This window comes from Thalassospira sp. SN3W, from assembly GCF_038070535.1.
GTDB classification, from domain to species: domain Bacteria; phylum Pseudomonadota; class Alphaproteobacteria; order Rhodospirillales; family Thalassospiraceae; genus Thalassospira; species Thalassospira xiamenensis.
Window position 1 is genome coordinate 1,720,885 of the sequence record NZ_CP121124.1, and the last position, 115,343, is coordinate 1,836,227.

Annotated in this window: 96 protein-coding genes and 2 tRNA genes; 42 read left to right on the forward strand and 56 right to left on the reverse strand. The window is 55.0% G+C overall.

The window, feature by feature from the left end; all coding sequences use genetic code 11:
- Window positions 1-252 precede the first annotated feature (252 nt).
- The 6 genes from thpR to P8T57_RS07650 form a co-directional block, all read right to left on the reverse strand.
- On the reverse strand, window positions 253-798 hold the full coding sequence (gene thpR / locus P8T57_RS07625) for an RNA 2',3'-cyclic phosphodiesterase (protein ID WP_341365063.1): 546 nt from the start codon (window positions 796-798) through the stop codon (window positions 253-255).
- Window positions 799-865: 67 nt separating this feature from the next.
- Window positions 866-1,732 carry a pirin family protein gene (locus P8T57_RS07630; RefSeq protein WP_341365064.1) on the reverse strand — a complete coding sequence of 289 codons (867 nt, stop codon included), beginning with the start codon at window positions 1,730-1,732 and terminating at the stop codon, window positions 866-868.
- Between the two features lie 51 nt (window positions 1,733-1,783).
- Complete coding sequence (locus P8T57_RS07635) at window positions 1,784-2,824, reverse strand: NADP(H)-dependent aldo-keto reductase (RefSeq protein WP_341365065.1); 1,041 nt, start codon at window positions 2,822-2,824, stop codon at window positions 1,784-1,786.
- A 144-nt stretch (window positions 2,825-2,968) separates the two neighbouring features.
- Complete coding sequence (locus P8T57_RS07640) at window positions 2,969-4,087, reverse strand: FIST C-terminal domain-containing protein (protein ID WP_037990765.1); 1,119 nt, start codon at window positions 4,085-4,087, stop codon at window positions 2,969-2,971.
- A gap of 135 nt (window positions 4,088-4,222) precedes the next feature.
- Window positions 4,223-4,924 (reverse strand): J domain-containing protein, encoded by a 702-nt coding sequence (locus P8T57_RS07645; protein ID WP_007088749.1) that lies wholly within the window; start codon window positions 4,922-4,924, stop codon window positions 4,223-4,225.
- A 912-nt stretch (window positions 4,925-5,836) separates the two neighbouring features.
- Window positions 5,837-6,607 (reverse strand): arylesterase, encoded by a 771-nt coding sequence (locus P8T57_RS07650; protein ID WP_341365066.1) that lies wholly within the window; start codon window positions 6,605-6,607, stop codon window positions 5,837-5,839.
- A gap of 184 nt (window positions 6,608-6,791) precedes the next feature.
- On the opposite strand from P8T57_RS07650, the gene P8T57_RS07655 reads away from it, so the two are divergent.
- Window positions 6,792-7,538 carry an ABC transporter ATP-binding protein gene (locus P8T57_RS07655; RefSeq protein WP_110252387.1) on the forward strand — a complete coding sequence of 249 codons (747 nt, stop codon included), beginning with the start codon at window positions 6,792-6,794 and terminating at the stop codon, window positions 7,536-7,538.
- On the forward strand, window positions 7,535-10,093 hold the full coding sequence (locus P8T57_RS07660; protein ID WP_341365067.1) for an FtsX-like permease family protein: 2,559 nt from the start codon (window positions 7,535-7,537) through the stop codon (window positions 10,091-10,093). The genes P8T57_RS07655 and P8T57_RS07660 overlap by 4 nt, the downstream gene beginning before the upstream one ends.
- 77 nt (window positions 10,094-10,170) lie before the next feature.
- Here the strand turns inward: P8T57_RS07660 and P8T57_RS07665 are convergent, their stop codons facing one another.
- Together P8T57_RS07665 and P8T57_RS07670 are read right to left on the reverse strand one after the other, a co-directional pair.
- A complete protein-coding gene (locus tag P8T57_RS07665; protein WP_341365068.1) occupies window positions 10,171-11,787 on the reverse strand; it encodes an acyl-CoA synthetase in 1,617 nt (538 codons plus the stop codon).
- 136 nt (window positions 11,788-11,923) lie between these two features.
- Window positions 11,924-13,453 (reverse strand): hypothetical protein, encoded by a 1,530-nt coding sequence (locus tag P8T57_RS07670; RefSeq protein ID WP_341365069.1) that lies wholly within the window; start codon window positions 13,451-13,453, stop codon window positions 11,924-11,926.
- Between the two features lie 255 nt (window positions 13,454-13,708).
- Here P8T57_RS07670 and P8T57_RS07675 point away from each other — a divergent pair, with 255 nt between their 5' ends.
- Window positions 13,709-14,428 (forward strand): Bax inhibitor-1/YccA family protein, encoded by a 720-nt coding sequence (locus tag P8T57_RS07675; protein WP_007088742.1) that lies wholly within the window; start codon window positions 13,709-13,711, stop codon window positions 14,426-14,428.
- Window positions 14,429-14,543: 115 nt separating this feature from the next.
- On the opposite strand, the gene P8T57_RS07680 is transcribed toward P8T57_RS07675, so the two are convergent.
- The 6 genes from P8T57_RS07680 to P8T57_RS07705 all read right to left on the reverse strand — a co-directional run bounded on the left by P8T57_RS07680 (window position 14,544) and on the right by P8T57_RS07705 (window position 27,706).
- The gene (locus P8T57_RS07680; protein WP_341365070.1) at window positions 14,544-16,121 is read right to left on the reverse strand and encodes a hypothetical protein; all 1,578 of its coding nucleotides are present in this window, start codon (window positions 16,119-16,121) and stop codon (window positions 14,544-14,546) included.
- Between the two features lie 193 nt (window positions 16,122-16,314).
- Entirely contained in the window at window positions 16,315-17,256 is a 942-nt protein-coding gene (gene htpX / locus P8T57_RS07685) for a zinc metalloprotease HtpX (RefSeq protein ID WP_341365071.1), read from the reverse strand.
- 164 nt (window positions 17,257-17,420) lie between these two features.
- Window positions 17,421-20,600, reverse strand: a complete 3,180-nt coding sequence (locus tag P8T57_RS07690) for a multidrug efflux RND transporter permease subunit (protein ID WP_341365072.1) — start codon at window positions 20,598-20,600, stop codon at window positions 17,421-17,423.
- 38 nt (window positions 20,601-20,638) lie between these two features.
- Entirely contained in the window at window positions 20,639-21,805 is a 1,167-nt protein-coding gene (locus P8T57_RS07695) for an efflux RND transporter periplasmic adaptor subunit (protein WP_114094743.1), read from the reverse strand.
- A 123-nt stretch (window positions 21,806-21,928) separates the two neighbouring features.
- Window positions 21,929-22,582 carry a TetR/AcrR family transcriptional regulator gene (locus P8T57_RS07700; RefSeq protein WP_037990756.1) on the reverse strand — a complete coding sequence of 218 codons (654 nt, stop codon included), beginning with the start codon at window positions 22,580-22,582 and terminating at the stop codon, window positions 21,929-21,931.
- A gap of 288 nt (window positions 22,583-22,870) precedes the next feature.
- Window positions 22,871-27,706 carry an NAD-glutamate dehydrogenase gene (locus tag P8T57_RS07705; protein WP_341365073.1) on the reverse strand — a complete coding sequence of 1,612 codons (4,836 nt, stop codon included), beginning with the start codon at window positions 27,704-27,706 and terminating at the stop codon, window positions 22,871-22,873.
- Window positions 27,707-28,077: 371 nt separating this feature from the next.
- On the opposite strand from P8T57_RS07705, the gene fabI reads away from it, so the two are divergent.
- On the forward strand, window positions 28,078-28,836 hold the full coding sequence (gene fabI, locus P8T57_RS07710) for an enoyl-ACP reductase FabI (RefSeq protein WP_007088735.1): 759 nt from the start codon (window positions 28,078-28,080) through the stop codon (window positions 28,834-28,836).
- A gap of 12 nt (window positions 28,837-28,848) precedes the next feature.
- Here fabI and P8T57_RS07715 read toward each other — a convergent pair whose 3' ends face one another.
- The 4 genes from P8T57_RS07715 to P8T57_RS07730 all read right to left on the reverse strand — a co-directional run bounded on the left by P8T57_RS07715 (window position 28,849) and on the right by P8T57_RS07730 (window position 31,092).
- Window positions 28,849-30,006: a calcium-binding protein gene (locus P8T57_RS07715; RefSeq protein WP_341365074.1), complete on the reverse strand. Its 1,158-nt coding sequence runs from the start codon at window positions 30,004-30,006 to the stop codon at window positions 28,849-28,851.
- 156 nt (window positions 30,007-30,162) lie between these two features.
- On the reverse strand, window positions 30,163-30,837 hold the full coding sequence (locus P8T57_RS07720; protein WP_341365075.1) for a DUF488 domain-containing protein: 675 nt from the start codon (window positions 30,835-30,837) through the stop codon (window positions 30,163-30,165).
- Window positions 30,838-30,907: 70 nt separating this feature from the next.
- Window positions 30,908-30,982, reverse strand: a tRNA-Gly gene (locus tag P8T57_RS07725).
- 35 nt (window positions 30,983-31,017) lie between these two features.
- Window positions 31,018-31,092, reverse strand: a tRNA-Gly gene (locus tag P8T57_RS07730).
- 217 nt (window positions 31,093-31,309) lie between these two features.
- Here P8T57_RS07730 and P8T57_RS07735 point away from each other — a divergent pair.
- From P8T57_RS07735 to P8T57_RS07755, 5 genes are all read left to right on the forward strand, one after another.
- Window positions 31,310-31,819, forward strand: coding sequence for a prolyl-tRNA synthetase associated domain-containing protein (locus tag P8T57_RS07735; protein ID WP_007088732.1), 510 nt, complete (start codon window positions 31,310-31,312; stop codon window positions 31,817-31,819).
- A gap of 135 nt (window positions 31,820-31,954) precedes the next feature.
- Complete coding sequence (gene trxA, locus P8T57_RS07740) at window positions 31,955-32,881, forward strand: thioredoxin (RefSeq protein ID WP_341365076.1); 927 nt, start codon at window positions 31,955-31,957, stop codon at window positions 32,879-32,881.
- Complete coding sequence (locus P8T57_RS07745; RefSeq protein WP_341365077.1) at window positions 32,878-33,564, forward strand: LON peptidase substrate-binding domain-containing protein; 687 nt, start codon at window positions 32,878-32,880, stop codon at window positions 33,562-33,564. Before trxA (P8T57_RS07740) ends, P8T57_RS07745 begins: the two co-directional genes overlap by 4 nt.
- Window positions 33,565-33,584: 20 nt before the next feature.
- Window positions 33,585-33,773: a Trm112 family protein gene (locus tag P8T57_RS07750; RefSeq protein ID WP_341365078.1), complete on the forward strand. Its 189-nt coding sequence runs from the start codon at window positions 33,585-33,587 to the stop codon at window positions 33,771-33,773.
- A 14-nt stretch (window positions 33,774-33,787) separates the two neighbouring features.
- Complete coding sequence (locus tag P8T57_RS07755) at window positions 33,788-34,174, forward strand: DUF971 domain-containing protein (protein WP_341365079.1); 387 nt, start codon at window positions 33,788-33,790, stop codon at window positions 34,172-34,174.
- 132 nt (window positions 34,175-34,306) lie between these two features.
- Here P8T57_RS07755 and P8T57_RS07760 read toward each other — a convergent pair whose 3' ends face one another.
- Together P8T57_RS07760 and P8T57_RS07765 are read right to left on the reverse strand one after the other, a co-directional pair.
- Window positions 34,307-34,966, reverse strand: coding sequence for an OmpW family outer membrane protein (locus tag P8T57_RS07760; RefSeq protein ID WP_341365080.1), 660 nt, complete (start codon window positions 34,964-34,966; stop codon window positions 34,307-34,309).
- A gap of 204 nt (window positions 34,967-35,170) precedes the next feature.
- A complete protein-coding gene (locus P8T57_RS07765; RefSeq protein ID WP_341365081.1) occupies window positions 35,171-36,397 on the reverse strand; it encodes a UbiH/UbiF/VisC/COQ6 family ubiquinone biosynthesis hydroxylase in 1,227 nt (408 codons plus the stop codon).
- A 487-nt stretch (window positions 36,398-36,884) separates the two neighbouring features.
- On the opposite strand from P8T57_RS07765, the gene P8T57_RS07770 reads away from it, so the two are divergent.
- The 6 genes from P8T57_RS07770 (at window position 36,885) to P8T57_RS07795 (ending at window position 46,573) form a co-directional block, all read left to right on the forward strand.
- On the forward strand, window positions 36,885-37,223 hold the full coding sequence (locus P8T57_RS07770) for a P-II family nitrogen regulator (RefSeq protein ID WP_007088725.1): 339 nt from the start codon (window positions 36,885-36,887) through the stop codon (window positions 37,221-37,223).
- Window positions 37,224-37,246: 23 nt separating this feature from the next.
- Window positions 37,247-38,575 (forward strand): ammonium transporter, encoded by a 1,329-nt coding sequence (locus tag P8T57_RS07775; RefSeq protein ID WP_007088724.1) that lies wholly within the window; start codon window positions 37,247-37,249, stop codon window positions 38,573-38,575.
- A gap of 384 nt (window positions 38,576-38,959) precedes the next feature.
- Window positions 38,960-40,168, forward strand: a complete 1,209-nt coding sequence (locus P8T57_RS07780; RefSeq protein ID WP_341365082.1) for an aminotransferase class I/II-fold pyridoxal phosphate-dependent enzyme — start codon at window positions 38,960-38,962, stop codon at window positions 40,166-40,168.
- Window positions 40,169-40,215: 47 nt separating this feature from the next.
- Window positions 40,216-42,693 (forward strand): DNA translocase FtsK, encoded by a 2,478-nt coding sequence (locus P8T57_RS07785; RefSeq protein ID WP_007088721.1) that lies wholly within the window; start codon window positions 40,216-40,218, stop codon window positions 42,691-42,693.
- Between the two features lie 276 nt (window positions 42,694-42,969).
- Window positions 42,970-44,655 (forward strand): cache domain-containing protein, encoded by a 1,686-nt coding sequence (locus P8T57_RS07790; protein WP_341365083.1) that lies wholly within the window; start codon window positions 42,970-42,972, stop codon window positions 44,653-44,655.
- 235 nt (window positions 44,656-44,890) lie between these two features.
- Window positions 44,891-46,573 (forward strand): cache domain-containing protein, encoded by a 1,683-nt coding sequence (locus P8T57_RS07795; protein ID WP_341365084.1) that lies wholly within the window; start codon window positions 44,891-44,893, stop codon window positions 46,571-46,573.
- A 100-nt stretch (window positions 46,574-46,673) separates the two neighbouring features.
- On the opposite strand, the gene trxA (P8T57_RS07800) is transcribed toward P8T57_RS07795, so the two are convergent.
- From trxA (P8T57_RS07800) to tsaE, 6 genes are all read right to left on the reverse strand, one after another.
- Complete coding sequence (gene trxA / locus P8T57_RS07800) at window positions 46,674-46,994, reverse strand: thioredoxin TrxA (protein WP_007088718.1); 321 nt, start codon at window positions 46,992-46,994, stop codon at window positions 46,674-46,676.
- A 106-nt stretch (window positions 46,995-47,100) separates the two neighbouring features.
- The gene (gene addA / locus P8T57_RS07805) at window positions 47,101-50,562 is read right to left on the reverse strand and encodes a double-strand break repair helicase AddA (RefSeq protein WP_341365085.1); all 3,462 of its coding nucleotides are present in this window, start codon (window positions 50,560-50,562) and stop codon (window positions 47,101-47,103) included.
- Window positions 50,559-53,693, reverse strand: coding sequence for a double-strand break repair protein AddB (gene addB, locus P8T57_RS07810; RefSeq protein ID WP_341365086.1), 3,135 nt, complete (start codon window positions 53,691-53,693; stop codon window positions 50,559-50,561). Before addB ends, addA begins: the two co-directional genes overlap by 4 nt.
- Window positions 53,693-54,466, reverse strand: coding sequence for a nucleotidyltransferase family protein (locus tag P8T57_RS07815; protein ID WP_341365087.1), 774 nt, complete (start codon window positions 54,464-54,466; stop codon window positions 53,693-53,695). The genes addB and P8T57_RS07815 overlap by 1 nt, the downstream gene beginning before the upstream one ends.
- On the reverse strand, window positions 54,466-55,575 hold the full coding sequence (locus tag P8T57_RS07820) for a phosphotransferase (protein WP_341365088.1): 1,110 nt from the start codon (window positions 55,573-55,575) through the stop codon (window positions 54,466-54,468). Before P8T57_RS07820 ends, P8T57_RS07815 begins: the two co-directional genes overlap by 1 nt.
- Window positions 55,572-56,048, reverse strand: a complete 477-nt coding sequence (gene tsaE, locus P8T57_RS07825) for a tRNA (adenosine(37)-N6)-threonylcarbamoyltransferase complex ATPase subunit type 1 TsaE (protein WP_007088713.1) — start codon at window positions 56,046-56,048, stop codon at window positions 55,572-55,574. Before tsaE ends, P8T57_RS07820 begins: the two co-directional genes overlap by 4 nt.
- A gap of 230 nt (window positions 56,049-56,278) precedes the next feature.
- On the opposite strand from tsaE, the gene P8T57_RS07830 reads away from it, so the two are divergent.
- Together P8T57_RS07830 and P8T57_RS07835 are read left to right on the forward strand one after the other, a co-directional pair.
- Window positions 56,279-57,301 carry an NAD(P)/FAD-dependent oxidoreductase gene (locus tag P8T57_RS07830; RefSeq protein WP_341365089.1) on the forward strand — a complete coding sequence of 341 codons (1,023 nt, stop codon included), beginning with the start codon at window positions 56,279-56,281 and terminating at the stop codon, window positions 57,299-57,301.
- Between the two features lie 29 nt (window positions 57,302-57,330).
- Window positions 57,331-57,744, forward strand: coding sequence for a GFA family protein (locus P8T57_RS07835; protein ID WP_341365090.1), 414 nt, complete (start codon window positions 57,331-57,333; stop codon window positions 57,742-57,744).
- A 21-nt stretch (window positions 57,745-57,765) separates the two neighbouring features.
- On the opposite strand, the gene P8T57_RS07840 is transcribed toward P8T57_RS07835, so the two are convergent.
- Window positions 57,766-58,560, reverse strand: coding sequence for an SDR family oxidoreductase (locus P8T57_RS07840; protein WP_341365091.1), 795 nt, complete (start codon window positions 58,558-58,560; stop codon window positions 57,766-57,768).
- Between the two features lie 50 nt (window positions 58,561-58,610).
- On the reverse strand, window positions 58,611-58,928 hold the full coding sequence (locus tag P8T57_RS07845; protein ID WP_341365092.1) for a nuclear transport factor 2 family protein: 318 nt from the start codon (window positions 58,926-58,928) through the stop codon (window positions 58,611-58,613).
- A 103-nt stretch (window positions 58,929-59,031) separates the two neighbouring features.
- Here P8T57_RS07845 and P8T57_RS07850 point away from each other — a divergent pair, with 103 nt between their 5' ends.
- The gene (locus tag P8T57_RS07850) at window positions 59,032-59,373 is read left to right on the forward strand and encodes a winged helix-turn-helix transcriptional regulator (protein ID WP_007088708.1); all 342 of its coding nucleotides are present in this window, start codon (window positions 59,032-59,034) and stop codon (window positions 59,371-59,373) included.
- Window positions 59,374-59,414: 41 nt separating this feature from the next.
- On the opposite strand, the gene P8T57_RS07855 is transcribed toward P8T57_RS07850, so the two are convergent.
- Window positions 59,415-59,873: a heme-degrading domain-containing protein gene (locus tag P8T57_RS07855; protein ID WP_037988388.1), complete on the reverse strand. Its 459-nt coding sequence runs from the start codon at window positions 59,871-59,873 to the stop codon at window positions 59,415-59,417.
- Window positions 59,874-60,003: 130 nt separating this feature from the next.
- Complete coding sequence (lepA, locus tag P8T57_RS07860; RefSeq protein ID WP_007088706.1) at window positions 60,004-61,809, reverse strand: translation elongation factor 4; 1,806 nt, start codon at window positions 61,807-61,809, stop codon at window positions 60,004-60,006.
- A 533-nt stretch (window positions 61,810-62,342) separates the two neighbouring features.
- Between lepA and P8T57_RS07865 the strand changes: the two genes are divergently transcribed.
- Window positions 62,343-64,385 (forward strand): ATP-binding protein, encoded by a 2,043-nt coding sequence (locus tag P8T57_RS07865; RefSeq protein ID WP_341365093.1) that lies wholly within the window; start codon window positions 62,343-62,345, stop codon window positions 64,383-64,385.
- A 108-nt stretch (window positions 64,386-64,493) separates the two neighbouring features.
- Window positions 64,494-64,949 (forward strand): hypothetical protein, encoded by a 456-nt coding sequence (locus P8T57_RS07870; RefSeq protein ID WP_037988385.1) that lies wholly within the window; start codon window positions 64,494-64,496, stop codon window positions 64,947-64,949.
- 96 nt (window positions 64,950-65,045) lie between these two features.
- Here the strand turns inward: P8T57_RS07870 and pheT are convergent, their stop codons facing one another.
- The 8 genes from pheT to P8T57_RS07910 form a co-directional block, all read right to left on the reverse strand.
- Window positions 65,046-67,454, reverse strand: a complete 2,409-nt coding sequence (gene pheT / locus P8T57_RS07875; RefSeq protein ID WP_341365094.1) for a phenylalanine--tRNA ligase subunit beta — start codon at window positions 67,452-67,454, stop codon at window positions 65,046-65,048.
- Window positions 67,455-67,458: 4 nt separating this feature from the next.
- Complete coding sequence (gene pheS / locus P8T57_RS07880; RefSeq protein ID WP_063092449.1) at window positions 67,459-68,529, reverse strand: phenylalanine--tRNA ligase subunit alpha; 1,071 nt, start codon at window positions 68,527-68,529, stop codon at window positions 67,459-67,461.
- Window positions 68,530-68,646: 117 nt separating this feature from the next.
- Entirely contained in the window at window positions 68,647-69,003 is a 357-nt protein-coding gene (gene rplT / locus P8T57_RS07885) for a 50S ribosomal protein L20 (RefSeq protein ID WP_007088700.1), read from the reverse strand.
- Between the two features lie 16 nt (window positions 69,004-69,019).
- Window positions 69,020-69,217, reverse strand: coding sequence for a 50S ribosomal protein L35 (gene rpmI, locus P8T57_RS07890; RefSeq protein WP_007088699.1), 198 nt, complete (start codon window positions 69,215-69,217; stop codon window positions 69,020-69,022).
- Between the two features lie 349 nt (window positions 69,218-69,566).
- Window positions 69,567-69,971: a response regulator gene (locus P8T57_RS07895; RefSeq protein ID WP_341365095.1), complete on the reverse strand. Its 405-nt coding sequence runs from the start codon at window positions 69,969-69,971 to the stop codon at window positions 69,567-69,569.
- Between the two features lie 38 nt (window positions 69,972-70,009).
- Window positions 70,010-70,525 (reverse strand): translation initiation factor IF-3, encoded by a 516-nt coding sequence (infC, locus tag P8T57_RS07900; protein WP_007088697.1) that lies wholly within the window; start codon window positions 70,523-70,525, stop codon window positions 70,010-70,012.
- 248 nt (window positions 70,526-70,773) lie between these two features.
- Complete coding sequence (locus P8T57_RS07905; RefSeq protein WP_341365096.1) at window positions 70,774-71,790, reverse strand: glycosyltransferase family 9 protein; 1,017 nt, start codon at window positions 71,788-71,790, stop codon at window positions 70,774-70,776.
- Complete coding sequence (locus P8T57_RS07910) at window positions 71,787-73,019, reverse strand: glycosyltransferase family 4 protein (protein WP_341365097.1); 1,233 nt, start codon at window positions 73,017-73,019, stop codon at window positions 71,787-71,789. The genes P8T57_RS07905 and P8T57_RS07910 overlap by 4 nt, the downstream gene beginning before the upstream one ends.
- A 174-nt stretch (window positions 73,020-73,193) precedes the next feature.
- Between P8T57_RS07910 and P8T57_RS07915 the strand changes: the two genes are divergently transcribed.
- The gene (locus P8T57_RS07915; RefSeq protein ID WP_341365098.1) at window positions 73,194-73,856 is read left to right on the forward strand and encodes an alpha/beta hydrolase; all 663 of its coding nucleotides are present in this window, start codon (window positions 73,194-73,196) and stop codon (window positions 73,854-73,856) included.
- Between the two features lie 23 nt (window positions 73,857-73,879).
- Here the strand turns inward: P8T57_RS07915 and P8T57_RS07920 are convergent, their stop codons facing one another.
- The 5 genes from P8T57_RS07920 to tsaD form a co-directional block, all read right to left on the reverse strand.
- On the reverse strand, window positions 73,880-74,230 hold the full coding sequence (locus P8T57_RS07920) for a Rieske (2Fe-2S) protein (RefSeq protein WP_341365099.1): 351 nt from the start codon (window positions 74,228-74,230) through the stop codon (window positions 73,880-73,882).
- Window positions 74,227-74,640: an EVE domain-containing protein gene (locus tag P8T57_RS07925; RefSeq protein ID WP_114094717.1), complete on the reverse strand. Its 414-nt coding sequence runs from the start codon at window positions 74,638-74,640 to the stop codon at window positions 74,227-74,229. The genes P8T57_RS07920 and P8T57_RS07925 overlap by 4 nt, the downstream gene beginning before the upstream one ends.
- 3 nt (window positions 74,641-74,643) lie before the next feature.
- Window positions 74,644-74,922 carry a YciI family protein gene (locus tag P8T57_RS07930; RefSeq protein WP_037988376.1) on the reverse strand — a complete coding sequence of 93 codons (279 nt, stop codon included), beginning with the start codon at window positions 74,920-74,922 and terminating at the stop codon, window positions 74,644-74,646.
- A 101-nt stretch (window positions 74,923-75,023) separates the two neighbouring features.
- On the reverse strand, window positions 75,024-76,031 hold the full coding sequence (locus P8T57_RS07935; protein ID WP_341365100.1) for an NAD(P)H-dependent glycerol-3-phosphate dehydrogenase: 1,008 nt from the start codon (window positions 76,029-76,031) through the stop codon (window positions 75,024-75,026).
- A 54-nt stretch (window positions 76,032-76,085) separates the two neighbouring features.
- Window positions 76,086-77,144, reverse strand: coding sequence for a tRNA (adenosine(37)-N6)-threonylcarbamoyltransferase complex transferase subunit TsaD (gene tsaD / locus P8T57_RS07940; RefSeq protein ID WP_007088689.1), 1,059 nt, complete (start codon window positions 77,142-77,144; stop codon window positions 76,086-76,088).
- A 263-nt stretch (window positions 77,145-77,407) separates the two neighbouring features.
- Here tsaD and hemC point away from each other — a divergent pair, with 263 nt between their 5' ends.
- The 4 genes from hemC to P8T57_RS07960 all read left to right on the forward strand — a co-directional run bounded on the left by hemC (window position 77,408) and on the right by P8T57_RS07960 (window position 82,132).
- Window positions 77,408-78,361 (forward strand): hydroxymethylbilane synthase, encoded by a 954-nt coding sequence (gene hemC / locus P8T57_RS07945; protein ID WP_341365101.1) that lies wholly within the window; start codon window positions 77,408-77,410, stop codon window positions 78,359-78,361.
- The gene (locus tag P8T57_RS07950; RefSeq protein WP_341365102.1) at window positions 78,333-79,124 is read left to right on the forward strand and encodes a uroporphyrinogen-III synthase; all 792 of its coding nucleotides are present in this window, start codon (window positions 78,333-78,335) and stop codon (window positions 79,122-79,124) included. The genes hemC and P8T57_RS07950 overlap by 29 nt, the downstream gene beginning before the upstream one ends.
- A gap of 366 nt (window positions 79,125-79,490) precedes the next feature.
- The gene (locus tag P8T57_RS07955) at window positions 79,491-80,702 is read left to right on the forward strand and encodes a mitofilin family membrane protein (RefSeq protein WP_341365103.1); all 1,212 of its coding nucleotides are present in this window, start codon (window positions 79,491-79,493) and stop codon (window positions 80,700-80,702) included.
- Entirely contained in the window at window positions 80,699-82,132 is a 1,434-nt protein-coding gene (locus P8T57_RS07960) for a heme biosynthesis HemY N-terminal domain-containing protein (RefSeq protein ID WP_341365104.1), read from the forward strand. Before P8T57_RS07955 ends, P8T57_RS07960 begins: the two co-directional genes overlap by 4 nt.
- A 73-nt stretch (window positions 82,133-82,205) precedes the next feature.
- On the opposite strand, the gene purH is transcribed toward P8T57_RS07960, so the two are convergent.
- Window positions 82,206-83,783 (reverse strand): bifunctional phosphoribosylaminoimidazolecarboxamide formyltransferase/IMP cyclohydrolase, encoded by a 1,578-nt coding sequence (gene purH, locus P8T57_RS07965; RefSeq protein WP_341365105.1) that lies wholly within the window; start codon window positions 83,781-83,783, stop codon window positions 82,206-82,208.
- 279 nt (window positions 83,784-84,062) lie between these two features.
- Window positions 84,063-86,021, reverse strand: coding sequence for a nucleoside-diphosphate sugar epimerase/dehydratase (locus tag P8T57_RS07970; RefSeq protein ID WP_341365106.1), 1,959 nt, complete (start codon window positions 86,019-86,021; stop codon window positions 84,063-84,065).
- A gap of 361 nt (window positions 86,022-86,382) precedes the next feature.
- On the opposite strand from P8T57_RS07970, the gene P8T57_RS07975 reads away from it, so the two are divergent.
- Window positions 86,383-87,732: an RsmB/NOP family class I SAM-dependent RNA methyltransferase gene (locus P8T57_RS07975; protein ID WP_341365107.1), complete on the forward strand. Its 1,350-nt coding sequence runs from the start codon at window positions 86,383-86,385 to the stop codon at window positions 87,730-87,732.
- 126 nt (window positions 87,733-87,858) lie between these two features.
- A complete protein-coding gene (gene rpe / locus P8T57_RS07980; protein ID WP_037988427.1) occupies window positions 87,859-88,527 on the forward strand; it encodes a ribulose-phosphate 3-epimerase in 669 nt (222 codons plus the stop codon).
- Between the two features lie 113 nt (window positions 88,528-88,640).
- Here the strand turns inward: rpe and P8T57_RS07985 are convergent, their stop codons facing one another.
- On the reverse strand, window positions 88,641-88,901 hold the full coding sequence (locus P8T57_RS07985) for a succinate dehydrogenase assembly factor 4 (protein WP_007088679.1): 261 nt from the start codon (window positions 88,899-88,901) through the stop codon (window positions 88,641-88,643).
- Window positions 88,902-88,977: 76 nt separating this feature from the next.
- Entirely contained in the window at window positions 88,978-89,151 is a 174-nt protein-coding gene (locus P8T57_RS07990; protein WP_341365108.1) for a hypothetical protein, read from the reverse strand.
- Here P8T57_RS07990 and P8T57_RS07995 point away from each other — a divergent pair.
- Both P8T57_RS07995 and P8T57_RS08000 read left to right on the forward strand, forming a co-directional pair.
- Complete coding sequence (locus P8T57_RS07995) at window positions 89,150-91,528, forward strand: Tex family protein (protein WP_341365109.1); 2,379 nt, start codon at window positions 89,150-89,152, stop codon at window positions 91,526-91,528. The genes P8T57_RS07990 and P8T57_RS07995 overlap by 2 nt on opposite strands.
- 187 nt (window positions 91,529-91,715) lie before the next feature.
- Complete coding sequence (locus P8T57_RS08000; protein ID WP_051682147.1) at window positions 91,716-92,021, forward strand: hypothetical protein; 306 nt, start codon at window positions 91,716-91,718, stop codon at window positions 92,019-92,021.
- On the opposite strand, the gene P8T57_RS08005 is transcribed toward P8T57_RS08000, so the two are convergent.
- Window positions 92,009-92,308, reverse strand: coding sequence for a hypothetical protein (locus tag P8T57_RS08005; RefSeq protein ID WP_341365110.1), 300 nt, complete (start codon window positions 92,306-92,308; stop codon window positions 92,009-92,011). The genes P8T57_RS08000 and P8T57_RS08005 overlap by 13 nt on opposite strands.
- 93 nt (window positions 92,309-92,401) lie before the next feature.
- Here P8T57_RS08005 and P8T57_RS08010 point away from each other — a divergent pair, with 93 nt between their 5' ends.
- The gene (locus P8T57_RS08010) at window positions 92,402-93,010 is read left to right on the forward strand and encodes a superoxide dismutase (RefSeq protein ID WP_331710470.1); all 609 of its coding nucleotides are present in this window, start codon (window positions 92,402-92,404) and stop codon (window positions 93,008-93,010) included.
- Between the two features lie 59 nt (window positions 93,011-93,069).
- On the opposite strand, the gene P8T57_RS08015 is transcribed toward P8T57_RS08010, so the two are convergent.
- From P8T57_RS08015 to P8T57_RS08040, 6 genes are all read right to left on the reverse strand, one after another.
- Window positions 93,070-93,354 (reverse strand): type II toxin-antitoxin system RelE/ParE family toxin, encoded by a 285-nt coding sequence (locus P8T57_RS08015; RefSeq protein WP_007088673.1) that lies wholly within the window; start codon window positions 93,352-93,354, stop codon window positions 93,070-93,072.
- A complete protein-coding gene (locus P8T57_RS08020) occupies window positions 93,351-93,608 on the reverse strand; it encodes a ribbon-helix-helix protein, CopG family (RefSeq protein ID WP_156962644.1) in 258 nt (85 codons plus the stop codon). Before P8T57_RS08020 ends, P8T57_RS08015 begins: the two co-directional genes overlap by 4 nt.
- A gap of 114 nt (window positions 93,609-93,722) precedes the next feature.
- Window positions 93,723-95,222 carry an aldehyde dehydrogenase family protein gene (locus P8T57_RS08025; RefSeq protein WP_341365111.1) on the reverse strand — a complete coding sequence of 500 codons (1,500 nt, stop codon included), beginning with the start codon at window positions 95,220-95,222 and terminating at the stop codon, window positions 93,723-93,725.
- 34 nt (window positions 95,223-95,256) lie between these two features.
- Window positions 95,257-96,600 (reverse strand): aspartate aminotransferase family protein, encoded by a 1,344-nt coding sequence (locus tag P8T57_RS08030; RefSeq protein ID WP_341365112.1) that lies wholly within the window; start codon window positions 96,598-96,600, stop codon window positions 95,257-95,259.
- Between the two features lie 62 nt (window positions 96,601-96,662).
- Window positions 96,663-97,850, reverse strand: a complete 1,188-nt coding sequence (locus P8T57_RS08035) for an FAD-binding oxidoreductase (RefSeq protein ID WP_341365113.1) — start codon at window positions 97,848-97,850, stop codon at window positions 96,663-96,665.
- A gap of 77 nt (window positions 97,851-97,927) precedes the next feature.
- On the reverse strand, window positions 97,928-98,989 hold the full coding sequence (locus P8T57_RS08040) for a DUF1338 domain-containing protein (protein ID WP_341365114.1): 1,062 nt from the start codon (window positions 98,987-98,989) through the stop codon (window positions 97,928-97,930).
- Window positions 98,990-99,168: 179 nt separating this feature from the next.
- Between P8T57_RS08040 and gcvA the strand changes: the two genes are divergently transcribed.
- Both gcvA and P8T57_RS08050 read left to right on the forward strand, forming a co-directional pair.
- Entirely contained in the window at window positions 99,169-100,086 is a 918-nt protein-coding gene (gcvA, locus tag P8T57_RS08045) for a transcriptional regulator GcvA (RefSeq protein WP_114094701.1), read from the forward strand.
- Window positions 100,087-100,259: 173 nt separating this feature from the next.
- The gene (locus P8T57_RS08050) at window positions 100,260-101,981 is read left to right on the forward strand and encodes a methyl-accepting chemotaxis protein (protein WP_341365115.1); all 1,722 of its coding nucleotides are present in this window, start codon (window positions 100,260-100,262) and stop codon (window positions 101,979-101,981) included.
- A 35-nt stretch (window positions 101,982-102,016) separates the two neighbouring features.
- Here the strand turns inward: P8T57_RS08050 and P8T57_RS08055 are convergent, their stop codons facing one another.
- Entirely contained in the window at window positions 102,017-103,291 is a 1,275-nt protein-coding gene (locus tag P8T57_RS08055) for an MFS transporter (RefSeq protein WP_341365116.1), read from the reverse strand.
- Between the two features lie 72 nt (window positions 103,292-103,363).
- The gene (locus P8T57_RS08060) at window positions 103,364-103,996 is read right to left on the reverse strand and encodes a LysE family translocator (RefSeq protein ID WP_007088664.1); all 633 of its coding nucleotides are present in this window, start codon (window positions 103,994-103,996) and stop codon (window positions 103,364-103,366) included.
- Between the two features lie 295 nt (window positions 103,997-104,291).
- On the opposite strand from P8T57_RS08060, the gene P8T57_RS08065 reads away from it, so the two are divergent.
- The 10 genes from P8T57_RS08065 to P8T57_RS08110 all read left to right on the forward strand — a co-directional run bounded on the left by P8T57_RS08065 (window position 104,292) and on the right by P8T57_RS08110 (window position 115,331).
- Window positions 104,292-104,525: a glycine zipper domain-containing protein gene (locus P8T57_RS08065; RefSeq protein WP_037988326.1), complete on the forward strand. Its 234-nt coding sequence runs from the start codon at window positions 104,292-104,294 to the stop codon at window positions 104,523-104,525.
- The gene (locus P8T57_RS08070; RefSeq protein WP_341365117.1) at window positions 104,522-105,133 is read left to right on the forward strand and encodes an RT0821/Lpp0805 family surface protein; all 612 of its coding nucleotides are present in this window, start codon (window positions 104,522-104,524) and stop codon (window positions 105,131-105,133) included. Before P8T57_RS08065 ends, P8T57_RS08070 begins: the two co-directional genes overlap by 4 nt.
- A gap of 232 nt (window positions 105,134-105,365) precedes the next feature.
- On the forward strand, window positions 105,366-105,662 hold the full coding sequence (locus P8T57_RS08075; RefSeq protein ID WP_037988323.1) for an SCP2 sterol-binding domain-containing protein: 297 nt from the start codon (window positions 105,366-105,368) through the stop codon (window positions 105,660-105,662).
- A gap of 23 nt (window positions 105,663-105,685) precedes the next feature.
- On the forward strand, window positions 105,686-106,357 hold the full coding sequence (locus P8T57_RS08080) for a DUF6134 family protein (RefSeq protein ID WP_341365118.1): 672 nt from the start codon (window positions 105,686-105,688) through the stop codon (window positions 106,355-106,357).
- Between the two features lie 54 nt (window positions 106,358-106,411).
- Window positions 106,412-107,719, forward strand: coding sequence for an OmpP1/FadL family transporter (locus P8T57_RS08085; protein WP_037988320.1), 1,308 nt, complete (start codon window positions 106,412-106,414; stop codon window positions 107,717-107,719).
- Between the two features lie 97 nt (window positions 107,720-107,816).
- Window positions 107,817-109,508, forward strand: a complete 1,692-nt coding sequence (locus tag P8T57_RS08090; RefSeq protein ID WP_341365119.1) for a long-chain fatty acid--CoA ligase — start codon at window positions 107,817-107,819, stop codon at window positions 109,506-109,508.
- 104 nt (window positions 109,509-109,612) lie between these two features.
- On the forward strand, window positions 109,613-110,017 hold the full coding sequence (locus P8T57_RS08095) for a MerR family DNA-binding transcriptional regulator (protein ID WP_341365120.1): 405 nt from the start codon (window positions 109,613-109,615) through the stop codon (window positions 110,015-110,017).
- A gap of 47 nt (window positions 110,018-110,064) precedes the next feature.
- Window positions 110,065-111,201, forward strand: a complete 1,137-nt coding sequence (locus P8T57_RS08100) for a thiolase family protein (RefSeq protein WP_341365121.1) — start codon at window positions 110,065-110,067, stop codon at window positions 111,199-111,201.
- Window positions 111,201-113,528 carry a 3-hydroxyacyl-CoA dehydrogenase NAD-binding domain-containing protein gene (locus tag P8T57_RS08105; protein WP_341365122.1) on the forward strand — a complete coding sequence of 776 codons (2,328 nt, stop codon included), beginning with the start codon at window positions 111,201-111,203 and terminating at the stop codon, window positions 113,526-113,528. The genes P8T57_RS08100 and P8T57_RS08105 overlap by 1 nt, the downstream gene beginning before the upstream one ends.
- Window positions 113,529-113,546: 18 nt before the next feature.
- Window positions 113,547-115,331 carry an acyl-CoA dehydrogenase C-terminal domain-containing protein gene (locus P8T57_RS08110; RefSeq protein WP_062950359.1) on the forward strand — a complete coding sequence of 595 codons (1,785 nt, stop codon included), beginning with the start codon at window positions 113,547-113,549 and terminating at the stop codon, window positions 115,329-115,331.
- The last annotated feature ends 12 nt before the right edge of the window (window positions 115,332-115,343 follow it).

Below are 115,343 nucleotides of genomic sequence, written 5' to 3' on the forward strand. Positions count from 1 at the left end.
GCCGGAGCAGGCGCGAGGCTGTGGGCGTCTGGTGGTGAGGCTGGCGAAAGGTCGGGATTTGTCCGGCGTTGCCCGAAGTCCTGCATCGCTGGAAGTCGCTGTGGTGCAGGCCGTGAGCATGATGGTCGTCTGTGGGACCCCAGGTTTGTTCGGGCTTCGTCAGTTGCGGGGTGCCCGGTTTGGGGTTGGGTGTCCTGCTGTTGTCGCTGTCATGTTGACGTGGTCATGGGGGAAAACAGGGCAATGGAAGCATTACCCGTTTGATCCGTCATAGGCCGCGACCACCCGGAATTCCGGGCCATCGGCGGTGGAGTGGCTTTCATACAGGCAGAAGCGATCAACGGTGAAGCTGCGCGAGGTCAGGTCGATATTGTCAGCCACCGCCTGTTCGACGGTCGCACGGGCGGCGTCGCGGTTGCGGCTAAGGGTGATGTGCGGGTTGAATTTGCGCATATCCATGTCCGGGCATTCTTCAAGCCGCAGCAATGCCTTTTCCACGCGGTTTGCAAGACTGTGCAAGGCGGGTTGATCAGTGACACCGGCCCAGAAAATGCGCAGTTTGCGGGCAGACGCAAAGATGCCAAGGCCCTGCACGCGAAGGTCGAACGGTTCGAACGGGAGTTCGGAGAGGGCCGCATCGATTTCACGGGCCAGACCGGGATCGACATTGCCGATGAATTTCAGCGTGATGTGCATGTTTTCCGGGGTCTGGGCATCAAGCCCCCTGATCCCGCGCGCCAACGGGTAAAGGTCGTCGGCAATATCAGCCGGAATTTCAACGCCAACAAACAAACGCATATTCGGAACTCACGCACGGAAATCTGGCGGGTGGGATTTGATCGTTAAGTGGACGACCGCCCGGTATTTATCCGGTCGAACGGCCCGGCAGCGGGATGATGTCGTCCTCGCCCGGGATTTGCGGGAAGCGGCCCGAAGCCCAGTCGGCCTTGGCCTTATCGATCCGTTCCTTGGAACTGGAAACGAAGTTCCACCAGATATGGCGATAACCGACCGGCAACCCGCCGAGCAGCATCACGCGGCAATCGGATTGGGCGACGATATCGGGAATTTCTTCGGGCGCGATATAGATGAAGTTTTCCGGCTCATACAGATCGCCGTCAATGCGCAGGCTGCCGGAAACGACATAAAGGGCGGCTTCCTGATTTTCGCCGGGCAGCAGAAGCTGCGCGCCGGCATCCATGCGGACATCAAGATAAAACAGCTTGGACTTGACCGGAACCGGGGCGGTTTTGCCGAAGGCCTCGCCCGCGATCAGGCGCATATGCAAACCGGCATCTTCGATAATCGGCAGGTCATCCTTGGCGATATGGAAAAATTCCGGGTCGGATTCTTCTTCGTCTTCGGGCAGTGCCGCCCATAATTGCAGGCCATCGAGTTTATGATGGCTGTTGCGCACGGCATCGGTTTCGCGTTCGGAATGGGTGATGCCGCGCCCGGCACTCATCCAGTTGAGATCGCCCGGCTGGATTTCCAGAAGACTGCCAAGGCTGTCATGATGGCGGATCGCACCTTCGAAAAGGTAGGTGACGGTGGCAAGGCCGATATGGGGATGCGGGGCAACGTCAACCCCCTGCCCCGGCTCGAACGATGCCGGTCCCATGCGATCAAAAAACACAAACGGACCGACAGACCGGACTTCGCGATGTGGCAGGACGCGGCGCACGGACAGGGGACCAAGATTGGCTTCCTTGCCGGAAATCAGTATAGACATGCGCCGCCTCCTTTTTAAGTCTGCTTCAGACCTATCTGGTTCGTACCTGCCTTACGGGCAAGGGTTCGGCCAGGTGGTGTGGATTTTCTCGATCTCGGCCAGAACGTCGTCGGACAGTTCAACATAGGCAGAGCCGATATTTGATTTGAGCTGTTCCATGCTGGTCGCACCAATGATGTTGGCGGTCAGGAACGGGCGGGTATTGACGTAAGCCAGCGCCATCTGTGCGGGATCAAGGCCGTTATCCTTGGCGAGTTTGACATAGGCCTCGGTCGCCTTGATGCCATTTTCCGTCAGGTAGCGGCCGAAATATTGCGGCCAGATGGATGAACGCGCGCCTTCCGGGCGGGCACCGCCGAGATATTTGCCCGACAATGCGCCACCGCCCAATGGCGAATACGCCAGAAGACCGGCATCTTCGCGGATCGAGCATTCGGCCAGACCGACTTCATAGGTCCGGTTCAAAAGCCCATAGGGGTTCTGCACCGAAACCACGCGCGGCCAGCCTTTTTTCTCGGCCAGTTCAAGGAACTTCATCAAACCCCACGGGGTTTCGTTCGACAGGCCGATATGACGGATTTTGCCCGCCTGCACCAGATCATGCAGGGCTTCGAGGGTTTCCTCGATCGGGGTGAATTCCTCGTTCGCGTCATGAACGTAACCGAGTTTGCCAAAGAAGTTGGAATTCCGGTCCGGCCAATGGAGCTGATAAATGTCGAGATAGTCGGTTTTGAGGCGTGTGAGCGAACCGTCAATCGCCTCGTTGATCTGTGCGCGGGTCAGGCGCGGGCCACCCCGGACATAGGGAAAACGTTCTGCCGGGCCGACAATTTTGGACGCGATGACCAGATCATCGCGACGGCCGCGTTTTTCCAGCCAGTTGCCGATGATGGTTTCGGTTCTGGTGAAGGTTTCTTCCATCGCCGGGACCGGATACATTTCGGCAGTATCGATGAAATTGATTTCATTGGCGGTGGCGTAATCGAGCTGTTCGAACGCTTCGTCCTGCGTATTCTGCTGGCCCCAGGTCATGGTACCCAGGCAAATCACACTGACATTGATGTCAGTCCGACCCAATCGACGATATTCCATAGATCAATCCCCTTTTGCGCCCTGATTGGGCGCATTTTATTTTCAATGGTATGAATATATCCCGGTCGCGGAGTGATGAAAGCTTTTAGCGCAAATTTTCTTGCAACATCATGGAATTGCAATGAATTTTCGACGCATTTGATCCTAGATGAACAGGGTCAGAACCCCGGTATAGCTGTAAAAGCGATCATTGCAGACCTCGCCACTGCCGTAAAATCCGGTGAGCGGCAGATCCCCGATTTCATCGCGGATGATCATCATTTCACGGCTTTCGGTGCCAAACAGATGCGGTCCGCGGGCGACACAACTGCAATAAAGCGCGCCGCGCGGTTTGCCCGGCAGGCGTTTTTGCAAATCAGCCAGCATGCGGCGCAAATCCTGTTCAGCGGCAACGCCGTCACGCCGCACGAAACGGATGGTATCGCCGACCTGCACATCGCCGCTGATGGCCATCAGATTGTTGTGCGGATCAACCCCCATCAGGTTGCGGACGACAAAATCGCCGGTATCCGAGCCCGGCACCATCAGGGCAACGTGATAGCGGCCCGAGGCGATGGAATTTTCGTTGCCGTCGGCTTCCATTTCCGATTTGAAGACTTCGAGTGCCGGACGGTCATCAAGGGTTGCGATGATGCCATCGCGTCCCTCTGTCACGCGATGCACCGGTCCGACCGGGGTGCAGGCCTGACTGATCCCGACCTGCACAATCGTTTTGTCGGCAAACAAAACCCCCGAAAGGCCGCCTTCGACGACCTTGTCAGCGATTTGCGGCGCACCGCGTTCGCCCGATGCAATGCCGCCAACCAGATAGGTTGACCCCAGACGCGCCAGTTCGGAAAGAGTGGCCAGGCTGTCAGGTGCGCCCGGATCGCCGTGAACCAGACCGAATATCGGTTGCAGGCGATCAATCGCCCGCTGCAATTCCGGTGCATCGAGATCGTTATCGGTTTTAAGCGGTTCGAAAATATGAAAATCATTCGGATCAATCGGGGCGACCATCACGGAGGCGGCCGGAACCCCGAAATAGGCCCGGCCAGACCCGCACACACCAATCCCGACAGTGCCGACCCAGTGTTCAAGCGACAGGCGGGAACGCAGGAAGGTCAGGATGCTGCCAAGGTCGGCGGCCAGTGCCTCGGAGACATATAAAAAAGCCAGTGCCTGTTGCGGCAATGGCTGTGTTTGCAATTGATCGGCCAGTTCGGTGGCGACTGCTGCCCAATTTTCCCCGCTGGCATGTGCCGCATGAAATTCAGCCGTCATGCATTCTCCCGCTTTTTGAAAACCTGCCTGATGATGTGGCGGTCCGTTTTCTTGGTCTTGTGGTTATCCAAGCTCTATCTAAGCATTCGGGGGGGCCATTCACAATGGGCGAACAAAGATTTCAGCCCTGCCCCGTCAGGCAATATGTCGGCGCAGCAAATCCATCGCGGCATTAAGCTGCGTCATGCGCTGGTGCGATCCATAATTGCTATCGGGGTGGTGAATGGCGGCCAGAATGCGATATTTGGTGCGGATGGACTTCATGTCGGGACGGGCATTGGGCGCAAAGCCCATGACATGCAGGGCTTCGTTAAAGGTGGTGACGCCGCGATCAAGCGGTTCGAACGCCAGATTATCGACGATGGCGCGCAGACGTTCAAGTTCCTCGCGCGATTGCAGAAGTTCGACGGGCGGTTCGGCCTGACGTTTTCGGATGGCGTGGGCTTCTTCCAGTGCCTTGCGTTCGGCCGCAAGGATATCGGCCTTTTCAACGCGCATCTTGACTTCGCCCTTGTCGAAATGCAGCGCCATATTGAGCGCCTTGCGCACCGCGATGATTGAATGCCCCGGTGGCAAACGCAATTGCAATCTTGGTTTGCGCCGCCAGGGACGGCCTTCGGCGGGGCCTGATTTCAGGACGATGGTTTCACGATCACCCGGCGGCGGATCGCCGGGGTCCTCGTAATCTTCAATCGCGCCTTCGGGCACAATCAGCATGACGGAGCGCGCCAGATCGGCCGCATTGACCCCGCGTTTGGCGGCCAGTGCGAGAACAGCATCACGGAACATCGAAGAACACGGAATGGTGTAGGATTGTTTGACTGATTGTGCCGCCATCACCCTTGCCCGATATATATCAATTTAAATCAATACCTTACGGCGGAAAAACCACCGCAATCCCGACTGAGAAGATCAATTTGGCTAAAGTGTAGCGGCGGGAGAACCCACCTGCAACTGCGTTTGTAGGCAAAATTGAATCGCTTCCGATTCATCCACAGGCAAAACAGGCGATTTCGCAGGGGTTCCCGATACCGTAGAGACAAGATAAGTAATTGTTATTAAAATATCTTTTCCCGCATTATCGATTCTTCGCCTGAGTTTCGGCCCCTTAGCCCGCCCGCAAGAATGGATCACCCATGTTTGCGGCCCCATAAACGAGGGAAAATCCATAAGATATTGTCATTATTGAATTATTTTCAGTTTTTATGCTTTGGTTCGCCCCGGCGGCAACGGCGTCAATTTGGTTGAATTAACGTCTTGTTTGCATTTGTTCTGTCAGATCAAACCAGAGATGACTACAAATGTAGTTGCGGATCGGGATATTCGAAACATAACCGAAAGTAAATGATGTGTTAATTTCACACTCAATCAGGTGTTCTGAGGGCTTTTGGGCCATTTTCGGGCCGGTTTTTACCATTTCCCAGCCGACCCTGAAACCATACAACTCATTGATAATAAACACATAATTTCGCGAACGCGGACAGATCGACTTTGTCCTGCCCTGACCCACCAAAATCGTTTCGGTTTGCTTTCTAATTCTATCTACGTATGTAGTTTTTCGGGGCGGTTTCTGTCGAAACTGATCCTGGAGGACGATGGAAATCCTGTATTTTCATGCCAATGCCGCCCAGCAATTATTTGTTATAAAAGGAATTATCGAATTCCACCGCAAGAAGAAAAGGCTGCACCAACGGGTACAGCCTTTGAGAAATCCGGTCACCTGAATGCGGTTGGTGCGGAGGCGGAAAATCAGGAATCTGCTTCGAGAACGTCAATCACCTTCGGCAAAATGCGTTCCACGATAATCTTCACCCCGTCGGCATTGGGATGGATGCCGTCATCCTGATTAAGGCTGGAATCGGCGGCGACCCCATCAAGGAAGAAGGGATAGAAGGCGAGCTGATATTCTGCTGCCAGTTCGGGGTAGATTTCATTGAATTCAGCCCCGTATTCCTTGCCCATATTGGGTGGTGCCATCATCCCGGCCAACAGGACCGCAACATCGCGGTCGCGCAGCTTTCCAATGATTTCATCAAGATTTTCGCGGGTCTGGGATGGTTCCACCCCGCGAAGCGCGTCATTGGCACCCAGTTCCAGCAACACGATATCGGGATCATCGACCAGCGCCCATTCAAGGCGCGAAAGGCCCGCCGCCGTCGTATCGCCGGAAACCGAACTGTTGATGACCTTGACGTTATGCCCGGCATCGCGAAGGGCGGCTTCAAGCCTGGGGGCAAAGCCATCCTCGTGCGAGAGGCCATAACCCGCCATCAGGCTGTCGCCATAAAGCATCAGGGTTTGCGGGGCATTGCCCGAAGCAGTGTTTGCGGCATTGTCGGCAGCCTTGTCAGCAGCTTGCGCATCATGAATGCCAAACAGGCTCATGGCGCCAATCAGAATACCAAAACCCATCCCGGCACATCGAAACAGGCGGCGGGAAAGCCCTTCGAACAATCCGGGCTTTTGCTTGAAAGTGAACTGGTTAACAGCCGGGTCTTGCCCGAACAGCGTGTATGCCACAAATCTCACCTTATGTTTTGTCATCTTGCACAGACGGTTAGCCTCTGGTTACCTGCTGGTCACCCATCGGTTACCCTGAGATGGTCAAATCTGAAGTCAAATTTGAACTGGTGACACCAAATTCCGTACAGTTATTTAACCCGTTTATTCGCCCCTGCAATGCCTTAGCCCGATTGGACCCGTAATGAGTGTTACCGAAACTGCCTCTATGCCGGAAAAAACAGCAAATACGACAGAGGCAGCGCGCCAGCGCACCGTCGATGTTTCCGGTCTTAAGCTGAGCCTGAAGGGACCGGCGGGGATTGTTGATATCCTCAAAGGGGTCGATATCCAGATTGATGCCGGCGAACGTGTCAGCCTTGTCGGGCCGTCGGGATCGGGCAAAACGTCGCTTTTGATGGTGATTGCCGGGCTGGAACAGGCACAGGCGGGCACGATCAATATCTGTGGCGAGGATTTGCGCAAGCTTGATGAAGATGGTCTGGCCCTTTATCGCCGCCATCATGTCGGCATCGTGTTTCAGGACTTCCACCTTGTGCCGACCATGACAGCCCTTGAAAACGTCGCCCTTCCGATGGAGTTTGCCGGACGCAAGGATGCGTTTGAGCGGGCCGAGGCGGAGCTTAAGGCCGTCGGACTTGGTCATCGGATCGGGCATTATCCGGGCCAGTTGAGCGGCGGGGAACAGCAGCGCGTGGCACTCGCACGTGCGCTTGCGACCGATCCGGAACTGCTTCTGGCGGATGAGCCGACCGGCAATCTTGACGGGGCCACGGGCGAAACGATTATCGAATTGCTGTTTGATCTGGCGAAGCGCAAGGGATCGACTTTGCTTCTGATTACGCATGATCCGGGGCTGGCATCGCGGTGCGACCGGTCGATCATGCTGCGCGACGGGGAAATCGTTACGCAACAGGATGCCGACATATGAGCCGTATTTCCCAATCCACCAACGGGGCGGAAAAGCTGTGGTCGATTGCCTGGCGGGTCTGCCGACGGGAACTGCGCGGCGGGTTTTCCGGCTTTCGCATTTTTCTGGCGTGCCTTGCGCTTGGCGTTGGTTCAATCGCCGCGGTCGGAAACGTTTCGGAATCCGTTTTAAATGCGCTGGAGCGCGATGGCCGGGCCCTTCTGGGCGGCGATGTCGAGCTTCGGCTTGTCCATATGCCCGCAAGCGAGGAACAGCAAAGCTGGCTTTCGGAAAACACCGAACGCATGGGCAGGCTTGCGACCATGCGCGCCACCGCCTATGGGCCGGAGCAGCGCAGACTGGTCGAGCTTAAGGCGGTTGATGATGTCTATCCGCTGTTTGGCGAGATGGAACTTGCCGACGGTATTGCGTTTGACGGTGCCCTTTCTAAAAAGGACGGTGTCTGGGGCGGTGTGGCCGAGGCCGGGCTTCTGGAACGGCTGAAGATTACTGTCGGTGATACGGTTCGCCTTGGCGATATCAATATTCAGGTGCGCGGCGTGATCGCGACCGAGCCCGACAAGGCGGTTGGCTTTTTCAATTTCGGCCCGCGTTTAATGGTGTCGATGGATGCCCTTTCTGATACCGGGCTGGTGCAGCCCGGCAGCCTGATCAATTATTATTACGCTTTGGATTTGAATGATGCGGAAACGCCAAAGGTGTTTCGCGACCGGCTTGACGCGCAGTTCGAGGATGCCGGATGGCGCGTGCGTGACGTATCGGATGCCAATCCGGGCCTGCGGCGGTTTATCGAACGGCTGACGCTGTTTCTGACACTGGTGGGGCTTTCGGCATTGCTGGTTGGCGGGATTGGCGTTGCCAATGCGGTGCGCAGCCATATCGAAAGCAAAACATCCGTTATCGCGACGCTTAAATCCATCGGGGCATCGCATGGGCTGGTGTTGCGGATTTACTTCCTGCAAATCCTGATGCTGTCGCTTGTCGGGATCGGTATCGGGCTTCTGATCGGGGCGGTGACACCGGCGATTATTGCGCCGCTTCTGGCCGGGCGTTTGCCGATTGACGTGACATTGGGCCCGGCATTGCCGTCGCTTCTGATTGCAACCGCATTTGGTGTTCTGACCACACTGGTCTTTGCCATGCCGTCACTTTTACGTGCACGTGAAATTCCCGCTGCGCGATTGTTCCGCGCCAGTGCGGGATTGATGAATGGCAGCGCGTTAAGTAAGCGTGACCTGCCTTATGTTGGTGTGCCGCTTATCCTGTTGCTGTTGTTGACCGTGTTTACCGCGACGGACCAGAAGATTGCGATTGGCTTTATCGCCGGGTCGCTTCTGGCGATTGCGGTTTTTGCCGCAGCGGGCAAGGCAATTGTATCGCTTTCAAAACGGATGACGGGCGGGCGCAATGCCTTTAGCCGACTGGCGCTGGCAAACCTGCATCGGCCGGGTGCCAGCACGGTGCCGATTGCGCTGTCGCTTGGGCTTGGTCTGACGCTGCTGGTGACGATTTCGGGGATCGAGGGAAATCTGGATCACGAGATATCGGAAAATCTGCCGGACTCGGCCCCGGCCTTCTTCTTCCTTGATATTCGGCCTGATCAGATGGATCAGTTCAAAACGCAACTTCTTGAAAAAGATAACGTTTCGGATATCGAACAAACACCGATGCTGCGTGGCCGGGTGGTTGCGATTGACGGGGTTGATGCCAATGATGTTGGTCCGGGAGATGATCGCTGGTTCCTGCGTGGTGACCGTGGCCTGACCTTTGCCGCAAGTCAGCCGCCCGAAACCCAGATCGTGCGCGGGGAATGGTGGCCGGCTGATTATGACGACGGGGCCAAGCCGCTTGTTTCCATCTCGCGCGATATTGGCGAGGCATTCGCATTGGAGCCGGGCGATACATTGACCGTCAATGTGCTGGGCCGGGATATCACCGCCGAGATTGCCAATTGGCGCGAAATCGAATGGCAGAGCCTTCGGATGAATTTCGCCATGGTGTTTTCGCCGGGCCTGATCGACAAGGCACCCTATAGCCTGATTGCGACCGCCCATATGCCGCGCGACATGGAAGAACCGGTTGATCGCATGATCGGCATGGATTTCCCCAATGTGTCGGCGATCCGGGTGCGCGAGGCGCTTGAGGCCGCCAATGCCATTCTGGCCGGGATCGGCACCGCGCTTAACGCAACCAGTTCGATTGCGATTGTCGCCGGGGTTCTGGTCCTTGCAGGCGCAGTTGCCGCCGGGCGGCGCAAACGGATTTATGATGCGGTTGTCCTTAAAACCCTTGGGGCGACGCGCGGCAATATCCTTTATGCCTATGCGCTGGAATACGGGATTTTGGGCCTTGCCACCGGGGTGATTGCCGCCCTGTTTGGCAGTCTTGCGGCCTGGTCGGTTCTGGTGCTGATCATGGAAGCGAGCTGGACCTTCCTGCCGATGACGATCTTTGGCCCGATTGCGATTGGTCTGGCGGCGACCCTGTCGGCGGGCTTCATCGGGACATGGCAGGCATTGCGCAGCCCGGCGGCACCGCTTTTGCGTAACGAATAGCACGCAGTGCAGAACACCCAAAAGGGCCGGTCCATCACAGACCGGCCCTTTTCATTTCGATTGGGTATCGTCGGAAATCATGCCAGATCACGAAGCGCACGACGGACGACCTTGCCGGTTGTGGTCATTGGCAGTTGTTCCATGAAGGCAATTTCACGCGGATATTCGTGGGCGGCCAGCCGGGTTTTGACGAAATCACGGATATCGGCTTCAAGTTCCGGACTTTGCGCAATCCCGTCGGCCAGCACGACGAAGGCCTTGACGATCTGACCACGTTGGTCGTCGGGTTTGCCGATCACCCCGGCCATGCGCACGGCGGGATGGCCGATCAGGCAATCCTCGATCTCGCCCGGGCCGATACGGTAGCCTGCCGAACTGATCAGATCATCATCGCGGCCGACAAAACGGATATAGCCATCTTCGTCAAGCTGCCCCATATCGCCGGTCAGAAGCCATTCGCCGATGAATTTCTCGCGCGTGGCTTCGGGGTTGCGCCAATATTCCAGAAACATCACCGGATCAGGCGACCGAACCGCAATCCGGCCCATTTCACCGGCGGGCAGGACATTCCCGGCCATATCGATCACCGCGACCTCGTGCCCCGGCACCGCACGGCCCATCACGCCGGGTTTGGGGGTCATGATCGACTGACAGGAACTGACCACCATGTTGCATTCGGTCTGACCATAAAACTCGTTGATGGTGACGCCAAACACGCGACGCCCCCAATCAAGAAGTTCCGCACCCAATGTTTCACCGCCGCTTGCGATTGAGCGAATATTGCATTTGAACTTTGCCGCCACGTCATCACCGGCGGCGCGCATCATCTTGAGCGCGGTTGGCGGCAGGAAGGTATTGCGCACGCCATATTCGGCAATCAGGCCAAAGGCGGCCTCGGCACTGAATTTTTCAAAGCGGTGGGCCACGACCGGCTTGCCGTGATGCCAGGCCGGCAGCAGGACGTCAAGCAACCCACCAATCCATGCCCAGTCCGCCGGGGTCCACATGACATCGCCGTCCTGCGGGAAGAAGTCATGCGACATTTCCACACCGGGCAGATGACCCAAAAGCACGCGATGGGCATGCAATGCGCCCTTTGGCTGGCCGGTGGTGCCCGATGTGTAAATGATCAGGGCCGGTTCATCGGCGCGCGTCTTGACCGGTTCGAATTCATCGCTGGCCTCGGCCGAGAGTGCCTTGAAATCAAAACAGCCATCGGGCGCACCATCAATCACATAGACATATTCAAGCGCCGGAAGAAGATCGCGGATTTCAGCAATTTTGCGTGCCCCTTCCTGATCGGTCACCAGTGCCTTTGCGGCACAGTTGCCAAGCCGGTATTCAAGGGCCTCGACCCCGAACAGGTTGAAAAGCGGCACGGCAATGCCACCCATTTTATAGGTGGCGATATGGGCCACGGCGGTTTCGGGGCTTTGCGGCAACAGAATACCAACCCGATCCCCGCGACGAATGCCATGACGGCGCATGACATTGGCAAAACGGTTCGACAGGCGCTTGAGCTGCGCAAAGCTGTAATCGCGGCGCGATCCATCGCGCCTGCGATACATCAGGGCAAGACGATCAGGGTCGTCTGCCCATTTGTCGCAAACATCGACACCAATATTGAAATGAGTAGGCACGTTCCAGACAAAATCAGAACGCACCGACGCGTAATCCGCACGAACCGGTAGCATGTTTCCTCCCTGTATCCGCCACGTCTTTTTGATTTTTTGATTTCACGACGTTTTGGTCGGCACATGCTAGTCGATGCATCGGCAAATATGAACCATTTTGTCGTGATCAGACCGGCACCACATGACGCAGTACCCGCTAGCGGCCCGGATCGAGCAGGAAGGTAAAATTGGACGGTTGCCCGGCATCGGTAAACGCGGTGGAATGACAGCCAAGGCAGGTGCCATCCATTTGATGCTGGATAAAGCTTTCAAGGGCGACGTTACTTAAGAATCGGGGAACTTCGCCCACCCCGAACGGGGCCCCGCCGCCATTTCCGATCCATTGGGTGCCGACCAGAAAATAGTTTTTCCAGACACTGTCACCCAGTTTCCGCTGCCAGACGAAATTCGCCTCTGCCGTTCCGGAAAAAAGCCGCCAGCAACGGACGATATCGGGCGCAGTGACGCGATTGCCATCCGGATCACGGGCATAGGGTGGCTCGTCCGCCCAGCGTAAATCGGATTGTACGATCTGATTGGCAAGATGGTCGGCACGGTCGACACCATCATAAAAAACGTAATCACGATCGGTTTTATCCGGGCCCAGACAACCGTCGGGGAACAGGTCATTGGCGATGATGCTGTTGGGGCGGCGTGCATTTGATGCCAGTGGTGCGTTATCGACATGTTCGAATGTCGACCATATCCAACGATCCCCATTGCCGCTTTTGACACGCTGAACGATGTGCAAACCGACCATCCCGACCGTCACATCCAGACATTTGGCCCTGCCATCAACGGCATCCTTTGGCGCAACAGCAATCCGGGCCGGTTTTGTATAATAGCGTTCCTGATCGGTGGGATCGGTCATGATGCGCCAGGCAAACTTGATCATTTGCGCGCCGGGCTTGAAAGACGTCTTGTCGCTGGCCAGCAGATTTGCATTTTCGAGTGGCGAGGTTCCCGCCCCCGCAGACAGCTTTAGAATCGGGAAGCCGACAGACTGGCCACTTTGGGCAAAGGCCATGCGACCGGCGGCACTATCAAGGCCATTCCAACGGATATAATCAGCGGCAATATCATTCACGCGTGTTTCGTACAGAACGAAGTTTCCCGCCTGATCAATCAGCACGTCACCAGACGCCTGCACGAAGGCCGATAGCAACAAAGCCCCGTCGGGCAGATCGTTGCGACATTGATCATCGGGTGCCGACCCCCCGGCAAACAATGAATATTTGTCACGATAGGTTTCCCACCATGCGTACCCGGCATCGGGGTGCCGGTACCCGGCATCAATCGGATTCCCGTCACCATCGTAAGGCCAGACCAGCGAAACCATTGCCTGCCATGAGAAACGGTCAAACGGCCGCTGTGCTTCGTAGGCCACGAAGCGATAAATGAAATTGGCGTCAAATTCGGGCACATCAACCGGTTCGGCAGCACAGAGGCCACCGACACCCGCCGTCGCACAAAATTCATCTTCGGGATAAACCGCATCAAATACCGGCACCTCGTTTGCGTTTTTTGAGGCAACGAAATTCGGATTCTGTGCCGATGCGACAGAAACGGCGAAAAGCGACAGGACAAAACCGAGCAACGACGCACGCCCCACCCGCGAGATGAACAAGAAGATGTTCGATCCACAGGTTTCCAATATGCCGTTGTTATCGAAAACTTTTTTTCCCATCGACGCCCCAAACCGCCACCTGAACCGGGGCGAAACCGCGCGTAACAGTACCGATCCTTTGAAAGGATACGAAATTATAGGCCGAAATGGTCAGAAAATCGCGTTTCGAGACGAAGTGAACAAGATCACAATATTGTCAGTTCCGGGGACACCACAATTAGCCAAACCGTTGCTTTTCACGGAAATGCTGCCATATTTTCAGCATTGCAGAGTTCTATGAACATTCTGCCCGTTATGGATCAAAGAGGGATTTCAATGGCTTTTGAAACGCGTCAACGCGGCTATGACGTCTCGGTTGGCCGGTCGGCGGCCGAGATTGATGAAGGTCTCCGCGCCTATATGCTGCGTGTCTACAACTATATGGCATCTGCACTTGCCCTGACCGGTATCGTCGCGATGGCTGTGTCGACCAGCCCTACCCTGATGCAGGCGATTTTCGGAACCGGTTTGCACTGGATCGTGATGCTGGCTCCGATCGGGCTTGTCCTGTTCCTGAGCTTCCGCATCCATAAAATGAGCTTTGGTGCGGCACAGGCAACCTTCTGGGTTTATGCAGCACTGATGGGTCTGTCGCTGTCGTCGATCTTCCTCGTTTACACGGGTGAAAGCATCGCACGGACCTTCTTCATCACCGCAGGCACCTTCGCCGCGATGAGCCTTTACGGCTATACGACGAAGAAAGACCTTTCGGGTTGGGGAAGCTTCCTGTTCATGGGTCTGATCGGGATCATCCTGGCCAGTGTCGTGAATATCTTCCTGGGCAGCTCGATGCTTCAGTTCGTGATCTCGGGTGCGGGCGTTCTGATCTTTACCGGTCTGACCGCCTATGACACCCAGCGGATCAAGGAAAGCTACCATGAGCACGATGATCAGGCGACCGCAGGCAAGAAAGCCATCTTTGGCGCCCTGCAGCTGTATCTGGACTTCGTGAACCTGTTCGTAATGCTGCTTCAGTTCTTCGGTAATCGCGAATAGAACTGATCCCCGGCATTCGCAGTCGGAAAACCCCGCATCCGAAAGGCTGCGGGGTTTTCTTTTGTCTGATTTAAAGCGTTTTGTGTTTAATCTGCACCATTTTGCCGGAAATCCCTTACGAAGCCTTGGCTTCTCCTGCGCCGCCGGTCGCATCGATTACTGCCTGGCGTTGCGAAAGCTGATGCATCATGTTTTCGGCGCGGGTGAAACTGCCCGAGGCAGCGCGCGCTGCCCCGCGTGCGGCAGCCTCGTCGAAGGCGTCGTAAGCCTGAGAGAAATTCATCCGTGCATGCGAAATTGTCTTAAGGTCTTTTTCGGCGGCACCAAGGGAAAATTGCACACTGCCAAGCGCGAACATCGCCCGCCCCCAAAGATAGGGATGATCGCGTCTTGAACAGACTTTAAGAGCCGCCTGAAAGACCGGAATAACCTGTTCGGCAACGACACCGACGCTGCCAATCGTGGACTGGGCGACAACAGACTCCGCCAGACCATAGGCAATCTGGGCATATAAAACGGTGTGGGCCTTGGCATTCACAAGTCCCAGCGCCCGACGATAATGGCCACTGGCCGTTTCGGCCATTTCGATATCGTCAATTTCCTTGGCATGGATCATCGTGGCTTCGCCAAGTTTGCCAATGGCAATCGCGCGCGAAACCGGCGTGCCCGCCATCAATTCAAAACGGCGTTCCAGAAGCTTCCAGACGCCGATGGCTGTTGCGCCTGAACGCGCGTTCATATTGCTTACCATCGACCAGTTCAAAAGCGTGCCATACAACGCCATGATCGCCGACCGTTCCGGATCAATCAGTGACAGATCCGCAACCCCGCGCAACATGTCTTCGGTTTTGCTGATGGTTTCAACGGTTTCCTGCTGAACGACCCGTTCATTCAGAAGACCGGTCGGCTTTTTGATCGTTTTGCTGTCTTTTGGCGTTTCCGTAGCCAGGGTCAGGAATTGACGGACAATCGGTTCAATTGCCCGGATCGCGCTGAGGCAATAGCTGCGTTCACCCGTTTCAGCCAGCATAACCGCACCAAAAGCATAGGCGGTTGTCACGCCCTGCCCGACATCGGCAAAGTTTTCGCCGTTATTGATCCGTTCCTGAAGGTCATCAAGGTGAGACGCAAGGCGTGCCACCTGCAACGCGCGCAGATCACGGCCACGTGCACGCGCCAGCAATTCACATGTCAGAAGGATATGAAGGGCCGCTGCGGTATCTTTATGCTGTGGCTGACGAAAGGTGTGAACCAATGGCAGCAGCAATTCATAAAGCGGTGAAACCAGCATGTCGTTGCTGAAATGAACTTCCAGCAATCCGTTCACCGGATTGGTCTGCCCCCAGAATACCGCCGTAGCATCCTGACGCCGGGCAAGGTTCAATACACCAGCATGGGCTTCGCGCACCGCCTGAAAGGCATCGGCAATATCGGTACTGATTGTGAAATGCCGTCCCAACGACAGTGGCGCAGTATCGGGGATATCCGATAGGGTGCGTTTCACCCAGTCACCAACCTGATCGGGCAATGGCGTTCCGGATGAATCTTCGGGGACAAAGTGGGCAACGGCATACAGGCATGGCTCAACACGTTCGTCCGGTCCATCGACCGACGCAGAACCGTTTTCAACCGTTTCCCCGGCTGTAAAGATGGACTTGAAAACAAGCCCCACCATCGACCAGAAGCCCGCCATTTATCCCCTTCTCAAACATCCGTCGCCATCCGTCCGTGGCCGGAGGTTGACTTAGACGATTATGATATAATCTCGTGCAGCGGCGGCGGCGTCAATCATACGCCATCGCATTTCGCACCATACCGAAGGATAAAACCGGCAAGGTTTGTATAGGTCGGGGTCAGGAAATCCCCCAAAATTCTAGTAACTTAGATTAATTCCAGGGACGACGACGCACCCGGCGATCCTTTGCCGCCCCGGACCACGGACCGGATTTGGCCGGTGCGGCAGCTCCCGATTGTGGCGCGCCCGCCATTTCACGCAATTTGGCAATCCGGTTTGACATGCTCGGATGGGTTGAGAACAGATTGTCCACACCTTTGCCCGAAAGCGGGTTGGCAATATACATATGCGCCGTCGCCGGGTTGCGTTCGGCATCCATGTTCGGAATGGCATGAACGCCTTTGTCCAGTTTGTTAAGGGCGGATGCCAGCCACATCGGATGGCGGCAGATTTCAGCCCCGATCTTGTCGGCTTCGTATTCGCGGGTACGCGAGATTGCCATTTGCACCAGCATCGCGCCAAGCGGTGCCAGAATGGCAACAAGGATCATCCCCACCCCGCCGAGCGGATTATTGTTTTCATTGCGCCCCCCGCCAAACATGCCGGCAAACATGGCAAAGTTGGCCAAGGCGGAAATCGCCCCGGCGATGGTGGCGGTGATCGTCATGGTCAGGGTATCGCGGTTTTTGATATGGGCCAGTTCATGAGCCATCACACCGGCAATTTCATTGCGATCAAGCAACTTCATCAGGCCGCTGGTTGCGGCGACGGCTGCGTTTTCGGGATTACGTCCGGTGGCAAAGGCATTGGGCTGGGGATTATCGATCACATAGACCTTGGGCATCGGCAGCCCGGCATTGTGGGCCAGTTCGCGCACCATCGATACCAGTTCGGGTGCGGTGCGGTCATCCACCTGTTTTGCGCCACGCATGCGCAAAAGCATGGAATCCGCATTCCAATAGGCAAACACATTCATCGCCGCAGCAAACAGCAATGCGATGATCATGCCCTGTTGCCCGCCAATCATCATGCCGACTGCGCCAAACAGCGCGGTCAAGCCAGCCAGCAACAAACCTGTACGCACATAATTCATGGTCGACACTTCCTTTGACGAATACTCCGCGCAGAAGATAGGGAGAAGTTGCGCCAAGGCAAGCGTGACCGAAACCAGATGAGATCAATTTCACAGAAGAAAGAAACAGCCGGACCACGGGGTCGGGGGAACTTTATGGTCCGGCTGTTATGCAACGGTTTTCGTTACTCCGCGGGCTGCTGCGCGTCAGCCCCATCAAGTGAACGAACCTCGTTGCCACGGCCGATCTTGCGCACCAGCACGTAGAACACCGGTGTCAGGATCAGACCGAAGATGGTCACGCCCAGCATGCCCGAGAAGACGGCGATGCCGATGGCATGGCGCATTTCCGAACCCGCACCGCTTGAAATCACCAGCGGCACAACGCCCATGATGAAGGCAAGCGACGTCATCAGGATCGGGCGCAGGCGCAGGCGGCTGGCTTCGATGGCTGCCTGAACGGTTGTCCGGCCCTGATGTTCAAGTTCACGGGCGAATTCGACAATCAGGATGGCGTTCTTTGATGCCAGTCCGGCCAGAACGAACAGACTGATCTGGGTGAAGATGTTGTTATCCCCACCGAACAGATAGACACCAAAGGCCGCCGAAAGCGTACTCATCGGGACGATCAGGATGACCGCCAGCGGCAAGGTCAGGCTTTCGTACTGGGCGGCCAGAACAAGGAAGACCAGCAGAATACAGATCGGGAAGATGAAGATTGCCGTGTTACCCGCGAGGATCTGCTGATAGGTCAAATCCGTCCATTCATAGGACATGCCCGGCGGTAGGGTTTCATCAAGGATCTTGATAATCGCGGCCTCGGCCTCGCCACTGGAGTAACCCGGTGCGGCGTTGCCATTCAGATCAGCCGAACGGAAGGCGTTGTAACGCATGGCAGTATCCGGGCCGAATGTTTCGGAGACGGAAAGAACACTGCCAAGCGGCACCATATCGCCATCCGCGTTGCGCGTTTGCAGACGCAGGATGTCTTCGGGGCTTGAGCGATAGGGTTTGTCGGCCTGTGCGATCACCTGATAGGTGCGACCGAACTGGTTGAAGTCGTTGACATACATCGAGCCCAGATAAATCTGCATGGTCCGGAAGATTTCATCGACCGGAATGCCGAGCTGCTGGACCTTTGTGCGGTCCAGATTGGCCTGCAATTGCGGGACATTGATATTGTAGCTTGAAAACACACCGGTCAGTTCGGGTGCGGCCCATGCCTTGGCCAATACCTGTTTCATGGCATCGTCAAGGGCACGATAACCCTGATCGGTGCGGTCCTGTACCTGCAATTTGAAACCACCGACCGTGCCAAGACCCTGAACCGGGGGCGGCGGGAAGATGGCAACGAAGGCCTCGTCAAGGGCGGCATATTTCTGTTGCAGTTTACCGGCAATTGCCAGCCCAGACAGGTCATCGGATTTGCGTTTGTCAAAGTCGGTCAAGGCGACGAAGACGATGCCGGCACTTGAACTGTTCACAAAGCCATTGATCGACAGGCCCGGGAAGGCCACGGCACTTTCGACACCGGGTTCGGCCAATGCGATGTCAGACATTTCGCGAATGACTTCTTCGGTACGGTCCAGTGTCGCGCCCTGCGGCAATTGTGCGAAACTGACCAGATATTGTTTGTCCTGCAACGGAATGAAGCCGGACGGCAAAATCTGGAAACCCTGCCAGGTCAGAACCAGCAATCCGGCATAAACCGCCATCATGATGGTTTTCATCCCCAGCAGCCGTTTGACACCCCCGCCATACAGTTCCGTACTGCGGTTGAAGAACCGGTTGAACCAGCGGAAGAACCAGCCAAAGATAAAGTCCATGGCACGGGTCAGCCAGTCCTTTGGCGCATCATGCGGTTTTAGCAGAAGTGCCGACAATGCGGGGCTGAGCGTCAGGGAGTTGATGGTTGAAATGATCGTTGCGATGGCGATTGTCAGGGCGAACTGTTGATAGAACTGCCCGGTCAGGCCACTGATGAAGGCAATCGGCACGAACACGCCGGTGATGACCAGCGAGGTTGCGATGATTGGCCCGGTGACTTCGCGCATCGCAGCCACGGTTGCATCGCGCGGTGACAAACCACGTTCGATGTTACGTTCGACGTTTTCGACCACCACGATGGCATCATCGACCACGATCCCGATGGCGAGGATCAGACCGAACAACGACAGCACGTTGATCGAGAATCCCAGCAACAGCATCAGGGCAAAGGTCCCGACAATCGACACCGGCACGGCCAGCAGCGGAATGATCGAGGCACGCCATGTTTGCAGGAAGATCGTCACCACCACAACAACGAGGGCGACGGCTTCGAGCAGGGTTTTGATCACCGATTTGATCGAGCTTCGAACAAAGACGGTCGGATCGTAAACGATGCTGTATTCAAGACCTTCGGGGAAGTTCTGCTTAAGCTCTGCCATGGTTGCGCGAACGTTGCTTGAAATTTCAAGCGCGTTGGAACCAGGCGAGGCAAAGATCGGAAGGGCAACGGCGGATTTGTTATCAAGCAGGGACCGCAGGGCATATTGCTGTGCCTCCAGCTCGACCCGGGCGACATCGCCAAGACGGGTTACGGTGCCGTCTTCGTCGCGATTGACGATGATTTCGGCAAATTCATCGGGTGTTTCGAGGCGCCCGTGGACATTGATCGGCAACTGGAACTGCACACCGGTATCATAGGGCGCGCCGCCAATCGTACCCGCCGCGACCTGCACGTTCTGGCTTTGAATGGCCGATACGACATCACCCGCCGTCAGGCCGCGTTCGGCGACCTTGTCCGGGTTAAGCCAGATGCGCATGGCGTAATCACCCGATCCGAACAGTCCGACCTGCCCGACGCCCTTGATGCGGGCCAGCTGATCCTTGACATTCAGGGTCGCGTAGTTGCGCAGATACAGCATGTCATAGCGGTCATTTGGCGAGAGCAGATGCACCACCATCGTCAGATCCGGGGACTGCTTTGACACCGTCACGCCAAGCTGACGGACGATATCGGGCAGGCGCGGTTCGGCCTGCGAGACCCGGTTCTGGACCTTTTGCTGTGCCAGATCGGGGTCGGTCCCGATTTCAAAGGTCACGGTCAGGCTGAGACGACCATCAGTCGTCGCCAGCGAATTGATATAAAGCATCCCTTCGACCCCGTTGATCTGTTCTTCAAGCGGGGAGGCGACGGTTTGGGCAATTTCGGCCGGGTTTGCACCGGGGAATTGCGCTTCGACCACAACGGTCGGTGGCACGACTTCCGGATATTCGGAAATCGGCAAATTCAGCATGGCAATCAAACCTGATAACAATATCAGGACGGATAGAACGCCAGCGAAAATCGGGCGATCCACAAAGAATCTGGATATATTCTGCATAACAGTCAGCCTAGCTTTTGCGCGCAGTCAAGCATCCGTCAGGATGCCGAGGCCTGCAGAATTTCAGGAGCAACAGGCATACCGGGCCGGACTTTCATGATCCCGTTCACAATCACCATGTCACCGGGTTCAAGCCCGGAGGTCACGATGCGACGCCCGTCAACTTCGGCCCCCAGCGTTACCTGACGATAGGCAACCGTATTGTCCGACTGGACCACGTAAACGAATTTGCGGTCCTGATCGGTACTGATGGCGTCAGGTGCAATCAGGATGACATCCTGTTCGGCCGAGGTGCCGAGTTGCAGGCTGGCGAAACTGCCGGGCAGAAGTGCGCCGTCGCTGTTGTCAAACAGGGCGCGGGTCCGGATGGTGCCCGTACGGGTATCGATGCGGTTATCGAAACTGTGGATAAATCCGTCAATTGTCTTGCCACCGGCGATGGTCATGCGGACCGGGATTTTCTGATCCGCGCCGCTGACTTTATTGGCGTCATAGATGCTGGCGAAATAGGTTTGTTCATCCAGATCGAAATCGGCATAGATTTTACCGGTCGAGACTATGGTGGTCAGAACCGGGGCATTCGGCCCGGCATTGACCTGATTGCCGACGGTCAGTTCGACCCGGCTGACACGGCCATCAATCGGTGCCTTGACAAAAGCATGATCAAATTCGATTTCGGCAAGTTCGAGCTGGGCAAGCGCACGGTTAACCTGACTTTGCGCAACCTGTTCGGCACTGACGCGTTCATCAAAGACACGTTTGGAAACGGTGCCATTGGCCACCAGTTTTTCCGCGCGTGCCTTTTCCTTGGCGGCAAGCGACAGGGTTTGGCGGGCAGCCGCCAGTTCCGCCTTGGCTTCGTCAACGGCGGCCTTGTATGTGCGGGGATCGATCACGGCGAGAATATCGCCCTGCTTGACGATCTGACCATCTTCGAAGCGGATATCGACAATGGCACCACTGACCTGCGGGCGAAGCTGGACTTCCTCGACCGCACTCAGCCGGCCGGAGAAATTATTCCAAAGCCTGACGGACTGGCTGTGCACGTCCTGGACAGTGACGGGGGTGATTTGCGGTGCAGCCTGTGCAACGGCTTCGTCGGCACCCGCAGAACCTATGGTGCTAAGCCCGTAACCACCGGCAGCAATCGCAGCGATTGCAGCTGTGGCGGACAGCAGCATTCTCAGTTTGGATCGTGATTGCATCTTTCCATTTCCCAATAGCGTGACCCGCGCATTCGCGGACAGAATAACGGGAAGATGCGTACCGATCGGTTTGTTAGCAAGGGGAAAATGAAAAAAATTTACATGCGTTCTAAATTTTATGAATTATCCGGCGACTGACAACGAGGCTTCCTCGGCCTTAACATCCCTGAATTCACAGCGTAAATCCAGCATCCGGCAGATGCCGACACGCAAATCAGACCGAACAGTATCCAAACTGTTAAAAACTTTGCCGTAGGTCAGCAAGCCATGCACAAACTGGAAAACAAGACGCGCCAGCAGCGTCACATCGGCATCCCCGGAAAGCATGCCTTCGCCCTTAAGGCCGCGAATCATGGAGGCAAGATACTTGATCTGCTCCTCGGCAAGTTCGCGTGAACAGTCCTGAATTTCGATATCCTCGGGACCAACCTGGCCACCGGCAGTAAAAATCGGGCAGACACAAACCTCGGCATCCCCCGGAATAGCCTGCTTTTTCTGTTTGTTCATGATCAGATCGATATAGCTGTTCAACTGATCAAGTGGCGCAATTTCCGGGGAAAAGATCGCTCTGAGTTCGTCCTTTCCCTTATCCCAGTGATGGCGCGCCGAAGCTGCAAACAGGGCGGCCTTGCTGTCAAAGTGATGATAAAACGCCCCCTTGGTAACCCCTGCATGCTTGCAGACATCACTGACACCAATATCGTGATAGCTGCTGGTCCATAGCAATTGTATGGCGGTCTCCAGCAATTTTGTCCGGGTCTCGGCAGCGTTCCTCATTTTCACACCATTTTTCTCTTTTTCTGTATTCAATATACGTACCGGTTGGTATTTTTCAAGGCATCCCCTGACTTCATTTGGTTTTCATCATATAAAAACGGCAGGAGAATGGCAGTAAATTAAATCGATTCAATTACTTCGCATTCGTTATCCGGTTCAAAAAATTTACCAACCCGACGGCATCCGGTTGCTCCTGACATTCCGGGGGATATTTCAGCCCCCTGGGCGAAGGCAAAAAAAGAGGGCACCGAAGTACCCTCTTTTGCGAAAATGCCTTGCCTGTGCGGATCAGCCGCCGACCATGGCCCTGATCTGGCGGTTGGCAACCGTGATCATCGACAGGTCGATCTGTCCTGCGGCACGCAATTCATCGATCAGCTGATCACACCGTGCACAACCGCGCTGATGATCATCGACCCATTTCCTGACCAGATCACCACCAACCGTGCCGTTCGTGCCAGAAGAAAGCACCACACGCGTCAGTTCGCGCTGATGACCGAACAGATCATCAATCGCGGCGGCACGCGCCAGTTTCTGCCAATGGGTTTCGGCTTCGATGGACTCGGCTGCTGCACGCAGCAGGCCAAGCTGGAAGCGTGCCCCGATGGCAAAATAGGTTGCCCCGACATCGATGACGTCACGCCCGGTTGCCTCGGCAATGCGGACGATATCGCAAACCGCGACCATCTGCTGCATTGCCGCCACACGGCGCGCCAGATCTTCGGGCACGCCCTGATCGATCAGGGATTGCGATTTCTGATCCAGGGTCGTGCGGAAAGCCGCATCGGCCGGGACGATATCGTCAAAGGCCTCGATCACCTTGGCGACTGCCGGACGGAACAGCTCGATCTTCGCCCCGACATTCAATTCCTCGCAATTGCGCAGGAACCACAGGGTCACATCTTCGACCATGCGGTTGATGTGGGAGAACATCGCGATCTGGACCTTGGCATCAACCTTGTTATCAAGGGCTTCGATACCCGCCCACAGTTTGCGCAGGCCAAACACCGCACGGGTAATCAGATAACCGCGCGAAACATCCACCGCCGAAAGCCCGGTGGCTTCCATCATGTCATGGACAAAGGTCCCGCCAACGCGGTTGACCAGACTGTTGGTGCCGACGGTCGCGATGATTTCACGTTTCAGACGATGGCTGGAAATCGCCGCGCTGTATTTTTTACGGACAGCTGTCGGGAAATACCGCACCAGTTCTTCGACGAGGATCGGGTCATCGGGCAGATCGGATTTAAGCACCTCGTCATACAGCCACAGCTTGGCATAAGGCATCAGAACCGAGATTTCCGGACGGGTAAGGCCCTGATGGGCGGCCGTGCGACGTGCCAGTTCCTCGTCATCGGGAAGATATTCGATTTCCCGGTTCAGACGACCTTCGCGTTCCAGCATCCGGATCAGGCGAACCTGCGCATCAAGCGCATCCCCGCCCCCGGCAAAGGCATTCGAGATCGCCTGGCTTTGCAGATAGTTGTCACGCAGCACCAGATCACCGACCTCGTCGGTCATTTCGACCAGCAGTTTGTTACGCTGCTTTTCGGTCATGTCACCGGCGGCAACCACCTCGCCCACCAGGATCTTGATATTGACCTCGTGATCGGAGCAGTTGACACCCGCCGCATTGTCGATGGCGTCCGTATTCAAACGCCCACCAGCGTGGGCATACTCGATACGGCCACGCTGTGTGCAGCCAAGGTTGGCGCCCTCGCCGATGACCTTTGCCCGGATATCCTTGCCATTGATGCGGATGGCATCGTTGGCGCGGTCCCCGGCATCGGCATTCGATTCCGCCGACGATTTGATATAGGTCCCGATCCCGCCGAACCACAGAAGTTCGACATCGGCTTTCAGGATGGCCTTCATCATGTCGGCCGGCGTTACCTTGCCGGTGCCAAGATCAAGCAGCTTGCGAACCTCGGCGGAGGGATCAAGCGTCTTGGCCTTGCGGTCAAAGATTGCACCGCCCTTCGAGAGGACCTTGGTATCGTAATCGGCCCAGCTTGAGCGCGGCATGTCAAACAGGCGCTTGCGTTCGGCAAAGCTTTTCGCCAGATCCGGGTCGGGATCGACAAAAATATGCATGTGGTTGAAGGCCGCAACCAGCTTGATCTGTTCGGACAACAGCATGCCATTGCCAAACACGTCACCCGACATATCGCCAACACCGGCAACGGTGAAGGGTTCTTTCTGGATGTCTTTGCCAATTTCGCGGAAATGACGTTTGACCGATTCCCACGCACCGCGTGCGGTGATGCCCATTTTCTTGTGATCATAGCCCTGCGAGCCGCCCGATGCGAAGGCATCGTCAAGCCAGAAGCCATAATCACGGGCAACGCCATTGGCGATATCGGAGAAGGTCGCAGTCCCCTTGTCGGCCGCAACAACCAGATAAGGATCGTCATCATCAAGACGGCGTACACGTTCCGGCGGGATGATGTCGCCACCGACAATATTGTCGGTGATATCAAGCATGCCTGACATCAGCGTTTTATAACAGGCAATGCCTTCTTCAAGGAATGCTTCGCGCCCGCCATCGACCGGGGGCCGTTTGACGACAAAGCCGCCCTTGGAGCCAACCGGCACGATCACCGCGTTCTTGACCATCTGGGCCTTGACCAGACCGAGAATTTCGGTGCGGAAATCTTCCTGACGGTCCGACCAGCGGATACCACCACGCGCGACAGGACCACCGCGCAGATGGACGGCTTCGACACGCGGCGAATAGACGAATATTTCGCGCCAAGGACGCGGAAGCGGCAGATCTTCGACCATGCCGGAATTGAATTTTACCGACAGATAGGGTTTCGGATTGCCGTCCTTGCCATACTGGAAATAGTTGGTGCGAAGCGTTGATTGAACAAGGTTGAGGAAGGCGCGCAGAATGCGGTCTTCGTCCGGGTTCATCACATCTTCAAGGCGGGTGATAATGTCGCCTTCGATGGCCTCGGCTTCGGCGGCCAGCCCCGGATCACGATCCGGGTCAAAACGTGCGACAAACAGATCGACGATTGCAGCGGCGAGACTGGCGTTATTGGCCAGTGTTTTGGCCATGTAATCCTGCGAGAAGGCCGATCCCATCTGACGCATATAACGGGCATAGGTCCGCAGGATGACGACTTCGCGCCAATGCAACCCGCCCAGCAGAACAAGACGGTTAAAGGCGTCGTTTTCGACTTCGCCATGCCACATGCGAATGAAAAGTTCCTGGAACTTGTCACGCACATCATGCAGGTGGAATTCGCCGTCAACCAGTACCCCGAAATCGTGAATGCGGACATTCACATCGGTATCGCGTGGTTCGACCTTGAACGGGTTTTCGGTAATGACCTTAAGACCCATATTTTCAAGCATCGGCAAGACGTCGGAAAGCGGAACCGGTGCACCGGGGTTATAAATCTTGAAGCGCAGCTCGTTCTCGGCGGCCTCGATCGGGCGATACAGATTGACCCGCAAGTCCGATGATTTGATCACGTCCTCGATACGGTCGATATCAAGAGCCGCGGTATCGACACCGAACCGATCACGATAATCGCCGGTGAAGCTTTCGCCGTAACGACGATAAAGGGTCAAGCCGCGCTCTTCGCCCATTTCACGGACCAACACCTGACGGAGCGTATCAGCCCAGTCGCGTGCGGTTTCAACAAGCTGGCGTTCGATATCGGTAACATTGTATTCCGGCAACTCACCCGGCGTGGTTTTGACCAGAAGGTGCAACCGCGCAAGGGGGCTATCGCCGATCAATGTGTAATGTGCCGTCACCTTGCCATCAAAGGCGGCTTCGATCACCGACTGGAACTTCATGCGAAGCTTGGTCGAGAACCGGTCCCGCGGGCAGAAGACCTGACAGGAAACAAAGCGTTCAAAGGCATCACGGCGCACGAACAGGGCAATCCGCTGACGTTCCTGCAAATGCAGGATGCCCATGCAGATATGATACAGATCATCAAGTTCGATCTGGAAAAGCTCGTCGCGCGGGAAGGTTTCAAGGATATTGACCAATGCCTTGGCATCGTGGCTGGCAGGCGGGAAGCCGGCACGCTTGATGGTTTCGGCAAGCTTCATGCGCAGAAGCGGAATGAGGCGCGGGCTGAGGTTGTAGGCAACCGAGGTGAACAGACCGACAAACAGATGCTGACCGACAACCTTGCCTTCATCATCGAACTGCTTGACGACAATCGTGTCGAGATGCACCGAACGATGCACGGTTGACTGCTTGTTGGCCTTGGTCACCATCAGAAGACTTGGCTGGGCGACAAATGCCTGCACCTCGGTCGACAGATTGCCGATCTGGCGCAGCTCATCAAAGATATGCGTCCCTTCACGGCGCAGAATCCCAAGCTGGCTTTGCGGATTAACGTCCACTTTGGCCTTCTTGCCCGTACCGCTGAATTTATATTCACGATAGCCAAGGAAGGTGAAGTGATCGTTATGGACCCAGCCGAGGAAATCCTGGGCTTCCTTCTGGTCTTCTGCGGAAATACCGGTTGGCGCGGTTCTGATGCCATCAAGAACTTCAGCGACTTTTGACAGCATCGCCTGCCAATCCTCGACCGAAAGACTGACATCGGTAAGAACGTCTTCCAGACGATCACGGATTTTTCGCAGAACGGCTTCGTCGGTCTGCTCGTCAATTTCAAGATGCATCACGGATTCACGCGACGCATCCGAATTCTCGACCGCTTCGACCGACTGCAATTCACCACGATCATCACGCGCGATACGCATGATCGGATGGATGACCAGATGGACGGTCAGATCGAATTCGTTAAGCGCAGACGTTACGGAATCCACCAGGAACGGCATATCCGTATTGATCATCTCGATCACGGTGTGATCGGATTTCCAGCCGTGCTCTTCAAGATCGGGGTTATAGACCCGGATCTTGGCGGCATTGGCCGATGGGCGCTTTTGCGCGAATTTATATAATGTCAGTGCCGCGCCATAAAGCGAGTCGACGGATCGACCTGCCATGTCGTCGGGCGGTACATCCTTGTAAAAAAGGCGAACGAATGCTTCTGCATCCTTCGCCATCTTACCGGTCAAGCGTTGCTGGATCTGTTCGACAACCTTGTCGATGACTTCCCGTTTCGGGTCGTCGCTTCGGGCTTTCATGTCCAATTTCCCTTTTTATCGGCTCTGTTTGCCAGAACCGAAGTGCCGACCTTTGCGGGCGACACTACACACCTCGGATGTCACATGTATTTGGGAAGACAACCTGAAGTTCCCCACACCCGGAAATGACGGAAAACTGCAGCTTCCTTCCATGGCTACACATAGCGGATCATCTGCCTAAAAACTATGCTTCTGCACAAAAAAAAATCGTTCACTCAATAGGTTCCGATCAACGGAGCCCTGTATTCCAATTGGGGATTGTCACAGAATTTTACACTTTGCTGCATCGCAAAATCATTTAAGCTTTGTATCGCTTGCGAATCAGGAGTCCGCTTCGCATCCGCAAAACAACTCAAAGCAGGAGATGCCAAGTGCTGGCAGGAAAGAAGGGCCTTATCGTCGGAATTGCCAACGACAAATCGATTGCCTATGGCTGTGCCCGAATTTTCAACCGGGAGGGTGCAGAGCTTGCGATCACCTATCTGAACGACAAGGCCGAAAAGCATGTCCGCCCCTTGGCAGAGGGACTAAACGCCGCGATCATCACCCCGCTTGATGTTCAGAACGAAGACCAGATGGATCGATTGTTCGCGGCAATTTCCGATCAATGGGGAAAACTGGATTTTGTCCTGCATTCCATCGCATTTGCGCCTGGCGATGACCTGCATGGACGCGTGATCGACTGTTCACGCGACGGGTTTCTGACCGCGATGGATATTTCGTGCCATTCATTCCAGCGACTGGCAAAGCGTGCAGAGCCGTTGATGATCGACGGTGGCGCACTTTTGACCGTCACCTATATGGGGTCGGAGCGGGTTATTGATCATTATGGCGTGATGGGCCCGGTCAAGGCCGCGCTTGAAAGTGCCACCCGATACATGGCGGCCGAACTTGGCCCGAAAAACATTCAGGTCCATGCGATTTCACCCGGCCCCCTTCTGACACGGGCGGCATCGGGCATTGCCGAGTTTGATCACCTTATGACCACCGCCCAAAGCCGGGCACCGGGACGCAGGCTGGTTACCATCGACGAGATCGGGGAACTGGCCGCTTTCCTTGCCAGCGACCGGTCACGCGGGATCACGGGCGACGTCATCCATATCGATGGTGGTTATAACATCATGGGCTAAAGCAATTTGCCTTTAACCGATCATGCTGTCCTCGAACACAATATTGTCCTCGGTGAAATCGGCAAGATCGGTATTTTCAATCAGGACACCATAATCGTAATGCCGACCATCACTAAAATCGACATACAACCCGGCGTCCGTTTCCTCTGCATGCTCTAGAAAATCAGCGAAGTCATGGATGCCGCTTTTTTCCTGAAACTCGATTCCGAACTGAAGCCTGTCACCGTTGGAACCGGTTTCAAAATCGGCAATACGGTCGCGTTCGGCACCGCCTTCAAACACCCGCCACAAAAACGTGTCCGGGCCATCATCCTCTGGATATCTGTCGCTATTGCCGCGCAGGAAATCGTTGCCGTCGCCACCCTCGATGATGTCATGCCCATTGCCACCATGCAGCACATCATGCCCGTCCCCACCACGCAGAACATCATCGCCAAAATGTCCCTGCAGAACATTTCGACCAGCGTCGCCGATTAACAGGTCATCATGGATTGTGCCGTATAGATTTTCGATATCATGGACAACGTCGCCTTCGGCTTCGCCGCCCTGAAAAACACCGGTTTCAAGGTTGATCGAAACACCGGCATCACCATTGTAGCGCAATGTGTCGCTTCCAGCACCGCCATCGACATAGTCCGCATCGGCACCGGGGCTTAACATATCATCCCCGTCACCACCCAGAAGGGTATCCTCGCCGTCGCGCCCTGTGAGGGTATCGTTCCCGCTTCCGCCCAGCAGGGTGTCGTTGCCCGGATCATTGCCAAGATAATCGCCGTACAGAAAATCGTCGCCGTCACCGCCCAGCAGCAAATCGCTGCCACCGCGCCCCCAAAGCACATTGCTTGCGTCATCGCCGATTACGGTATCGTCAAACGGACTTCCTTCGACCACTTCGATGCCAACAAGCCGGTCGCCTTGTGCCTCGCCCCCGTGACCGGTTCCGGCTTGCAGATCAACAATCACGCCTTGTGTTGCGGTATCGGTATCGTAGTTGGCGCTATCACGTCCTCCGGGGCCACCGTCAAGCAAATCGGCCCCCGGTCCGCCCGTTAGCTCGTCATCCCTGCCAGCGCCATAAAGCTGATCATCTCCGGCCAAGCCATAAATCGTGTCATTATCACTTGATCCGACAAGGCTATCATTGCCTTCCGTTCCGGTAACGAGTGCCACAACGCCCTCCTGCAACTGACAACAACATCAACTGCAGATTTAAATATATATTCCCGCGTACAGCAACATTCGTAAAATAGAATGAAATATAAACTTGAATTATACAAAATGACCATTTTCAAAAAATGGCGATAACGCGTTTTAAGACATGAAATATTAGAAATTATTTTGCCGTTTTCTGGATTTTATTGCGTCATCTGCAAGCGGAGCCGCTTTGACAATTTGCTTCTTAAGGGCCAGAACCAGATCGGCATCGGGATCCGGTGCGCTGGCAGCGAACAAATCGGCTGTATCGCCGCCATTGATCGCAATCATGCGCTTTTCCGTCTCGGCCTGGGTTTCCACACGCCCGTCGGAAACCAGGTGCCGCAAATCAAACCCAGCGGCCTTGAGTACCGGCGCGATCAGCAATGTGCGGTGGCAATCCAGCGGATCCTTTTCCGCGCACATCAGGCAGATTCGGTATTTGCCTGCGCCCGAGATCAGACGATCAATCCCGGCTTTGAATTCCGGGCGTGCTGCCATCAGGTCATAGTCCAGTCGACCGTTCGGATAAAGTGTCGGGTCTTGTGGCTTTCCACCCAGCAGATCGCCCATGAAAACGTAAGCAATGCCGTTCTCGCGCAGGAACGGGCCAAAGGTATCGGCGTCAAACGCCTTCCAGTAATTCGATCCGCGAAAAGTCCGGATGTCGGCCACCGCCGTAATATCCTGCCCCTTCAGAAGGGCAAGCAAACTGTCGCGGTCATGACCCGCATAACCGACGGTCCAGATAATGTTTTGGGGGTAATCGTTGTCCTGATTGTCGTGCATTTTTCCAAAAAACGACATCTTATTGGGAACCGCAAGACCAAAACAAAAAAGGCCGCCCCGAAGGACAGCCGTTTTTAAACTTTCATCATGGAGCGGGCGAAGAGATTCGAACTCTCGACCCTAACCTTGGCAAGGTTATGCTCTACCCCTGAGCTACGCCCGCATCATCATGAAAGCATGATCAAGGAAACCACCTGATGGAGCGGGCGAAGAGATTCGAACTCTCGACCCTAACCTTGGCAAGGTTATGCTCTACCCCTGAGCTACGCCCGCATTCATCAGTATTTCCTGCCCCTGTGGAGCGGCGCGGATAATAGCCCAACAAAACGCGATTGCAACCCTTTTTTCCATCAAATCGCCGCCACATCCAGAATGGCGGTTTTCCTTGACTTTTTACCCTTAAAACAGGGAAATCACGCCAACATGCTGCAATTTGCGTCCTAATTGCAATCTGACGATCTTCGCGCGACCCAGCCAGAAGGAAAACAGGATGAGTGATCCATCAACCGCACTTTTCGATTATCTCGAAAATCTTGGGATCAAAACCAGCACTCACGCGCATGTGCCGTTATTCACGGTCGAGGATTCGCAAAAGCTGCGCGGGGATTTGCCAGGCCTTCATTCCAAGAACCTTTTTGTCAAAGACAAGAAAGATGCCCTGTGGCTTGTCGTGGCCGAGGAAAATACCGAAATCCGCATGAACCATCTGCACAAGACACTGGGCTGCGCGCGCCTTTCTTTTGGCAAACCGGAGCTGCTGCTTGAGACGCTGGGCGTCATTCCCGGATCCGTCACACCGTTTGCCCTGATCAACGATCATGCGCGCAAGGTCAACTTTGCCCTCGATTCAAAGCTGGCCAAAGGCGACATTCTTAACTTCCACCCCTTGCGGAATGATAGAACCACGACAATTCAATCGGATGATCTGCTTCGATTTATCACCAGTCTTGGCTACGAAATCAGAATTGTCGATTTTGACGAGGAAATTGGTTCGTTCTGATTCCGAACAAATGCTCACAAAGCCTTTTACCGCGAAACATTAAGCTATAAGACTTACCTAATGTTATGGTTGGACCCCTTGTCGAACAGCGGTTGCGGCATCATCTAGAATCCAGAATTAGAGAGTAAAGCAATAATGTCCATCATTCTTGACGCCACCGCTGCGAACACCACCCCGACCGCCGGACAGGACAAAGACCTGATCAAGGACAGCAGCGTAGAAACATTTGTCCAGGACGTCATCGAACCCTCGATGGAAGTACCTGTTGTCGTCGATTTCTGGGCCCCTTGGTGCGGTCCGTGCAAAAGCCTGACCCCGACCATCGAAAAGGTCACACGCGAAGCTGGTGGGCGCGTAAAGCTGGTCAAGGTCAATATCGACGAGAATCAGGAACTGGCGATGCAATTGCGCATTCAGTCCGTTCCAACGGTCTATGCCTTTAAGGGTGGCCGACCGGTAGATGGTTTTCAGGGCGCACAGCCCGAAAGCGAAGTCCGCGCCTTCTACGAGCGCCTTGCAGGCGGCCCGATTGAAAGCCCGATTGCCGCAATTCTGGATCAGGCGGCAGGCGCACTGGCGGATGACGACCATGAAACAGCCCACGGCCTTTATGTTGGCGTCCTTGAACGTGAACCGCAAAACGAAACAGCAATCGGCGGCATGATCCGCTGCATGGTCGCCATGGGTGAAATTGAAGAAACCCGCCATTTTGTAGATAACATGGCCGAAGCAGACCGCCTGAAAGCGCCGATTGCATCCGCGATCAGTGCGCTTGAACTGGCGGAAACGGGCTACAGCAAGGAAGACCTTGATGTTGCGCGTGCCAAAGTGGCCGCCAATCCGGAAGACCTGCAGGCACAGTTTGATTTGGGCATGGCCTGCTTTGCCACCAACAAGCGTGAAGAAGCTGTCAACGCCATGATTGCGATCATTCGCAAGGATCGCAGCTGGAACGACGATGCCGGTCGCACCCAACTGATTAAATTTTTCGAGGCCTGGGGCCCAATGGACCCGGCTAGCGTTGCGGGGCGCCGCGCACTTTCGACGGTTTTGTTTTCATGAGCATATGCGGTCCTTTTGATCCCAGTTTTTCGGATCTTCCAGATACAATGCCGGTTTTTCCGCTAAGTGGTGCGCTTTTGCTGCCGCGTGGCCATCTGCCGCTCAATATCTTCGAGCCCCGCTATCTGAACATGATCACGGATGCCCTGGGACAGGACCGCATGATCGGCATGGTTCAGCCACGCCCGGACGGGCGAAACACCTATCACATGGACCCCGACAATCCGCCGGTGTTCCAGACCGGCTGTGCGGGTCGCATCACGGCGTTCAGTGAAACGGATGATGGCCGTTTCCTGATCACGCTAACGGGTGTCTGCCGATTCAACATCATCGAAGAACTGCCGATGCAAAGTGGCGGATATCGTGCAGTGCTTGGTGATTTCGCCCCATGGAAGGATGACCTGCTGTTGCCATCCCCGGATTTGCAGCCCATCAATCGCGACCGGCTCCGTCAAGCATTGGAAGGCTATTTTGCCCAGCATTCATTGCGATCCTGCTGGGATACGCTGAGCGATACGGATGATGAAATGCTGGTGACGGCCATTGCAATGGGCTGCCGCCTCAGCCCGCTTGAAAAACAGGCTTTGCTCGAATGCGCAAGCCTGTATGATCGCGGTGACATGCTGACAACCTTGCTGGAAATGGCGGCCCATCCACGGGCCCCGCAAACAGCCACCAATTAAAGTGATATGAAGGCCAGACAATGACCGCGACACATAGCCCGGTAGACCCGAAATTGCTTGAAATCCTCGTTTGCCCGGTCACGAAGGAAACGCTGGAATATAATCGCGAACGGAATGAGCTGATCAGCGTCAAGGCGGGCCTTGCCTATCCGATCCGCGATGGCATTCCGATCATGCTGCCTGACGAAGCCCGTGTCATCGCAGACTGATTGTGACGGCTTTCATGTCGGAAGACAGCTTTACCCCGCGTTTCAGTCCGGTTGAGATCAACTATCTGCGTGATGAGCACATTCTGGAAATCATCTGGGATGATGGGCTGACGTCAAAATTCAGTGCCGAACTTCTGCGGGTCGAAAGCCCGTCTGCCGAGGTTCAGGGACACCATCCGTCCGAGAAAAAAATCATCCCCGGCCGCCGTCATGTCGGCATTATCGACATCGTCCCGGTCGGGAACTATGCAGTGCGCCTTTCATTTGATGATCTGCATGATAGCGGATTGTACAGCTGGCAGTATCTGCGTGACCTGCATGCCAATCAAGATCAGCTCTGGGCTGATTACCTTCGTGCACTTGAGATACGTGGCCTGTCACGCGATCCTGTGCGCCGTTAAGGCAACAGACATCCCTGTTTTCGATGAGCCGCCCATTCCATCCGGCCCCATAATCAAAAACGGCCCTGACAACAAAGTCAGGACCGTTCCTGGGATCAGACAACAAACCGGAAAGTTTGCCGTCGGCAGTGATCAGAAGCGGTAACCGACACCGATACCGAACAGCCACGGATCGAGGTCTGCATCGGCTTTCACCGCGCCACCGTTCACAGAGACGTCGGTATTCAGGTAAATCTTTTTAACGTCCACGTTCAGCGACCACGGCCCGGAAATGGCATAGTCAAAGCCAGCCTGGAAGGCATAGCCAAAGCCATCGTCATATTTGACGGAATTGAACTGACCCGGTTTGCTGTCATAGAAGAACGTGTAATTGATGCCGGCACCAATATACGGGCTGAAACGCTGATCGGCCATGAAGTGATATTGTGCGGTCAAAGTCGGTGGCAGCAGACGCACACTGCCAAGGTCCAGATTGCTGGAGCCGGTATTCCAAGTCACATCATGCTTGGAGGTACCAGCGATCAATTCCAGCGCAATGTTATCGGTAATGAAGTAGGAAAAATCCACTTCAGGAATAACATCGTCATCAACCTTGCCTTCACCCGCAAGCGTGCCGCTGGTGATGTCTTCGTCCGGGACCACGCCGACGATACGGCCGCGAATAAGGATATCGCCTGCCTGTTTGGTTTTAAATGCCGCTTCCTGCGCCTGTGCGCCAGTTGCCGCAATCATCATCGTGCCAACAACAGCGCAGCTGGCCACTGTGGTCATCAATTTCCGGGTAAGTGTCATGTTTATCCCCTGCATTCAAAAATACGTCATGGGGACACTGCATCTTCGCAAATGCGAAATGCTTGACTCAAATCAACACGGCACGACAAAAAGCGACACAATTTTGAATTGTTTTTAACTGTGCGCAGATAGCCAAACCAAAAGGCGATCTTTAGAAATCAAAGATCGCCTTTTGGCATCAATCACCATCTGGATGGGGGAAGATTAAAGCGGTTTACCCTGCATCAGGCGCGGCAGAGTCCCCGCATACCCCATGGCATGGGACATGAAAGTCTTTTTGAGCGGCGGGATTTTCTGAACCACAGCAAGCCCGATATCACGCGCCCAACGCACCGGCGCAACATCATTGGAAAACAGCCGATTGGTCACATCGGTAACCGCCAGCATCACGGTATTATCAAAGCGGCGCCATTGCTCGTATTCAGCCAAAACATCAGAACCACCGATATCGCGACCAAGGCGGCGGGCTTCGACAAGAATCTCGGCAAGGGCCGCGACATCGCGTATCCCCATATTAAGCCCCTGCCCGGCAATCGGGTGCATGCCATGGGCCGCATCCCCGATCAGGGCGATGCGCGGATCGGTGTAGCGATAGGCATGCTGCAAACCGAGCGGATAACAAAAACGCGGACCGATGACTTCAAGATCACCAAGGTAGCCGTCAAACCGCCGATGCAATTCGTCGACAAACGTCTCCTCGTCCAGATTGACAAGATAATTGGCGAGATCGGTTGTTTCCGTCCAGACGATCGAACAACGATCATCGGTCATCGGCAAAATGGCAAATGGTCCGGCGGGCAGGAAATGCTCCACGGCAAGACCGTTATGGGGCACCTTGTGCTTGACCGTACAGACCACCGCACTTTGCCTGTAGCTCCATTGGTAGGTCTTGATGCCCGCCCAATTCCGCAGCATCGAATTGCGCCCTTCGGCGCCAATGGCCAACGCGCCGCGGACAGACCGGCCATCTGCCAATGTAACCGTCATGCCGCCCTGATCACGTGCAATGGTTTCAACACGTGCCGGTGCGATCATTTCGACCAGATCGGTTTCGGCAATAGCCCGATAAAGCGCGCCACGTGTGATCAGATTCTCGACGATGTAGCCCAAAGGCTGGTTTCCGACATCTTTATGATCATAATGAAGGAACAGCGGACTTACGCCGTCTGCAATCCTGATATCAAGGATCGGTTCGGCTTCGTCCGCCATATATTTCCATACACCAATCACATCAAGCACGGACCGGGAAGCCGCAGCTATGGCGCAAGTACGTCCATCATAATTGGCAGTGAGGATGGCTTTGGGGTCAGCGTAATCAATCACAACGGAACGCAGGCCACCATGCGCAAGCGCAAGCCCCATCGCCGCACCATTCAGCCCCCCGCCAAGAATGATGACATCGGCCTTAATCGTTTCCTGCTGAGCAACCATCGTGCACACCTTTGCTTTCTGCGCCAGCCGGGCAAAGTCGCATGACACCTGACTGGAAAATCCATGCTTCGACAGTTTTTACGTAAAACAGCCGTCGAAAGATGCATCTGATTTAACGCGTCACGACCACGGCCACAAGCCGGACCAGGAAAATACCGCACATTGCGTCAATCCGGACATTCTCGATCCTGATGACAGCAATGCCGCCACGACATCGCCTTGACGGAAAACAGATTTTTAGATCGCTATAGTTGATTAAAATTTGTGCATAAATTTTAATCAACGCCAAAATCTATGCACAATTAGTATCCTGCCCGCGTTTTGCATCACCCGATCAGATGACCTGTTTGTTGAGGAATATATATAAGATTCAACGTATTAGAAGATTGATTTCGAATCTGGCACGATTCTTGGTTTGTAGGTTGCGACTGCGAAATCGTGATTACCACGTCGGTACTCAACGGATATGCCGGGAGGTCGCAATATTATGAAACTCGTTACTGCTGTCATTAAGCCTTTCAAGCTCGATGAAGTCCGTGAAGCGCTTAGTGCGCTGGGCGTTCAGGGCCTGACGGTGACTGAAGTCAAAGGTTTTGGCCGCCAGAAAGGCCAGACCGAAATTTATCGTGGCGCTGAATACATGGTCAGCTTCCTGCCCAAAGTGAAGCTGGAAGTCGCGATCACGGATAATCTGGTTGATCAGGTTGTCGAAGCCATCACCAAAACTGCTCAGACCGGGAAAATCGGGGACGGAAAGATTTTCGTTCTTGATGTGAGCCAGGCGGTACGTATCCGCACGGGCGAAACCGGCGACGACGCCCTGTAAGTCCAGAGACAAGGGGAGACATTATGAACATTCCGATGAAGAAAACCGGCTTTGCCGCTCTTGCCGGGGCCGCTGCGCTGGCAATCACGTCACCGGCCTTTGCTCAGGACGCGGGCGTTCCGGCCGAGACCCAATACATCCTCAACACCTTCAGCTTCCTGTTTAGCGGTGCGCTGGTGATGTGGATGGCCGCCGGCTTTGCCATGCTGGAATCCGGCCTGGTGCGGACCAAAAACGTATCGACCATTCTTTTCAAAAACATCGCCCTCTTCGCCGTTGCAGGTATCATGTATTACCTGATCGGTTATAACCTTATGTATATGGACGTTTCCGGCTGGATCGGTTCGCTCAGCCTCTGGAGCGCTGATGACGCTGCTGCACTTGGTGGCGATTTCTCTGGCGGGTATTCGGCGACCTCCGACTGGTTCTTCCAGATGGTGTTCGTTGCAACCGCAGCTTCGATCGTTTCCGGTACCGTTGCCGAACGTATCAAACTGTGGCCGTTCATGATTTTCGTCGTCGTCCTGACCGGTATCATGTATCCGATTACCGGTGCATGGACCTGGGGCGGTGGCTGGCTGTCAGAAATGGGCTTTGCCGATTTCGCAGGCTCGACCATTGTTCACTCGGTTGGTGGCTGGGCGGCTTTGACCGGCGCAATCATCCTTGGTGCACGTAAAGGCAAATATGGTGCGGACGGTTCGGTTCATCCGATGCCCGGCTCGAACCTGCCGCTGGCAACGCTTGGTACCTTCGTTCTGTGGCTCGGCTGGTTCGGCTTCAACGGTGGTTCGCAACTTGCAATGGGTTCGGCCGCTGACGTTATCGCGATTGCCAACATTTACGGCAACACCTCGATGGCTGCTGCCGGTGGCGTTGTTGCCGCAGCAATCCTGACCCAGATCCTCTACAAAAAGGTCGACCTTACCATGGCACTTAACGGTGCACTGGCTGGTCTGGTCTCGATTACTGCTGGCCCGGACACCCCGACCATCGGTTCTGCCATCATCATCGGCGCCATCGGCGGTATTCTGGTTGTTGTTGCGGTTCCGCTGCTCGACAAACTGAAAATCGATGACGTTGTCGGTGCGGTTTCGGTTCACCTTGTCTGCGGTATCTGGGGCACCATGGCTGTTCCGTTCACCAATGACGGTGCATCGTTTGGTGTTCAGCTGACCGGTGTTGTTGCGATGGGTGCCTTCACCATTGTTGCATCGGCAATCGTGTGGCTGATCCTGAAATTCACGGTTGGCATTCGCCTTAGCGAAGAAGAAGAAGCACTGGGCAGCGATGCTGTCGAGCTTGGCCTCGAAGCTTATCCGGAATTCGGTAAAGGTTCGCAGCGCTTCTAAGCGATCAGATTTCCTGACGGGTGCCATGTTCGCATGGCACCCAGCCTGTCAGACCGATTGACCCGCCTTGGGATTTCCCAGTGGCGGGTCTTTTGTATTTTGCCCATGCCACCTTTTTAAGCACAGTGATAAGCACAAAACATGCAAACGGTTCCATCCGGCCCGTATCCTGAGGATGATCCGCGTGCCAGCTGATCTGCCAATTCTTTGCCCGAATTTTCTGCCAAAAGCCCGGAGAGCGCAACTTTCCGGGCTTTTTCGCAACGGATACCATCGCCCTTAAATCTTTCTTTGTATTTTTGGCATAGGGGTAAAGTCAGGGGAGATTGCCCACATTTTGCGGATACCTGCATTTTGACGCCTGTCGATCTGCGAGATCCATTCATGACCGGAATGCCGAACGCGATGTTTAACCAGCGCCTTGATCAATTGCCCGCCTATCCGTTTCCACGGCTTGCTGCCCTGTTAGAAGGGCTTGAACCCGGCAAGACGCCATTGGTGATGTCGATTGGCGAGCCGCAGCACGAGCCCCCCGCGATGATCACCGAGGCCATGGTGAAATACGCCAGCCTCTGGCATAAATACCCGCCCGGAAACGGCACGCCGGAACTGCGCAGTGCGATCAAGGGATGGCTTGACCGCCGTTACAATCTGCCAGATGGCATGATTGATCGGGATGCTCATATTCTGCCGGTCGCCGGAACACGCGAGGCGCTTTATCTGATTGCGACCTGCGTTATCCCGCAGGATCAACCCGGCCCGAAACCCAAGGTTCTTTTGCCCAATCCGTTCTATCAGGTCTATTGCGGTGCGGCAGTCCTTAATGATGCGGAAATGGTGCCGCTGGCGGCGGGACCGGAAACCGGTTTCATGCCGGATCTTGATCAGATCGATATCGAAACACTTAAGGCGTGCCGCCTGTTTTTCCTGTGTTCCCCAGCCAATCCGCAAGGGGCCGTTGCATCGCGCGACTATCTTGAACGCATTATTGCGATGGCACAGGAACATGATTTCGTTCTGGCGATGGATGAATGCTACGCCGATATCTATGATCGCGAGGCCCCGGTTGGTGCGCTTGAAATCTGTGCAGCACAGGACGGCCGGATGGATAATGTGGTTGTTTTCCATAGCCTGTCGAAACGATCCAGCGCGCCGGGATTGCGTTCAGGGTTCGTTGCCGGTGATCCCGTGATTATCAAACGCTTCAACGCCTTGCGCAGCTATTGCTCGGCGACGATTCCGATGCCGATCATGGCCGCATCCGCCGAACTGTGGGCCGATGATGCCCACGCATCGGAAAACCGTGATCTTTATCGCGCCAAGATTGATGTCGCGCAGGAAATTTTTGGCAACCGGTTTGGTTTTTATCGTCCGCCGGGGGGCTTTTTCCTGTGGCTTGATGTCGGTGATGATGAAGCCGCAACCAAAAAAATATGGGTGGAAGCCGGGGTAAAAGTCATTCCGGGCAGTTATCTGTCGATCACGGATGCAGATGGCAACAATCCCGGAAAACGCTTTATCCGCATTGCCCTTGTTCATGACCTTGAAACCACCCGCGAAGGGCTTCGACGTATCGCCGATGCCCTGAGCTGAACCAAGTCTGCCCGATCAACAGCGACGAAACGACAACGGATACCCCGATGAGCAGTCAGTCCAACCTTCTCGCACGCAGCACCGCCTTTATGCCGGGCAGTCTTGTCAATCTGCTGAAACGAAGCGGATTGCAGCTTTGCGGGCTTGCGCTGGTTGGCGCAGCAATCGCCCTTTTCATGATGCTGATCGGTTTTCATCCCGGTGATCCGTCTTTCAACCATGCGGCTGATCGCGATGTGATCTTCAACCCGCTTGGAACATTCGGGGCTTATACCGCCGATCTGTTGTTGCGCACGCTTGGTCTGGCATCGGCGCTGCTTACTGTCTTGATCCTCGGCTGGGGTCTGCGGCTGATTGCGGTTCGGCCGTTCAACTGGATGTGGGCACGTTTTCTGGTTTTGCCGCTTGCCCTGCTGATGGTCGCCACCGCGGCGGCAGCGGTCCGACCGGGTATGCACTGGCCGCTCACGGTCGGGTTTGGTGGTTTTGCCGGTGATCTGCTGCTTTCCAAGCTTCAATACGGGTTCGAAATGATTGGCGTGCCAGGTGCACGTCCGCTGATTGCGCTGATTGCAATGATACTTGGTCTTTTCCTGACCATGTTCTGCATGGCCTATCACATGTCTGAATGGCAGAAAGTCGGCTCGATCCTGTCGCGTATCGCAGGCGGTATCATTTCCGCAATCGGCCGCGCCATTCCTGGCAATTCAACAGATGACCGCCCGGGCGAACGGACAGCAGCCCGCAATCCCCGCATGCGTCAGGAACCGTCGCTGGAAAAAGGCAAAACCGGCCTTGGTGCTGCGATCAGTACCCGTCTGCAAGCGGCAACATCGTCGCATAACAAGGACGATGATATCGAGGAAGACGATTACAACGACGCCGATCATGCGCCACCGGTTCATATTGTCGCAGCCCCGGCGGCAAAATTGCAGCCCGGCGAAAAAGCATCGGCCCAGCGTCAGGCGTCGTTTGATCTTGGATCAGACGATTACCGATTCCCGCCGCTTAGCCTTTTGCATGAACCCGACCCGGCAGACGCAACCCAGATTGATCAGGAAGCATTGGCGCAAAATGCCCGCCTTCTGGAAACCGTTCTTCAGGACTTCGGCGTCAAGGGCGAGATCGTTCAGGTTCGCCCCGGGCCGGTTGTTACCCTTTATGAACTTGAACCAGCAGCAGGCGTCAAGTCATCACGCGTGATCGGTCTGGCCGATGATATCGCGCGTTCCATGAGCGCGATTGCCGCCCGTGTTGCGGTGGTACCGGGGCGCAATGTCATCGGGATCGAATTGCCAAACGCACGCCGCGAAACCGTACATCTGCACGAAATTCTGGCATCGAGCGATTTCGAAAAGAATACCGGCAAACTGAATATGAGCCTTGGTAAGGATATCGGCGGCACACCGGTAATTGCCGACCTGTCGAAGATGCCGCACCTGCTGATTGCCGGTACCACCGGTTCGGGTAAATCGGTCGGGGTCAACGCGATGATCCTGTCGCTGCTTTATCGCCTGAAGCCCGAAGAATGCCGTTTCATCATGATCGACCCGAAGATGCTGGAACTGTCGATTTATGACGGTATCCCGCATCTTCTGACACCGGTTGTGACCGACCCGCACAAGGCGGTTGTTGCCCTTAAATGGGCAGTGCGCGAAATGGAAGATCGGTATCGCGCCATGAGCCAGGTGGGTGTAAGAAACATCGCGGGCTACAACAAACGCATCAAGGAAGCGGCGGCCAAGGGCGAACAGCTGACGCGGCGCGTTCAGACCGGCTTTGATCCGGAAACCGGCAAACCGATCTTTGAAGATCAGGAACTGCCGATGGAGCCACTGCCGTTTATCGTGGTCATCGTCGACGAAATGGCCGATCTGATGCTGGTGGCGGGCAAGGATGTTGAAGCATCGATCCAGCGACTGGCGCAGATGGCCCGTGCCGCTGGCCTGCATCTGATCATGGCAACCCAGCGCCCGTCGGTCGACGTGATTACCGGTACGATCAAGGCAAACTTCCCGACGCGAATTTCCTATTCCGTGACATCGAAAATCGATTCCCGGACCATCCTTGGCGAAATGGGTGCCGAACAGCTTCTGGGTCAGGGGGATATGCTCTATATGGGGCAAGGTGGCCGATTGCAGCGTGTCCACGGCCCGTTCGTATCGGACGAGGAAGTCGAAAGCATCGTCGCCCATCTGCGCGATCAGGGCGACCCGGCCTATCTCGAAACCGTTACCGAAGAACCCGAAGAAGATCCGGTCGCGGCTTATATGGCCGGTGGCGGCGGTTCAGACGGCGGTGGGAATGGATCGGATGATGATCTGTATAATCAGGCTGTCGGCATTGTCCTGCGCGAGAAAAAGGCATCCACCAGCTTCATTCAGCGCAAATTGTCTATCGGCTATAACCGCGCAGCCCGCATCATCGAACAGATGGAAGAAAACGGCATTGTTTCGTCGGCCAACCATGTCGGCAAGCGTGAAGTCCTGATGGAAAACATGGACGGATCGCCTTACGAATACTGATCGTCGTGCAACCAAAAATATCAACAACAAACGAAAGAGGGATGCCATGTGCATCCCTCTTTCGTTTACGGATCTCGCCGCGATACTGATTTCACTCACTGATTTCACTGAGGATTCTTCATTTTATCACGGGTTTTCTGATTTCGATCAGGAACAATTGGCAAAGCTCTTTTTATAAAACCGCATATCTGCACAACCTTATGTTGCAGGTATGCTGGCCTGACAGCTTTTGCTGCATGCAGTTTCCGCCGTTTACACCCAAACACGGAGAACCCGATGAAACTCTCCAATTTCTCGCTTTCCGCCAAATTGCGGATGGTACTGGTAATGACGGCTTTTGCGCTGGGCGGTCTGGCGGTCTTTGATCTTGTGACCCTGCGATCTGCACTGGTCGAAGAAAAGAAAGCCAATGTCCGGCAAGTCGTCGATATGACCCGTTCGATCTTTAGCCATTATGATCAGCTCGCCAAATCCGGTGAGATCACCCTCGACGAAGCGCAGAACCGTGCAACAGAGTTTATTCAGAATGCGCGTTACGCTGACAATAATTATGTGTTTGTACTGGGTCTTGATACCAAGGTCATACTGCACCCCATCCAGCCAAAACTGAACGGCCAGAACGGTAAACAGGTGATTGATGTCAACGGTGTCCCGATCCTTGATGAAATGGTCAAGGCAGCACGTCATCCCGAAGGCGGTTTCCTGACCTATGAGTGGAACAAACCGGGGCATGACGGGGTATTTCCCAAACTGGCCTATGCCGAAACATTCAAGCCGTGGGGCTGGGTGATAACAACCGGCGTTTATATCGATGATGTTGATGACATTTTCTGGCAAACCGCCATCAATGACATCGCTGTTGCGATTGCCATGCTGATCGTTATCGGAATGGCCGGACTTGCGATTGACAGATCAACAACCCGACCCTTGCGAATGATCACCGAGGCGCTTAACAGACTGGCCCAAGGCGATACCAGCGTCACCACAAACGAAACAGATCGGCGTGATGAAATCGGTGCCTTGGCCCGGTCACTTGATGTTTTCAGGTCAAACCGCGAACAGGCCGAAAAGCTTGAACGGGAACAGAAAGATACGCACAGAACCCAGATTGCCCGCGCGGAAAAGGTCGAAAAGCTGATTAAAAGTTTCGAGATCGAAGTCGAAGGCAATCTGTCGACGGTTCACAGCGCGTTGGAGCAATTACGCACCACGGCAACAGGCATGGCCAGCCAGTCTGACGAAACCACGAGCCGTGCGGCCAACGTTGCCGTGGCAACCGAACAGGCAGCAGCCAATGTCGATACCGTTGCAGCCGCGGCAGAACAGCTTGCTGCATCCATCGATGAAATCACGTCGCAGGTTTCGCGAAGCTCTGATATCGCACAGGCGGGTGCAAACGAAGCCGATGACGCAAGTACGATTTTTGCGGAACTTGGAACGGCTTCCGACAAAATCGGGCAAGTGGTTGAACTGATCCAGTCGATTGCCGAGCAAACCAATCTTCTGGCACTCAACGCCACAATCGAGGCCGCCCGTGCCGGTGATGCCGGAAAAGGCTTTGCCGTGGTTGCGGCCGAGGTCAAAAACCTTGCCAACCAGACCACGCGCGCGACCGAAGACATTGCCGGTCAAATCGGCGGCATTCAGGAATCGACCCAGAATGCACTGGGCGCGATCCAGCACCTTTCGGGTCGGATGAAGGAACTGAACGAAGTTTCGGCAAGCATTGCCGCCGCCGTACGTGAACAGGATGCAGCAACCGGCGAAATTGCCCGCAACGTTGCCGAAGCCGCAACCGGCACCAAGGATGTCGCGCAAAACGTCGTCGGCTTGCGCAAGGCCGCCGAAGAAGAACGTGAAGCATCCGGTCAGGTTCTGGCGGCATCCGGCAGCCTGAACAGCAAATCGCAAAACCTGATGGAGCAAATCAAACAGTTCCTGAACGATATCAGGGCGGCATAAGCCAATCTGATACTGAACTTTCAGCTGTGCCGTCCTGAAAACCGTCAACGTATTTTGGGACGGCACATTCGGAAAAGACAAAAAGCAACTTTCAGTTGATTTTGATCTATCGCAAGATTTCCAGTCTAGAAAAAGCCTAAAACCGGAAAAGAATAACAAAACCGGCAGAAACACCGTCCCCACACGTTTTGGAGATGAGGCGTGAATGCCACCAACGGCTTATCTGGAAACGCTCATGACCCTATCCAATCTTTCCATATCGACAAAACTACGACTGGTTCTGGTGCTCGTTGCGCTTGCGTTGACCACTCTTTCAGCAATTGATTTGATCAACCTTCGCGCGACCATGGTTGATGATCGCAAAAACACTGTTCGCAATGTTGTTGAAATGGCCAACACAACCCTGGAGCATTATCAGCAACTGTCCAAAGACGGACAATTGTCGGATGAAGATGCCCGAGAGCAGGCGCTTGCAGCCTTGAATGCGCAACGTTTTGGCGATGACAATTACGTTTTTGTATTCAAGCCGGATACCAGAATTGTTCTGCACCCTGTCCAGCCACAGTTGAATGGGAAGCAAGGCCGCGACATCAAGGACCCGAACGGAATTGCACTGTTTGTAGAATTGGCAAAGGCTGCCGGACAGCGCGACGGTGTTTTTGTCCCTTACACCTGGAACAAGCCGGGGAAGGAAGGCACATTCCCCAAACTTTCCTATGCCAAAGCCGCACCGTTTGGCTGGATCGTTGCCACCGGCATTTATATTGATGATGTTGATGCATTATTCTGGCAGCGCGCGATTACCAATATTGTGGTCGCATTTGCCATGCTTTTCATCATCGCTGTCCTCGGCGTCATGATCGACCGGTCGACATCTCGTCCGCTTAAATCGATCACCACCGCGATCAACAATCTGGCAAACGGCAATACCGAAATCGCCATCACAAATTCAGATCGCAAAGATGAAATTGGCGACCTGCAACGGGCCTTGCTGATTTTCCGCGAGAACCGGATCCAAGCTGACAAACTTGAACGTGAACAGCAGGAAAATCAGGAAGCACAGCTTCAGCGTGCCAAAAAGATCGATGCAATGATCCGCAACTTTGAAACAGAGGTTGCCGGGAACCTGACAGTTGTTAATGCAGCGGTAACGCAGCTTCGCAGCACAGCCAGCCACATGATGGATCAATCGGTGTCGACAACCAACCAAGCCACCGCTGTTGCGGCGGCAACCGAAGAAGCGTCGGCAAATGTGGACACTGTTGCCTCCGCCGCCGAACAGCTTGCCGCCGCGATCGATGAAATCACACTTCAGGTCAATCGTAGTTCGCAGATTGCCCAGTCGGGTGCCGAAGAAGCCGAGGAAGCCAGCTCTATCTTTGCTGCGCTCGGAAATGCATCCGACAAGATTGGCGAAGTTGTTGAATTGATCCAGTCGATTGCAGAACAGACAAACCTTCTTGCACTGAATGCGACCATTGAAGCAGCAAGGGCAGGAGAAGCTGGTAAAGGGTTTGCCGTGGTGGCCGCCGAGGTCAAGAACCTTGCCAATCAGACCACCCGCGCAACCGAAGACATCGCAACCCAGATCAACGATATCCAGTCATCGACACAAAATGCGCTGGGCGCAATCCAGCACCTTTCGGGTCGGATGAACGAATTGAACGAAGTTGCAGGTGGAATTGCCGCAGCCGTCAGCGAACAGGATGCCGCCACGGGTGAAATCGCCCGTAATGTGTCCGAAGCCGCCGAGGGAACCAAGGAAGTGTCACGCAATGTCAACGGCCTCAGGCACTCTGCCGAAGACGAACGAGGCGCTTCTGGCGAAGTCATGGATGCTGCGGAAAGCCTTGGCGACAAGTCACACGTCCTGATGTCCCAAATCAACGATTTCCTGGCGAACATCCGGGCTGCCTGATCAAACGGGCACAAGTCTTCGATACAAAGTTCAAAGAAAAAGGCGGGCTGCATGACACAGCCCGCCTTTTGATGTTTTAAGATCGTCACCGATCAGATGATCAGATCGACTGATTGATCCAGTCGACAAGAGCGCTTTTCGGCAGCGCGCCAACTTTCATCGCGGCAACTTCGCCACCCTTGAAGATCATCAGGGTCGGGATACCACGTACACCGTATTTTGCCGGGGTGTTCGGGTTTTCATCGATGTTTACCTTGGCAATCTTGAGCTTGCCGCCCAGTTCGCCAGCAATTTCGTCCAGATACGGCGCGATCTGTTTGCACGGGCCGCACCATTCCGCCCAGAAATCGACGAGGACCGGGTCATTGGAACCCAGAACGTCGGAATCGAACGAAGTATCGGATACTTTAATCGTGGTCATACTATCAGTTCCTGGTTGTTACGAGGCCAAGTCGGGTTTCCCCTTCCAACCTCGATCCGCTGTATGGAGGCAAAGGTAGGCAGCACCGACGCAAAGGTCAAGCGCGTTACAGTCTCATGATGTGTTCGGGCAGCTCGACCATCCATGGTCCGTTGGTCCACAGGATGAAACACCGAATGTTTTTATCAGGGTACATCTGGCCCAGTGCCGCCTTGTAAATCGACATCTGCCGACGATAGGCGCGTGGTGTGCCCTCGACATCGCGTGGGGGCGGCCGATTTGTTTTAAAATCAACGATCATGACGTCGTTTTCACGCACCACCAGACGGTCAATCTGGGCGGAAACGACGTCTCCGCCGACAATGCCAACCAATGGCACCTCGGCCCTTGATCCCGTATCAAACACCGGCGCAAATTCGGGATTTTCAAAGATCGCGATTGTTTCACTGGTGATTTCACGCTGCTGGTCTGCATCAAGCGCATGCACCGGCTGGGCAAGGAACCGTTCGGCGGCATCCCGCCTTTTGGCTTCGGGCAGGTCGGGCAACAGTTCAAGCAGCTTGTGAATCAGAAGCCCGCGTTTGAAACTTTGCCCCTGATCCCCGCCCAGCGGCGATTGCACAGAGGGCTCTTCTTCAAGCGGGCGGCTGGGTGCCAGGGGTTTTGGCGGGAAGGCTTCGGTCGGCGCGATGTCGCGAATCAGAACGCGCGTGGACAAATCGGCGGTGCCGGTCGCGGCAGTGACCTTGTCTGCCCGAGGCGCTTCGCGCTGATCGGTTTCCCATACCCAACCGTCGCCCGACCAGCCGGACCCCGAAAATTCCGTAAAATCGAATGTTTCGGAACTCGCATAGCCTTCCATCGCCTGCTGACACAGATTGTACCAGCAATGATCGGGGGCCTTGCGTTTTCCCTGCCAGCCACAGATGTAAAGCCGGTCTTCGGCGCGCGTCAGGGCGACATACAGCAGGCGGTTATATTCCTGATCACGCTTGATCGCGATGCCGTCACGCAACCGCGCAACCACATCGGTTTCCAATGCCACCCGCGGCAGCCAATACATCAGGTCGCGATCTTCCTGCCAGAACAGGTTGGGGGCCTGTGTCGGCACCTGCATGGTATCGGGCAGGAACACGATAGGTGCCTGCAAGCCCTTGGCCCCATGCACCGTCATGATCCGGACCTCGTCACGGCCGCTTTGTTCAAGGTCACGCTTGATTTCGGCGTCCCCTGCCATCAGCCAGTGCAGGAACCCCTGCAAGGTCGGCGCATGATCGGCTTCGTATCCCATCGCGAGGTTAAGGAATTCGTCAATCGGGTCGTTTGCCTCGATCCCGAGCCGCCCGACCAGACGGGCGCGCACCCCTCGGGCATCGTCGCCACGCCCGCCCAGAAGCTCGGCAAACAGTTCAAACGGGCGTTCGTAATCAACCCGCCCCAGCCATTTGAACAGGAATTCATAGGCCGAAAGGAAGGCCGGATCGGCATCATCACTGCCTGCCTTTTCGCGCAAGGCAAGCCAAAGGGTGCGCGGACGGTTATGGGCAATCGCAAACAACTGATCATCGTCAAACCCGATCAGCGGGCTTTTGAGGACCTCGGCCAATGTCAGGTCGTCTTCGGGCATAAGAAGAAACCGGCCAAAGGCGATCAGGTCCATCACGGCAAGCTGATCGGTGATCTGCATACGGTCCACACCGGCAACCGGAACGTTGCGTTCCTTTAACGCCTTGACGACCTCGTCGACAAAGGCCGTCCGACGCCGCACCAGGATCATGAAATCACCTGCCCGCACCGGACGTCCGCGCGATATCAGTTCCTCCCGGGTGTCGATTGCATGGCGGATACGCCCGGCGATTACCCGCGCAAGGCGGATTTCCGGGTCCTCAAGGCGCACGATACGGGTTGGCGGGGTCCACGGGTCCTCGGCGGCTCTTTCCTGCGGCTCCACCGCCGGCCACAATTCGATCCGACCGGCCTGCCCGACACGGAACGGACTGTGACTGACATCGGCACCATCATCGCCCACCCCCTGTTTCGCGATCATCCCGGCAAAAACCCGGTCCACCGTGCCCAACACGGCATCGGTTGAACGAAACGATATATTCATCGGGACTTCGCGCCATTCGGCTTCGATTTCGCGCGCCCGTTCGCGGAAATAGGCCCGCATCTGGGTGAATTTTTCGGGATCGGCGCGCTGGAAGCTGTAAATCGATTGTTTCGCATCCCCAACGGCAAAGATTGTCCGTGGCTTTTCATCATGCTGCCCGGCACCGGCAAAGAATTCCTCGGCCAGAATGCGCACCACTTCCCATTGTTCGGGGTTGGTATCCTGTGCCTCGTCAATCAGGATGTGATCAAGACCTTCGTCGAGTTTGAACAAAACCCACCCGGCAATCCCGGCCTGCTGTTGCAATAACTGCAGACTGGTCAGGATCAGGTCGTCATAATCAAGGCGGGCATGCAGCGCCTTTTTCGCGGCATAACGATCCAACATCGCATTGCCGATACGGATCAGGGCCGATGTGGCACCGGCCAATGCGGCAGCTTTGCGCAGCCGGTCGACTTCGATCAGACGGGCACATTCTGCCTCCAGCGCATCGGCCCCCATCGGATGGTTTTCGGCGGCTTTTTTCGTGATCAGTTTGGCACGCGGTTCGCCTGCGGCGGTAAAGAAGACACCGCGATAATCTGAAAACACCGCCAACCGATCCTCGATACCGGTTTTTTCAAGGAATTGGGCCAATGCGGGCACACGATCCTGATCGGTTTTGGTGCCCGCCTCAAGTGCGGCCAATCCACGCATCAGCCCATCCCGATCAAAGGCATCATCGGATAGGGCCTTGCGCAGGATATCATCCTCGCTTTGGCCGTTGGGAACGCCAAGTGCGGCATAAACCGCATCGCGCATGCGTGCCGCACAGCCATGGCGCATCAGCATGCGTTTCAAACGGCCGCGTTCACGCGCCAATTCGCCCATGACCTCGCCAAAGGCACCTTCGCGGACCTGCCCGGTCACGACCGACAGGGCGTCTGCCAAATCGTCATCCCGGCCATTTCGGGCAAAGGCCAGCACTTCTTCCTGAACGTCGGCCATGGTTTCGGCCGCGGTCCGGTCATCCATGATTTCAAAATGCGGTGCCAGACCGGCTTCGAGCGGGAAACGGCGCAGCAATGACTGACAGAAGGCGTGGATCGTCTGGATTTTCATCCCGCCCGGCGCATCAAGAACCGATGCAAACAGGCGGCGCGCACGGCGGGTTTCATCAACGCTTGGTGCGGTTCCGGCCAGATTGAAAAGATCGTCATGAAGTTCGCGATCTTCCATGGTGGCCCAATGACCCAGCCGTTCATTGACGCGGTTGGCCATTTCCGCCGCGGCGGCCTTGGTAAAGGTCAGGCACAGGATGCGATGGGGCTCGGTCCCCGACAGCATCAGGCGCAACACCCGGTCCGACAGGACCTTGGTCTTGCCGGCACCAGCCGATGCCGACACCCAGACCGACGCCATCGGATCGGACGCATTGCGTTGCAGGATATTGGGATCGGTTCCGCGAATTCCGGTCATGCGTCGCGCCCCCCATTATCTTTGATGTCCTCTTGCTCCGTATCCTCGCTGCCCATCCATTCGCGCAGGCGTGCCAGATGAACATAATCGGAATATTTTGGCGCATGATCCGGGTGCGGCACACTCAGGTAAGGTGTATTTTCGTCGTCAAATGCGGTGGCAAGTGCATTGACCCCGGCCACCGCATCACGTGCAAGCTCCGCCGGGGTGGTTTTCATGCGTTTGGTATCAATCTCGCGGATTTCACCTGCGGGGTCGCCACCGGACAGCTTCCAGAACGCCATGGAAGCCGGTGGACCGGCCGGGACATCCTTAAATCCGCCGTCCTGCGCAATGGCGGCCTCAAGCGGCAATTGCGGAGCAAAGCCATTGGCAACGTCCGTCTGGCTGGGCGGCATGCCGGTTTTATAATCAATGATCGCAATCCCGCCATCGCGCAGCATGTCAATCCGGTCCGCACGGGCATAAACTTCGAACCCGGTCGCGGTTTCAAGCGTGCCGGATTGTTCGGTATAGGATCTGCGCACATGATCCCGGCGTGCTGCCTCCGTCTGGATGAACCAGCGGGCAATCCTCTCGAACCGTGGCCACCAGAACGCCCAAAGGCCGGGCCGGGCCGCAAGCGGTTTGAACACCGCACGCCCGATCATGATCAATTCCTGTTCGCCATCCGGTGGCAGATGATCCGGGTATCTAGAAATAAACTGATCAAGGGCATCATGGATCAGGTTGCCGTAATCCGCCGCGCCGGGATCTTCGTCCACCCCGTCAAGTTTGCGCAAACCAAGGATATGCCGGGCATAGATCGCATACGGATCACGCATCCATGTTTCAATCTGAGTAACCGACAACCGTTTTGGACGGGCGGAAACCGGCGGCGTTGGTGCCGGACGGCCAATTTTGCGGCGCATGTCATCGCGCGGTTCATCCAGCAGATCGGCCAAGGCACGCCATGCATGGGCATCCGGCTTTTCCATTGAAACGCCCGATTTCCGAAGAATGTTTTCAATCCGTAACAACCAGCGGGACGGCACGGTCGGCGTGCCTTCGACGCGCAGGGCCCGGGTCATCACAACGTCTGGCGCACAGAAAAGCTGTTGAAAATCATGGGCGGATTGCCCGACACGATGTTCAGGTGCCGGAAGGCCAAAATTGCGCCGCATCGGACGGCTCATCCAAGGATCGGCCCCGGCCTCGGGCGGCCAGACACCCTCGTTCAAACCGCCCAGAATGGTCAGATCGGCCTGCTGCATCTGGGCTTCGACCGTGCCCCAGATAAACAGGCGCGGATGTTTGCCATAGCGCGGACGCACCGCGCGATCAGCCATCAAGGCATCCAGAAAGGCTGCATACCGGATACCCGGCATCGGAACGAAATCTGTCAGGGCCTGCAATAATTCGTGGACGAAATCAGCCAAGGCTTCGCCCGCCTCGCCACGCCAAAGCCGCTCGGCACCATCCTGCACGTCGCTTGCGGCAAGGGCTTCGGCGGCCATGATGTGACTGCGCAGGGCCCCCACCGGCGAGATCGATTTTTCATCCATCAGATCGAGCAAAGGCGCAAGACTGTTTTCAAACCGGGAAATCAGATCGGAAAGTCGTGCATGATCATCGCGGATGCGTTCAATCCGCGGGGCCGCGTTATCCCCCCCGTTTGCCGTAATCCGATCAATCCTCTCATCACGCCAGCCATCCAGCGCCACCTGCAAGCCGTCCAGCCCCGGACCGGGACGCGCACCGCGCAAAACATACTGTTCCATCTGCCGGGTCAGGACACGGAACTGTTCGGGCGGCAACCCTGCCGCACTCAGCGGATGTTTCAAAAGTTCCAGCAACGGTACCGGGGCAAATTGCTCCTGCACGGCGCGCACGACAAGGCGCAAATAGATTGCGGGCGCTGTGTCATGCAATGGAATGCCTGCGGAATCATCAATTTCGATTTCCCAGCGACGCAGTTCCGTGGCAACACGGCGCGCCAGGCCGCGATCCGGGGTTACCAGAGCACAGGTTTTACCGGGATGTTCCAGGGCGTCGCGCATCATAAGCGCAATCGTCGCGGCCTCTTCGCGCGCGCCGGAGCAGTCAACCCGCAGAACGCCATCCAGAATTTCTGGCGCGAAATTGGCGATATGGCGCCATTGGTCGGTTGTTTGCGCCGGGCGCAGGGCCTCGCGCGTCAATCGTCGGCGTTCTTCATCCTGCGGGCCCGATTGCGGTACCGATGGCCAGATCAGGACCGTCCCCGGATCACGCCCGATATGGCGCAACGTTGTCCCCAAAAGATGTTGCGGGTGGGTGGCATCCTCGTTAATCGCCTGCCAGTCATCACGCCCCAACCCCGTCATCAGGCCGGGCAGGACCACACGCCCCCGGGGCATTGCCAGCACGGCCTTCATCAAATCACGCAATGCCGGAAACGGGCCGGTTGACCCGGCAATGATCACCGGTGCAGCCGGCGGGTTATCGCGCCAAAGATCAATCTGGGCGGCAATCAGGGCATTGCGGCGCATGGCCCGGTCACTGACCTGATGGGTTTCCAGAATGGCCGGCCAGTGCAAGGTGAGGATTTGCAGAAATTCCAGCGTCAATTGCCAATGTTCGGCAAACTCGGCAGGCACCAGTCCCTTAAGATCATCAAATTTACAGTTTTCGGTCTGCACCTGATCGAGAAACCGCGCCAGTTCTCCGGCCAGACGGGCGGCCTGATCCGCGGTTGGTTTATCACCCTTATGATCGGGCCGGTTCATGATCAGACGGGTTAGCAGCAGTTTTCGTTGCAAATCCGGAATGGATGGCGGCAGATCAAGGGCCGCCTGTTCGCCGCCTGCACCATAAATCGCCAGTTCGTCCTCGTCAGCCTCGCCCAATGCGCGGATGGTCGGCAGCATGGTCACCGCCCCATTCGACTGACGAAGGAACGCATCGCGCATTACCTTGGCCGACCGGCGATTGGGTACCATCAGGACATAATCAGGTAAGGCAACCGGCTCTGCGGCGGTTTCCGCCATCAACTGTTTTGCGATCAGATCGGCAAATGCAGCGCCCGGCGGAATATAAAACAGGTTTTCAGGCTGTGCCGCCGGTGCGGCAAAGTGATCGGCGGCGTCCATATAATCGAACAGATCCGCCATCAGTCGTCCCCGGCTTTGGCTGCTTTTGCCATTCTGGCGGCACTTTCATGCGCCAAAGCGTCTGCGATGACGATTTCGGCATCGGCCAATGCTTCTGGCGTGCCGATATGGAAATAATCCCCGTCATGAACCAGACCAAAGCAGCGCCCCGATGCCAAAGCCTTGTCGTAAACCAGATTTGATGAAAACGCGCCATCAGGGGTATTTTCAAACAATCGCGGCGACAGGATTTGAACACCGGTAAAGAAATACGGGGCAGACACGGCATCGCCGCGACGCTTCAACCGGCCATCGACCTGCCAGAAGAAATCACCCGCACCGTCATAACCAAACGCCCCTTCGACCGGATAGATCGCAAGCAACGCGTCCATATGGTCCGGATCGAAGGCCTCTGTCAGGCGGTCAAAAAGCGGCTCCGCCCCCTCGGTCCAGAAAACATCCGCATTGGCAACCAGCACGGCCTGATCATCAAGCATCGGCAGGGCCTTTTTCACCCCACCGCCTGTTTCAAGCAAGTCTTCCTCGGGCGAGCACAGAACCCGTGGCAGGGTCCGGGTGGCAACGTGGTCGACAATCATCTGCCCCATATAATGGCTGTTGACCACCGCCTGATCAAAGCCCGCCAAAGCCAGTTTATCAAGCACATGATCAAGCATCGGCTTCCCTGCAACCGGAACCAGTGGTTTTGGCATGTGATCGGTGATCGGACGCATGCGTTTGCCAAGCCCGGCAGCCAGGACCATTGCTTGCGCCTTTGCGGTGTTATCCCTCATCAGGATGCCCCCTGTTCGGACGATTGGCGTGCGCCGGAAAGTGACGGGGCCATTCGTGCCTCAACCGGGATATGATTTGCAATCCATGCGGCCAATTCAGGTAAATTGCGGTCTGCATCGCGCAGGATCAATTCCCAGCAGCGCGGGATGAAATCAAAATAGCGCTGCTTGCCTGCCTTGATGGCAAGCCAGCCAAACCGGCCCAGTATCCTGAAATTGCGAACCATATTACAGGCCATATACGATGTTTCGAAATCGGAATGATCCAGATTTTCGAAGGCTGCACAATAACGATCCTTCAGACTGGCTTCGAGTTCCGAACCGATATCATGTCGGACATCACGCAATAACGACACCAGATCATAGGGCCGTGGGGCGATTGCCGCGTCCTGAAAATCAATGATCCCGCAATCCTCGCCGCCCTCGTCATTTTCAACCAGCATCAGGTTATCGACGTGATAGTCGCGGTGAATGATGACCGTGCCGGTTTTCCAGCATGACGGCAAAACGCCATCCAGCATCACGTCAAAATCAATCATGGCCTGATTGCGTCGGACCGGATCGGCAATGATCAGCGGCAGATAGTCATCCTTGAAGCTTTTCAGCATGCGCCTGAAATTATCCGGCCCGTAAACCACCAGATCGGCCTCTGCCTGCATCCCGGCCTGCGCCGTTTTTGTATCGCAATAGCGATGCAGGTTAATCAACTGATCCACCGCCCGAAGATAAAGGGCCGGTTTGGACGCCCCGTTCTGGTCGAGCGCCCGTGTAAAGGTCAGATCGCCAAAATCCTCGATCAGGACAAGACCCTGCGACACATCGCTGGCATAGATTGCCGGTACGCGCCAGCCTGCCTGCATGAACAGGTCTGTCGTTGTCATCACGGGCGCCACAGATGCCGGGCGTTCGGGATTTTCATGTATGCCGTGCGGATCAACGCTGATGGCATCAATGGGAAAATCCATCAACAAAGCGGTGCGGCGACCGTCATCCAGACGATAGTATTTCCGTGCAGAGGCGTCATCGACCAACGGCACCGGCACCACATCACGCCAGCCGTTTTTCCCAAGGAAAAGATCAATCACATCCTGTCGTGCCGCCGCATTCATGATGTAACCTCATCGAGATTTTCAATGCGCTTCTGCCAATCGGCACCGTGCGGAAAAAGCTGAAACACCCGCGCATCAATTGTTGATCCGGGTTCGATATGAATATCAAGACGATTTTCGGGCGTCAGATATTCCAGCCGGTCAGGCCATTCAATCAGACTGACGCCATCGGCAAAGGCATCTTCGATATCAAGCTCGTGGATTTCTTCGGGATCGGACAACCGATACAAATCGAAATGCCAGACAGGGATGGGGTCAAGTTCGTAAATCTGCACCAGGGTGAAGGTGGGACTGGGAACTTCTTCATGCGGATTGTTGGCCAACGCGCGGATATAGGCCCGGCAAAAGGCACTTTTCCCCATGCCCAGTGTCCCATGCATCAGGATCACGTCACCCGGCTTTGCCAATGCGGCAAGTTTCCCGGCAAGGGCTTCTGTCCCGTTCTGGTCGCTGACAGTAACTGTCCTGGTCATGATATCCGTCAATTGATTGCAAGCTGACCCTATTTGTAGGGTGACGGGACCATCCTTCGCAATGATTTTACGTGCAAGGATAAAGGCAACCCGCGCACAAGGTTAAAAACGGCGGGAAAGGCCGGTTTACATTGCGATAACCGGTCCCAGATGTTATCTCGCACATATATGATTCAGGCTATGAATTACCGTCGCTTTTATCGACCTGATGTTATTTGGATGGAATGAACATGTCAGACGCATCGTACAGCACCGATATCGCCATAATTGGCGCTGGCCCTGTCGGGCTTTTCGCCGTTTTCGAAGCCGGAATGCTGGGGCTTAAAACACATGTCATTGATGCGCTTGATATGGTTGGCGGGCAATGCAGCGCGCTTTATCCCGAAAAGCCGATTTTCGATATCCCGGCCCATCCGCAAATTGCCGGTCAGGACCTGATTGATCAGCTGGCCAAACAGGCCGCCCCGTTCGAACCGACCTATCATCTCGGTCAGCAGGTGATCAAACTTGAAAAGCGCGACGATGGACGTTTCACGCTGGAAACATCCGTCGGGACGGTAATTGATGCCGGTGCGGTTGTTATTGCCGCGGGTTGCGGTGCCTTTGGCCCGAACAAACCGCCGATGGACGGCCTTGAAGATTACGAAGGCAGCGGCGGCGTTCAGTATTACGTCAAACGCCGTGCCGATTTCGCGGGTAAGAAGGTTGTGATTGCCGGTGGCGGGGATTCGGCTGTGGATTGGGCGCTTTCCCTTCATGACATCGCCGAAAAGGTCATGGTTGTTCATCGTCGCCCGAAATTCCGCGCAGCCCCTGACAGCAGCGCAAAATTGCAGGCCCTTGCCGAAGCCGGAAAGATCGAGATGGTCATTCCCTATCAGCTCAAGAGCCTCAAGGGTGACAATGGCAAACTTTCCCATGTCGTCGTTGCCACGCTTAAGGGCGAAGAACTTGCACTGGAAGCAGATCACCTGTTGCCGTTCTTTGGCCTTGCCATGGAACTGGGTCCGATTGCAGATTGGGGCCTTAACCTTGATCGCAACCATATCGGTGTGACGCAGGCCACCATGGCAACGTCAGTTCCGGGCATCTTCGCGATTGGCGATATCGCGACCTATGACCACAAACTGAAACTGATCCTGTCAGGCTTTGCCGAAGGGGCCAGCGCCATCCATGCCGCGCGAAGCTACCTGTTCCCCGATAAGGAATTCCATTTCGAATATTCCACCACGACGGGCGTTCCGGCGGAATAAGCACACAGCAGAAAAAGGAAAAGCACACCATGCCCGCAGCCGATAAAACCATCCTTCATTCCGGCGGTTGTCTGTGTGGCGCGGTGCGCTTTTCCATTTCTGGCGATCCGACGGGCGGCAATCATTGCCATTGCGGCATGTGCCGGAAGGACAGCGGATCAGGCGTTTCGACCTTTGTCACGTTTCCGACCGCGACCCTGAAATGGGAAGGCAAACCGGCCGAGTTTGAAAGTTCGCCCAACCGGTTTCGCGGCTTTTGCCCGAAATGCGGATCAAGCCTTACCTGGCGGCACGGCGACTATCCCGAATTCCTTGATTTCAGGCTTGGCAGCTTCGACGACCCGACGCCCTTCAAGGCAAAAAAGCATCTATGGATGAGTACGGCCCTGCCCAGCTTTGCGGGAATTGACCCCGATATCGAACATATCGATCAATCGAGCTGATCGACCACGAATGTCCTTTTCCTAGACGGTCGGGACCGTGCCGCCATCGATGGTATATTCCGCACCATGAATCGACGACGCCCGACTTGATGCCAGAAAGGCAATCAATTCTGCGACTTCTTCCGGCTGTGCCGGACGTCCCAAGGGGATGCCGCCCAAGGCATCAAGGATGCTTTGGCGTGCGGCTTCCTCGGTGATACCGCCGCCTTCTGCAATCCGTTCGACCATCGCCTTTGAGGCATCGGTATAAATCCATCCCGGCGCAACGGCATTGACCCGAACACCTTTGGGGCCGACTTCCTTTGACAGAACCTTGCTGTAAGTCGTAAGCGCGGCCTTTGCTGCGGCGTAGGCGGTTGTTGCGTCAAATAACGGCAAACGCCGCTGAATTGAGGAGGTATGCACAACAACACCGCTGCCACGCCTGATCATTTCCGGCACCAGACAGCGGTCCAACCGCACAGCCGCCATCAGGTTAAGGTTCAATTCCTTTTCCCAACCGGCATCGTCGATCACGGCAAAGCCACCGGACGGGTTTGACGACCCGCCCAGAACGTGGATCAGGATATCAACTCCTCCCATGCGTTCTTGTGCAGCTGCGGCGAGTTTTTCGACGCCGGCCGTGGTTGAAAGGTCCGCCTGCACATAGCAATCGCTGTCGATATCATCGGGTTTCTCGCCCCGCGCCGCCGTAAGCAGGGTTCCGCCACCCGCCATCATGCGTTCAAAAACGGCCTTTCCTGTACCTTTGGTACCGCCGGTTACAATTATGCGTTTTTGCGCAAATTCCTGCGCCGGATCTGGAAGCTGAAACATTTTCGGGTCGCTTGTTTTGTTGGGAAAGTTGCGTCAAAAATCGCGGTCGATTAGCCGATCAAAAGCTTTTCGATCTTGCCATTCGCAAGTTCGAACCGATAATCAAGTTCAATCGGACTGTTGGGGAAGTCACCGCTGACCTTGGCTTTCACCGCAATTTGTTCAGCTTTATGGGCAACTTCAATCGGCTCGGCGACAAAGTTGTATTTTGCTTTGACGTCTTCCATCCATTTGCCGATTTCGGGTTGGCCGTGATGGCGTTGCTTTTCGTCTTCGACAATTGCAGTTTCATTGAAAGCCGCAACCTTCTGGGCAACGCTATTGGATGGATCAAAATATGCGGTGATCGGTTCAGGGAGTTTGATCATCTTGTTTGTTCCTGTCTGTTTGCTTGTCAGACAGGCATTTTTCAAACAAACTCCCATTTTGGGAAGTACGTACTTTAAAGTAAGTAACTAACAGGCTTGAAGCATGGCGAAAACCTACACGCCGGTCACTGCGGCATCAGACGTCGAAACGATCTTTAAAATGCTTGAAGGTCGATGGAAGCTGATCATTCTTTTCCATCTGTTTGGTGGCAAGGTGCAACGTTATTCAGATCTGGAAAAGCTGATCCCGGGCATTTCGCAAAAGATGCTCGCCCAGCAGCTTCGACAGCTTGAAGCCGATGGCATTATCGAACGCAAAGTTTACCCGGTGGTGCCGCCCAAGGTCGAATATCGCATGAGCGAATGGGGCCAATCATTGTGCCCCGCATTGGATGCCCTGCTTAAATGGGCAGAAGCCCGTCCTGCCGAACTGAAAGTTGGCTGACGATGATTGGCCGATAACCCGATACCCGAAACCGAACCGAGTCAGGCCGAAACCCCAAGAAAATCTTCAAGAACACCAACGATCATGCCGTGATCCTCGTGCGAGGCAAGGCCGGAAACGGTGATTGCCGCGATCACGCCAACGCCTTTGACGCGAACCGGGAAACTGCCGCCGTGGTCGGCATAATCGGCGAAATCAATCCCGTGATCGGCAAGCGTTTTGCCCTTGGCCTTCAACGCCAATCCGAACTGCATCGATGATTGATGTTCGCGAAGCGTCAGATTGCTTTTGCGATATGCCCAGGAATCATTGGCGGGTTTTGCCCCCAAAAGGGCCGCGTGGAACAGGGTGCGATCAGATGTACGGATGTCGACGACAACCGGGGCTCTCTGTGCCCGTGCCACTGCCACGAGGGCCGATCCGATTTCCCACGCCGTTTCCTCGTCAAAGCGATCAAAGACAAGGATGGCTTCCTGACGTTGAAGAATTTCAAGATCCATAGCGGGCTCCTGCAGCAAAACGGTATGACGACCTATCCATAACGCATGGCACGAATTGCCGAAAGCCCTCAAAGAAAAAGGCTGCATCCCCAATGGGATACAGCCTTTGTTTCGATACCGTAATATCGATTTATTTATCGTCGCTCATTTTAAGGGCGTTGATAAAGGCCGACTGTGGAATTTCGACCTTGCCGAACTGGCGCATCTTTTTCTTACCGGCCTTCTGTTTGTCCAGAAGTTTGCGTTTACGCGACACGTCACCGCCATAACACTTGGCTGTCACGTCTTTACGCATCGCAGAAACCGTTTCACGTGCGATCACCTTGCCGCCGATGGCGGCCTGAATGGCGACCTTGAACATCTGGCGCGGGATAAGGTCCTTAAGACGTTTGCAAATCTCGCGGCCCCGATGTTCGGCAGCAGACCGGTGAACCATCAATGCAAGCGCATCAACCGGCTCTTCGTTGACCAGAATGGATACCTTGACCAGATCGCTTTCATCGTAGCCCGCCAGTTCATAATCAAAGCTGGCATAGCCACGCGAAATCGATTTCAGGCGGTCATAGAAATCAAACACCACCTCGTTCAGCGGCAGTTTGTACACCGCCATCGCCCGGTTCCCGACATAGGTCAGGTCCTGCTGAATGCCGCGACGTTCGGTGCAAAGCGTCAGAATGCCGCCAAGATATTCGTCCGGCACCATGATGGATGCCTTGATCCAGGGTTCTTCAATCGCCTTGATCTTGGTGACATCGGGGAAATCCGCCGGGTTGTGCAGCAGAATATCTTCGCCCTTGGTCATCGAGATTTTATAGGAAACCGACGGTGCCGTGGTGATCAGGTCCAGTTCAAACTCGCGTTCAAGACGTTCCTGAATGATTTCAAGATGCAAAAGCCCCAGGAAGCCACAGCGGAAACCAAGCCCCAGTGCGGTCGAGTTTTCCGGCTCGAACTGGAAGGATGCATCGTTAAGGTGCAGCTTTTCAAGCGCATCGCGCAGCACGTCATATTCGCTGGTATCAACCGGGAAAATGCCACAGAACACTACCGGAATGGACGGTTTGAAACCGGCAAGCGGTTTTGCGCAGGGACGTTTTTCTTCGGTAATCGTGTCGCCGACTTCGCATTCGGCAACGGTTTTCATACCGCAATTGATAAAGCCGACTTCACCCGGCCCCATTTCATCAAGCGCAAGCGGCTTGGGCGTAAACACGCCTACGCGGTCAACCGTGTGGGTGACCTTGGCGTTCATGAAGCGGATTTTCTGGCCTTTTTTCAGGGTGCCCTCTTTGACACGCACCAGAATCATCACGCCAAGATATGAATCGTACCAGCTATCAACCAGCAAGACTTCAAGCGGTGCCGCCGGATCGCCCGTCGGAGCAGGTAAACGATGCACCAATGCTTCAAGTACATCGGGAACACCAAGACCGGTCTTGGCCGAAATCATCAGCGCGTCACTGGCGTCAATGCCAATCACTTCTTCGATCTGTTCCTTGACGCGGTCCGGTTCTGCGGCGGGCAGATCAACCTTGTTCAGGACAGGCACGATTTCGTGGTTGTTATCAATCGCCTGATAAACGTTGGCCAGCGTCTGCGCTTCGACGCCCTGGGCGGCATCAACCACCAGAAGCGATCCTTCGCACGCGGCAAGCGAACGCGACACTTCATAGGCAAAATCGACGTGACCCGGCGTATCCATCAGGTTCAGGGTATATTCCTGACCATCCTTGGCCGTGTATTTCAACCGCACGGCCTGCGACTTGATGGTGATCCCGCGTTCGCGTTCGATATCCATCGAGTCGAGGACCTGCTCGGACATCTCGCGATCGGTAAGACCACCGGTAAGCTGGATCAAACGGTCGGCCAGGGTCGATTTACCGTGGTCGATATGCGCGATAATCGAAAAGTTTCGAATGTTCTTAAGATCGGTCATATGGCTGCTTCTGGCACTGGGCGATGGTTATGTCAAAAATTCGGTTCGGTTTTTGCCAAAACTTGATCGCATTTCACATCGATCATTTATCACAAAGCCGGTGTCACGCCGTTTGCATCCTCCCGGTCAGCCCACCCAATCAGGGCAGCGACATCTGGAAAGGCACGGCAGTAAAAGTTGTGCTGCCGCGGAGCAAGCGGGCGATACCGGCAATTTCGGATCGTCTTGGCCGTCCTGGCGATAAAAACCAATCGCCAACAGCGGGTTTATAGGGGTTTTTAACTTCAATTAGAAGCACTGTGTTTGAATTCGGTTCTGCGAATTCGCCTTCACCCTGCCCCGGATTTGCGTGATCGTCCCTTCCTGATGGCAACAACATGCCCCGAACAAGAGCAAGTTGCTGTCACCGCGCGATTTTTTATATGAGATCATCCGCATTATTGCCGGTTGAAAGCTTTTCAACCCGACCAAAAAAACATAGGCTTTGATCACGGGGCAGTTAGGCAGGATCAGGCAAGGGTGCAACAAAGAAAATGTTTCTGACATCCATCGAGCCGTCATTGTCCCGACGCGGGTTAAGCAAACTGCGAAAGCGTCTGGCTGCGCTTACGATGACCGGCATGGTGATCCTGCTTTTTTCCTTCTTCTTTATCCAGAAAACACTATACGACAGCGCGATTGATCAGGCGCGGGCGCAAATGATGGCCATCACCTATCATCTGAGTGCCGTGCTGATGCAAAACAGCACAATCGACCTGCAACGCGTCATTGATGAAAATCCCGATCTTTCCGTTGGCGTTCTGGATACTGATCGCAATCAGATCAACGGCACCATCCCGCCCCATTTGGTTGATGATCTTTTTGACGAAATAGACAAACAAAAAGCCTCTCGCGGCAGTTTGCTGTGCATGCATGGCAATACCGTGATGCTGATGGCCTACAGTATTTTGCCGCAGCTTGACCGTATCGTTGTGACCTATATTCCGCGGCACATTTTATTGGGCAACTGGCGCGAATCCATCATGCTTCACGCCTCGTTGTTTCTGATCGTGCTGGTTATTATGGCGGGACTTTCTGTTTGGCTGTGGCAGCGCCTGAAACGACAGCATTTGCGCGCCGCCGACCTGGCCGAGCATTTCAACGATTCAGAAAACACGCTGTCTGATTGCGGCTGTGCGATTTTAAGCTGGTCGTCAAAGAACCCGTCCGGAATTCTTACATCTCGTCTGAACTGGCCGGAAATACTCGGCCTTGAATTTGGCGATGTCAAACCAACCGCCGATGCATTTCTGTCACGTCTTGGCGCGGCATCGCGGGCACAGCTAAGAAGTCCGCTGATTGACAACAAGTGGCAAGATAATCGTATCGGCACAATGGTCGATATACTGACATCAGCCGGTCAAACCCAGCGCTTTTATCTGATGGCTCAACGCCGCCAGGAAGAAGACAGTGAAACCATTACCGTCCTTTTGCTGGAAATCGCCCCGCAGCAGGAACTTTGTCACCCGTTCGAAACCTATCTGCATCATACGCCAGAACCTGCAATCGCAGTCGACATGGAAGGCATTCTGCAAGGCCTCAGCCCCGCATTGGCCGAACTTGTTGGAAAGGCAGTCTATGACCTGATCGGAAAGCCGGTCGAATTTCTTTTCCTGCCAGAAGACCGGGAAACTATCCGCACAAGTTTCATAAACCGGCAAAGTGGCGATACACAGGAAAGAGAACTGGTTTTACGTATTTCCGATCAGCGCGGCGAAACCCGATGGCTGGCGTGGCACGGCATTGGTCCGTTCGAGGGCATGACATTCAGCAGCGCACGCGACGTGACCCAGTTTGTCGAAAATGCAAACAAGCTTCGCGATACCCTTGATCAGCTCAAGCGGACCAATGAAGACCTTGAACAATTTGCCTATGTCGCGTCCCACGACCTGCAACAGCCATTACGCATGGTCGCAAGCTATACCCAGCTTTTGAAACGCCGTTATGGCGGATCACTTGATCAGGAAGCGGACGAATATATCGACTATGCGGTCGATGGCGCAAAGCGCATGCATAAACTGATCAGCCATTTGCTGGAATATGCCAAAACCGGCAGCAACGATGATGAAATGGCGGAACTCGACTGCAATCAGGTGCTTAACGAAGCGCAAGCCGACCTCAAGGCCATCATTGTTCAGGAACAGGCAACCATTACCCATAATGATCTGCCCGTGATCAACGGTGATCGGATCAGTTTGTCACGTCTGTTCCAGAACCTGTTGTCGAATGCGATCAAATATCGTCGCCCGGGCGTCCCACCTCACATCGATATTCATGCCATGCGAGATCCCGACATGCCCGGATTCTGGCGTATTTCGGTTCGCGATAATGGAATTGGCATTCATCCGGAACATGCACATCGTATTTTCCGCCTGTTCCAGCGCTTGCACAAAGATGAGTTCAGCGGAACCGGGCTTGGGCTTTCACTATGTCGGAAAATTGCAGAACAGCATGGCGGCCGGATATGGCTTGATACGACCCGCCCCCTGACCGATCCCGGGGCAACATTTGTCTTCACTCTGCGCGGGAAGCCATAAAAGCCCCCAAGTCCAAGGGTGGCAAGCATCTTGCTTTGAAACAGACAGCACAAAGCGGGTCGGTAAAACCTGCCCGCTTGATGACCATCGGCCACGACGGAGCATGGTATGACTAGCACCCGTTTCTATACGGCACTTTCATTGACTGGTTTGCTGCTTCTGGCGGCATGTGGCTCGGACATGCGAACCATGCCAAACAGCCACATGCAATCGCTGGCGAGCCTGTTTGCCGAGCGCGATGTTCATGCCCCTATGCCGCGTGGATGGCGGCAATTGAATGGTAAGGAAATCAACTACCGTTTCGCAAACGAAACTTACGCTGTTTACTCAGTTGACGAGGATGAAGAACTGCTGGTCATGCATCTGTCCGATAACGGAACCGGTCGGCTTGAAGCGGATGACGACTGGGAAAGCTGCACATGGAACAGCATGATCGATCAACTTAACATCGAATGCGATGACACCGATATGGAATGGCGGATTTACACCAATGGTCCGGACATCGTGGCCGTCGACCTTGATGAAGAAGAATTTGCCGTCTTGCGTAAACGACCAGGTGGATAGCTTCCTTGCGCCTTCGCGCACATTCCCACATTCGGACAACAAAAAACGGGCCGCCAGACAGGCGACCCGTTTTTATTATGCTTGTCGGGGAAAACCCTAGGCGCGCAAAGAACCGCCTGTTGCCTTTTCGACAGCAGCGACAACCTTTTTACAAACCCCGTCGATTTCTTCTTCGGTCAGGGTTGCCTTGGTCGGCTGCAAGGTGATCGAGAAAGCAATCGATTTCTTGCCATCCTCGATACCTTTGCCGGCATAAAGATCAAAGATCGTGACATCCGAAATCAGGTTACGGTCCACATTCCGTGCTGCCTTGACAATGGCTTCGGACTGAACATCCGCATCCAGAAGGAAGGCAAAATCACGTTCGACCGACTGGAAGCTTGATGCATTCAGTAACGGGCGACCGGTGCCTTTTTTCTTTGGCACCGGAACGTTTTCAACGAACAGCTCGAACGCAACGACGCGCCCTTTGACACCCAAAGCTTTCAATACTTTCGGGTGCAGTTCACCGAAATAGCCAAGGATGTTTTTCGGTCCCAGCTGCAAGGCGGCTGATCGGCCCGGGTGATACCACGACGGGGCACCATCGGCATTCACCTGCACGTTGGCTGCGGCAGTACCAAGGGCTTCCAGCAATGCCTCGGCATCCGCCTTGACATCAAACAGGTCAATATCGCGACGGGACCCTGTCCAGCTGCGCGGAGTAGTCGATCCCGACCGCAAACCGGCCGCAACCAGACGCTGATCCCCCGGCTGATCGCCAAAGAATTCCGGACCGGCTTCAAACAGTGCCAGATCGGCAAAGCCGCGCGACTGATTGCGACCGACTGCGGCAATCAGGTTGATCAGCACATTGGGCCGCATCACATCAAGATCGGAACTGATCGGATTGGCAAGGAACAGCCCCGGTTTCAAATCCGCAAACAGTTTTGCCCAACGCGAGTCCGTGAACGACCACGTGACGGTTTCAAACATGCCGCGCGAAGCCAGTGTCCGACGGGTCAGACCGACCCGCTTCTGGAACGGGCTAAGGGCCGGAACCGGCAGGCTGGTTTCACGTTCCAACGGAACTGTCGGGATTTTATCGTATCCGACAATGCGCAGCACTTCCTCGACCAGATCGGCTTCGCCAACGATATCCGGACGCCATGTTGGTGCAACAGCCGTAATAACGGGCGCATTTCCGGTAACTTCGAAGCCAAGCGACTTCAGAATTACAATCGCCTGATCGGCGTCAACTTCGACACCCCCCAGTTCCCGGATGCGATCAATGCGAAGATCAAAGCTGTTCCGGGGCGCGGGAACTTCCCCGGCCTTGACCACGTGCGAAACTTCGCCACCACAAAGTTCCGTGATCAGACGGGTGGCAACTTCCATACCCCAGACAATTGACTGCGGATCAACGCCGCGCTCGAACCGGTAACGGGCATCGGAATTGATCTGCAGTTTGCGACCGGTTTTTGCAACACTGATCGGATCGAACAGGGCACATTCGACAAACACATTGACAGTGTCTTCGACACAACCGGTTTCTTCACCGCCGATAATACCACCGATGCCAAGTGCCTTTGCCTGATCGGCAATCACGACCATGCTGTCGGACAGCTCGTATTCCCTGTTATCAAGTGCAGCAAGCTTTTCGCCATTGGTCGCATAGCGCACATTGATGTCACCCGACAGTTTATCGGCATCAAATACATGCAATGGACGGGCAAGGTCATGGGTCACGAGGTTTGTGATATCGACAAGAGCCGAAATCGGACGCAAACCGATGGCTTCCAGACGGGCTTTCAGCCATGCCGGGCTTTCGCCGTTTTTAACACCGCGAATGTAGCGACCATAAAATGCCGGGGCTGCGGCATTTTTTGCAATATCTGCTGAAATCGTGACACCCACCGGGCTATCGAACGATCCGGCAACAGCTTCCTGACGTGGATCTGCCTTTAGCGCCCCAAGACCGGCAGCGGCAAGATCACGTGCGATCCCGCGCACACCGGTACAATCTGGACGGTTCGGGGTCAGGCCGATTTCAATGATCGGATCGTCCGCACCAAGAACCGTTGCAACCTGTGCACCGATTTCGGCATCTTCCGGCAGTTCGATGATGCCGTCGTGATCTTCACCCAGGCAAAGCTCGCGGGTCGAACACATCATGCCCTGGCTTTCGACGCCCCGGATTTTACCCGGCTTCAGTTTCGAACCGTCAATCGGGATGATCGCGCCCGGCTGTGCCAGTGCAACCTTGATCCCGGTTCGTGCGTTCGGTGCACCGCAAACGACCTGAATGATTTTATCACCGGTATTCACCCGGCACAGTTTCAGGCGGTCGGCATCCGGGTGCTGACCCGCTTCTTCGATATAGGCGACACGGATATCCCTAAGCGCTGCGGCCCGGTCGGTGACGCTTTCGATTTCAAGCCCGACATCGGTCAGTTTTTCGGCGATAACATCAATCGACGCATCGGTATCGAGGTGCTGCTTCAGCCAATCGAGTGTGAATTTCATGATCTTAGCCTCTCACCATGTTCGGTACATCCAGCGGCACGAAACCGTAATGTTTCAGCCAGCGCAGATCGGTATCGAAGAAGGTGCGAAGATCGGGAATGCCGTATTTCAGCATCGCGATACGTTCGATCCCCATGCCAAAGGCAAAGCCCTGATATTCATTCGGATCAAGCCCACAAGCCGCCAGAACGCGCGGATGAACCATGCCGCAGCCCAGAATCTCCAGCCAGTCGTCGCCTTCACCAATCTTGAGCTCCCCGCCCTTGCGCGAACAGCCAATGTCCATTTCGGCACTCGGCTCGGTAAAGGGGAAGAAGCTCGGACGGTAGCGAACCGGAACTTCGTCCAGCTCAAAATAGGTTTTAACAAACTCCAGCAGGCACCCTTTCAGATGGCCCATATGGGTTTTCTTGTCGATCACCAGTCCTTCGACCTGATGGAACATCGGCGTATGGGTCATATCGCTATCGGAACGATATGTCCGCCCCGGCGCGATGATCCGGATTGGCGGGGTTTTGCTCTGCATGGTTCTGATCTGCACCGGCGAGGTATGGGTGCGCAGCACAAGGCGCGACCCGTCTTCCTGCTCGGGCAGATAGAAGGTGTCCTGCATCTCGCGCGCCGGGTGTTCCGGCGGGATGTTCAGGGCGGTAAAGTTATGGAAATCGTCTTCGACATCCGGACCTTCGGCAAGCGCAAAGCCCATCTCGCCAAAGATCGAGATGATTTCGTCCATCGTCTGGCTGATCGGATGAATCCGGCCTGCAGTCTCGTCCATGCGCGAAGGCAGGGTTACATCGATCCGTTCGCCAACCAGGCGTGCATTCAAGGCCGCGTCTTCCAGGCCGGATTTGCGGGTCTCGATCGCCTCGGCAACCTGATCCTTGACCGTGTTCAGCGTTTGACCGAATTCACGGCGCTGATCCGGATCCATCTGGCCAAGGTTTTTCATCAGGCCGGTAATGCGGCCCTTTTTGCCAAGAGCACTGATACGAACATCTTCAAGAGCCTGCAAGTCGGCTGCTTTTTCGATTTCGGCCAGAACCTCTTCGCGCAATGCTTCGATGTTTTCCATAACTTCCGATGCTTTGCTTAAAGTGAATTGGGATAAACAAAAGAAAGGGGACGGCCAATATGGCCGCCCCCGATCAAATCAGGCAAGTGCCGATTAAACCTTTTTGCAAAAGGTTTATTAGCCGAGTGCAGCCTGCGCCTGGGTAACCAGAGCTTTGAAAGCATCGGGTTCGCGCACGGCGATGTCGGCAAGCACTTTGCGGTCCAGTTCAACGCCAGCCTTCTTGAGGCCGTTCATGAACTGCGAGTAGCTCAGACCGTTTTCACGAGCACCGGCGTTGATACGCTGAATCCACAAGCTGCGGAACTGGCGTTTCTTAACGCGACGGTCGCGATATGCATATTGCAGACCTTTTTCAACGGCCTGCACAGCAGTGCGGTAAGCATTCTTGCGGCGACCACGATAACCTTTGGCAGCCTTGATAACCTTGCGGTGACGGGCGTGAGAAGACACGCCCCCTTTTACACGAGCCATTTAACTCTCCTTAGCCTTAACCGTACGGCAGGAATTTTTTGACGATGCGGGCATCTGCGTCACAGAGAATCTCCGTGCCACGTGCCTGGCGCTTCATCTTGGTGGGTTTCGCAGTCAACAGGTGACGCTTGTTAGCGACATTGCGACGAACTTTACCCTTTGCGGTCAGGCTAAAGCGTTTTTTAGCGCTCGCTTTGGTCTTCATCTTGGGCATTTTTCTATCCTTGCATAAGCAATGAAACACGAAATTCCCCACGGCGGCTGGGCATGCCCTGAAAGATCAATGATCTTTCCAGCCTCACCACCTGTTTTGGGGACGGGTGGTTATAGACTCCACCCCTTCCTTTTTCAAGGACCTTTTCGCCCCTGTTACCCGCGATTTTCCCCGCTTCACCACATCGCGTAAAAGATCAGACTGAAACGGTCACAACAACACACCGTTGGCAGAGATCCTCGCATATCTGCGTGATCCGAAATCGTATTGTGAAAGTCAGGGAAAAAGTCGGACGATCAGGATGCACTCATATCTGGCGACAGATCGATGTCAGCCCGGCAGAAATATGTTAAACTGCTGTTTTAATTGTGTGAACCCGACTGATCCACTTCTCGATTCGGCTCAGCAGTTTTTCGCGATTGATCGGCTTTAAGACGAAGTCATTTCCACCCGCGGCGACACCGCCACGCAAATCTTCTTCGCCCTGACGGGCCGTGACATAGATGATTGCACAGGCACGATCAGGGAAACCCGTGCGAACCCGAAGCGAAGTTTCAAAGCCATTCATGCCGGGCATCATGATATCCATCAGAATGATACGCGGCTTTTTTGTCTTCAGGACTTCCAGAAGTTCCTTGCCAGAGGAAACGCCAACAAAACTGTATCCGCCACTTTCGACGATTCGTTTCAGAAGCACGAGACTTTTAGGGTCGTCATCGACCCCGACGATCAGAAGATCATTCCCGGCTGCCATGGCATTCCCTCTTGCTTGGAAAGGCAAAACGCCGCGGGTTAACGCGGCGCCAGCACCATAATCATTATGCGGCCTTCCATCTTCGGCATCTGTTCGGTTTTGGCAAGATCTTCAAGATCCCCCGAAAAACGCTGCAGCATGCCAAGACCAAGGTCCTGGTGAGCCATTTCACGTCCACGGAAACGCAAAGTGACTTTCACCTTATCTCCACCGCCAAGAAACTTCTGCGCTGCACGGAGCTTCACATTGTAGTCATGGATATCAATGTTCGGACGGAGCTTGATTTCCTTGACTTCAATAACCTTCTGTTTCTTTTTGGCTTCGTTCTGTTTCTTGCTTTGTTCGTATTTGAACTTGCCGTAGTCGATCAGCTTACAGACGGGAGGCTCGGCATTCGGAGCGACTTCGACAAGGTCGAGTCCAGCTTCCATCGCCATTTCAATGCCTTCACGAACCGTCATTGGATCAGACATATTGCCTTCAGCGTCAACGACACAGATGGCACGGGCTTTGATATCCTCATTGACGCGCGGACCTTCCTTGGTCGGCTGCATCGGTTTACGTGGTCGTGCTATGGATAATCTCCTTTGGTAATCAAACAAAAAAGCACAGAAACAAGTCGCTGGTGATGCAATAAGTCGCCGGAAAGCACATCCGGTCATGCGTACTGCAAAACGGACCTTTGCCTAGCATATCGGGCCGTCATCAGAAAGCAATGATTTTAGCCTTGGGCAACGGTATTCAAAGCCTTGAAGTCCTTCGCATTCAATGACGCACGACCGACATGGCAGAAACGGCGATATTAATCGACAAGATCAAGGCGATGACGAACCTCATCCATCACCCGGTTAACCGTCAATTCCCTCAGGTCATTCTCTCGCACGATGCTGACGGCGTTGTCCGTTGTCCCGCGCGGCGCACTTTTTTTGGGGTCGGAGTCCCGCGAAAACAGCACAATAGACGGCGCCCCGGCCGCTGCTGCAATGTGCATTGGCCCCGTATCATTGCCAATCGCCAAAACAGAGCGTGCGGCAAGTCCCGCAATATCAAGAAACCCTGTACGTCCCATCAGGTTTCGCGCCTTGGGGCACATACTATCGATTTTGCCAAGAACCTCGGCTTCCTTATCAGTTCCGATCAGCACCGGCGTCAGACGATAGTCGGCAATCTTTTTTGCCAGCAAACCGAACCGCTCGGCAGGCCACCGCTTGTCAGGACGGTGCGGGGCACCGCCAGGACAAATAAGAACAAAAGGACTTCGAACCCCAAAACGTTCCAGATCAATATCCGATCCGGCAATAAAAGGCGGTGGCACATTTTCGATCCCGGAGCGATGCAGCTGATCCGCCAAACGGTCAATGGTATGCAGACTGTCACGATCCGGGTTATCGTGTGGATGCGAGCAGCCCTTTGCAATTCCGGACCACTCCGGTGCTTTCCCCGGCCAAAACAGCCGATAGTAAAACCCGCTGCGATCCGATGTTTGCAGATCATAGATCCGATCAAAGTTGCCATTTCGCAGGAAGCGGCGCAGCGCAAGAACCTCGCGCACCTGATAAAGCTTTGGCCGCCGGTCTATTGCAATGGCGTCAAAATAACCCGTTGATTTTATCAGGTCGACATAAAGCCGTGTTGTCAGAACCGTGATATGAGCGCGCGGATGCGCGGATCGAATCGCGGCAAACGCCCCCATGGCAAGAATAATGTCCCCCAAGGCAGACAGCTTGATGACAAGAATGCGTTCCTGCCTGGCATCCGGCATCACACCCGCGACAATTTCAGCATCTTGCGACATGTCCGAAGTCATCGTTTCTGTCATGCAGCGTTCCTGATCGCGCCTTTCAGCGCCTTTTCATAAACCGCCAGCGTTTTTTCCGCCATCTGGGTCAGGGAATAGTTTTCGATAACGTGCTTTCGCCCCTTTTGCGCCAAAGCGGCACGCTTTTCCGGGGTCAACCGCAACACTTGTGTCAATGCCACAGACAATTGCTCAACTTCATTCGGCGTAACAAGCCATCCGGTTTCACCGGGCAAGACCGTCTCCATGGCACCGCCATGGGCCGTCGAAACAACCGGACGCCCCATTGCCTGCGCTTCGGATGGAATTCGGCCGAAGGCTTCGGGCTCGATTGACGGACACGCAACCACATCCGCCAGCATGTAGGCCGCTGGCATATCGGCACAATGATCAACGATATGCACAATATCTTCGAGGCCAAGCTTCCTGGTCAAAGCCAGCACTTCATCGCGATAAGCCGTGCGCCCCTGATCGGAACCGACCATCAGACAACGCACGTTCCGATGGCCAAGAGCTTCAAACACTGCCGGTAAAGCCTTGATCAGGAAACAATGCCCTTTCCAGCGCGTGATCCGCCCCGGCAACATGATGACATATTCTTCACCGGTCAAACGCCACTGGTTTGACAATGCAATCAGGCGTTCCTGACTGACATTTTCCGGATTGAACAAATCGGTATTGGTCCCGCGCGGCACGATATTCAGGCGCGCCGGGTCCATTTTATAAAATTTGCGAATATGGTCCGCGATATGATTGGAAATGGCGATGACCTGATCACCCATTGTCATGATCGCGTTATAACGCTTTTTGAACAGGTTGTTATGACCGGAATAAGTGCCATGGAATGTCGTAACAAAGGGAATCCCCGCCTTGCGCGCAGCAAAATAGGCACTCCAGGCCGGCGCGCGCGAACGCGCATGAATAATATCAACGCCCTCTGCACGGATAAGATCAACCAGCGCATCAACATTGCGGTGCATGGTAAACAGATTTTTTGACTTCAGTGGCAGGGTAATATGACGGGCACCAAACCGGTCTAGCTCCCGCTCAAGCCGACCGCCCTGTGAAGCGACCAGCGCAACACCACCACCATCAACAATGGCACGCGCAATATCAACCGTACCGCGCTCCACACCACCGGTATCAAGTTCCGGCAGAACTTGCAGAATTACGGCCGGACGATAAGCCGAACCTTGCACCTGCTGTTCCGGACGATAAACTGACTGGGTCTTGATCTCTGACGCGCTCATGCAATTCCAACCACTAACACCCAAGGATACCCTTCCCGGATGACAAATGACATGCCGACGCCTCAGTATCTCGAGCGGCCTGACGGATTAAAAATCGCATACCATGCGACTCCCGGCAAGCTGACAGAAGTACAAGGCCGACAAAAGCCTGGTGTTCTGTTTCTGGGGGGCTTCATGTCCGATATGACCGGCACCAAGGCCACCCATCTCGAGGCCCATTGCGTACAGCAGGGGCTGGCTTATACCCGCTTTGACTATTCGGGTCACGGACAATCGGCAGGCGCATTCAAAGACGGGACGATTGGACAGTGGGCCCGCGATGCCATTGCCATTATTGACGAAATCACCTCAGGTCCGCTTATTCTGGTCGGATCATCAATGGGGGGCTGGATCATGCTGTTGGCGGCACTGGCCCGGAAAGAACGCATCGCCGGACTTGTTGGCATTGCGGCGGCCCCCGACTTCACCGAAGACCTTATGTGGGCGCAATTCAGTGATGCCCAGAAATCTGAAATCACCAAGAACGGAGCCCTGATCGAGCCGACCGAGTATGGCGACGATCCCTATACGATTACGCATGCTCTGATAGAGGATGGCAGAAATCAGCTACTTTTGCGAAATCCGATCAAACTTGAATGCCCGGTTCGCCTTATCCAGGGCATGCAGGATCCGGATGTCCCTTGGCAGACCGCCATTCGTCTGACGGAAGCACTGGTTTCCAAGGATGTCCGCATAGATCTGATCAAAACCGGTGATCATCGCCTGTCCGAACCGGATCAGCTTGATGTCATCACCAAACATCTTGATGAGGTTATCGAAAAGGTGACGGTCGCCTAAGACCGTCACCATGACGCAGAATTTCAGGCCAGAACGACTTTCTCGTTCTCAATCTTTACGGCAACGGGTTCCAGCATATCGCCGTCACAAGGACCCGATACGCATAGGCCATCTTCGATCCTGAAACGTGCGCCATGCGTCGAGCAGATGATTTCGTTGTGAATATCACTGATGAATTCATCGGACTCAAGTTCAAGCGGCACACCAATATGGGGGCAACTGTTGACGTAACCGAAAACCCCTGCAGCGTCCCGCACGATGAAAATCCCGGCCCGACCAGAATTTCCGTCAAGCGATATGCCTTTAGCCCCGGTCGCATCCAGATCAGAAAGCGCACATAACACTGTTCCGGAGGGCGGCAGATCAACCGTCATGCCGAAACACCACCCATCTCGCAAATCGCTGTCCAGGATGCATCATCTATCGGCATGACCGACAAACGGGATTGTCTGAGCAACGGCAATTCGGCAAATCGCGGATCAGCTTTGATATCAGCCAGCGTCACCGGCCTTGGCACCGGTTTGACGGTTTTGAAATCAACCTGAACAAATTTGCCGGTGGCGTCAGTTGGATCGGGATAGGCTTCGCGGACCACCTCGACAATGCCGACAATCCGTTTTTCATTCACCGAATGATAAAAGAAAGCCAGATCACCGATCTGCATGGTCTTGAGGTTTTTTGCCGCCTGATGGTTGCGAACCCCATCCCATCCCTCGACACCCTTCCTGACCTGATCGTCCCACGACCAGCTTCCCGGCTCGGTTTTGATCAGCCAGTATGCCATGGATCAGAATACCTTTTTGAACGGACGGATAATCACGGATTCGAAAAGACCTGCCTTGCCATAAGGGTCATTTGCCGCAAATTCCTCGGCCTCGGCCTGATTATCAAACTCGATAATGAAGACCGAGCCATTCATGCCCTCAAGATCGGGATCAAGTGTGGGGCCTGCTGCAACGATCCTGTCGGCAAAACCGTCCTTGATATAGGCAAGATGCGCATCACGATTGGCTTTGCGCACAGCAAGATGCCCCGGTTTGTCGACACAGCGAATGTAAAAATGCATGGCAGCGTTTCCTGTCAAAATTGGTTTTGATACCGGTAAATTGACAGAACCTGCTCAAAGGCTCAAGCCGAACAAAAGCTGATAGCGTGGATGTGACCGGATTATTTTCCGGTTTCAAGCTCATCGCGAAATGGACGCTGCAACAATGCATTGATCGTGCTTCGCAGGTCCGCATCATGGTTGGCGACCTGATCCACAGCACTGCAGATTGGCATTTCAATACCATATTTTGCCGCAACCGCCGCAATTGACGCGGCTGTATGAACACCTTCGGTCACCGAACGTCGTTCGGCCAAAATGGCATCAGCCTTCTGCCCCTGCCCAAGGGAAAACCCGAAGGTGTAATTGCGCGACAACGTGCCGGTGCAGGTCAGCGTCAGATCGCCAAGTCCCGCCAGCCCCATCATGGTTTCAATCCGCCCCCCCATCGCCACCGCCAATCGCGACATTTCGGCAAGGCCACGGGTAATCAGGGCTGCGCGCGCATTATCGCCAAGCTCAAGCCCTGCAACCACGCCACTTGCAATCGCCAGAACGTTTTTGATCGCACCTGCAACTTCAACACCAATAACATCGGTACTGAAATAGGGCCGGAATGCCGACGTACCGATCAGATCCACCAGATCCTTGCCGAGATTCCTGTCGGAACAGGCGAGTGTAATTGCCGCGGGCAGACCTTTGGCAACTTCCTGGGCAAATGTCGGGCCAGACAGAACCGCAACCGGAACATCGCCAAGCGTTTCGTTCACGACCTGCGCCATAAGCGCACCGGTCCCTTTTTCGATCCCTTTGGCGCAAATAACGGCAGGAAGCGTTTCGGGCCAATGCGGGGCAAGCTTGATCAAAGTGCTTCGAAGATGCTGTGCCGGTGTAACCAGAAGAACTGCGTCTGACTCTCTCAATCCATCAATCGCAATTGTCGCTCTTAATGCTTTCGGAAGCTTTATGCCGGGCAGGTAGACGTCATTTTCACCCGATGTATCGATCCGTTCGGCCAACGCACGATCACGCAAAACAAGCTCAACATCAGCACCAGCCCGTACAGCCTGAATAGCCAGCGCAGTACCCCATGCGCCGCCGCCGACTACCGTTATGCGCTTATCCGACATAGTTCTTCTCGACCCCGATGATAAATATTCGAACAGTTTGGCGTTTGGAGAAACTCAGGCCTTCACGCCCGCACCCGGACGCTTTGGTGCCTCTGGGTCAAGCGGCCAGCGCGGTCGCGGCTTGAAATCCAGTTCGTCATGCTGACCGAGGCGAAAACGTTCCAACCCTGCCCAGGCAATCATGGCGGCATTATCAGTACAAAGCTCCAACGGTGGCGCAACAAGCGTCATGCCGGCCTGATCGGTCAGTTCCGTCAAACGGGTACGCAGATATTTGTTTGCCGCAACCCCACCGGCAAGCACCAAAGTCTTGCCCGTCGGATAATCGCGCATGAATTCGAAAATTGCATTTCGTGTGCGATCAATGAGCGTATCACCCACTGCCCGCTGGAACGAAGCCGCCAGATCAGCTTTGACTTCGGCAGTTTGCTGTTCGACAGGAAACCCGTCGAGATAGATGCGGACCGCAGTCTTCAAACCCGAAAACGAAAAATCACACCCGGGACGCCCGCGTAACGGTCGGGGCAGACCAAACCTGTCCGGGTTCCCGGCCTCCGCCGTTTTTTCAAGCGCAGGGCCGCCCGGATAACCAAGCCCCATCATTTTAGCGGTTTTGTCGAATGCTTCACCCACCGCGTCATCGATGGTCGTCCCGATCCGCTTGTATTGGCCAACACCTTCAACGATCAGGACCTGGCAATGACCGCCGGAAACCAGCAACAGCAGGTAAGGAAATGCAACATCATCCGTAAGGCGCACCGTAAGCGCATGACCTTCAAGATGATTGACGGCCAGAAACGGCTTCTGGGCTGCAAAGGCAATCGCCTTCGCGGTCATGGCCCCCACCATAACGCCACCAATCAGACCGGGGCCACCTGTGCAGGCCACGGCATCAAGATCGGCAAAATCAACACCCGCATCATCCATCGCTTCGGCGACAAGACGGTCAAGATGTTCAAGATGCGCGCGTGCCGCAATTTCCGGAACAACACCACCATAAGGACGATGATCGTCAAGCTGCGAAAGCACCCTGTTGGACATAACCTCGCGCTTGTCATTCACGACAGCTGCCGCCGTTTCATCACAACTGGTTTCGATACCCAATACGATCATTTCTTGCAAATCCGGCAATAAGTCGCGTCAGATTGACGCATCCTGTGTGGGAAAATTCTGGCAGTGATGTAGCCTAAACAGCACCCGCTTTCCACCCCAAGGCAATGCATTTGCCCTATGCAGGAAAAGCGTCAGAGAAAAAACACTACCACATAAGTCAATGAAACAGGGACATTCATCATTATAATCCGATCCGGTTTGGGTAAGGTGGCATACGCTACCGCCCTTGTTTTCAATCGGTTTTATGACTACAACTCGGGCTCATGACAAACACATCTGATACCGTAAAACTCCGCATCGGCACACGTGGCTCTCCCCTGGCGATGGCTCAGGCGCATGAAGTCCGCGACAAGCTTGCGAACGCGCATCCCGAACTCGCCGCCGAAGGCGCGATTGCCATTACCGTTATTACAACGACGGGCGACAAGATTCTTGATCGCGCATTGTCGGAAATCGGTGGCAAGGGGTTATTCACCAAGGAAATTGATGATGCCCTGATGGGTGGCGAGATTGATCTTGCTGTTCACAGTATGAAAGATGTGCCGACGGTGCTGCCAGATGGCATGATTTTGCCAACGATCCTGCCGCGCGAAGACGTGCGCGATGCGTTTATTTCTCTGAAATACAAAAGCTTTGCCGAAATGCCTGCGGGATCGGTGATCGGGTCGGCATCGTTACGCCGCCAAGCAATGATCCTTAATAAATATCCCGATCTCAAGGTTGTGACATTCCGTGGTAATGTCCAAACCCGCCTTCGCAAGCTTGAAGAGGGTCAGGTGGATGCCACGCTTCTGGCAATGGCAGGTTTGAACCGGCTAAACCGTCCAGAAGTTGCAACTGCTGCAATTTCCGAGGACGACATGCTCCCCGCTGTTGCCCAAGGGGCAATCGGTATTACTATTCGCGAAACTGACAACCAGACGCACAACTGGCTTTCTGCTTTGAACTGCCCGGCATCGGCCATCCGCGTCGCGGCTGAACGCGCGGCGTTACGTGCGCTCGACGGTTCATGTCGCACCCCTATTGCTGCTCTTGCCGAATATCTCCCGGATGGCAGAATGCGTTTACGGGTCAGCATTGTGCGCCCGGATGGCAGCGAACGACTGGATACTGAACGAATGATTGATGACCCGGACCTGGCAAATGCCGCAGCCGCCGGAACCGATGCCGGTAACGAGCTCAAAGAACGTGGCGGGTCAGACTTTATCTCGGCCTAGTCGGGTTAATGGCGCGATCTGGAATATCAGCGGGGAGACTATGGGACCATTGATCCTCAATACCCGACCGGAAGCCGATTCGCAGGAACTCGAAACCACGCTTCTGCAACGTGGTTATCGCCTGCTTTCGGCACCGATGTTGCGGATCGAGTTTCCCAAAAACCCGGATCAGCTTGATCTTGCTGATGTGCAGGCATTGATATTTACCTCTGCCAATGGTGTGCGTGCCTTTACCCGGCAATGTGATGACCGGCGTTATCCGGCTTTGTGTGTAGGTGATGCCACTGCGCGCACCGCACAACAGGCCGGTTTCACCGATATACGAAGTGCTAACGGTGACATTCACGATTTGGCACGCCTGATCAAAGATCAGATTGATCCGACAAACGGGGCGTTATTCCATCCTGCGGCCCGCAAGGTCGCCGGAGATCTGGGATCACTTTTGCGAGACGGAAACTTCGATATCCGAAGGCAAACCATGTATGATGCCGTTCCGTCCGATTGTCTTCCAAATGAGGTCGTCAGCGCGATTTCTGCCCATCATATTGATGCAGTTTTATTTTTCTCTCCCCGTACGGCGGAAAGCTTTGTTAAGCTGATTGAAAGACACAAGCTGCAAAAAGATCTGGTCGGTACACGTGCAATTTGTCTGAGTTCGGCAGTGCAAGATCGCCTAAGCGTCCTTACATGGCTAAAGACAGAAGTGGCAAAACACCCGACACAGGAATACCTTCTTTCGGCACTAGAGAACGCATTCGCCTGACTTTTCCGCGCCAAGTGATGTCTCGGAACAACCGCAAACTGCAATGGTCCGACCGTGAAAAAACCAGAAACGCCAAAAACCCACGCTTCCACAGACCCAGCCGAGACAAAATCCGGCTCGTCCGAAACCATTTCCATTGATAGCAAGGGCAATGCAAATATTGCCAAAGAACCTGCTGATCACAAGCCGGGAACGACGTCGGGTGGGTCAGAAGGTGCGAAACCTTCATCCACGTCAAACGCTACCTCAAAGTCAGACAGCCAGAAGTCCGGCTCCAAAACGGCAGATGCAAAACCTGAAATCAAACCGGGTATGAGCCAAAAGACTGCTTCCGACAAGCAAGCCACAGACAAGACAGACAAAACCGTGCAAAAAAAGCGTGGTGGTCGCGCGATCCTGTTGTTTGTGATCATTATTGCCGGTGCTTTGGTCACCGGATGGCTGACACGTACCATTTGGTGGCGTGACGCGGAACCCGTCCTGAGCCAGTATGTGCCTGCTGAAATCCTGGCGGAGATCACACCGGCAGAAGTGGCGGATAACCAGTCGTCAGGAACTGGTAGCGAGCCGACAACCGATAGTGCCACACCATCCACATCTGCCAATGATGCACCCGGAACTTCATCAAGCATAACGCCTGGTGCGCCGGAACGTGACGATGCAATGATCGGCAATGAAGACAACCTGTCTGAGCCGACAGACAATGCTTTTGCCCGCAATGAAAAAGCACCATCAGAAGGTGATGAAACAGTCGTCGTCGATACGGCATTGACCGAACGCCTGTCACGTCTCGAAGGTACGATCAACGCCTTGCGTGAACGCCTTGACAGTGAACGCGGCGATTCGCTGAACTCCACGGTTGCACGCCGAATGGCAGAAATTGAAACCCGCACCGCACCGATTGAAGAACTGGCACGGGTCGAAGCAGAACTTTCTGGTGTTGCAGCAGAAATGCGCGATCTGTCAGCACGTCTGTCAACCATGGAAGAGGAAGTGCGGGCAACTGCCGGTCTTCGGGTTGAAAGCCGTGGCCAAGCCATTGCCATGGCCGTTACGATCCTGCGCGATGCCGTGCAGCGCGGCGGATCGTTTATGATCGCGCTTAATCAGCTGGAACGCAGCGGCTCGGACGATCCCGTCATTGCAGAACAGATATCAGCCCTGAAACCACTTGCGGATCGTGGCGCGCCCACCATCGAAAAGCTGCGCCAGTCATTTCCGGCAATGGCACAGAAAGCCGTGCAGGCATCAAGTGACGACCATTCCGGTAGTGTTCTTGATGCGACCTGGGCCAATATCAAAAAACTGATCCCGGTTCGGCGTATTGATGTTGTCGGCGAAGAATCGCTCGATGGACGTTTGGTGACCGCAGAAACAGCGCTTGAAAGTGATGATCTTGATGGTGCCATTGCCGCCCTTGATGGTATCGAAGGTGACAATGCCCGGGCCGCCGTCAACGAGTGGCTTGAAGACGCCAAAAGCCGTCAGGTGTTGAACGGTGCCATCGCAACGCTCAGTGCACATGCGATCAATCTTCTGACCGGTGATGGGTCCGCAAATACGGGGGACAGCCAATGATCCGTCTTGGCCTGTTCATTCTGATAACTGCAATTCTGGTCACCTGCACGGTCTGGTTTGCCAATAATCCCGGTACAATGACCATCGTCTGGCTCGGCTACAGGTTTGATGGCTCTATTGGCATGGTCGCCCTTGGCCTTCTTGTTCTGACCGGGGTTCTGGTCATCCTGTGGCGCTGTTGGTCCACCATTGCCAATTCTCCCAATTGGCTTGGCCGTATTCTGGGCAGTCGCCGTCGCAAAAAAGGTCAGCAGGCCCTTACCATGGGATTGCTGGAACTTGCATCTGGTGATGTTCGACAAGCATTGAAGCATACCCGTGCGGTCGACCGGTATCTTGAAGATGATACCCTGACCCGCCTGTTAACAGCCCAAGCAGCCGAACTTGACGGAAACAACGAGGCTGCCAAACGTCAATTTGAAGCAATGCTTGAAAAGCCTGATTCAGCATTTTTCGGGTTGCGCGGTTTACTGCAGTTATCGCTGAAGTCCGATAACCGGTCGGAGGCACTCGATTATGCGGAACGGGCCCACCGCCTGCGTCCGCGCAATCCGTCCGTGCTTGTAACGTTATTTGATTTGTTACTGGGTGCAAAACGCTGGGACCGGGCCCTGACCCTGCTGGTGGATGCCCAAAAGGCAGATATCTTTAACGAAGATGAACTGACACGTCGCCGTGCACTTCTGATTACAGCCAAAGCCGAAGACGCAATAACGGATGGTGAAAATGCCGAAGCCATCAAACTTTTGCGCAAAGCTTTGAACGCGCGCCCGGACTTTACCGGCGCGGCTGTTCTTCTGGCTAGGCTTTATGCCGACATTGATCAGCCTGCGAAAGCGCGCGACGTTGCCCTGCAAAGCTGGCAGACATCACCATCCGCTGCCTTGGGTCAAATCTATCTGGACAGTCTTTCCGAAGACGCCTTGGCAAAAGTCAAAGCTGTCGAGAAGCTGATTGCCGCCAATCCGGAACATGTAGAAAGCCAGCTTTTGCTTGCCGAAGCCGCACTTTCTGCCGATTTGTGGGGCATGGCACGCAGCAACCTGGAAAAGGCCATCGCCCAAAAGGCGCAGTCACGTCACTACCGTCTTCTGGCTGATCTGGAATTCCGTGAAAAGAAAGATGCCGCAAAAGCACGTGAACTGCTGGTAAAGGCAAGTCACGCCAATCCCGACCCCGGCTGGCGGTGCGGCGCATGTGGTACGGAAACAGATAAATGGGCAGTTACCTGCCCGTCCTGTCATTCCTTTGGCAGCATTGACTGGCGGGCACCGATGCGCGTGCATAATGATCAGCCCGCTTCCGATCCGGCAACGCCAAAACAGCCCGCCGCCATAAAGCGGGATGGGGCAATGATCGAAAACTCCGATCCGACTGATAAAACTGTGAACAGCAGCGCAAAAGTGGAACATCCAGCAACGGCTGTCTGACCCCTGATATCCATCCACTGAACACAAAAAACAGGCCGCGGACATAAAATGTCTGCGGCCTGTTTGCTTAAGATTAATGGCGGAAGTGACGCATACCGGTAAACACCATGGCAATACCGTGTTCATCGGCAGCCGCAATGACTTCTTCGTCACGCATTGAACCGCCCGGCTGAATAACCGCTGTGGCACCGGCATTGACTGCAGCCAGCAATCCGTCTGCAAACGGGAAGAACGCATCAGACGACACGACCGATCCCTTGGTACGCAATTCGCCTTCACCCGCATTTTTACCGGCTTCTTCGGCTTTCCATGCGGCAATCCGTGAACTGTCAACACGGCTCATCTGGCCGGCACCCACACCAACCGTTTTACCGTCTTTGACATAAACAATCGCGTTTGATTTGACATGTTTGCCAACACGGAAGGCAAACAGCAGATCATCAAGTTCGGCTTCGGTCGGCTTGCGCTTGGTGACGACTTTAAGCGCGTCACGCTTTACACGACCCGCATCGCGGTTCTGAAGAAGATATCCACCAGCCAACGACCGAAGCGTCATGTCTTCACCTTCCGGATCAGCCATGCCACCGGTCACCAGAAGACGCAGGTTCTTCTTCGCTGCCAGAACTTCCTTCGCCGCGTCATCGGCATCCGGGCAGATCACGACTTCGGCAAACAGTTTGGCAATTTCTTCGGCAGTGGCTTTATCAAGAGTACGGTTAACGGCAATGATGCCGCCAAAGGCCGAAACCGGATCACAAGACAGGGCCTTGTTATAGGCTTCAATCAGAGTTGCCCCCTCGGCAACGCCACACGGATTGGCGTGCTTGATGATGGCAACAGCCGGTTTTTCGTCAAACTCGGACACCAGTTCGAACGCCGCATCCGTGTCATTCAGGTTATTGAATGACAATTCCTTACCCTGAAGCTGGGTCGCGGTGGCAACGCCCGGACGGTTTTTACCGTTGGTATAGAATGCTGCCTGCTGATGCGGGTTTTCGCCGTAACGCAGGGTCTGTTTCAGTTCGGCAGAAACATTCAGGCGCTGCGGGAACGTTTCGCCAAGCTCGCCAGCAAACCAGCTTGAAATGGCCGAGTCATAAGCACCCGTGCGGGCAAAAGCCTTGGCCGCCAGAACACGACGGGTTTCTGCCGTCGTGGCACCGGCATTGTCTTTCATCTCGGCAACAATGCGGTCGTAGTCAGAAGGATCGACAACCACAGTCACCGACTCATGGTTCTTCGCCGCCGAGCGGATCATGCTGGGCCCACCAATATCGATATTTTCGATGCAGGTGTCGAAATCGGCACCTTTGGCAACGGTTTCTTCGAACGGATAAAGGTTCACACAGACCAGATCGATCGGCGAAATGTCGTTATCCTTCATCGCCTGCATATGGCTGGAAAGAGAACGGCGGCCAAGAAGGCCGCCGTGAATCTTCGGATGAAGAGTCTTGACGCGACCGTCCATGATTTCGGGAAAACCGGTATGATCGGCAACTTCCTTCACAGGGATACCGGCCGCTTCGATGGCCTTGGCAGAACCACCAGTCGACAGGATTTCAACACCCTGTTCATGAAGGGATTTGGCAAATTCGACCAGACCGGTCTTGTCGGAAACAGAGATCAGCGCGCGCGCAATACGAGCAGTCATCGGGTTCGCTTTCAAAAGATCGTCAGTGATGAAGGCACCGGACCCATTGATGATATATCGGCCCACAAAAGAAACCGTTCCGTATGGCTGCGCGTGGGCAAGACTGGCCTTCTGATGAATGAAAACGGATGGTTTTCATTCTGGCCGACACATGATCAATGAGTCCGAACCATGTTTCGCGCGGAGCTTTATCACGCAGACGATAAAATGTGGACCCCGAAATGTTGCATGGCCGCAGACCAAACTGCGCAGACGTGCAGTCTTTAAACAGATATCAGGTTATTGACCACTAACCGCCTGATCGAGTTTTCCCGGATCGCTATCTGCAAAGAAGGATTTAACCCCAATCTCGGGCGGCTGAAATTCGGGGACAAGACGCCCCATCAGTTCCAGCGTTTTGTGCGTATCACGCCTTGCTGCACTTTCACCAAGCTCGTCAAACACCTGCTTGATCAACGCATAATCAACAACACGCGGGGCCGCCAACATAACGCCGTCGGTTTCAGTCGGTTCTGGTGGCTCACCATCGTGGAACAATTCTTCGTAAAGCTTCTCGCCGGGACGTAATCCAGTTACCTTGATATCGATATCCTTGCCCGGACGCAGGCCCGACAGCAGGATCATCTGACGCGCCAGATCGATGATCTTGACCGGTCGCCCCATATCAAGAACGAATATCTTGCCACCATCGGTGACACCATGTTTGCCAAGTTCGGCGGCCTGCAAAACAAGTTCCACCGCTTCGGCAATCGTCATGAAGTACCGCGTGATGCCTTCGTGCGTCACCGTCAACGGACCGCCGGCCTCCAGCTGGCGGCGGAACAGGGGCACGACGGATCCGGTTGAGCCCAGCACATTGCCAAACCGAACCGTCACAAACCGCGTCGGGCCGCGCTGATCCGCGGGCAGCGTCTCAAGCGCCTGACAATAGCATTCCGCCAAACGTTTTGACGCCCCCATGACATTCGCCGGATTTACGGCCTTGTCCGTTGAAATCAGAACCATGGTGCCAACCCCGGCCGCACGGCATGCCTCGGCAACGTTGCGGGTGCCCAACGTATTGGTCAGAATACCTTCATTGGGATTGTGTTCAACCAGCGGCACATGTTTATAAGCTGCGGCATGAAAAACAATCTCCGGCTTTTGTTTTGCAAAAACCTGATCGATCCGGGTTCGATCACGAACATCGCCTAAAATACTTTCACGCGGAAGATCGGGATATTTTTCCGCCATCTCCATATCGATGGCATAAAGATTATATTCCCCCGCATCCAGCAAGGTCAGACTTTCCGGACCATAGGCAGCAATCTGCCGCACCAGTTCCGAGCCGATTGATCCACCGGCACCGGTCACAAGCACCCGATGCCCGGCAATCATTTGACGAACCTTGTCTCGATCAAGGCGCGCCTGCGGACGGCCCAGCAAATCCTCGATCGCTACGGAGCGGATTTGCAGTGGGTCGGCAAGACCTTCCCGCAGATCATTCAACTTTGGCAGGCGCGCAAGCGTAATGCCCCTTTGATCAGCAATCTCGACCCATTTCGTTATATCTTCGTGACGCAGTGCGTCACCGGTCAGAACCAACCGGCGCGGCAGCCCACGCTTGCTATTGGCGAGCTTGCCAAGGATCTCCTCAAGACGGTCTACGGTCGCAAGAACGTCAACACCGTGCATGTTGCGCCCAACGCGGCTATCGGTCAGCGAAACAATCCCGACAACATCAAACGGTGTATTTGCTGAACGACGCGTTTCGCGAATGAAGGCTTCCGCCTCGTCGCCTGCACCAATCAACAGAACCGGCAAACGATGCGTCCCCTGCCGCAGCATTTCACGGGCAGAGGTTTTGTCCTTGGTGATCCGATAAATCAGCCGGGATCCCCCCAGCAGCGCCATTAACAGGAACCACTGAATAATCGGTGTTGATCGCGGCAACCAGTCAAGCCGCGCGGTCAGGAACAACACAAGAAATAACACACCAACAGCAACCGTTACCGCCTTGGCAATTCGCGTCAGATCGTTCAAAGACGCATAACGCCAAATCCCGCGATAAAGGCCAAAAAACCAGAAAGAGACTGCGGCGATAACGGTAAAGACTGATGCTGAAAACAGAATGTTCTGCGGATTATAAAAAACCACACCATCGCCCACGCGCAGATAAAGTGCTGCGGGCAATGAAACAGCTGCCATTGTCACATCATGGACAAAGGCAATCTGGCTACGTTGGAATAAACGCGACATTCGGTTCCTTACCGGAATACTGGTGTGGTTCATACTAGCCCCAAGCCTTTGGCAGGGACACGGTTTTTCTTTTCGCGTTCGGCCTGTGACAAGTCAAGAAGCTAACAAACAAATTGAAACAAAGAAGCTTTTAAGTTGAAGCTTATAGAATCGTTAGACTGACAAAAGACATCTGTATCGCCCGTTCCGTTCAAATCATCCGTCTGGATTACCGGGCACTCGTCCCCATCGCAAGGCTTTTAAGTAGCCGACAAACCATATCCAGCAGGCCAGCCATGCCAGAAATCGCGCGGCTAAGTGCTTTACAGCCCCCCAAAGGGCGCTTACTTACAAGCCACAACCCGAAACCGGAGATATTCCTTTGACAGAACGCCGCGCCCGTCCGGGCAACCGCCACGCGCCACACCATAGCCAACCGGCCGATCTTCCCGATCCCCGGATGCTGGCGCTCAAAACCCTGCAGGAACTGCGCGGGGGGGAAGTCACACTGGACGAGCTTCTGTCAAAACACGGGTTTGGTCTGCCGTCACTGGATCGCAATTTTTTGCGTCAATTGCTCGGCACGACATTGCGCCATCTGGGTGAAATTGATGCCATGCTCGCCCCGCGCTATCACCCGCCACAAGATCGCACCGCCGCACGACTGACCAATATCCTGCGTCTGGGTGTTGCCCAGCTGTTTTTCATGGATACAGCCGATCACGGTGCAGTTGACAGCACGGTTAATCTGGCGCGCGATGCAGGACTTCATCGGTACACCAAACTGATCAATGCCGTCTTGCGCGGTTTGCAGCGCGACGGCTTTGAATGGCCTGAAAATGTCGAAGACTGGCAATTGAACGTTCCGGCATGGCTGCGCGGATCATGGAAAAAGGCCTATGGCGCGGACGTGGCCCAGGGCATTGCACAGGCAAGCCTTGGCTATGCCATGCTTGACCTTTCGATCAAAGACCCGGCCGAGGCCGCCGAATGGGCGGAAAAAATGGACGGTATTGTCCTTCCAACCGGCACGGTCCGGCTTGAAGGCGGGCGTCGCATCCGCAACCTGCCGGGCTATAAAGACGGCAAATGGTGGGTGCAGGACGCGGCGGCATCCATCCCGGCCAAACTGTTTTCGGCTCACAAGGGCAAAACCATTTATGATCTCTGCGCTGCACCGGGCGGAAAAACCATGCAGCTTGCGGCTTTCGGTGCACAGGCCATTGCCGTTGATAAATCCGAGGGCCGCCTGAAACGCGTCTATGAAAACCTTGAACGGGTTGAACTCGGTGCCGCCGTTGTTATCGGGGACGCCACCGATCTGGCCCCTGATACGCCACGTGCCGATGCGGTTTTGCTTGATGCGCCTTGTTCGGCAACCGGCACCATTCGCCGCCATCCCGATATTTTGCTGCGTCAGAACGACAAACTGATGCGGTCGCTTTTGCCGATCCAGACCAAGCTGCTTAATCAGGCTGACAAGCTTCTGAATGTTGGTGGCGAGCTGATCTATTGCACCTGTTCGCTTCAGCCTGAAGAGGGCGAGCATCAGGTCAAATCGTTCCTGGCCGACCACCCGAATTACGAACGCAAGCCGATTACCGCCGACGAACTGGGCGGTTGGAGTGAGGCCATCAACGATGCCGGTGAATTGCGCATCCTGCCGCTACATATGCAGGAATATGGCGGGATCGATGGTTTCTTCTGCGCACGGCTGGTCAAGAAATCCTGATTGGTATCTTGAACGATACAGATCAAGACAGACATTCGCCCCGCTTGGGTGACAGGACCGCGTTTTTGGGGTATGAGAACCGCGAAATTCCCATATCCCAACCCGCTTCAGGACCTTTGCCGCGCCATGACCGCATCAAACGCCATTAAAATCGCACCTTCGATCCTTTCCGCCGATTTCGCCCAGCTGGGTGTTGATGTCCGCGCGGTTGATGCCGCCGGGGCGGATTATATCCATATCGATGTCATGGACGGCCATTACGTGCCCAACATCACCATCGGCCCGGATGTGGTCAAGGCACTGCGCCCGCATAGCGACAAGGTGTTTGACGTTCACCTGATGATCGCACCGGTCGATCCCTATATCGAAGCCTTCGCCAATGCCGGTTCCGATATCATCACCATCCATGCCGAAGCAGGCCCGCATCTGCATCGTTCGCTGCAGCTGATCAAGTCGCTGGGCAAAAAAGCCGGGGTGTCGCTGAACCCGTCAACGCCGGAAAGCGCGATCGAATATGTCATGGACATGGTTGACCTTGTTCTGGTCATGACCGTGAACCCCGGCTTTGGCGGCCAGAAATTCATTCCAAGCCAGCTTGAAAAAATCAAACGCATCCGCAAGATGATCGACGCGACCGGACGCGATATCGACCTTGAAGTCGATGGTGGCGTAAACCCGGAAATCGCGCCCAAGGTGATCGAAGCCGGTGCGAACGTTCTGGTCGCCGGTTCCGCGACCTTCAAAGGCGGCCCATCCGAATACGCCAACAACATCAAAGCCATTCGCGGCAACTGAGCCCGGCGGACTGCTTTATCTGGCAATTCAGAAATGAATAGGGTCGGCGCAAAAATGCCCGACCCTATTCATATATGGATCACCTGAAGTCACTTCCGGGAATGGCTGCAACATCAAAAATCGATGCAGCGACCCTTGTTTTCCCAATCGCCAAAACGGGTCGGCTCGGGGCCTTTGGGCCCGCCGATTTCGCGCTGTTTTGCAGCAGCTTCCTTGGCGGCCTTGGCTTCGGCCAGCGCATTGATTGCATCCTGTGACAGAACAGGTGCCATGTCTGCACCGGCAATGGCTTCATTCTTTTCTTCCGAGGTTTTCGGTTCGGCCTTTTCTTTTGGCACCTCGTGAATGACGGTTTCGCGGAACTTTCCGGCCATCCTTATTCTCCGGTTGTCGGGACTGCCCGATGGAACTGTTATCCCAGAAATAGCCCGCCTGCACCGTCGGGGCAAGTTATAGGGCAGCAATATCTGGCAGGATTTCCAAAATCCGTTCGATTTCAGCAGCTTGTGATTTCAACGACAAAATCCACCAAATATGCAGACAGCCATTTATCCGAAACTGGCTCTTTCCCCCCTGCACGAAAGCCGTTATTTCAGGCAGACGAGCAAACCAAGGAGAAACCATGCGTCCAATTCCCCAGCGTATCGCCGAAGAACTTTCATGCCGGCCGGAACAGGTCATTGCCACCATCGAGATGCTCAATGAGGGCTCCACCGTTCCATTCATCGCACGCTACCGCAAAGAAAAAACCGGCGGCCTTGATGATACCCAACTTCGTACGCTGGAAGAACGCCTGCGCTATCTGACCGAACTGGAAGAACGCCGTTCAAGCGTGCTTGAAAGCATCCGCGAACAGGAAAAGCTGACGCCGGAACTTGAAAAGGCGATCAACGAGGCAGACACCAAAACCCGCCTTGAAGATTTGTACCTGCCCTATAAGAAAAAGCGCCGCACCAAGGCCCAGATCGCTCGCGAAGCCGGGCTGGAGCCGCTGGCGGATGATCTGTACGGCAATCCGAACCTTGATCCGGAAACCGAAGCCGCCAAATATGTCGATGCCGAAAAAGGCGTCGAAGATACCAAGGCCGCCCTTGATGGTGCCCGTCAAATCCTGATGGAACGCTTTGCCGAGGACGCCGATCTGGTCGCCAAGCTGCGCGATCTTTTGTGGAATGACGGTGAAATCAGCGCAAGCGTGATCGATGGCAAACAGACCGAAGGCGCCAAGTTTTCCGACTATTTCGAACATTCCGAAAAAATCAAAACCTGCCCGTCACATCGCGCTCTGGCCCTGTTCAGGGGGCGCAACGAAAACATCCTGCAACTTAAACTGACCCTGGGTGCCGCCGACGAAGACCGCCCCCGCACCGAGCAGGGCCGGGCCGAGATCATGATTTCCGCCCATGTCGGGATTGCCGACCGTGGCCGTGCCGCAGACAAATGGCTGGTGGATACGGTTCGCTGGACCTGGCGGGTCAAACTGTCGCTATCCATCGAACTTGATTTGTTCGGCACCCTTCGTGACAGCGCCGAAGAAGACGCGATCAAGGTGTTTGCCGATAACCTCAAGGACCTGCTGCTGGCCGCACCGGCCGGGCAGAAGGCCACCATGGGTCTTGATCCGGGGGTGCGTACCGGTGTCAAGGTTGCCGTGATCGATGCCACCGGCAAGATGGTTGATACCGCAACCGTTTACCCGTTCCAGCCACGCAATGACGTCGAAGGCGCGCTGAATACACTGGCCGCCCTTGCCGCCCGCCACAAGATCGAACTGATCGCGATTGGCAATGGCACCTATTCGCGTGAAACCGATGAGCTTGCCGGTCAGTTACTCAAACGCTTCCCGGCCCTTAAGGCGACCAAGGTCATCGTCAACGAATCCGGTGCATCGATCTATTCCGCCTCGCAATTTGCCGCCGAAGAATTCCCCGATCTGGATGTGTCGCTGCGTGGCGCGGTATCCATCGCGCGCCGCCTGCAGGACCCGTTGGCGGAACTGGTGAAGATCGAACCAAAATCCATCGGTGTCGGGCAGTATCAGCACGACGTATCGGAAACCAAACTGGCCAAATCGCTCGATGCCGTGGTCGAGGATTGCGTGAACGGCGTGGGTGTTGACCTCAATACCGCGTCTATTCCGCTTCTGACCCGTGTTGCCGGACTTTCGGAAACACTGGCGCGCAACATTGTCGGCTATCGCGATATCAATGGTGCGTTCCGGTCGCGTGCGGACTTGCGCAAGGTAGAACGCCTCGGCCCCAAAGCGTTCGAACAATGCGCCGGTTTCCTGCGCATTCGTGGCGGAGAAAACCCGCTTGATGCATCGGCGGTGCATCCGGAAGCCTATAAACTGGTGGAACGTATCAGCACGCGTTCCAACAAACCGCTGGCAGAGCTGATTGGCGACTCGCCCTTCATCAAAACCCTGCGCCCGGATGACTATGCCGATGATGTGTTCGGCGTTCCGACCATCCGCGACATTCTGGCCGAGCTTGATAAACCCGGCCGCGATCCGCGCCCCGAATTCAAAACCGCGAAATTTACCGATGGCGTGAACGAGATCAAGGACCTCAAGACCGGTATGAAGCTTGAAGGTACCGTCACCAACGTCACCAATTTCGGGGCGTTCGTGGATATCGGTGTCCATCAGGACGGGTTGGTGCATATTTCACAACTAGCCGACAAATTCGTTTCCGACCCGCGTGAAGTCGTCAAGGCAGGCCAGATCGTGTCGGTTACCGTCATGGAAGTGGACGCCCCGCGCAAACGTATCGGTCTGTCGATGAAATCAGCACCAGACTATGAAGGCACCCGTGAAAAGCGTACCGAGTCCCGTGGCAATCAAAGCAATACCGGCCATCAGGCCCGCGGCAACACCGGGCGAAACAACCAGCACGGCGGAAATTATCAAAGCAGTCCGCGTAACAATCAAGGCAATACCGGAAATGACGGTGGTGCGATGGCCGCAGCACTCAAGGCCGCGATGGAACGCCGAAAGTAATGATTTCATAAAAATTTCGCGCACGATCTGATTGTAGAAAGCCCCCTAACCTTTTGTTCAGGGGGCTTTTTACCTGTGACCGATGGAAAATCGAAACATTCGGCACGGAAATGCCGCATTTGCGCCGCCATTTTCCCGTCTTCACCGCGCATCTTTGCTTCACCAAAAAGAAGCGCGAGGAAACAACATGTTTAGATCTTTGCGCAGCAAGCCGGTTGTAATCGCCCTCGTCGGAGTTTTGACAGTGACGACAGCCGCACTGGCTGCAATCCGCGTCGCACCGAAAGCGACCACCGACAGTGTCACCATCCATGCTGATCAGCCGAAAGGCGAAGTCATCCTGTCCTTTCAGGACGGATCGATTGCGCTGAACAAAGATTGCGGCTCTTTTCCGTGCCGTATCGATATTTCCCGCCTGCAAAAGGGGGAATATGACGTGATGATCCGCAATGGCACCGATATTCAGAACATGGTCAGCCTTTATAAGGAATAGCGGGCTGACCGGTTATCCGGCTCGGGGTACATGACGCCCGATAACAGAAGCCTGTCGGGCAGACATTCGCAGAATTCAAAATATTTTCGCATCCATGGAACGATGCGCGCCTCAGCTTGTTTAAAGGGTATGGAATATCGCAAAGCCGCCCAAGGCATTGCGCGCTGCTTCCTTTGTCCTAGATAAAGGCCGAGGATTAAGACCACGAGGTTTTCCATCATGCCCGTTTCCGAACCCGCCAAAAGGCAATGATCATCCATAGCAACAAGTTTTCCAACAGGTTGCATGGGATTTTCACTTTTACGGCAGGTGGTAATGGGGATATGTTGCGGAAGCCCTGTGCTGACCGCACAAACCAATAACGAAAGTCGAGGATCTGTATCATGGCTCTTGAACTCCCTGCACTCCCCTATGCCTATGACGCGCTTGCACCGGTCATGTCGGCTGAAACCCTTGAGTTTCACCATGACAAACACCACAACGCCTATGTTGTGAACGGCAACAAGCTGCTCGAAGGTTCCGGCCTTGAAGGCAAGTCGCTCGAAGAAATCGTTGTTGCATCCTATGGCGATGCATCCAAAGCCGGCCTGTTCAACAACGCTGCCCAGCACTGGAACCATATCGAGTTCTGGCAGATGATGAAGAAAAATGGCGGCGGCAACATTCCGGGCGAACTGGAAAAGAAAATCGTTGAAGATTTCGGCTCTGTCGATGCCTTCAAGGAAGCTTTCATTCAGGCTGGCGTGACCCAGTTCGGTTCGGGCTGGTGCTGGCTGGCCCTCGACAAATCCGGCAAGCTGGTCGTGACCAAAACCCCGAACGCGGAAAACCCGCTGGTTCACGGTCAGACCCCGCTGCTCGGTTGCGATGTCTGGGAACACTCCTACTACATCGATTACCGCAACGCGCGCCCGGACTATGTCAAAGCGTTCATCAACGACCTGGTGAACTGGGAATATGTTGCAGAACGTTTCTCCAAAGCTGGCTGATCAGCTCAAGCTCAGAGACAGAATCAAAGAAAACGGCTCCCTCGGGGGCCGTTTTTTATTCAGAATTCATCCGGCCAGCGGCGTGCAGCATGCAAGACGGCAATGACTGTGACCGTGTTGTCGCCAAGGCAATAGGCCACAAGATACGGTGTACCGTTCACAATCATCTCGCGGGTTCGCGCCACGCGGCCAACCCGTCCGATAAACGGGTGAGTCGCAAGCTGGGAAACCGACCCGGCAATCAATTGGTATGTCTTTAGTGCTGCGACTGGATTGCGTTCATCAATATAGTCAACAATATCGCGTAAATCCTCGACCGCCCGGCTGTCCCATTCGATCTTCATCCAGCTTCTTTATCGGCAAAGCGTTGATCAAACGTGGCAAGCACATCCTCATGCGATATCAGGACGGCTTTGTCTGCTTCGAGACTTTCGGCACGCTCGGCAATCAGGTTCACCTGCCATTCCTGATGATCGGCATATTGCCGAAGGGCATCGTTGATGATGCTTGAACGCGTCTGACCAAAGGCATCTGCAAGCTTGTCCAACCGTTGGCGCAAATCGGAATCGACACGAATGGCCACTGTATCCTTGCTCATAACCGGTTTCCTGTTTGCATTGTCATACAACGTATTCTATCGCATTTTCACGCAAACAAAAACACCGCCGGTTTCCCGACGGTGCTTCATGATCAAAACCGATCAAACGCGTGATCAGATATCGAATTTAATCCCCTGTGCGAGGGGCAGTTCGCGGGAATAGTTGATCGTGTTGGTCGCACGACGCATGTAACCTTTCCATGCGTCCGAACCGGACTCGCGTCCGCCACCGGTTTCTTTTTCGCCGCCAAACGCACCACCGATTTCCGCACCCGACGGGCCGATATTGACGTTGGCGATACCGCAATCCGAACCAACAGCAGACAGGAACAGTTCGGTTTCACGCAGATCGGTCGAGAAGATGCAGGATGACAGCCCCTGTGGCACACCGTTCTGAAGCGCAATGGCTTCTTCAAGCGTTTCATAGGTCATGACATAGAGGATCGGCGCAAAGGTCTCGTTGCGCACGGTTTCGGTCTGGGACGGCATTTCAACAACCGCCGGGGTGACGTAATAGGCATTCGGATACTGATCGGCCAGTGTCCGTTCACCACCATGAACCGTACCGCCGTCCTTTTTGGCATTGGAAAGCGCGGCTTGCATGTTGTTGAAGCTGTCTTCGTCAATCAGCGGACCGACAAGCGTACCATCGGCAAGCGGATCGCCAATCTTTACCGATTTATAGGCAGCAACGATTTTCGGCAGCAATTCGTCTTTGACGTCCTTATGGACAATCACGCGACGCAGGGATGTGCAACGCTGGCCACAGGTCCCAACCGCCGAGAAGACCACCGCACGCACGGTCATATCAAGGTCGGCGGACGGGGTCACGATCATGGCGTTGTTGCCACCCAGTTCCAGGATGGTCCGGCCAAAACGTTCCGCCACACGCGGGGCAACTTCGCGGCCCATGCGGGTCGAACCGGTTGCCGAAACAAGTGCCACATCATGGCTGTCGGTAAGGGCCTCGCCAATGCGGCGATCACCGATCACGACATGATGCAGGCCTTCCGGGGCATCACCAAATTTCGCCAATGCCTTTTCAAAGATTTTCTGGCAGGCAAGGGCGGTAAGCGGGGTTTTTTCCGACGGTTTCCAGATCACCGCGTTGCCGCAAACCAGTGCAAGCGCAGTGTTCCATGACCAGACGGCAACCGGGAAGTTGAACGCGGAAATGACGCCAACAACGCCCAGCGGATGCCAGTTTTCCATCATTTTATGGCCCGGGCGTTCGGACGCGATGGTCAGACCGTAAAGCTGGCGCGACAGGCCGACGGCGAAATCGCAGATATCGATCATTTCCTGAACTTCACCAAGACCTTCCTGATAGATCTTGCCGCATTCAAGCGACACCAGACGCCCCAGCGGTTCCTTGGCCGCGCGCAGTTCCTCGCCCAGAAGACGGGCCAGTTCACCACGGCGCGGGCCGGGCACCTGACGCCACTGGGCAAATGCCTTTTTCGAACGCGCAATGATGTCGTTCATTTCCGACGGGTCGGTCTCGGCAACAGCCGCAATTTCAGAACCGTCAACCGGGGTCTGAACCTTAAGCGTACCATTGGAAATCTCGACCTCGGACAGGCCCAGTTCGGTCAGAATGTTTTTGAAACTCACGGTTAAGCTCCCTTCTTTTTGAGTTTTACGGCAATCACGACCGGTCATCCGCATCCGATACCGCCGCCAGCTTTGGCAGCAACCTGCCGATGATGGCAAAGGCTTCATCGACCTGTTCGAACGGAATGGTCAGCGGGGCCAGAAGGCGCACCACATTGGCGTGTTCACCACTTGGCATCAACAATAGCCCGCTTGCACGAGCCAGTTGCAATAATGTTTGCAGACGTTTCGGCGACGGTGCCCCGTCATCTGCAACCAGTTCGAAGGCGCGCATCGCGCCAATACCCCGCATCGCGCCAATCACATTCCCACCGGGCAAATCACGTAACCACGCAATATGGGTGGCATATTTTTCGCCAAGCTGCTTGGCACGGTTCAAAATGCCGTCTGTTTCCAGCACCTCGAACACGCCGGTTGCCGCCGCACACGCCACCGGATTACCGGAATAGGTCCCGCCCAGACCACCGGGCAGCAGGGCATTCATCACATCCTCCGCCCCCGTGATCGCCGCCAGCGGGAAACCACCGCCAATACCCTTGCCCATCACGATAATATCGGGGCAGACATTGGCATGTTCGATGGCGAACATCTTACCCGTCCGGCCAAAGCCTGACTGGATTTCATCGGCAATCAGAACCATGCCATTGGCATCGCAAAGACGGCGCAGTTCGACAAGAAAGGCCGCGTCACAGGCCCTGAAACCACCTTCGCCCTGCACGGGTTCGATCACCACGGCACCGATACTGCCCGGATCGACCGATACGGCAAATAATCTGGCAATTGCATCCATTGCATCGGCCACGGATACACCGGTTTCACGGCAGGGATATGGCAAATGGTAAACCGGCCCCGGAAGCGGCCCAAGCCCGGTCTTGTAGGGTTTGGTTTTACCCGTCAGCGCAAGGGTCGCAAGGGTTCGGCCATGAAACGCCCCTTCAAAGGCCAGAACACCCGTCCGGCCGGTAAAGGCGCGGGCGAGTTTGAGGGCATTTTCCATCGCCTCGGCACCGGAATTGGTCAGCATCGATTTCGCCGGACCTTCAATCGGGCAATTTTCCGCAAGCCAATCCGTCACCGCGACATAAGGTTCATGGGGCAACGCGTTAAAGCAGGAATGGGTAAAGCGCTCGCACTGCGCCGCCACACGCGACATCACGACCGGATTGCGGTGCCCGGTATTCAGCACCCCGATCCCACCGATGAAATCGATATAACGATTGCCATCGATATCCCAGGCTTCGGCATTAAGCGCCCGATCCAGATAAATCGGGTGCAGAGTGCGAATACCATTTGAAACGCTGTGTTTCTGGCGTGCCGTGACAGTGGTGGCGTCCATCGCGGCATCTTGTGTCTGGTTGGTCATATCGTCACGGGGCATGTGGGGTTGCTCCGGCTTTCATCGTTAAGTTATTGATTTCGAATATTCGTTACGAAATCGATTTAAATCACGTTCAGTTCCAGAACCGGGGCATTGTCGCGGATGCGCTCATACCCGAACACGGACATATCAAGGGTCTGGTAATGGCCTGCGACGATCAGTTCCGAAAGACCACGGCCAACTGCCGGGCTTTGCTGCAATCCATGGCCCGAAAATCCATTGGCAAAGAAGAAGTTCTTTACCTCTGGATGCGGACCGATGATCGCGTTCTGATCAAGCAGGTTATAGGAATAATGCCCGGCCCAGGCATTGACCATCTTGATCGCCTCGAACCGTTCGCACCGCTCGTAAAGCCCCGGCCAGATGATATCGTCAAACAGGCTGTAATCGACTTCGAAGTCCCAGCATTCCGGATCACGATCCGCAGGCGGCGCAATGCCGGTGATGAAAAGATCGCCTTCAGGACGAACATAAAGGCCACTTGGATCAATCAGCATCGGACAGGCCGCGTTAATGTCGGCCGCATCCCGGCAATCAAACACGAAAATGCAGCGTTTGCGCGGCTCCACCGGGATTTCAAGCCCCGCCATGCGGGCAACTTTTGATCCACCGGTTCCCGCTGCATTAATCAGCGCCCCGCAGCCAAACCGCCGCCCGTCTTTCAGAACCACACCTGTGACCTGATCGCCATCGCGCAGGACTTCGACAACTTCGCCGTCGATATAATCAGCCCCCTGACGGCGGGCCTGTTTGCGGAAGGATTGCATCAGGGAATAGGCATCAAACCAGCCTTCCCCGGTGCGGCCCCAGCAGGCCGCCGCCAGATCGGATGTGTTCATCCACGGATATTTGGCGGCCAGTTGATCGGGCTCCATCCAGACGATATCAGCCCCCAGCTTGGTCTGGGTTGCGTGATTCTGTCGCAGGATATCGCGGCCGGACTCGGTCGCCAGAACCAGATAGCCCTTTTCATGGAAGGAAATATCGACGTCGGGATCAAGATCACGTTTCAGGTTGCGCAGGAATTCAATGCCAAAACCCGACATTTCAATATTGATCGGGGTCGAAAACTGCTGACGGATCGATGCCGCCGACAGGGTTGTCGAACAGAATTCGTAATTCGGGTCTTTTTCAATGACCAGAACCCGGCCCTTGAAATCATCCCGGCCGGTCAAAAACCACGCGGCGGAGCTTCCGATAACCGCCCCGCCAACAATGATGACATCATAATTTTCGTCCATTGAACCCATGATCGCCTGCCACCCGATAGAATGTTTTGAAACCGGAACGGTATAACCCGTTCCGGCATTCCGGTCTTTTTGCTTCCTTATGCCGCCTTGCTTCCGGCGGTCATTTTAAAGATGCCCTGTGCATTGCTGCTGTCAAATCGAAGATCCAGTTTTTGTTCCCCGGTCGTCTCGTCACGCACGTGATCACGGCTGATGAATTCATAGAAGGAACCGGGCACATCGCGGCTCACCAGATCGCCATTGGCATCGCGCATCTGACGCAGGACACGGGTTGCCTTGAATGCGGTCTGACGCACCGATCCGGTGCTGGAAATCTCGACCTTTTCCTTCATCGGGCGGCCTTTGGCGCGCTGTTCGACGGCGACCGCCTCGATATCGTCAACCCGGTCCGTTGCATGGTTGAACGCATTGCCTTCGGTTGAAATCCACGCCATTTCGGCGGATTCGGCCAACAGGACCTCATAATCGGCCTCGGCTACCGGGCCGTGCTGCGCGCCAAAGCATTTGACCAGAACCGGCAGAAGCTTGGTCGCATCGGCAAAGCCGATATTGCCGTTAGCAGCCAGTTGATCCAGCAGGACCTTGGCACCGGGCGACAGCGGATCAACCGATTTGCCAACCGTATTGGCAACCGCCTGCTGAAAGGCCGGGCTGAATTCTTCAACATGAAGTTCGGACACAAAGAACTGCGCAATCAGTTCCGGTTCATCTGCATGGCAAAATGCCCGGCCCGTCATTTTCAAACGCGACAACGGGTAAACACCGGCAATATCGAACCCAAGCGGGGCCAGGATGCGCGCCATGGCAACATGACCGCGCGGCAATGCGCCGGTTGCGGGGCCATCGACGGTACGAATGGCACCATGATCGAAAATGATCGGCTCGCCCGCCGCCAGCTTATCCTCGGAATAGGCTTTGCCTTCGGGAACGGCTTCCAGCAGACCATCAAACAGGATCATGTTAAGCGCCTGCGCCATCGTCAGGCGGCTGACTTTTCCGGCATCATTCGCAGGATCGGCCAAAAGCCGGTCATTCACATCAATCATCCGAAACAGATAATCGGCCTTTGTCTCGCCAATAACGGCCTTAAGCACCGCGCCAAGCTGGCTGTTCAAGGGGGATTTAACTGGCTGGGGCATTTCTGCCTCTCCTTCCGTAATATTATCAATTACCCGATCAATTTTACTGTCCGGAAGGATCATGTGGTGGCACGAGGGGTTCCGAACCATTGAAATGCTAAGACTTGGCAGGAAATCTAACAAACGATATATTCGCACCATATCATTCCATTTGGTAATGAACTTTGGGATCAAAACATATGCGTCGCGTCCTGCCGTCCCTCACTGCCCTGCAATTTTTCGAAAGCTCCGCCCGGCATCTGAGTTTTACCCGTGCGGCAGAGGAACTGAATGTGACGCAAAGTGCTATCAGCCGCCAGATCCGCGCACTCGAGGAATATCTGGGCCGGGATCTTTTTCGTCGGGTAAAAAAACGCCTGAAACTGACGGCGGCGGGCGAAGCCTATGCCGCACAGGTGCGCGATCTTCTGGATCGGGCAGAAGCCGCAACCCTGCAGGTCATGGCTTATTCCGATGCGGGCGGGATGCTGAATGTCGGGACATTGCCGACCTTTGGCGCGCGCTGGCTGGTGCCGCGACTGGGTGATTTCAAAACCACATGGCCCGATATCCAGCTTAACCTGATCACCCAGACCCGCGAATTCAATTTCACCCGCGAAGGCATCGATATCGCCATCCATTTTGGCGAAGACAACATGCCCGGCTGCGTGTTTCACCGCCTGATGGGCGAAACCCTGATTGCGGTTTGCGCGCCCAAAATCCTTAAGGAAAATGACGATCTGCCGATTGCGCGTGAACGGGTGCGCAATTGCACCCTGTTGCAACATTCCACCCGTCCCCGCGCCTGGCAGGACTGGCTGGCGGCAACCGGCGTTGCGGTTGTGGATGAACTTGCCGGTCCCAGGTTTGAACATTTCCATATGGTCATCCAGGCCGCTGTTGCAGGGTTGGGATTGGCCCTTCTGCCGGAATTTCTGGTGCGCGAAGAACTTGATAACGGGCGGCTTGTCGCCCCGTTTGACGTATCGATCCCCAACCGGCACGCCTATTACGTTGTTTATCCCGAAGAAAAGGAAAACAACTTTGCGGTTCGCGCCTTCCGCGACTGGATCATCGCGACATGCAGGGCGGAATCAGCACAATCAAACGCCGCATGACATTCTTCAACGGATATATCCCGACAACGAATTTTATTGCCGATTGAATTCACGCCCCCTAAAGTTCCCATCCATATGTATAAGAGCCGCCATTCAGGCGGTCAGGCCGGGGCATCCGTTGCAGGATGTTCAGACAGGGGTGGCCCTTCGGGGAATGACTGGGGTATAGGGAAATGGTTGTGTCACAACTGGAAAACCGTCTGGCGATTTACAACATCCTGCCGGAAACATTTGGTGCCCTTCGCAAGGCATCAGGACTGATCCACGATAAATCGGCCCAACGCGCCGAGACATTTTACCGGACCATCAGCCAAAGCGAAGATCTGAAATCTGATCCCCTTTCAGACGCCACCATCGCATCCCTGACGAAATCATTGCAAAATCACTGGAAAAACCTGTTTGACGGCAAGATCGACGAGGATTTCGTCCTTGAATCCAACCGGATCGGCCAGACCCACGAAACCCACGGCATTACCCCAAAACTTTACATCGCGACCTACAATGCGATCACCGATGCCCTGATCGAGGCCATCATAACCCGCTTTCGATGGAACGCCGGTCAGGCGGCAAACATCGTCACCTCGCTCACCTCGGTCATGCTGCTCGATATCGAACTGACGCTGACCGCCTATTGCGATGCCAGTGCTGTCAAACGCCACAACGCATCGGAAAATGCCTTCGCCGATCAGCAGCTTGATCGCACGATGGAACTGTCGGTTGCCATCAATCAAAGTGCCGTATCCAATGCCCGCATGATGAATGTCATCGAGGATGTCGACCGCAAGGCGCAATCGATTTCGGCCGCCATCGATCAGATGGTTTCCGGCATCAGTCACATCGCCGAAAATGGCCGCGCTGCTGCCGATAACGCAACCGATGCCATCACCGCCACCCGCAACGGCCAGCAAACCGTCAAGGAAGCTGTCGGCAGCATGGATGACATCGCACATGCGGTGTCGGACGCATCTGGCCGGGTCGATGCCCTGGCCGAGGCATCGGAAAAAATCGGCGAGATCGTCGCCTCCATCGAAGCAATTGCCGCCGAAACCAACCTTCTGGCGCTCAACGCTACAATCGAGGCCGCCCGCGCGGGCGAAGCGGGCAAGGGTTTTGCCGTCGTCGCGGGCGAGGTCAAGGCCCTTAGCCAGCAGACTGCACGCGCGACCGAGGAAATCCGCAGCCGCATCGTCAATCTGCAAGGCGAGACACAGGGCATCGTCGATGCCATGGCACGCGGCAATGATGCCGTATCACGCGGCCAGAATGTGATGAATGATGTTGCCCGCGAAATGGGGGATATCGGCAGCAAGATGGAAGACACCACACGCCGCATTGCCGATATCTCAACCATCCTTGATGAACAGAACAAGGCAACCGATGCCGTCCGCGATGGCATTACCGGTATCGCCGGGCAAACCGGCGGGCAGGTTGCGGCCATCCGCTCGGCCATTGGTGTCATTGGTCAGGTCGAAGGCCTGATCGAAACACAGGTTTCCGAACTGGTTCAGTATGAAATTCCGAACCGCACCATACGAAGTGCCCGCGCCGAACATGCCGTGTTCTTCAAATCCGTTGCCGAATTGCTCGCCGGACTGGGCAGCAGTGCCGATATCCAGATGGGCGATGCCAAAACCTGCCGGTTTGGCAAATGGTATGACAGCCCGGCATCAAAACCGTTCCGCCATCTGCCGTCTTTCGACGCGATCCGGGCACCGCATCTGGCACAACACGAAGCCGGTCATGCGGCAATCACGGCCTTCAGGAACCGCGATATTGCGGCTGCAGAAACAGCCTTCGCCCGTATGGAAACCGCGACCCGTGAAGTCCTGCAGAAACTCGATCAACTGGCAAACGAAGCGCGCAATATCACCCCACTCGCCGAAGCCGCCGAATAGCCGGCCATGTAAAAAGACCCGAACAGCTTGAAACCTTATCCACCGATCTTTGCCGCCGATCCCGCACGAAGGGCTGCAATCATCTGAATGCACACAATCACGAACAGGAAGGACAAGGCCGCCTCCCAATTGCCAAGCAGGTCATGCAGGGCCCCGAACAAAACCGGGCCGACCGCGGCCAGCAAATAGCCAACCGACTGACACATCCCCGACAATCGCGCCGAAGTTTGCGGGTCCGCCCCGCGGATACCCACCAGCGTCAATGCGATGCTGATCATCGCCCCCTGCCCAAGCCCCATGCAGAACGCCCAAAGATAGGGAAGCTCGGTCGTGGCAAAAACAAACCCCGGAATGCCGATCATCAACGGAACATGCAAAATGACCATCGCCAGTTTCTTGTTGGCGATTTTCGAATAGATCAGCGGTGCGGCAAACGCCGCCGGAATGCCAAACACGTTAAAGATCGTCAGAAGGGTTGCGGCCTCCCCCTCGGAAATGCCGCTATCGATGAAGACCTTCGCGACCCAGGCCGTGCCGGTATAAAACATCAGGGACTGGCACCCGAAAAACAGCGCAAGCCACCATGCCTCGGCGTTTTTCCACAGTGAAACCTGTGTGACAGAAACGGGTGCCGGGCCCTTATGTCGATAACGCAACATTGGCAACCACAACAGGAAGGCAAGGGCGGCGAATACCGCCCAGATCCCCAATGAATAGCGCCAATCACCATCCGCCGCATTTCGTATCGGAATTGCAACGAATGCCGCAACAGTCGCACCCGTTGACATCGTAAAGGTGTAAAGCGCTGTAATCAAAGCAACACGGGTCGGGAAACTGCGCCGCACCAGCGACGGGGTCAGCACGTTTAAAACGGCAATCGCCGACCCCAGAATGATCGTGCCAACAATCATGATGCCATAACTGCCGGTCGCGCGAAGTCCCTGCCCCACCGCAATAAACAGCAACATGGTCAGAAGGGTTGCCTCCAACCCGAACCGCTGGCCAAGGCGCGGCGCAAAGATCGATAACACACCGAAACTAAGAACCGGGATGGTCGTCAACAGCCCAAGCTGCACGCCCGAAAGCTGCAGATCAATACCGACAATCTCGGCAAGCGGCCCCATGGCAACGATACTGCCGCGCATGTTCGCTGCCAAAAGCAAAAGCGCCAGCAGAAAGCCGATATGCGGACCAAGGTGATGAAATCCGCGTGCCGCAGGATCGGCTGATCGCGTGTTTCCATCCTGCTGCGTTGGGGACACAGCGGGCGAAGCTTCAGACGGTGCAACACCGCCCTGATTTTGGATCATCGGAATACTCCGGCGAGTGTGGTGGCGGCGAAAGCCTGAGTAACTTTGTTATTCATGCATAAGAAAGATCGATCAAACCGGCAGAATGCCAATCAGAACACGCATCGCAATCACGACAAACAATATCGCGATGATGCGTTCGATCCACATTGAATGTGCGCGCAGCCATGGCAAAACCGCACCATGCGACAAGCCGACAGCAACAAGGCAGTACCAGGCGGCATCAATCCCCGCCGCGGTGAAAGCCAGCAGGAATTTACCGCCCCATTCAAATTCCGGGGACACGAACTGACTGAACAGGGCAAGGAAAAACAGCGCAATCTTCGGGTTCAGAAACGCGATCATGAAACCATCGCGTGCCGCCTGCGTCATTGTATCTGCAACCTGCCCACTCTGATCAGATTCGAACCGTGCGCCTGACCCTGCCGCACGCCAGGCCTTGATCGCCAGATAGATCAGATAAAGTGCGCCAAGGACGCTAACAATATTGCGAAATGCCGGAACCGTCTGGAAAAGTATGCCAAGGCCGGTCATGGTGATGACGGCATAAAAACCGACGCCCAATCCATGGGCCACCGCACAGGCAAACCCCGCCTGACGTGATTGCCCGACGGAATATCGTAAAACAACGGCCAGACTGGGGCCGGGCGTCATCGCGCCAAGGATGCAGATTGTCGCAACGGACAACCAGGCCGCAAATGTCATGACGTTTCCCTTGGTCTTTCTGAGTTTTTTTATCGCGCCTAATGCCGCGCCATCAAGCTAGCGGGATGTCTGAACCGTTTCAACGCAAATGATGTTTCAAAATCGCATCAATCACAGGCGAAAACGCGTTCTGAATCAAGGCATTCCCCGATGCCTTTTTCTTACCTTATCTGCCGCACTCTCTCCTTAAAGCCGCCCGATGCCTTCCTTATTGCCCGATCAGACTGTCTGATCGGCGGCGTATCCATTTCCCGGAATGCCACCACGATAAAACAAAATGGGAAGGACACGAGAGATGCGAAACGTAGCTATTACATTGGCCGTTGCCAGCACACTGGGATTATCGGCCTGTAGCGGTTTGGGTGACAGGGATCAGAAAATGCTGAGCGGTGCCGCCATTGGTGCCGGTGTTGGCGTTGTGGGCACTGCCGTCACGGGCGGATGTATTTCCTGCGGGGCTGTCATTGGCGGGGTCGTGGGCACCGGTGCCGGTTATATCCTTCATGAAAATGAGGAACGCCGGAAGTGACAGGCTTGAAATGGTCCCGACGCATTATGGCCGCTGCGGTCTCTGTTGGCATCGTCACACCGGTTGCCATTCCGGCGACGGCCTTTGCCGACCCGCCACCCTGGGCACCGGCGCACGGTCATCGTGCGAAGCATAAGGATAAACAACACCATCACAGGGATTATGACCGCGGATATCGACCCGATATGTTCGTATCAGACGGGAATTTCCTGCGATGCAACCGCGATGTGATTGGCGCATTGATTGGTGGCGGTGCGGGAACGGCAATCGGATCGACAATCGGCAAAGGCAGCGGTCGTGACGTTGCCATGATTGGCGGTGCGATCCTTGGCCTGCTGGGTGGGTACTCTGTCGGGCAAAGCCTGGATCAGGCCGATGTCGCCTGCACGGGATATGCCCTTCAACAAATACCGGACGGACAGACCGCCCGATGGATCAACCCGGAGTCGCAACGCCAGTTTGACATGACACCAACCCGGACATGGCAAAACACGGCGGGACGTTATTGCCGCGAATATACGGCAACAACCGTCATCGGCGGAAATCAGCAGCAAAGCTATGGCACAGCCTGCATGCAACCCGATGGAAGCTGGCAGATCGTATCCTGATATCGCCTGCCGGAAATACGACCTATACGCGTAGTTGTATATTGAAGGACCCGGAATTTCCGGGTCCTTTCTGCTGTCTGGAACCGCAATTTTGCGGTCGATTATTTATCCAGATCAGTGACTTAATAGGAGCCCAACTATCCATATCGTAATTTGTTTTACGTTAACGTCACTTTACGTTACAGTGCTGACATAAACAGAAAAACAACATCAGCTTCACAGGGAGGCGTTCGTGGAGGATATCCTCGAATCCGTAAGACAGAAACTTCCGCAATTGCGCGGTCTCAATGCCGTGGTTGCCTTTGATTGCGGCGATGACGGGCATATTGTCATTGATGCGACCGGGCCCGAGCCGGAAATCAGCGATGACGATATGAGTGACGCGGACTGCATCCTGAAAATCAAGAAAGCCAATCTGGAAAAGATGATTGCCGGCAAACTTGATCCCATGCTCGCCTTTACAATGGGCAAGCTCAAGATCAAGGGCTCCATGGGAGTCGCGGCAAAACTTTCATCCATGCTGGATTGATTTCTATCGTCAGGGGAACAGGGATGCGGCACAGCTTTATCAAAAGCACCGTTCTTTGCACTTTGGCCGCCGGACTGATCGGAAGCCTTGGTGCAACTTCATCGGCGCATGCCGACGAAACACTGAATTATCAGGTCTTGAAGGATGGTGAACCCATCGGCTTTGAAACGGTCGAAATCACCGATACGCCAGATGGTTATACTGCCACCATCACCACGCGTACGGATGTAAAGGTCCTTTTCCTTCAATTCCAGTATGGCCATTCACGCCTTGAAAAATGGCGGAACGATCAGCTTGTGTCCGTTGATACCGACACAAATGATGACGGCACCCCCTATGTCTACAAGGCTGAATATGACGGCGACTGCTATGAAGTCGCTGGCAAGCGGATCGCGAAACGTGATGCCTGCGACGGTGCATGGCCCCTCACGCTTTGGCGCGAGGATATCACTGCGAAAACAAGTCTTTACAGCGTCATCAATGCCGAACCTTACGCTGTGACAACCCGGAAAACCGGGACAGAAACACTTGCCATCAAGAACCGGGAAATACCGGCCACACACTATGCCATGACCGGGGATGTTCAACGCGACCTTTGGTATGGCTCCGACGGCAGGCTTCTGAAAACAAGCTTCAAAAGAAAGGGTTACGACATCGACTTTATCCGGGTCGATGCCAAAGACCTTCAAAAATAAAAGCGGGCGCAAAAAGCGCATTCTTCAAAACCGTTATGATTCAGGGAGATACCCATGACGTCCAAATTCAAGAAAAGCTGCCTGTGGGGGGCAGCTTCCGGAACGGCACTTATCTGCGCACTTGCGGCAAGCGGCAGCGCCCATGCATCAGGCTTTCAGGTCCGTGAGACCAGCGGCACATTACAGGGTTCCAGCTTTGCAGGCATGTCGACGCTCTCAACTGATGCATCAACCATGTTCTACAATCCCGGAACCGTCGGACAATATAAGGAAACGAGCTACAGTGTTGGTGGCTCACTGATCATGCCCGTCGCGAAAGCAAAGAACATTGTGGCCTCTGGCGGAGCTGTAACGAATACTCAAACCTTCAATAACGGCAGCTATAAAGATATGGCACAGGACGCGTTTGTGCCTAACGCCCATGCCGTCTGGAAACTAAATGACCAGTTAAATATGGGTATTTCAATTACATCCCCTTGGGGACTGGTAACTGACTATGAACCTGATTTTGCGGGGCGCTTCTATGGTACAACCTCCAAAATCAAGACCATCAATATCAAGCCTGTTCTTGCCTACAGATTTGATAACGGGTTGTCGGTCGGTGCTGGACCTCAAATTCAGCAGATGGATGCGTCGCTCGCTAGGTCAGTTCCAAACCTTGCTGGTGCTGGCGAAGGAAACAGTGAAGTAAGTGGTGATTCAGTAGACGCTGGTTGGGCCGCAGGCATCAACTGGGAAGTGATTGATGGTACGAAAATCGGTCTTTCCTACAACTCTGAAATCAAGCACGAACTTGACGGTAAAATTGACTTTGATACGGCCGCCAACGCACTTGGTTATACCGACCGGAATGCGACGGCAAAGGTTGCCACGCCAGAATCAATCACCTTTGGCGTCTCCCAGGAACTGAACAGTCAGTGGACCGTTATGGCGGACGCACAGTGGACCAACTGGAACTCCATCGACACGCTCACCTTCAATTATGATGGTGACATCAGCCCGCAAGCCGGAACGCAGAGCTCAACCTCGGACGAATACAAGTGGGGCAGCGCCTGGTTTGCATCACTTGGCGCAAGGTACCAGTATGACGATAACTGGTCCTTTACGGGTGGCGTCGCCTTTGATGAATCGCCAATAAAAACCAAATATCGCAACGTTCGGCTGCCTGACTCCGACCGGTATTGGGTCTCTCTTGGTGCGGCATACAAGGTTGCAGACTGGGCGGCCGTAAGCCTTGGATATACGCATGTTTTCGCAAACTCGGCACGCGTTGACGAGACGGATACCTTCCTTGGCAGCTACGCAGCGGATTACGACGCACAGGTAGACATCATCGCTCTACAGGCGAATTTCAAGTTCTGATCGGTTATACTGTTCGATGCGGGATGGTGGTGGCCATTCCGCGTCGGGCGGTTTTTTTTGCCCGCAAAGTGACGTTAACGTAATGGAGTTAACGCGTATGAACCAAATAAACGTCCAAGACGCGCCTGTCCTGCAAAACGGTGTCGATGTCAGCTCGCCGGTGCGCATGCGCCCGGTTCACGAGATTTTTGATGATGCCGCAAAACGTTTTGCCAAGCGCCCCTGTCTTGATTTTCTTGGTCGTATTTACGACTACGAAGACATTTCCAGACAAATTGATCGCGTCGCCGAAGGCTTTCATCAGCTTGGCGTGCGTAAGGGGGACAAGGTCGGGCTTTGCCTGCCCAACACGCCTTATTACGTGATCTGCTACTATGCCGTGCTGAAATGCGGCGGTGTTGTTGTCAATTTCAACCCGCTTTATGCCAAGCGCGAGATCGCTTACCAGATCGAGGATTCCGGTTGCCGCCTGATGGTAACGCTTAATCTGAAACAGATTTATTCCAAGGTGGCAGATTGCCTTGATGTAACCTGCCTGAAGCGGATCGTCATCTGCGAGATGAGCGATATCCTGCCCCCGGTCAAAAGCGTCCTTTTCAGCCTGTTCAAGCGCAGCGAACTTGCCGAAATCCCCAAAGATCTGCGTCATATCCCTTTCTCCCGGCTGATCGACTGCAAACCCATAAATTTCGTCGCAGACGTAACAAACGACGATTTGGCCGTACTGCAATATACCGGTGGCACCACCGGTCGCCCGAAAGGCGCGATGCTGACGCATGGCAATCTCAGCGCCAATGTCGATCAATTGACCCGCTGGATGCCCGATGCAAATCCGGGGCACGAAGTTACGCTTTGCGTTCTGCCGTTTTTCCACGTCTTTGCCATGACGGTGGCGCTTAACACGTCGATCAATCTCGGGGCGGAACTTGTCCTGCAGCCGCGCTTCGAACTTGATGCCTTGCTAAAGGCACTGGATAAAAAGAACGTTACGATCTTCCCGGGCGTGCCCACGATCTATACCGCGATCAACAACTCGCCCGAGACATTGAAGCATGACCTGTCAACGATTCGATGCTGCATTTCCGGCGGCGCGCCCCTGCCGGTCGAAGTCAAACACCGGTTCGAGGAAATTACGGGCGCAAAATTGGTCGAGGGATACGGCCTGACAGAGGCAAGCCCCGTCTGCACATGCAATCCGGTAAAAGGTGTCAACAAGGAAGGATCAATCGGTATCCCGATGCCCGGTACCGAAATCCAGATCAGGTCGCTTGACCGACCGGATCAGATCATGCCGACCGGCGAGAAAGGCGAGGTTTGCGTCCGCGGCCCGCAGGTAATGCCCGGCTACTGGCAAAACGACGCCGCAACCAAAGAAACCTTTGTCGATGGCTGGCTGAAAACCGGCGATGTCGGTTATGCCGATCAGGACGGATATATCTTTCTGGTTGATCGGCTGAAAGACGTTATTTTATGCAGCGGTTACAATGTCTATCCGCGCGCCATTGAAGAAGCGCTTTATCTGCATGAACAGATCGCCGAGGTCACGGTTATCGGCGTTCCCGATCAGTATCGCGGTCAGGCACCAAAGGCCTTTGTCCGGCTGAAGGACAATGTCACGGACGTAACCGCCGAAGATTTACGGGCGTTCCTTGATGACAAGGTTTCGAGAATCGAAATGCCACGCGAAATCGAGATCAGGGAAGAACTTCCAAAAACCATGGTCGGCAAATTGTCGAAGAAGGAACTGGTCGAGGAAGAGCGTCTGAAAAGCGAGGGAAAAGCACAATAATTCAATACGTTAACGTCACGTCACACAGAATGGAAAAAATCCAAGTGACGTTAACGTAAACTAATTGACGTAAAGATAAAAATATATACCATAAGGGCGATCAAATGACGAAAATTGACGACCGGTTTTATACCGTTCCCGAACTGGCTGAAAATCTGGGGGTCACACCACGCACCATCCGGTTTTACGAACAAAAAGGTCTCGTAGCACCACAGCGCGCTGGCACCACCCGGATTTATACCCGTCAGGACAGAGCCAGAATGCTGATCATCCTGCGGGGCAAAAGGCTGGGTTTCACGCTGAAAGAGATTGCAGATTATCTGGATCTTTATGGCGCAGACCCCACCCAGGCCGAGCAGATCAAGATGCTGCTGACCCGGGTTCGGGACCGAATAGAAGCCCTGGAGGATCAACGCCAGGCACTGGACGTCACTTTGGACGAATTGCGCGAAATCGAACAACAATCGATTGATGCGCTGAAAGAAAAAGGACTCGATCCGGTAGCGTAACAATTGCTTTCCGGAATCGCTGACAGCTCAGGAAGGAATACTTCGCCATGACCAATGCCGTTATTGCCGGATATGTCCGGTCGCCTTTCACCCCGGCACGCAAAGGTGCCCTTGCCAAGGTCCGTCCTGACGATCTTGCTGCACAGGTCGTCAAAGGTCTGGTGGATAAAACCGGTATCGATCCCAACACGATAGAGGATCTGGTTCTGGGTTGTGCCTTCCCGGAAGGCGAACAGGGGCTTAACGTTGCCCGACTGGTTACTTTTCTTGCCGGTCTGCCGCGTTCGGTCGGCGGTGTTACGGTCAACCGTTTCTGCGGATCGTCCATGCAATCGATCCATCAGGCAGCCGGTGCCATCGCGATTGGTGCCGGTGACGCCTTCATCTGTGCTGGCATCGAAAGCATGTCACGCGTGCCGATGATGGGCTTCAACCCGATGCCAAACCCGGCCCTGTATAAGGAAATGCCCGAGGCATATATGGGCATGGGTGACACGGCAGAAAACGTCGCAACCAAATACAGCCTTTCGCGCGCCGATCAGGAAGCCTTTGCCGTTGAAAGCCACAAAAAGGCCGCCGCAGCACAGGCAGCAGGAAAATTTGTCGATGAAATCATCCCGATTGAAGGCCCGGACGGCACAATCGCCGAAGACGGCTGCATTCGCGGCGACACCACAGCCGAAGGTCTGGCCGATCTGAAACCGGCTTTCAAGGCGGATGGTGTTGTCACTGCGGGCACATCCTCGCCGCTGACCGATGGCGCATCGGCCGTTCTGGTTTGCTCCGAAGAATATGCAAAAAAACACGGCCTCACACCACTCGCACGGATCAAGTCCGTTGCGGTGGATGGTTGCCTGCCCGAAATCATGGGGATCGGCCCCGTTGGTGCCTCGAAAAAGGCACTGGCCCGTGCCGGCGTCAAGGCATCCGACCTTAATGTGGTGGAACTGAACGAAGCTTTCTCGTCGCAGGCAATGGCCAGCATTTCCGACCTTGGTCTGGATATCAAAACCGTCAATATCGATGGCGGCGCACTGGCCATCGGGCATCCCCTGGGTGCAACGGGTGCGCGTATTGTCGGCAAGGCCGCCTCCCTTCTGAAACGTGAAGGCGGCAAATACGCACTTGCCTCGCAATGTATTGGCGGGGGTCAGGGGATCGCGACCATTCTGGAGGCGATGTAATGGCCCAGGAAATCAAACAGGTCGCCGTTATCGGCGCCGGTGTTATGGGGGCCGGGATTGCCGCCCATATCGCCAACTCGGGCACGCCCGTTCTGTTGCTTGATATCGTTCCCGAAGGATCAAAAAACCGCAACGCGGTGGCCGAGGGTGCGGTTGCCAAAATGCTGAAAACCGATCCGGCCCCGTTCATGTCCAAACGGGTGGCAAAGCTGATCACGTGTGGCAATATCGAGGACGACCTTGATAAACTCGCCAAATGTGACTGGATCGTCGAGGCCGTCATCGAACGCCTTGATATCAAGCAGGATCTGTATCGCAAGATTGACGCGGTTCGCGCCAAGGGATCGGTTGTCTCGTCAAACACCTCGACCATTCCACTTGTCACACTGATCGATGGCATGGGCGACGGGTTTGCGCAGGATTTCATCATCACGCATTTCTTCAACCCACCGCGCTATATGCGTCTGCTGGAACTGGTCGGATCAGAGGTCACCCGAAGCGGCGTCATCGACATGGTCGAGCAATTTGCCGATCATAAACTGGGCAAAACCTGTGTCATCTGCCATGACAAACCGGGCTTTATCGCCAACCGCCTTGGTGTCTACTGGATTCAGGCCGCCATGGTCGAAGCCATGGACCGGGGATTGACTGTCGAAGAAGCCGACAGCGTCATTGGTCGCCCGTTCGGTATTCCCAAAACCGGTGTCTTTGGCCTGATGGATCTGGTGGGTCTGGATCTGATGCCGCATGTGCAATCCAGCATGGCAGGTAGCCTTGATAAATCCGATCCGTTCCACGCCATTTACCGCGAAAGCGATCTGGTCGGAAAACTGATCGCGGATGGCTATACCGGTCGCAAGGGCAAAGGCGGGTTTTACCGTCTGAACCGCGAAGGGGGCGAAAAGGTCAAGGAATCCGTCAATCTTCAGACCGGCAAATTCGCCAGATCGGAAAAAGCCCGCCTTGAAAGCGTCCGTTCTGCCGGTAAAGACCCGCGCAAAATGATGGAAGCAAAGGACAAGGGGGGCCTTTATGGCCGTGCCGTAATGGCCAAAACCCTTGCCTATGCCGCCTTCATCGCCGAAGAAGCCGCCAATTCGATTGTCGATGTCGATGACGCGATGAAACTTGGCTATGCGTGGAAAACCGGCCCGTTCGAACTAATTGATGCCATCGGGGTTGATACCCTGATTGCCATGCTTGAAGCAGATGGTATCGAGGTCCCGGCATTACTCAAAAAGGCCGCCGGGAAATCGTTTTACAAGGTCGAAGACGGCACGCTGTTCTTCCTTGGTTTTGATGGCAAATACGCCAAGGTCGTCCGCCCGGACGGTGTTCTTCTGCTTGAAGACATCAAACGCAAATCCGAACCGGTTGTTGGTAACCGTGCCGCATCGCTTTGGGATATCGGTGACGGCGTTGCCTGCCTTGAATTCCATACCAAAATGAATGCGCTTGATGCCGACGTTCTTGGCATGGTCAAGACATCCATCCGGACTGTCAAAAAGCAGTTCAAGGCGATGGTGATCTATAACGAAGGCAGCAATTTCTCTGCCGGGGCCAATCTTGGTCTGGCTTTGTTTGCCGCCAATATCGCCGCGTGGCCGGAAATCGAAAACCTCGTTGAAACCGGTCAGGAAACCTACAAGGCCCTGAAATATTCGCCCTTCCCGGTTGTTGGCGCACCAAGTGGCATGGCACTGGGCGGTGGCTGCGAGGTCCTTTTGCATTGTGATGCGGTGCAGGCCCATGGGGAAACCTATATAGGTCTGGTCGAACCCGGTGTTGGCCTGATCCCGGCCTGGGGCGGGTGCAAGGAAATGATCCGTCGCTGGTCCGAAAACCCGAAATTCCCCAAGGGCCCGATGGCGCCAAGTGCCAAGGCGTTTGAAATCATTTCGGTGGCAACCGTTGCCAAATCCGCAATGGAAGCCAAGGAAAACCTGTTCTTCCGCGAGGGTGACGGCATCACCATGAACCGCAACCGTCTGCTGGCCGATGCCAAGGCGCGCGCGCTTTCCATGGTCGATGGCTACGAAGCCCCCGAAGAATTCACCTATCGCCTGCCCGGCGAAAGTGCGCGGGTTGCCTTCGAGATGGCGGTTGATGGTTTCTATCGTCTGGGCAAGGCCACCGATTACGACCGTGTCGTCGCAGGTGAACTTGCCAGGGTTCTGGCCGGTGGTGACACCGATGTGACCGAAGAACTTTCCGAAGACGACATTCTGGAACTGGAGCGCGAAGGCTTCATGCGTCTGGTCCGCAACGAAGGCACCATGGCCCGGGTCGAGCATATGCTCCTGACCGGCAAGCCGTTGCGAAACTAGGACGAGGAGGACAGAAAAATGGCCCAATACAAAGCACCGCTGCGCGACATGCGCTTCGTCCTGACCGAACTGTTTGACTATAACGACATCAACCAGATGCCCGGATGCGAGGACTTCACCCCGGATGTCGTCGATGCCGTTCTCGAAGAAGCCGCCAAGGTCTGCGAGGAACTCCTGTTCCCGATCAACCGCACCGGTGACGAGGAAGGCTGTCATTGGGATGATGGTGTCGTCACCACGCCCAAGGGCTTCAAGGAAGCCTATCAGACCTTTGCCGAAGGCGGATGGACGGGTATTGCCTGCGATCCCGTCTATGGCGGTCAGGGCGCACCGAAAACAATCAATGCCCTTGTCGAAGAAATGATCTGTTCGACCAACCTGTCATTCGGGATGTATCCGGGTCTGTCTTTTGGGGCCTATGCCGCCCTTCACAGCCACGCCTCGGACGAACTGAAGGATAAATATCTTCCGAAAATGGTCGACGGCACGTGGGCCGGTACCATGTGCCTGACCGAACCGCATTGCGGTACCGATCTTGGCATCATCAAGACCAAGGCCGAACCGCGCGAAGATGGGTCTTATGCCATTTCCGGCACCAAGATATTCATCTCGGCCGGTGAACATGATCTGACGGAAAACATCATCCATCTGGTTCTGGCCAAACTGCCCGATGCGCCCAAGGGGACCAAGGGCATTTCCCTGTTCCTTGTGCCAAAATTCATGGTTGGTGATGACGGATCGCTTGGCGATCGCAACGCGGTTAAATGCGGTTCGATCGAACACAAGATGGGGATCAAGGCATCCGCCACCTGTGTCATGAATTTTGACGGCGCAATCGGTTATCTGGTCGGTGAACCGCACCAAGGCATGCCCGCGATGTTCACCATGATGAACCAGGAACGGCTTTCGGTCGGCATTCAGGGTCTTGGCCTTGGCGAAGCCGCGTATCAGGGGGCTGCGGCCTATGCCCGTGACCGCCTGCAGGGCCGGGCATTGACCGGTCCCAAAAGCCCGGACAAACCTGCCGACTCCCTGCTGGTTCATCCCGATGTCCGCCGGATGCTTCTGACCGCACGCGCGACCAACGAAGGATGCCGGGCAATGGGCATTTGGGTTGCGCGCGCGCTTGATACCGCCAAACACCATGCCGATCCGGTCAAACGCGAAGAAGCCGACGAATTTGTCCAGCTCATGACGCCAATCGTCAAGGCCCTGTTCACCGACTGGGGGTTCGATAACACCAATCTTGGCGTTCAGGTCTTTGGCGGTCACGGTTACATCCGCGAATGGGGCATGGAACAATATGTTCGTGATGCCCGCATCGCCCAGATTTACGAAGGCACCAACGGCATTCAGGCACTTGATCTTGTCGGGCGTAAAATGCCGGCAAAGGCGGGGCGTTACCTTCGGCGCTTCTTCCACCCGGTTCAGGAATATATCGAAGCCAATGTCTCGAAGGACGGGCTTGGCGATTTCATACAGCCGCTGGCAAAGGCCTTCATGCGTTTGCAGCAGGCCACCGGTGAACTGGCCCAACGCGGCATGAAAAACCCGAACGAAGCCGGGGCCGCGGCCACCGAATTCCTGCGCCTGTTTGGTCTGGTCGCGGTTGGCTATATGTGGGCTCGCATGGCGGAAATCGCGTTGGCGAAACAGGACGACGATCCGGACGGTTTCTATAAGGCGAAACTGATCACCGCCAAATTCTATATGGAACGCATCCTGCCGCAGTCCGGCGCGCTGTTCAGCGCGATGATGGCAGGGTCTGGCACCATGATGGAACTGGACGAGGATCTGTTCTGATCATGCAAACGG

Coding starts and splice junctions, on each gene's coding strand:
- thpR (WP_341365063.1), bottom strand. CDS start 798: ATGCGTTTGTTTGTTGGCGTTGAAATTCCGGCTGATATTGCCGACGAC.
- P8T57_RS07630 (WP_341365064.1), bottom strand. CDS start 1,732: ATGTCTATACTGATTTCCGGCAAGGAAGCCAATCTTGGTCCCCTGTCC.
- P8T57_RS07635 (WP_341365065.1), bottom strand. CDS start 2,824: ATGGAATATCGTCGATTGGGTCGGACTGACATCAATGTCAGTGTGATT.
- P8T57_RS07640 (WP_037990765.1), bottom strand. CDS start 4,087: ATGACGGCTGAATTTCATGCGGCACATGCCAGCGGGGAAAATTGGGCA.
- P8T57_RS07645 (WP_007088749.1), bottom strand. CDS start 4,924: ATGGCGGCACAATCAGTCAAACAATCCTACACCATTCCGTGTTCTTCG.
- P8T57_RS07655 (WP_110252387.1), top strand. CDS start 6,792: ATGAGTGTTACCGAAACTGCCTCTATGCCGGAAAAAACAGCAAATACG.
- P8T57_RS07660 (WP_341365067.1), top strand. CDS start 7,535: ATGAGCCGTATTTCCCAATCCACCAACGGGGCGGAAAAGCTGTGGTCG.
- P8T57_RS07665 (WP_341365068.1), bottom strand. CDS start 11,787: ATGCTACCGGTTCGTGCGGATTACGCGTCGGTGCGTTCTGATTTTGTC.
- P8T57_RS07670 (WP_341365069.1), bottom strand. CDS start 13,453: ATGGGAAAAAAAGTTTTCGATAACAACGGCATATTGGAAACCTGTGGA.
- P8T57_RS07675 (WP_007088742.1), top strand. CDS start 13,709: ATGGCTTTTGAAACGCGTCAACGCGGCTATGACGTCTCGGTTGGCCGG.
- P8T57_RS07680 (WP_341365070.1), bottom strand. CDS start 16,121: ATGGCGGGCTTCTGGTCGATGGTGGGGCTTGTTTTCAAGTCCATCTTT.
- htpX (WP_341365071.1), bottom strand. CDS start 17,256: ATGAATTATGTGCGTACAGGTTTGTTGCTGGCTGGCTTGACCGCGCTG.
- P8T57_RS07690 (WP_341365072.1), bottom strand. CDS start 20,600: ATGCAGAATATATCCAGATTCTTTGTGGATCGCCCGATTTTCGCTGGC.
- P8T57_RS07695 (WP_114094743.1), bottom strand. CDS start 21,805: ATGCAATCACGATCCAAACTGAGAATGCTGCTGTCCGCCACAGCTGCA.
- P8T57_RS07700 (WP_037990756.1), bottom strand. CDS start 22,582: ATGAGGAACGCTGCCGAGACCCGGACAAAATTGCTGGAGACCGCCATA.
- P8T57_RS07705 (WP_341365073.1), bottom strand. CDS start 27,706: ATGAAAGCCCGAAGCGACGACCCGAAACGGGAAGTCATCGACAAGGTT.
- P8T57_RS07720 (WP_341365075.1), bottom strand. CDS start 30,837: ATGTCGTTTTTTGGAAAAATGCACGACAATCAGGACAACGATTACCCC.
- P8T57_RS07735 (WP_007088732.1), top strand. CDS start 31,310: ATGAGTGATCCATCAACCGCACTTTTCGATTATCTCGAAAATCTTGGG.
- trxA (WP_341365076.1), top strand. CDS start 31,955: ATGTCCATCATTCTTGACGCCACCGCTGCGAACACCACCCCGACCGCC.
- P8T57_RS07745 (WP_341365077.1), top strand. CDS start 32,878: ATGAGCATATGCGGTCCTTTTGATCCCAGTTTTTCGGATCTTCCAGAT.
- P8T57_RS07750 (WP_341365078.1), top strand. CDS start 33,585: ATGACCGCGACACATAGCCCGGTAGACCCGAAATTGCTTGAAATCCTC.
- P8T57_RS07755 (WP_341365079.1), top strand. CDS start 33,788: ATGTCGGAAGACAGCTTTACCCCGCGTTTCAGTCCGGTTGAGATCAAC.
- P8T57_RS07760 (WP_341365080.1), bottom strand. CDS start 34,966: ATGACACTTACCCGGAAATTGATGACCACAGTGGCCAGCTGCGCTGTT.
- P8T57_RS07765 (WP_341365081.1), bottom strand. CDS start 36,397: ATGGTTGCTCAGCAGGAAACGATTAAGGCCGATGTCATCATTCTTGGC.
- P8T57_RS07770 (WP_007088725.1), top strand. CDS start 36,885: ATGAAACTCGTTACTGCTGTCATTAAGCCTTTCAAGCTCGATGAAGTC.
- P8T57_RS07775 (WP_007088724.1), top strand. CDS start 37,247: ATGAACATTCCGATGAAGAAAACCGGCTTTGCCGCTCTTGCCGGGGCC.
- P8T57_RS07780 (WP_341365082.1), top strand. CDS start 38,960: ATGACCGGAATGCCGAACGCGATGTTTAACCAGCGCCTTGATCAATTG.
- P8T57_RS07785 (WP_007088721.1), top strand. CDS start 40,216: ATGAGCAGTCAGTCCAACCTTCTCGCACGCAGCACCGCCTTTATGCCG.
- P8T57_RS07790 (WP_341365083.1), top strand. CDS start 42,970: ATGAAACTCTCCAATTTCTCGCTTTCCGCCAAATTGCGGATGGTACTG.
- P8T57_RS07795 (WP_341365084.1), top strand. CDS start 44,891: ATGACCCTATCCAATCTTTCCATATCGACAAAACTACGACTGGTTCTG.
- trxA (WP_007088718.1), bottom strand. CDS start 46,994: ATGACCACGATTAAAGTATCCGATACTTCGTTCGATTCCGACGTTCTG.
- addA (WP_341365085.1), bottom strand. CDS start 50,562: ATGACCGGAATTCGCGGAACCGATCCCAATATCCTGCAACGCAATGCG.
- addB (WP_341365086.1), bottom strand. CDS start 53,693: ATGGCGGATCTGTTCGATTATATGGACGCCGCCGATCACTTTGCCGCA.
- P8T57_RS07815 (WP_341365087.1), bottom strand. CDS start 54,466: ATGAGGGATAACACCGCAAAGGCGCAAGCAATGGTCCTGGCTGCCGGG.
- P8T57_RS07820 (WP_341365088.1), bottom strand. CDS start 55,575: ATGAATGCGGCGGCACGACAGGATGTGATTGATCTTTTCCTTGGGAAA.
- tsaE (WP_007088713.1), bottom strand. CDS start 56,048: ATGACCAGGACAGTTACTGTCAGCGACCAGAACGGGACAGAAGCCCTT.
- P8T57_RS07830 (WP_341365089.1), top strand. CDS start 56,279: ATGTCAGACGCATCGTACAGCACCGATATCGCCATAATTGGCGCTGGC.
- P8T57_RS07835 (WP_341365090.1), top strand. CDS start 57,331: ATGCCCGCAGCCGATAAAACCATCCTTCATTCCGGCGGTTGTCTGTGT.
- P8T57_RS07840 (WP_341365091.1), bottom strand. CDS start 58,560: ATGTTTCAGCTTCCAGATCCGGCGCAGGAATTTGCGCAAAAACGCATA.
- P8T57_RS07845 (WP_341365092.1), bottom strand. CDS start 58,928: ATGATCAAACTCCCTGAACCGATCACCGCATATTTTGATCCATCCAAT.
- P8T57_RS07850 (WP_007088708.1), top strand. CDS start 59,032: ATGGCGAAAACCTACACGCCGGTCACTGCGGCATCAGACGTCGAAACG.
- P8T57_RS07855 (WP_037988388.1), bottom strand. CDS start 59,873: ATGGATCTTGAAATTCTTCAACGTCAGGAAGCCATCCTTGTCTTTGAT.
- lepA (WP_007088706.1), bottom strand. CDS start 61,809: ATGACCGATCTTAAGAACATTCGAAACTTTTCGATTATCGCGCATATC.
- P8T57_RS07865 (WP_341365093.1), top strand. CDS start 62,343: ATGTTTCTGACATCCATCGAGCCGTCATTGTCCCGACGCGGGTTAAGC.
- P8T57_RS07870 (WP_037988385.1), top strand. CDS start 64,494: ATGACTAGCACCCGTTTCTATACGGCACTTTCATTGACTGGTTTGCTG.
- pheT (WP_341365094.1), bottom strand. CDS start 67,454: ATGAAATTCACACTCGATTGGCTGAAGCAGCACCTCGATACCGATGCG.
- pheS (WP_063092449.1), bottom strand. CDS start 68,529: ATGGAAAACATCGAAGCATTGCGCGAAGAGGTTCTGGCCGAAATCGAA.
- rplT (WP_007088700.1), bottom strand. CDS start 69,003: ATGGCTCGTGTAAAAGGGGGCGTGTCTTCTCACGCCCGTCACCGCAAG.
- rpmI (WP_007088699.1), bottom strand. CDS start 69,217: ATGCCCAAGATGAAGACCAAAGCGAGCGCTAAAAAACGCTTTAGCCTG.
- P8T57_RS07895 (WP_341365095.1), bottom strand. CDS start 69,971: ATGGCAGCCGGGAATGATCTTCTGATCGTCGGGGTCGATGACGACCCT.
- infC (WP_007088697.1), bottom strand. CDS start 70,525: ATGCAGCCGACCAAGGAAGGTCCGCGCGTCAATGAGGATATCAAAGCC.
- P8T57_RS07905 (WP_341365096.1), bottom strand. CDS start 71,790: ATGACAGAAACGATGACTTCGGACATGTCGCAAGATGCTGAAATTGTC.
- P8T57_RS07910 (WP_341365097.1), bottom strand. CDS start 73,019: ATGAGCGCGTCAGAGATCAAGACCCAGTCAGTTTATCGTCCGGAACAG.
- P8T57_RS07915 (WP_341365098.1), top strand. CDS start 73,194: ATGTCCGATATGACCGGCACCAAGGCCACCCATCTCGAGGCCCATTGC.
- P8T57_RS07920 (WP_341365099.1), bottom strand. CDS start 74,230: ATGACGGTTGATCTGCCGCCCTCCGGAACAGTGTTATGTGCGCTTTCT.
- P8T57_RS07925 (WP_114094717.1), bottom strand. CDS start 74,640: ATGGCATACTGGCTGATCAAAACCGAGCCGGGAAGCTGGTCGTGGGAC.
- P8T57_RS07930 (WP_037988376.1), bottom strand. CDS start 74,922: ATGCATTTTTACATTCGCTGTGTCGACAAACCGGGGCATCTTGCTGTG.
- P8T57_RS07935 (WP_341365100.1), bottom strand. CDS start 76,031: ATGTCGGATAAGCGCATAACGGTAGTCGGCGGCGGCGCATGGGGTACT.
- tsaD (WP_007088689.1), bottom strand. CDS start 77,144: ATGATCGTATTGGGTATCGAAACCAGTTGTGATGAAACGGCGGCAGCT.
- hemC (WP_341365101.1), top strand. CDS start 77,408: ATGACAAACACATCTGATACCGTAAAACTCCGCATCGGCACACGTGGC.
- P8T57_RS07960 (WP_341365104.1), top strand. CDS start 80,699: ATGATCCGTCTTGGCCTGTTCATTCTGATAACTGCAATTCTGGTCACC.
- purH (WP_341365105.1), bottom strand. CDS start 83,783: ATGACTGCTCGTATTGCGCGCGCGCTGATCTCTGTTTCCGACAAGACC.
- P8T57_RS07970 (WP_341365106.1), bottom strand. CDS start 86,021: ATGTCGCGTTTATTCCAACGTAGCCAGATTGCCTTTGTCCATGATGTG.
- rpe (WP_037988427.1), top strand. CDS start 87,859: ATGACCGCATCAAACGCCATTAAAATCGCACCTTCGATCCTTTCCGCC.
- P8T57_RS07985 (WP_007088679.1), bottom strand. CDS start 88,901: ATGGCCGGAAAGTTCCGCGAAACCGTCATTCACGAGGTGCCAAAAGAA.
- P8T57_RS07995 (WP_341365109.1), top strand. CDS start 89,150: ATGCGTCCAATTCCCCAGCGTATCGCCGAAGAACTTTCATGCCGGCCG.
- P8T57_RS07990 (WP_341365108.1), bottom strand. CDS start 89,151: ATGGTTTCTCCTTGGTTTGCTCGTCTGCCTGAAATAACGGCTTTCGTG.
- P8T57_RS08000 (WP_051682147.1), top strand. CDS start 91,716: ATGTTTAGATCTTTGCGCAGCAAGCCGGTTGTAATCGCCCTCGTCGGA.
- P8T57_RS08005 (WP_341365110.1), bottom strand. CDS start 92,308: ATGCAACCTGTTGGAAAACTTGTTGCTATGGATGATCATTGCCTTTTG.
- P8T57_RS08015 (WP_007088673.1), bottom strand. CDS start 93,354: ATGAAGATCGAATGGGACAGCCGGGCGGTCGAGGATTTACGCGATATT.
- P8T57_RS08020 (WP_156962644.1), bottom strand. CDS start 93,608: ATGAGCAAGGATACAGTGGCCATTCGTGTCGATTCCGATTTGCGCCAA.
- P8T57_RS08030 (WP_341365112.1), bottom strand. CDS start 96,600: ATGCCCCGTGACGATATGACCAACCAGACACAAGATGCCGCGATGGAC.
- P8T57_RS08035 (WP_341365113.1), bottom strand. CDS start 97,850: ATGGGTTCAATGGACGAAAATTATGATGTCATCATTGTTGGCGGGGCG.
- P8T57_RS08040 (WP_341365114.1), bottom strand. CDS start 98,989: ATGCCCCAGCCAGTTAAATCCCCCTTGAACAGCCAGCTTGGCGCGGTG.
- gcvA (WP_114094701.1), top strand. CDS start 99,169: ATGCGTCGCGTCCTGCCGTCCCTCACTGCCCTGCAATTTTTCGAAAGC.
- P8T57_RS08050 (WP_341365115.1), top strand. CDS start 100,260: ATGGTTGTGTCACAACTGGAAAACCGTCTGGCGATTTACAACATCCTG.
- P8T57_RS08055 (WP_341365116.1), bottom strand. CDS start 103,291: ATGATCCAAAATCAGGGCGGTGTTGCACCGTCTGAAGCTTCGCCCGCT.
- P8T57_RS08060 (WP_007088664.1), bottom strand. CDS start 103,996: ATGACATTTGCGGCCTGGTTGTCCGTTGCGACAATCTGCATCCTTGGC.
- P8T57_RS08065 (WP_037988326.1), top strand. CDS start 104,292: ATGCGAAACGTAGCTATTACATTGGCCGTTGCCAGCACACTGGGATTA.
- P8T57_RS08080 (WP_341365118.1), top strand. CDS start 105,686: ATGCGGCACAGCTTTATCAAAAGCACCGTTCTTTGCACTTTGGCCGCC.
- P8T57_RS08085 (WP_037988320.1), top strand. CDS start 106,412: ATGACGTCCAAATTCAAGAAAAGCTGCCTGTGGGGGGCAGCTTCCGGA.
- P8T57_RS08090 (WP_341365119.1), top strand. CDS start 107,817: ATGAACCAAATAAACGTCCAAGACGCGCCTGTCCTGCAAAACGGTGTC.
- P8T57_RS08095 (WP_341365120.1), top strand. CDS start 109,613: ATGACGAAAATTGACGACCGGTTTTATACCGTTCCCGAACTGGCTGAA.
- P8T57_RS08100 (WP_341365121.1), top strand. CDS start 110,065: ATGACCAATGCCGTTATTGCCGGATATGTCCGGTCGCCTTTCACCCCG.
- P8T57_RS08105 (WP_341365122.1), top strand. CDS start 111,201: ATGGCCCAGGAAATCAAACAGGTCGCCGTTATCGGCGCCGGTGTTATG.
- P8T57_RS08110 (WP_062950359.1), top strand. CDS start 113,547: ATGGCCCAATACAAAGCACCGCTGCGCGACATGCGCTTCGTCCTGACC.